This is a genomic window from Arsenicicoccus dermatophilus, from assembly GCF_022568795.1.
GTDB lineage: Bacteria > Actinomycetota > Actinomycetes > Actinomycetales > Dermatophilaceae > Arsenicicoccus > Arsenicicoccus dermatophilus.
This window is the reverse complement of record NZ_JAKZHU010000001.1, coordinates 2450239-2564541: the sequence shown is the minus strand read 5'-3', so window position 1 is coordinate 2564541 and position 114303 is coordinate 2450239. Positions and strand designations below refer to the sequence as shown.

Annotated in this window: 98 protein-coding genes, 1 tRNA gene, 3 rRNA genes, 3 pseudogenes and 1 riboswitch (2 of these 106 cut by a window edge); of the genes and pseudogenes, 61 read left to right on the top strand and 44 right to left on the bottom strand. The window is 72.7% G+C overall.

Translation table 11 applies throughout. The features are described from left to right. Positions 1-1278: the 3' portion of an O-antigen ligase family protein gene (locus MM438_RS11825; RefSeq protein ID WP_241452728.1), read on the top strand. It extends 228 nt beyond the left edge of the window; only the last 1278 of its 1506 coding nucleotides appear in the window; its start codon lies beyond the left edge, outside the window; the stop codon is at positions 1276-1278. 19 nt (positions 1279-1297) lie between these two features. On the opposite strand, the gene MM438_RS11820 is transcribed toward MM438_RS11825, so the two are convergent. The 5 genes from MM438_RS11820 to MM438_RS11800 form a co-directional block, all read right to left on the bottom strand. Next, on the bottom strand, positions 1298-2101 hold the full coding sequence (locus tag MM438_RS11820) for a class I SAM-dependent methyltransferase (RefSeq protein ID WP_241452727.1): 804 nt from the start codon (positions 2099-2101) through the stop codon (positions 1298-1300). A 144-nt stretch (positions 2102-2245) separates the two neighbouring features. Further along, positions 2246-3670 (bottom strand): DHA2 family efflux MFS transporter permease subunit, encoded by a 1425-nt coding sequence (locus tag MM438_RS11815; protein ID WP_241453467.1) that lies wholly within the window; start codon positions 3668-3670, stop codon positions 2246-2248. A 124-nt stretch (positions 3671-3794) separates the two neighbouring features. Continuing rightward, complete coding sequence (locus MM438_RS11810; protein ID WP_338155559.1) at positions 3795-4469, bottom strand: acyltransferase family protein; 675 nt, start codon at positions 4467-4469, stop codon at positions 3795-3797. Between the two features lie 17 nt (positions 4470-4486). Then, positions 4487-5134 carry an acyltransferase family protein gene (locus MM438_RS11805; protein ID WP_241452725.1) on the bottom strand — a complete coding sequence of 216 codons (648 nt, stop codon included), beginning with the start codon at positions 5132-5134 and terminating at the stop codon, positions 4487-4489. 37 nt (positions 5135-5171) lie between these two features. Beyond that, positions 5172-5486, bottom strand: a complete 315-nt coding sequence (locus MM438_RS11800) for a 4a-hydroxytetrahydrobiopterin dehydratase (RefSeq protein WP_241452724.1) — start codon at positions 5484-5486, stop codon at positions 5172-5174. A gap of 29 nt (positions 5487-5515) precedes the next feature. Here MM438_RS11800 and MM438_RS11795 point away from each other — a divergent pair, with 29 nt between their 5' ends. Further along, on the top strand, positions 5516-6022 hold the full coding sequence (locus tag MM438_RS11795; RefSeq protein ID WP_241452723.1) for a (deoxy)nucleoside triphosphate pyrophosphohydrolase: 507 nt from the start codon (positions 5516-5518) through the stop codon (positions 6020-6022). Between the two features lie 102 nt (positions 6023-6124). Beyond that, positions 6125-8023, top strand: coding sequence for a translational GTPase TypA (typA, locus tag MM438_RS11790; RefSeq protein WP_241452722.1), 1899 nt, complete (start codon positions 6125-6127; stop codon positions 8021-8023). A gap of 78 nt (positions 8024-8101) precedes the next feature. Here the strand turns inward: typA and ppk2 are convergent, their stop codons facing one another. Beyond that, positions 8102-8992, bottom strand: a complete 891-nt coding sequence (gene ppk2 / locus MM438_RS11785) for a polyphosphate kinase 2 (RefSeq protein WP_241452720.1) — start codon at positions 8990-8992, stop codon at positions 8102-8104. Positions 8993-9213: 221 nt separating this feature from the next. Between ppk2 and mshB the strand changes: the two genes are divergently transcribed. The 5 genes from mshB (at position 9214) to MM438_RS11760 (ending at position 13667) form a co-directional block, all read left to right on the top strand. Further along, entirely contained in the window at positions 9214-10140 is a 927-nt protein-coding gene (mshB, locus tag MM438_RS11780; protein WP_241452717.1) for an N-acetyl-1-D-myo-inositol-2-amino-2-deoxy-alpha-D-glucopyranoside deacetylase, read from the top strand. After that, on the top strand, positions 10133-10639 hold the full coding sequence (locus MM438_RS11775) for a flavin reductase family protein (protein ID WP_241452714.1): 507 nt from the start codon (positions 10133-10135) through the stop codon (positions 10637-10639). The genes mshB and MM438_RS11775 overlap by 8 nt, the downstream gene beginning before the upstream one ends. 55 nt (positions 10640-10694) lie before the next feature. Further along, a complete protein-coding gene (gene fdxA / locus MM438_RS11770) occupies positions 10695-11021 on the top strand; it encodes a ferredoxin (protein WP_241452712.1) in 327 nt (108 codons plus the stop codon). Positions 11022-11025: 4 nt separating this feature from the next. Next, a complete protein-coding gene (dapC, locus tag MM438_RS11765) occupies positions 11026-12162 on the top strand; it encodes a succinyldiaminopimelate transaminase (protein WP_241452710.1) in 1137 nt (378 codons plus the stop codon). Positions 12163-12362: 200 nt separating this feature from the next. Beyond that, a complete protein-coding gene (locus tag MM438_RS11760) occupies positions 12363-13667 on the top strand; it encodes a citrate synthase (RefSeq protein WP_241452708.1) in 1305 nt (434 codons plus the stop codon). Positions 13668-13764: 97 nt separating this feature from the next. Here the strand turns inward: MM438_RS11760 and MM438_RS11755 are convergent, their stop codons facing one another. Beyond that, a complete protein-coding gene (locus MM438_RS11755; protein WP_241452707.1) occupies positions 13765-14673 on the bottom strand; it encodes a hypothetical protein in 909 nt (302 codons plus the stop codon). Beyond that, positions 14660-15586, bottom strand: coding sequence for a 2,3,4,5-tetrahydropyridine-2,6-dicarboxylate N-succinyltransferase (gene dapD, locus MM438_RS11750; RefSeq protein WP_241452705.1), 927 nt, complete (start codon positions 15584-15586; stop codon positions 14660-14662). Before dapD ends, MM438_RS11755 begins: the two co-directional genes overlap by 14 nt. Before the next feature lie 94 nt (positions 15587-15680). Here dapD and dapE point away from each other — a divergent pair, with 94 nt between their 5' ends. From dapE to MM438_RS11725, 5 genes are all read left to right on the top strand, one after another. Beyond that, the gene (gene dapE, locus MM438_RS11745) at positions 15681-16763 is read left to right on the top strand and encodes a succinyl-diaminopimelate desuccinylase (protein ID WP_241452704.1); all 1083 of its coding nucleotides are present in this window, start codon (positions 15681-15683) and stop codon (positions 16761-16763) included. Positions 16764-16805: 42 nt separating this feature from the next. Further along, positions 16806-17561 carry an LOG family protein gene (locus tag MM438_RS11740; protein WP_241452703.1) on the top strand — a complete coding sequence of 252 codons (756 nt, stop codon included), beginning with the start codon at positions 16806-16808 and terminating at the stop codon, positions 17559-17561. A gap of 107 nt (positions 17562-17668) precedes the next feature. Beyond that, positions 17669-18319, top strand: coding sequence for a DivIVA domain-containing protein (locus MM438_RS11735; RefSeq protein WP_241452701.1), 651 nt, complete (start codon positions 17669-17671; stop codon positions 18317-18319). Next, entirely contained in the window at positions 18316-19536 is a 1221-nt protein-coding gene (locus MM438_RS11730) for a hypothetical protein (RefSeq protein WP_241452699.1), read from the top strand. The genes MM438_RS11735 and MM438_RS11730 overlap by 4 nt, the downstream gene beginning before the upstream one ends. Before the next feature lie 276 nt (positions 19537-19812). Next, positions 19813-21018 (top strand): IS110 family RNA-guided transposase, encoded by a 1206-nt coding sequence (locus tag MM438_RS11725; RefSeq protein ID WP_241453376.1) that lies wholly within the window; start codon positions 19813-19815, stop codon positions 21016-21018. 64 nt (positions 21019-21082) lie between these two features. On the opposite strand, the gene MM438_RS11720 is transcribed toward MM438_RS11725, so the two are convergent. Next, positions 21083-21880 carry an enoyl-CoA hydratase/isomerase family protein gene (locus MM438_RS11720; protein WP_241452697.1) on the bottom strand — a complete coding sequence of 266 codons (798 nt, stop codon included), beginning with the start codon at positions 21878-21880 and terminating at the stop codon, positions 21083-21085. 227 nt (positions 21881-22107) lie between these two features. Between MM438_RS11720 and MM438_RS11715 the strand changes: the two genes are divergently transcribed. Beyond that, positions 22108-22275 carry a DUF3117 domain-containing protein gene (locus MM438_RS11715; RefSeq protein WP_082176849.1) on the top strand — a complete coding sequence of 56 codons (168 nt, stop codon included), beginning with the start codon at positions 22108-22110 and terminating at the stop codon, positions 22273-22275. A gap of 113 nt (positions 22276-22388) precedes the next feature. On the opposite strand, the gene MM438_RS11710 is transcribed toward MM438_RS11715, so the two are convergent. Next, entirely contained in the window at positions 22389-23021 is a 633-nt protein-coding gene (locus MM438_RS11710; RefSeq protein WP_241452695.1) for an O-methyltransferase, read from the bottom strand. A 151-nt stretch (positions 23022-23172) separates the two neighbouring features. Between MM438_RS11710 and sigE the strand changes: the two genes are divergently transcribed. Both sigE and MM438_RS11700 read left to right on the top strand, forming a co-directional pair. Then, entirely contained in the window at positions 23173-23823 is a 651-nt protein-coding gene (sigE, locus tag MM438_RS11705) for an RNA polymerase sigma factor SigE (protein ID WP_241452694.1), read from the top strand. Positions 23824-24016: 193 nt separating this feature from the next. Beyond that, positions 24017-24403, top strand: a complete 387-nt coding sequence (locus MM438_RS11700; protein WP_241452692.1) for a twin-arginine translocase TatA/TatE family subunit — start codon at positions 24017-24019, stop codon at positions 24401-24403. A gap of 124 nt (positions 24404-24527) precedes the next feature. Here the strand turns inward: MM438_RS11700 and MM438_RS11695 are convergent, their stop codons facing one another. The 3 genes from MM438_RS11695 to MM438_RS11685 are packed head-to-tail and all read right to left on the bottom strand — an operon-like array spanning position 24528 to position 27745. Further along, a complete protein-coding gene (locus MM438_RS11695; RefSeq protein ID WP_241452690.1) occupies positions 24528-25661 on the bottom strand; it encodes an Mrp/NBP35 family ATP-binding protein in 1134 nt (377 codons plus the stop codon). Between the two features lie 34 nt (positions 25662-25695). Continuing rightward, complete coding sequence (locus MM438_RS11690) at positions 25696-26478, bottom strand: DUF1003 domain-containing protein (protein WP_241452689.1); 783 nt, start codon at positions 26476-26478, stop codon at positions 25696-25698. Continuing rightward, positions 26471-27745, bottom strand: coding sequence for a magnesium transporter MgtE N-terminal domain-containing protein (locus tag MM438_RS11685; protein ID WP_241452688.1), 1275 nt, complete (start codon positions 27743-27745; stop codon positions 26471-26473). The genes MM438_RS11690 and MM438_RS11685 overlap by 8 nt, the downstream gene beginning before the upstream one ends. Positions 27746-27876: 131 nt before the next feature. Between MM438_RS11685 and MM438_RS11680 the strand changes: the two genes are divergently transcribed. Then, positions 27877-28620, top strand: a complete 744-nt coding sequence (locus tag MM438_RS11680; protein ID WP_241452683.1) for a L,D-transpeptidase family protein — start codon at positions 27877-27879, stop codon at positions 28618-28620. Positions 28621-28722: 102 nt separating this feature from the next. Here MM438_RS11680 and MM438_RS11675 read toward each other — a convergent pair whose 3' ends face one another. Beyond that, positions 28723-29592: a serine protein kinase RIO gene (locus tag MM438_RS11675; protein ID WP_241452682.1), complete on the bottom strand. Its 870-nt coding sequence runs from the start codon at positions 29590-29592 to the stop codon at positions 28723-28725. A 357-nt stretch (positions 29593-29949) separates the two neighbouring features. On the opposite strand from MM438_RS11675, the gene MM438_RS11670 reads away from it, so the two are divergent. The 4 genes from MM438_RS11670 to MM438_RS11655 all read left to right on the top strand — a co-directional run bounded on the left by MM438_RS11670 (position 29950) and on the right by MM438_RS11655 (position 33423). After that, entirely contained in the window at positions 29950-30840 is an 891-nt protein-coding gene (locus MM438_RS11670; RefSeq protein ID WP_241452680.1) for a hypothetical protein, read from the top strand. After that, positions 30837-31190 carry a GntR family transcriptional regulator gene (locus MM438_RS11665; protein WP_241452676.1) on the top strand — a complete coding sequence of 118 codons (354 nt, stop codon included), beginning with the start codon at positions 30837-30839 and terminating at the stop codon, positions 31188-31190. Before MM438_RS11670 ends, MM438_RS11665 begins: the two co-directional genes overlap by 4 nt. A 115-nt stretch (positions 31191-31305) precedes the next feature. Then, positions 31306-32502 (top strand): acyl-CoA dehydrogenase family protein, encoded by a 1197-nt coding sequence (locus MM438_RS11660; RefSeq protein WP_241452675.1) that lies wholly within the window; start codon positions 31306-31308, stop codon positions 32500-32502. Positions 32503-32625: 123 nt separating this feature from the next. After that, positions 32626-33423: a YflT domain-containing protein gene (locus MM438_RS11655; protein WP_241452674.1), complete on the top strand. Its 798-nt coding sequence runs from the start codon at positions 32626-32628 to the stop codon at positions 33421-33423. 2 nt (positions 33424-33425) lie between these two features. Here MM438_RS11655 and thiC read toward each other — a convergent pair whose 3' ends face one another. Next, on the bottom strand, positions 33426-35180 hold the full coding sequence (thiC, locus tag MM438_RS11650) for a phosphomethylpyrimidine synthase ThiC (protein ID WP_277627967.1): 1755 nt from the start codon (positions 35178-35180) through the stop codon (positions 33426-33428). Between the two features lie 82 nt (positions 35181-35262). Further along, a riboswitch (TPP riboswitch) is annotated at positions 35263-35374 on the bottom strand. Positions 35375-35533: 159 nt separating this feature from the next. Here thiC and MM438_RS11645 point away from each other — a divergent pair. Together MM438_RS11645 and MM438_RS11640 are read left to right on the top strand one after the other, a co-directional pair. Then, complete coding sequence (locus MM438_RS11645; RefSeq protein ID WP_241452673.1) at positions 35534-36358, top strand: hypothetical protein; 825 nt, start codon at positions 35534-35536, stop codon at positions 36356-36358. Next, on the top strand, positions 36355-36960 hold the full coding sequence (locus MM438_RS11640; RefSeq protein ID WP_241452671.1) for a class F sortase: 606 nt from the start codon (positions 36355-36357) through the stop codon (positions 36958-36960). Before MM438_RS11645 ends, MM438_RS11640 begins: the two co-directional genes overlap by 4 nt. 461 nt (positions 36961-37421) lie before the next feature. Here the strand turns inward: MM438_RS11640 and MM438_RS11635 are convergent, their stop codons facing one another. Beyond that, entirely contained in the window at positions 37422-38921 is a 1500-nt protein-coding gene (locus MM438_RS11635) for an aminopeptidase P family protein (protein WP_241452670.1), read from the bottom strand. An 83-nt stretch (positions 38922-39004) separates the two neighbouring features. Here MM438_RS11635 and MM438_RS11630 point away from each other — a divergent pair, with 83 nt between their 5' ends. Together MM438_RS11630 and MM438_RS11625 are read left to right on the top strand one after the other, a co-directional pair. Further along, entirely contained in the window at positions 39005-40582 is a 1578-nt protein-coding gene (locus MM438_RS11630) for a threonine/serine exporter family protein (protein WP_241452669.1), read from the top strand. Positions 40583-40723: 141 nt separating this feature from the next. Then, a complete protein-coding gene (locus tag MM438_RS11625) occupies positions 40724-41779 on the top strand; it encodes a MaoC family dehydratase (RefSeq protein WP_241452666.1) in 1056 nt (351 codons plus the stop codon). 94 nt (positions 41780-41873) lie between these two features. Here MM438_RS11625 and MM438_RS11620 read toward each other — a convergent pair whose 3' ends face one another. Continuing rightward, positions 41874-43001, bottom strand: coding sequence for a hypothetical protein (locus tag MM438_RS11620; RefSeq protein WP_241452663.1), 1128 nt, complete (start codon positions 42999-43001; stop codon positions 41874-41876). Beyond that, positions 42998-43543, bottom strand: a complete 546-nt coding sequence (locus MM438_RS11615; protein WP_241452662.1) for a SigE family RNA polymerase sigma factor — start codon at positions 43541-43543, stop codon at positions 42998-43000. Before MM438_RS11615 ends, MM438_RS11620 begins: the two co-directional genes overlap by 4 nt. 167 nt (positions 43544-43710) lie before the next feature. Here MM438_RS11615 and MM438_RS11610 point away from each other — a divergent pair, with 167 nt between their 5' ends. Both MM438_RS11610 and MM438_RS11605 read left to right on the top strand, forming a co-directional pair. Continuing rightward, positions 43711-44559, top strand: a complete 849-nt coding sequence (locus tag MM438_RS11610) for a PHP domain-containing protein (RefSeq protein WP_241452661.1) — start codon at positions 43711-43713, stop codon at positions 44557-44559. Positions 44560-44666: 107 nt separating this feature from the next. Beyond that, positions 44667-45530, top strand: a complete 864-nt coding sequence (locus MM438_RS11605; RefSeq protein WP_241452659.1) for a RecB family exonuclease — start codon at positions 44667-44669, stop codon at positions 45528-45530. Positions 45531-45627: 97 nt separating this feature from the next. Here MM438_RS11605 and MM438_RS11600 read toward each other — a convergent pair whose 3' ends face one another. Together MM438_RS11600 and MM438_RS11595 are read right to left on the bottom strand one after the other, a co-directional pair. Further along, the gene (locus MM438_RS11600) at positions 45628-47493 is read right to left on the bottom strand and encodes a BCCT family transporter (RefSeq protein WP_407568181.1); all 1866 of its coding nucleotides are present in this window, start codon (positions 47491-47493) and stop codon (positions 45628-45630) included. A gap of 235 nt (positions 47494-47728) precedes the next feature. Further along, the gene (locus MM438_RS11595; RefSeq protein WP_241452658.1) at positions 47729-49318 is read right to left on the bottom strand and encodes a DEAD/DEAH box helicase; all 1590 of its coding nucleotides are present in this window, start codon (positions 49316-49318) and stop codon (positions 47729-47731) included. 225 nt (positions 49319-49543) lie between these two features. On the opposite strand from MM438_RS11595, the gene MM438_RS11590 reads away from it, so the two are divergent. Next, entirely contained in the window at positions 49544-50188 is a 645-nt protein-coding gene (locus MM438_RS11590; protein WP_241452656.1) for a ferritin-like fold-containing protein, read from the top strand. A gap of 92 nt (positions 50189-50280) precedes the next feature. On the opposite strand, the gene MM438_RS11585 is transcribed toward MM438_RS11590, so the two are convergent. The 3 genes from MM438_RS11585 to MM438_RS11575 form a co-directional block, all read right to left on the bottom strand. Then, on the bottom strand, positions 50281-50553 hold the full coding sequence (locus MM438_RS11585) for a GlsB/YeaQ/YmgE family stress response membrane protein (RefSeq protein ID WP_241452654.1): 273 nt from the start codon (positions 50551-50553) through the stop codon (positions 50281-50283). Positions 50554-50739: 186 nt separating this feature from the next. Continuing rightward, complete coding sequence (locus MM438_RS11580) at positions 50740-50964, bottom strand: DUF3107 domain-containing protein (RefSeq protein WP_241452650.1); 225 nt, start codon at positions 50962-50964, stop codon at positions 50740-50742. Between the two features lie 150 nt (positions 50965-51114). Continuing rightward, positions 51115-51756 (bottom strand): TetR/AcrR family transcriptional regulator, encoded by a 642-nt coding sequence (locus MM438_RS11575; protein ID WP_241452648.1) that lies wholly within the window; start codon positions 51754-51756, stop codon positions 51115-51117. 192 nt (positions 51757-51948) lie between these two features. Here MM438_RS11575 and moeB point away from each other — a divergent pair, with 192 nt between their 5' ends. The 4 genes from moeB (at position 51949) to MM438_RS11555 (ending at position 60194) form a co-directional block, all read left to right on the top strand. Then, positions 51949-53139, top strand: a complete 1191-nt coding sequence (gene moeB / locus MM438_RS11570; RefSeq protein WP_241452646.1) for a molybdopterin-synthase adenylyltransferase MoeB — start codon at positions 51949-51951, stop codon at positions 53137-53139. Positions 53140-53156: 17 nt separating this feature from the next. Then, positions 53157-53504 (top strand): MGMT family protein, encoded by a 348-nt coding sequence (locus tag MM438_RS11565; RefSeq protein ID WP_241452644.1) that lies wholly within the window; start codon positions 53157-53159, stop codon positions 53502-53504. Between the two features lie 67 nt (positions 53505-53571). Then, positions 53572-56832, top strand: a complete 3261-nt coding sequence (locus MM438_RS11560; protein ID WP_241452641.1) for an ATP-dependent DNA helicase — start codon at positions 53572-53574, stop codon at positions 56830-56832. Continuing rightward, positions 56829-60194, top strand: a complete 3366-nt coding sequence (locus MM438_RS11555) for an ATP-dependent helicase (RefSeq protein WP_241452639.1) — start codon at positions 56829-56831, stop codon at positions 60192-60194. The genes MM438_RS11560 and MM438_RS11555 overlap by 4 nt, the downstream gene beginning before the upstream one ends. Before the next feature lie 432 nt (positions 60195-60626). Here MM438_RS11555 and MM438_RS11550 read toward each other — a convergent pair. Next, positions 60627-61286, bottom strand: a pseudogene (locus tag MM438_RS11550) (phosphotransferase); the annotation flags it as partial. A 155-nt stretch (positions 61287-61441) separates the two neighbouring features. Between MM438_RS11550 and nudC the strand changes: the two are divergent. From nudC to MM438_RS11525, 5 genes are all read left to right on the top strand, one after another. Continuing rightward, positions 61442-62365 (top strand): NAD(+) diphosphatase, encoded by a 924-nt coding sequence (nudC, locus tag MM438_RS11545; protein WP_241452638.1) that lies wholly within the window; start codon positions 61442-61444, stop codon positions 62363-62365. Positions 62366-62410: 45 nt separating this feature from the next. Beyond that, complete coding sequence (locus tag MM438_RS11540; protein WP_241452637.1) at positions 62411-64543, top strand: ATP-dependent DNA helicase UvrD2; 2133 nt, start codon at positions 62411-62413, stop codon at positions 64541-64543. Positions 64544-64712: 169 nt separating this feature from the next. Then, a complete protein-coding gene (locus MM438_RS11535) occupies positions 64713-65039 on the top strand; it encodes a hypothetical protein (protein WP_241452635.1) in 327 nt (108 codons plus the stop codon). Between the two features lie 185 nt (positions 65040-65224). Then, positions 65225-65512, top strand: coding sequence for a WhiB family transcriptional regulator (locus MM438_RS11530; protein ID WP_241452634.1), 288 nt, complete (start codon positions 65225-65227; stop codon positions 65510-65512). A 263-nt stretch (positions 65513-65775) separates the two neighbouring features. After that, the gene (locus tag MM438_RS11525; RefSeq protein ID WP_241452633.1) at positions 65776-65955 is read left to right on the top strand and encodes a hypothetical protein; all 180 of its coding nucleotides are present in this window, start codon (positions 65776-65778) and stop codon (positions 65953-65955) included. 9 nt (positions 65956-65964) lie between these two features. On the opposite strand, the gene MM438_RS11520 is transcribed toward MM438_RS11525, so the two are convergent. From MM438_RS11520 to MM438_RS11510, 3 genes are all read right to left on the bottom strand, one after another. After that, positions 65965-67302: an ABC1 kinase family protein gene (locus MM438_RS11520; protein ID WP_241452631.1), complete on the bottom strand. Its 1338-nt coding sequence runs from the start codon at positions 67300-67302 to the stop codon at positions 65965-65967. A 10-nt stretch (positions 67303-67312) separates the two neighbouring features. Beyond that, on the bottom strand, positions 67313-68212 hold the full coding sequence (locus MM438_RS11515) for a hypothetical protein (RefSeq protein WP_241452628.1): 900 nt from the start codon (positions 68210-68212) through the stop codon (positions 67313-67315). A 152-nt stretch (positions 68213-68364) separates the two neighbouring features. Next, a complete protein-coding gene (locus MM438_RS11510; RefSeq protein WP_241452625.1) occupies positions 68365-68520 on the bottom strand; it encodes a DUF5679 domain-containing protein in 156 nt (51 codons plus the stop codon). Between the two features lie 228 nt (positions 68521-68748). On the opposite strand from MM438_RS11510, the gene MM438_RS11505 reads away from it, so the two are divergent. Together MM438_RS11505 and MM438_RS11500 are read left to right on the top strand one after the other, a co-directional pair. Next, the gene (locus tag MM438_RS11505; protein WP_241452623.1) at positions 68749-69576 is read left to right on the top strand and encodes an enoyl-CoA hydratase/isomerase family protein; all 828 of its coding nucleotides are present in this window, start codon (positions 68749-68751) and stop codon (positions 69574-69576) included. A 117-nt stretch (positions 69577-69693) separates the two neighbouring features. Further along, on the top strand, positions 69694-70242 hold the full coding sequence (locus tag MM438_RS11500) for a M48 metallopeptidase family protein (RefSeq protein ID WP_241452622.1): 549 nt from the start codon (positions 69694-69696) through the stop codon (positions 70240-70242). Between the two features lie 3 nt (positions 70243-70245). On the opposite strand, the gene MM438_RS11495 is transcribed toward MM438_RS11500, so the two are convergent. Together MM438_RS11495 and MM438_RS11490 are read right to left on the bottom strand one after the other, a co-directional pair. Beyond that, positions 70246-70827 (bottom strand): NUDIX hydrolase, encoded by a 582-nt coding sequence (locus tag MM438_RS11495; protein WP_241452621.1) that lies wholly within the window; start codon positions 70825-70827, stop codon positions 70246-70248. Then, entirely contained in the window at positions 70824-72317 is a 1494-nt protein-coding gene (locus tag MM438_RS11490; protein WP_241452620.1) for a zinc-dependent metalloprotease, read from the bottom strand. The genes MM438_RS11495 and MM438_RS11490 overlap by 4 nt, the downstream gene beginning before the upstream one ends. Before the next feature lie 125 nt (positions 72318-72442). Here MM438_RS11490 and MM438_RS11485 point away from each other — a divergent pair, with 125 nt between their 5' ends. Together MM438_RS11485 and MM438_RS11480 are read left to right on the top strand one after the other, a co-directional pair. Then, positions 72443-72877 carry a molybdenum cofactor biosynthesis protein MoaE gene (locus MM438_RS11485; RefSeq protein WP_241452619.1) on the top strand — a complete coding sequence of 145 codons (435 nt, stop codon included), beginning with the start codon at positions 72443-72445 and terminating at the stop codon, positions 72875-72877. A 77-nt stretch (positions 72878-72954) separates the two neighbouring features. Continuing rightward, entirely contained in the window at positions 72955-73959 is a 1005-nt protein-coding gene (locus tag MM438_RS11480; protein WP_241452618.1) for a YlbL family protein, read from the top strand. Positions 73960-74088: 129 nt separating this feature from the next. On the opposite strand, the gene MM438_RS11475 is transcribed toward MM438_RS11480, so the two are convergent. Beyond that, positions 74089-74628 (bottom strand): PPA1309 family protein, encoded by a 540-nt coding sequence (locus MM438_RS11475; protein WP_241452617.1) that lies wholly within the window; start codon positions 74626-74628, stop codon positions 74089-74091. Between the two features lie 84 nt (positions 74629-74712). Between MM438_RS11475 and MM438_RS11470 the strand changes: the two genes are divergently transcribed. The 7 genes from MM438_RS11470 to MM438_RS11440 all read left to right on the top strand — a co-directional run bounded on the left by MM438_RS11470 (position 74713) and on the right by MM438_RS11440 (position 86460). After that, positions 74713-77718 (top strand): UPF0182 family membrane protein, encoded by a 3006-nt coding sequence (locus MM438_RS11470; protein WP_241452616.1) that lies wholly within the window; start codon positions 74713-74715, stop codon positions 77716-77718. A gap of 111 nt (positions 77719-77829) precedes the next feature. Next, a tRNA-Met gene (locus tag MM438_RS11465) sits at positions 77830-77903 on the top strand. Positions 77904-78506: 603 nt separating this feature from the next. Then, positions 78507-80026, top strand: a 16S ribosomal RNA gene (locus MM438_RS11460). A 348-nt stretch (positions 80027-80374) separates the two neighbouring features. Next, positions 80375-83477, top strand: a 23S ribosomal RNA gene (locus MM438_RS11455). A gap of 71 nt (positions 83478-83548) precedes the next feature. Further along, positions 83549-83665: ribosomal RNA gene (gene rrf, locus MM438_RS11450) — 5S ribosomal RNA — on the top strand. Together the 16S, 23S and 5S rRNA genes form the textbook arrangement of a ribosomal RNA operon. 94 nt (positions 83666-83759) lie before the next feature. Next, positions 83760-85088 (top strand): M16 family metallopeptidase, encoded by a 1329-nt coding sequence (locus MM438_RS11445; protein WP_241452614.1) that lies wholly within the window; start codon positions 83760-83762, stop codon positions 85086-85088. A gap of 1 nt (position 85089) precedes the next feature. Further along, positions 85090-86460 carry a M16 family metallopeptidase gene (locus MM438_RS11440; RefSeq protein ID WP_241452613.1) on the top strand — a complete coding sequence of 457 codons (1371 nt, stop codon included), beginning with the start codon at positions 85090-85092 and terminating at the stop codon, positions 86458-86460. A gap of 437 nt (positions 86461-86897) precedes the next feature. Here MM438_RS11440 and hisN read toward each other — a convergent pair whose 3' ends face one another. From hisN to aroA, 4 genes are all read right to left on the bottom strand, one after another. Beyond that, entirely contained in the window at positions 86898-87677 is a 780-nt protein-coding gene (gene hisN, locus MM438_RS11435; protein WP_241452612.1) for a histidinol-phosphatase, read from the bottom strand. 63 nt (positions 87678-87740) lie between these two features. Beyond that, positions 87741-88226: a hypothetical protein gene (locus tag MM438_RS11430; RefSeq protein WP_241452611.1), complete on the bottom strand. Its 486-nt coding sequence runs from the start codon at positions 88224-88226 to the stop codon at positions 87741-87743. 229 nt (positions 88227-88455) lie between these two features. Continuing rightward, positions 88456-89556 carry a ribosome small subunit-dependent GTPase A gene (gene rsgA / locus MM438_RS11425; protein ID WP_241452610.1) on the bottom strand — a complete coding sequence of 367 codons (1101 nt, stop codon included), beginning with the start codon at positions 89554-89556 and terminating at the stop codon, positions 88456-88458. After that, complete coding sequence (aroA, locus tag MM438_RS11420; protein ID WP_277627965.1) at positions 89553-90980, bottom strand: 3-phosphoshikimate 1-carboxyvinyltransferase; 1428 nt, start codon at positions 90978-90980, stop codon at positions 89553-89555. Before aroA ends, rsgA begins: the two co-directional genes overlap by 4 nt. A gap of 86 nt (positions 90981-91066) precedes the next feature. Here aroA and MM438_RS11415 point away from each other — a divergent pair, with 86 nt between their 5' ends. The 4 genes from MM438_RS11415 to MM438_RS11400 all read left to right on the top strand — a co-directional run bounded on the left by MM438_RS11415 (position 91067) and on the right by MM438_RS11400 (position 95207). Continuing rightward, a complete protein-coding gene (locus MM438_RS11415) occupies positions 91067-91900 on the top strand; it encodes an SOS response-associated peptidase (protein WP_241452609.1) in 834 nt (277 codons plus the stop codon). Between the two features lie 229 nt (positions 91901-92129). Continuing rightward, positions 92130-92753 (top strand): sigma-70 family RNA polymerase sigma factor, encoded by a 624-nt coding sequence (locus MM438_RS11410; protein ID WP_241452608.1) that lies wholly within the window; start codon positions 92130-92132, stop codon positions 92751-92753. Beyond that, positions 92753-93007, top strand: coding sequence for a mycothiol system anti-sigma-R factor (gene rsrA / locus MM438_RS11405; protein WP_241452607.1), 255 nt, complete (start codon positions 92753-92755; stop codon positions 93005-93007). Before MM438_RS11410 ends, rsrA begins: the two co-directional genes overlap by 1 nt. A gap of 169 nt (positions 93008-93176) precedes the next feature. Then, the gene (locus tag MM438_RS11400; protein ID WP_241452605.1) at positions 93177-95207 is read left to right on the top strand and encodes an alpha/beta hydrolase; all 2031 of its coding nucleotides are present in this window, start codon (positions 93177-93179) and stop codon (positions 95205-95207) included. 97 nt (positions 95208-95304) lie between these two features. Here MM438_RS11400 and MM438_RS16955 read toward each other — a convergent pair whose 3' ends face one another. The 3 genes from MM438_RS16955 to MM438_RS11390 form a co-directional block, all read right to left on the bottom strand. Further along, complete coding sequence (locus MM438_RS16955; protein WP_372490264.1) at positions 95305-95379, bottom strand: 50S ribosomal protein bL37; 75 nt, start codon at positions 95377-95379, stop codon at positions 95305-95307. A 236-nt stretch (positions 95380-95615) separates the two neighbouring features. Beyond that, positions 95616-96008 carry a superoxide dismutase, Ni gene (gene sodN / locus MM438_RS11395; protein ID WP_241452604.1) on the bottom strand — a complete coding sequence of 131 codons (393 nt, stop codon included), beginning with the start codon at positions 96006-96008 and terminating at the stop codon, positions 95616-95618. Positions 96009-96118: 110 nt separating this feature from the next. Next, on the bottom strand, positions 96119-96472 hold the full coding sequence (locus MM438_RS11390; protein ID WP_241452602.1) for a S26 family signal peptidase: 354 nt from the start codon (positions 96470-96472) through the stop codon (positions 96119-96121). Between the two features lie 125 nt (positions 96473-96597). On the opposite strand from MM438_RS11390, the gene MM438_RS11385 reads away from it, so the two are divergent. Further along, positions 96598-97563, top strand: a complete 966-nt coding sequence (locus MM438_RS11385; protein ID WP_241452601.1) for a zinc-binding dehydrogenase — start codon at positions 96598-96600, stop codon at positions 97561-97563. Positions 97564-97638: 75 nt separating this feature from the next. Here MM438_RS11385 and MM438_RS11380 read toward each other — a convergent pair whose 3' ends face one another. The 4 genes from MM438_RS11380 to MM438_RS11365 form a co-directional block, all read right to left on the bottom strand. After that, positions 97639-98181 (bottom strand): cytochrome b5 domain-containing protein, encoded by a 543-nt coding sequence (locus MM438_RS11380; RefSeq protein ID WP_241452600.1) that lies wholly within the window; start codon positions 98179-98181, stop codon positions 97639-97641. 120 nt (positions 98182-98301) lie between these two features. Further along, positions 98302-98916, bottom strand: coding sequence for a GDSL-type esterase/lipase family protein (locus MM438_RS11375; protein WP_241453458.1), 615 nt, complete (start codon positions 98914-98916; stop codon positions 98302-98304). Positions 98917-99026: 110 nt separating this feature from the next. After that, positions 99027-99200, bottom strand: a complete 174-nt coding sequence (locus MM438_RS11370) for a DUF6104 family protein (protein ID WP_241452599.1) — start codon at positions 99198-99200, stop codon at positions 99027-99029. A 122-nt stretch (positions 99201-99322) separates the two neighbouring features. Beyond that, positions 99323-103180 carry a multifunctional oxoglutarate decarboxylase/oxoglutarate dehydrogenase thiamine pyrophosphate-binding subunit/dihydrolipoyllysine-residue succinyltransferase subunit gene (locus MM438_RS11365; protein WP_241452598.1) on the bottom strand — a complete coding sequence of 1286 codons (3858 nt, stop codon included), beginning with the start codon at positions 103178-103180 and terminating at the stop codon, positions 99323-99325. A 116-nt stretch (positions 103181-103296) separates the two neighbouring features. On the opposite strand from MM438_RS11365, the pseudogene MM438_RS11360 reads away from it, so the two are divergent. From MM438_RS11360 to MM438_RS11355, 3 genes and pseudogenes are all read left to right on the top strand, one after another. Further along, a pseudogene (locus MM438_RS11360) lies at positions 103297-104478 on the top strand (hemolysin family protein); the annotation flags it as partial. Between the two features lie 65 nt (positions 104479-104543). Then, the gene (locus tag MM438_RS16785) at positions 104544-104675 is read left to right on the top strand and encodes a hypothetical protein (RefSeq protein ID WP_338155547.1); all 132 of its coding nucleotides are present in this window, start codon (positions 104544-104546) and stop codon (positions 104673-104675) included. Further along, entirely contained in the window at positions 104672-105829 is a 1158-nt protein-coding gene (locus MM438_RS11355; RefSeq protein ID WP_241452597.1) for a hemolysin family protein, read from the top strand. The genes MM438_RS16785 and MM438_RS11355 overlap by 4 nt, the downstream gene beginning before the upstream one ends. On the opposite strand, the gene cofE is transcribed toward MM438_RS11355, so the two are convergent. Both cofE and cofD read right to left on the bottom strand, forming a co-directional pair. After that, positions 105816-106877 carry a coenzyme F420-0:L-glutamate ligase gene (cofE, locus tag MM438_RS11350; RefSeq protein WP_241452596.1) on the bottom strand — a complete coding sequence of 354 codons (1062 nt, stop codon included), beginning with the start codon at positions 106875-106877 and terminating at the stop codon, positions 105816-105818. The genes MM438_RS11355 and cofE overlap by 14 nt on opposite strands. Beyond that, positions 106874-107932 carry a 2-phospho-L-lactate transferase gene (gene cofD, locus MM438_RS11345; RefSeq protein WP_241452595.1) on the bottom strand — a complete coding sequence of 353 codons (1059 nt, stop codon included), beginning with the start codon at positions 107930-107932 and terminating at the stop codon, positions 106874-106876. The genes cofE and cofD overlap by 4 nt, the downstream gene beginning before the upstream one ends. A 325-nt stretch (positions 107933-108257) precedes the next feature. Between cofD and MM438_RS11340 the strand changes: the two genes are divergently transcribed. The 4 genes and pseudogenes from MM438_RS11340 (at position 108258) to MM438_RS11330 (ending at position 113596) form a co-directional block, all read left to right on the top strand. Next, positions 108258-108536: a WhiB family transcriptional regulator gene (locus MM438_RS11340; protein WP_241452594.1), complete on the top strand. Its 279-nt coding sequence runs from the start codon at positions 108258-108260 to the stop codon at positions 108534-108536. A gap of 100 nt (positions 108537-108636) precedes the next feature. Next, positions 108637-112083, top strand: a complete 3447-nt coding sequence (locus MM438_RS11335; protein ID WP_241452593.1) for a glycosyltransferase — start codon at positions 108637-108639, stop codon at positions 112081-112083. Continuing rightward, a pseudogene (locus MM438_RS16950) lies at positions 112080-112976 on the top strand (DUF5719 family protein); the annotation flags it as partial. The gene MM438_RS11335 and the pseudogene MM438_RS16950, both read left to right, overlap by 4 nt. A 59-nt stretch (positions 112977-113035) precedes the next feature. Next, on the top strand, positions 113036-113596 hold the full coding sequence (locus MM438_RS11330) for a DUF5719 family protein (protein WP_241452592.1): 561 nt from the start codon (positions 113036-113038) through the stop codon (positions 113594-113596). Between the two features lie 63 nt (positions 113597-113659). Here MM438_RS11330 and MM438_RS11325 read toward each other — a convergent pair whose 3' ends face one another. Then, positions 113660-114133 (bottom strand): metallopeptidase family protein, encoded by a 474-nt coding sequence (locus MM438_RS11325; protein ID WP_407568176.1) that lies wholly within the window; start codon positions 114131-114133, stop codon positions 113660-113662. A gap of 52 nt (positions 114134-114185) precedes the next feature. Here MM438_RS11325 and MM438_RS11320 point away from each other — a divergent pair, with 52 nt between their 5' ends. Then, positions 114186-114303, top strand: the 5' portion of a protein-coding gene (locus tag MM438_RS11320) for a DUF3499 domain-containing protein (RefSeq protein ID WP_241452590.1). It continues 425 nt past the right edge of the window; only the first 118 of its 543 coding nucleotides appear in the window; its start codon is at positions 114186-114188; its stop codon lies off the right edge, out of view.

Here is a 114303-nt window from a genome sequence, read left to right as displayed (position 1 = left end):
CGGGGGCTGCGCAGCTGGCGCACGCCCGTCGACCTGCCCGTCCTGCTCCTCGTCCTCGCCACCGCCGTCTCGGCCTGGCACAGCGGACAGGGGTGGCCGCTGTGGCGCGGTCTGCTCACGGGCGTCGGGGGCTTCTACCTCGCCGTGGCGCTGGTGCGTCGGCAGGCCGCGGCCTGGCACGGGGTGACCACGGCCGCGCTGCTGTCCTGCGCGGTGGCGGGGCTGACCGCCTGCCACCAGCTCGCGGCCCACATCGACACCGGTTTCTGCCGCGCCGGGCTCGTCGCCGGGCGGGAGAGCTGCGACGACCCGGACGCCCTCATCCGGGCCACCGGCACCTTCGCCAACCCCAACCTCCTCGCCGCAGCGTTGGTGCTCCTGCTCCCGCTGGCCTGGGCGGCGGCGCGCAGCCTGCCGACCTGGTCCTCCCGGATCGGTGCCTACGGCGTGGTCGCCGCGGGCTACACGAGCGTGGTCGCGACCTGGTCCCGCGCCGGCCTGGTCGCCGCCGCGGTCGGGATCCTGGTGCTGCTGGCGCTGCGCCCGGGGTGGTCGGGCCGCGCCATGGGTGTGCTCGGGGTGGTCGGCGCGGCGCTCGCCGTGGTCGCGATCGGGGGCAGCGTCGGGGTCCGTCAGGAGGTATGGCGCGCGGCCCTGGAGGCCACGGTGGCCAATCCCCTCGGGGTCGGCCCGGGCCGCGGCGGTGCGGTGATCGACGCCCGTGTGCCGGGGACCGAGCGCTTCCGCCACGCCCACGACCTGTGGCTGAACTGGCTGCTGGAGTGCGGGTGGCTCGGTGGCCTCGCGGTCGTCCTGGTCACGGTGATCCTGTTCCGCGTCACCGCCCGGCGGGCCCGGATGGGCTCCGCGGTGGCCCGGGTGGCCGGGGCGGGGCTGGCGGGCTTCGCCACCATGTCGCTCGTGGACCACCCCGCCAACCACGCCGGCATCTCCATGCTGATGTGGGTCGTGCTCGGCCTGGTGGCCGGGCACCAGGTGCGTCCCGGGTCGGCGCCCGGGCTCCGCGACCGGATCCAGGAGCGGCGCGAGGATCCGGAGACCGCCGATCCCGTCGTGTCGCCCGGCGCCCTGCGGGGCCCGACGCGGTCGACGCCGGTCCGCCCGGCTCCCGAGCGGCGGACCGGTCGACCGGTCACCGGTCCCCTGCCGCCCGACGAGGACACCGGCGAGCAGGACGCCTGGCACACCGGCGAGCAGGGGCTGCCGTCCCGCAGCTCCCGGCACCGGAACCCCCGGCGACATCGCCGGGACCTCTGACGGCCCGAGCTGCCCGGGCTCAGTCGGTCCCGGTGATCCGGACGGCCACCTGCTCGTGGTCGTGGGTGAAGGCGACCGGCTCGAAGGTCACGCCCGTGCGGGCCACGTGCTCGGTCCAGGCGCGGTGCTCGTGCTCCTGCCACCCCGGATAGTTGAGGTACTCGTCGAACTGCACGATGCTGCCCGGCCGCAGGCGCGGACCCACGAGCTCGAGCACCGTCGCGGCGGAGGAGTAGAGGTCGCCGTCGACGTGCAGGAGGTCCACCGGCCCCGGGTGCTCGGCCAGGAAGCCGGGCAGGGTCTGGTCGAACCACCCCTGGACCAGCGTCGCGCCCGGCACGTCCGGCAGGCCGTCGACGCCGAAGGCCCCGGCGGGGAAGCCGACCCGCCAGTCCTCGGGCAGCCCCTCGAAGGAGTCGAAGCCGTAGACCTCACGGCCGCCCCGAGCCTCGGCGATGATCCGCAGCGTCGCCCCCTGGAAGACCCCGAACTCCAGAGCCAGGCCGCCGGTCGGGGCGAGCGACAGCGCGTGCCGCAGGGTCTCGTGGGGGTGGCCGAAGGAGCGGGCGCCCACGAGGTTCTCGGCCGCCCAGCGGGCCGACTCGGCGACCGCCGCTCGCTCGCCCGCGGCATACAGGTCACGCCGGTCGCGGATCTCCAGGTCGCGCAGGTGGTCGATGATCCGCTGGGTGTCGGCGGCCTGCTGCTCGCGCAGCGCGCGGAGCTCGTCCTCCAGTCGCGAGACCTCGACCCGCAGGGCCAGGCGGACGGCGCCGCGGACGAGTCTTGCTGCCGTATGCCGGATCTCGGCGTTCAGGGGCATGCCTGGATCCTAGGCAGCGGCGGTGGCCGGGGCCCGGCGTGAGACGCGTCCACGGGCGTGTCGTGCCACAGGCGGGCGGTGCCGTGCGTGGCGCCCTCGTGCCGGCCCCCTGGGGCGTGCCCCCGGCGCTCGGGGCCGGGACCGTCAGGCGCGCTCCTGCTGGTGGCGGGGCCGCTCGAGGGCGAGGACCACGAGGGCGCCGACCCCGATCACGGCGGCGGGCACCACCAGCGCCTCGCCCATCGCGGCGGTGAAGCCCGGGGCCAGGGCGCTCGGCAGGTGACCGCCCATGGACGTGGGCGCCGCACCCCGGGCGGCGGGCAGGTGCGCGGCGAGCCGGTCCTGCATCGCGAGGGCGATCGCCGCCGACCCGAGCACCGAGCCGACCTGGCGCGTGGTGTTGTAGACCCCGGCCCCGGCGCCCACCTCGGCGCCCGCCAGGTTGGCCGTGGCGCTGGTCGACAGCGGCGCCCACACGAAGGCGCTCGCGACGCCGAGCAGGGCGGCGGGGAGCAGGACGTGCCACAGGGGTGCGGTGGCGTCGAGCGTGCGGCTCAGCCACAGCAGGGCCACGGCATAGGTGCTCAGGCCACCGAAGGCGAGCCACCGGGGGTGCAGCCGGTTGACCACCCGGCCTGCGGCGGGCGCCAGAGCGGCGGAGACGAGGGCCATCGGGGCGAGGAGCAGCGCCGCCCGGGTGGGGGATAGGCCGCGAGCCGTCTGGGCCCAGATGGTGATGGGGAACGCCGTCCCGGTGACCGCGAAACCGACGGTGGTGATGGCGACGTTGGCCACGGAGAAGTTGCGGTCGCGGAACAGCCGCAGCGGCACGAGCGGCTCGCCCTGCTGCCGGGCCTGCCACAGCACGAACAGGCCCATGACCACGAGGCCGAGGACGATCAGCCGCCAGATGGTGATCGGCCCGGTGATCGTGCCCCAGTCATGGCTGCGGCCCTCCTCGATGCCGAAGACCAGGCAGAACAGCCCGACCGCGGACAGCGCCACCCCCAGCCAGTCGAAGCGGTGCGAGTGCGTCTCGAAGGTCGGCACGAGCCGCCAGGCGAGTACCAGCGCGAGCACCCCGACCGGGACGTTGACGAAGAAGATCCACTCCCACCCGAGGGTGTCGATGAGCAGGCCGCCCAGGATCGGCCCGACGAGCGTGGCGACGCCGGCCACCGCGCCCCACAGGCCCATCGCCTGCCCGCGCGTGCGGGGCGGGAACATCCGGGTGATGACGGCCATGGTCTGCGGGCTCATGAGCGCCGCGCCGAGCCCCTGCGCGATGCGGGCGATCACCAGCATGGTGACGGTGTCGGTCAGGCCGCACCACCACGAGGCGGCGGTGAAGACGGTCAGCCCGACGAGGTAGACCCGCTTGGGTCCGTAGCGGTCGCCGAGCCGTCCGGTGATGAGCAGCGGCACGGCATACGCCAGGAGATAGGCGCTGGTCACCCAGACGACGGCCCCGATGTCGGCGTGCAGGCCGGACATCAGCGCCGGCGTCGCCACCGTCACGATGGTCGAGTCGACCAGGATCATGAAGAAGCCCAGGCACAGGGCCCACATCGCGGGCCAGGGGTTGTCGCCGGCCTGGTGGTGCGGGCGCGCGGCGCCGCGGTCGACGGAGGGTGAGGTCACCGCCGAAGCGTGACACAGGGCACCGACATACCCCCGTCTGCGCCCGGGCGCGTCACCCGGACAAGGCCAGCGCGAGGGCCGCCGCGCCCACGACCACCATCGAGCCGAGGGCGAGCAGCAGCGACCTGCTGGTGCTCTGCCTGACGCCGGGCAGGAAGCGCGTGGCGTCCTCGACCCACGTCCACCACACGTGCGCCAGGGCGACGGTCAGGGCGGCCACGGCCAGGCGCAGCGGGTTGTCGAGGTCCCGGTGGAGGGCGAAGGGGACGAGGACGATCAGCGGCCAGTGCCACAGGTAGATCGAGTACGAGATGTTGCCCAGCCACTGACTGATCGGGTTGGTGTAGGCCAGGTCCAGGGGATCGCGACCGTCGCAGTCGCCGGCCATGATCACGGCGGCGGTGCCGAGGACGGGCAGCAGCGCGAGGTAGCCCGGGAAGGGGTCGCCCTGGCTGAGCACGAAGGCCGACGCGATGATCATCGCCATGCCGACGTAGCGGAGCACGAGCGACAGGCTGGTCGAGGGCGCCCAGCGCCGCAGGACCATCGGCAGCAGACCGCCGGCGGCGAACTCCCACGCGCGGGTGAAGGTCATGAAGTAGGTGTTGGCCGGGTGGGTGGCGGTGTACCACACCGAGAGCACGAAGCTCAGGGCCGTGACCACGGCGAGCATGGTGCCGGCCGCCTGGACCGGACGCGCGGCCGGCCCCTTGGTGCGGCGGGCCAGCCACAGCGCCAGCAGGATCAGCGGCGGCCACAGGAGGTAGAACTGCTCCTCGGTGGACAGCGACAGTAGTGCTGCACCGGCGCCTCGAAGCTCATCGGCGGCGGCGGGCCCAGGACGACCTTGGCGAGCCAGAGGTTCTGGACGTAGAACGTCGACGCGAGGGCCTCGCGCCCGGTCATCACGCGCAGGGCGTCGGGCAGCAGCGCGAAGGCGCCGGCGATGGAGACGAGCAGGATCGTCATGCTCGCGGGCAGCAGCCGCCGGGCCCGGCGGGCGTAGAAGGTGCCGAGGCGGACGGTCCCGGTGCGCTCCACCTCACGCACCAGGTGGCTGGTGATCAGGTAGCCCGAGATGACGAAGAAGGCGTCGACCCCGGTGAATCCCCCCGGGAAGCGGGAGGGCCACAGGTGGAAGGCCACCACGAAGCCCACGGCCCACATGCGCAGCGCCTGCACCTCGGGCAGGAAGCTGCGGGCGGCGCGTCGGCGCACCCGGTCCGCCACGCTCGTCCCCCCGCCGCCCCCCGGCCTCGCGTCGGTCGCTGCGTCGTCCCCCGACGCCAGGTCCCGCGTCGCCGGATCCTGCCGGGCGAGCCGGTCGGGACCCGCCTGGGTGGATCCGTGGTGGTCGTGCACCTGTCTGCTGGTCAGCTGATCCCCCGTCACGCCCCTGACCTTAGGAGACGCCTCTGGCGTGGCGAGATCAATCTCCCCAGATGACACGGGCTTCCGTCGTTCGGGCCCGCTCTTGGACACGATGGGCGAGCTCTATGTCCAGTTGCGTTATTCCGTTGAGCCAATGGGTCCAGATCTCCCACGTCGTCCGCGCCATCCGGATGTCGATGAAGGGGTGGTGGTCCATCTGCTCGGCCTCGTCCGCCACCCACTCCGCCAGCCGCACCGCCTCCAGGAAGCTCGAGGACTCGTAGGTCGCGACCAGGTGGCCCTCGACCACCCGCCACCCGGCCAGGTCCCGCAGCTGGCGGGTGATCTCCTCGTCGTCCAGCAGTCGGCTCATGCCACCCACGCTAGGACAGGATGGGCCTCATGTCGGAAGACCCCGCCGCCCCACCCGCAGCCGCCCCACCCGCAGCCGCCCCACCCGCAGCCGCCCCACCCGCATCGCCCGCCCCGGACCGGCCGGTCGCCGTCGTCGGCGCCGCCCTCCTCGACGACCTGGACACGCCCACCACCCTGCTCGCGGCCCGCCGCACGGCTCCGCCGGCCCTGGCGGGTGGGTGGGAGCTTCCCGGCGGCAAGGTCGACCCCGGCGAGAGCGAGCTCGACGCCCTGCACCGCGAGCTGCGCGAGGAGCTCGGGGTCGAGATCGAGGTGGGGGAGGAGGTGACCGGCCCCCGACCGGACGGCCGCTGGGACCTCAGCCCCCGGCACGCCATCCGCGTCTGGACCGCCCGGGTCACCGAGGGTCGGCCGCAGCCGCTCGAGGACCACGACGACCTGCGGGTGCTGCGCGCCCCCGAGCTCGACACCGTCGCGTGGCTGCCCGCCGACGCCCCGATCGTCGCGGCGGTGGCCGCCCTGCTGCGCCCCTGACGCAGGACGTCCGGCCCGAGCCCTGGTCGTCACCGCCCGCACCGCCTGCCTGGCCCTGCGTGATGGTCCGGGGCAGGGCCGGGGCCTGCGACAATGGGAGGCATGGCTCAGAAGACCCGCGGCGACATCCGTAATGTCGCGATCGTTGCCCACGTCGACCACGGCAAGACCACCCTCGTCGACAAGATGCTCTGGCAGGGTGGTGCTTTCGGCGAGCACGACCACGTGGACGAGCGTGCGATGGACTCCGGTGACCTCGAGCGCGAGAAGGGCATCACCATCCTCGCCAAGAACACCGCGATCCACTACAACGGCCCCTCCGCGGCGGACTTCCCCGGCGGCGTCACCATCAACATCATCGACACCCCCGGCCACGCCGACTTCGGCGGCGAGGTCGAGCGCGGCCTGTCCATGGTCGACGGCGTCGTGCTCCTGGTGGACGCGTCCGAGGGGCCGCTGCCCCAGACCCGCTTCGTGCTGCGCAAGGCGCTCGCCGCCAAGATGCCGGTCGTCCTGTGCATCAACAAGGTCGACCGCCCCGACTCGCGCATCGCCGAGGTCGTCGACGAGGTCTACGAGCTGTTCATGGACCTGGACGCCGACGAGCACCAGATCGAGTTCCCCATCGTCTACGCGTCGGCCAAGAACGGCGTCGCCTCCGTCGAGCGCCCCGCCGACGGCGGCCTGCCCGACTCCCCGGACCTGGAGCCGCTGTTCCGCACCATCATGGAGACCGTCCCGGCCCCGGTGTACGACGACGAGGCCCCCATGCAGGCCCACGTCACCAACCTCGACTCGTCCAACTTCCTCGGCCGCCTGGCGCTGCTGCGCGTCTTCAACGGCGAGATCCGCAAGGGCCAGCAGGCCGCGTGGTTCCGCCACGACGGCACCAAGTCGCAGGTCAAGATCACCGAGCTGCTCGTCACCGAGGGACTGGAGCGCAAGCCTGCCGAGTCCGCCGGCCCTGGCGACATCATCGCGATCGCGGGCATCGCCGACATCATGATCGGCGACACGATCGCCGACCCCGAGTCCGGCACCGCGCTGCCCGTCATCACCGTCGACGAGCCCGCCATCTCCATGACCATCGGCACCAACACCTCCCCGATGGTCGGCAGGGTGCGCGGCTCCAAGGTCACCGCCCGCCTGGTCAAGGACCGCCTGGACCGCGAGCTCGTCGGCAACGTCTCGCTGCGTGTGCTGCCCACCGAGCGCCCCGACGCCTGGGAGGTCCAGGGGCGTGGTGAGCTGGCGCTCGCGATCCTCGTCGAGCAGATGCGCCGCGAGGGCTTCGAGCTCACGGTCGGCAAGCCGCAGGTGGTCACCCGCGAGGTCGACGGCAAGCTCCACGAGCCCGTCGAGCGCCTCACCATCGACGTGCCCGAGGAGTTCCTCGGCGCCGTCACCCAGATCATGGCCGCCCGCAAGGGCCGCATGGAGCAGATGACCAACCACGGCACCGGCTGGGTGCGCATGGAGTTCCTCGTGCCCTCGCGCGGGCTCATCGGCTTCCGCACCGAGTTCCTCACCGAGACCCGCGGCGCCGGCATCGCCCACCACGTGTTCGAGGACTACGAGCCGTGGTTCGGCCCGATCTCGACGCGACAGTCCGGCTCGCTGGTCGCCGATCGCACCGGCCCGGTCACGTCCTACGCCATGGTCAACCTGCAGGAGCGCGGCACGCTGTTCGTCGAGCCGACGACCGAGGTCTACGAGGGCATGATCGTCGGCGAGAACTCCCGCGCCGACGACATGGACGTCAACATCACCAAGGAGAAGAAGCTCACCAACGTGCGCGCCTCCTCCGCGGACAACTTCGAGAAGGTCGTTCCCCCGCGCAAGCTCTCCCTCGAGCAGTCGCTGGAGTTCTGCCGCGAGGACGAGTGCGTCGAGGTCACCCCGGAGGCCGTGCGCATCCGCAAGGTCGTGCTCGACGCGACCGAGCGCGCCCGCACCGCGTCCCGTGCCCGCAGCGCCGCCAAGCGCGAGGCCGGCGAGTGATCCGCTGACCGCCTGATCCGTCCGACCGGGGGCGGCCACCTCGACCGGGGTGGCCGCCGCCGGTCGGCGGTCCACGCCTCAGTCGTCGACGGTGTCGCGGCCGCGGCGGACGATCTTCGGGTCCGGCGCGAACACCACGTCGGGGTCCTTGCCGTCGTAGTCGAACTTGTTCAGGAAGTAGCGCATCGCGTTGATGCGGCCGCGCTTCTTGTCGTTGGACTTGACGGTCGTCCACGGCGCCCAGTCGGTGTCGGTGGCGGTGAACATCGCCTCCTTGGCGTCGCCGTACCGGTCCCACTTGTCCAGGGACTCCAGGTCCATGGGGGAGAGCTTCCACTGCCGGACCGGGTCGATCTGCCGGATCGCGAAGCGGGTGCGCTGCTCGGTGCGCGACACCGAGAACCACAGCTTGGTCAGGGTGATCCCGGAGTCGACCAGCATCTTCTCGAACACAGGTGCCTGCTCGATGAACTGGCGATACTGCTCGTCGCTGCAGAAGCCCATGACCCGCTCGACCCCGGCGCGGTTGTACCAGGAGCGGTCGAACATCACCACCTCGCCGTTGGTGGGGAAGTGGTGGACGTACCGCTGGAAGTACCACTGGCCGAGCTCGGTCTCGGTGGGCTTGACCAGGGCGACGACGCGCGCGTAGCGCGGGTTGAGGTGCTCGGTGAACCGCTTGATGGTCCCGCCCTTGCCTGCGGCGTCGCGCCCCTCGAAGACGAGGATGTGCTTGAGGTCGTTCTCGCGGGTCCACTTCTGGAACTTCAGCAGCTCGATCTGCAGCAGGTACTTCTCCACCTCGTACTGCTCCCTCGCGAGCCGCTCCTCGTAGGGATAGTCCTCGCGCCAGGTCTCGACCGGATTGCCCAGGGGGTCGATGAGGTCGGGGTCGGAGCCCTCGTCGTCGCGGACGGTGTAGCCCTCGGCGTGGAGGTTCGCGAGGTACTCGCGGAAGTTCTGGTGCATGGGGACTCCAAGCTGCATCAGGGGGAGGGGCCGCTCCACGGCACCGGTGAGCGTTCGGCGTCATCGACGGCTCTGTGCAGGCGACGGTACGGAAAGGCGGTGAACGCGGTGTGAACGCACGCAGAGGCACAGCACGTGGCGGTGCGTAGTCTTCCCTGGCGCGGGCGGGGGCGCGTTCATGCCCGCTCCGGATCGGCTGCGGCCGGGTAACGTTCGCTGCGATGACGCTCACGACTCCGCTGGCAGCCCTCCACCCGCGCCGGGTGGTGCTGGTGCACGCCCACCCCGACGACGAGTCCCTGTGGACGGGGGTGACCATCGCCCACCTGGTCGCCGCCGGCGTCGACGTCCACGTCGTCACCTGCACGCTGGGGGAGGAGGGCGAGGTCATCCCGCCGGCCCTGCGCCACCTGGAGGGTCGGGGTCCGGCCCTGGCGAGCCACCGGCGCACCGAGCTGGCCCGTGCTGCCGCCGCGCTGGGCGTCACGTCGCACGTCCTGGGCGACCGGGGCGGTGCGGGTGGTGGTCGTTGGCGCGACAGCGGTATGGCGGGCACCCCGGCCGCGGACCATCCCGACGCGCTCGCGGGCGGCGGGGTCGCCGTGGTGGACGCCCTGGCCGACCTGCTGGGCGAGATCGACCCCGACACCGTGATCACCTACGAGCAGCACGGTGGCTACGGTCACCCGGACCACGTCGCCGCCCACCGCGCGACGCACGCGGCGGTCGCCCGGCTGCGCGTGGCGGGCCGCGAGGTGCGGCTGCTCGAGGTGGTCGTGCCGCGGTCGTGGGCGGTCGAGGACCGCGAGTGGCTGGCCGAGCACGTCCACCGCACCGAGGTGCGCGTCCCGGGGGCCGACGAGGCCTTCCCGCCGTCGGTGGTCCCGGACGAGCGGGTGACCCACGTGGTCGCCGACGAGGGCGCGCTGCCGGTGCAGGTCGCCGCGCTGCGCGAGCACCCCACCCAGGTGACGGTGTACGACGGCTACTACGCCCTGTCCAACGGCGTGGCCGCGCGCCTGCCCGGGCGCGAGGCCTTCGTCCTCGTGAGCGTCCCGACGCCCCGCGTCGCCGAGCCGTCGTCCCGCGCAGTCGCAGCCTTGTCCGCTGCCCCGGCGCCGTCCGTCCGCGAGGTGAGCCATGGCTGAGGCCGACTCCGTCGCGCTCGAGCCCGAGACCTTTCGCCGGGCCATGGGCCGGTTCGCGACCGGGGTGGCGGTGCTGACCACCCACGCGGACGGCGTCGACCACGCCATGACGGCCAACTCGCTCACCTCGGTGTCCCTCGAGCCCCTGCTCATGCTGTGCAGCGTCCAGGTCGACGCGCGGTTCCACGACGCCGTGGTCCGGGCCGGGGTGTGGGGCGCGAGCGTGCTGCCGGCGAGCTCGCGTCCGCACGCCGCGTGGTTCGCGACGCGCGGCCGCCCGGTGCACGGGCAGCTGGACCGGGTGCCGCACCACCGGTGCGCCGAGACCGGGGTGGCGCTGCTCGACGACGTGCTCGTCGCCCTCCAGTGCCGCACCACGCAGGTGGTCCCCGCGGGGGACCACTCGGTGATCATCGGGGAGGTCGTCGGGCTCGAGGTCCCGGACCACACGGGCGAGGCGCTGACCTACTACCGCGGCGCGTTCGGCCACCTGGCCTGAGGGCATACAGTGTCTGGCGAGCCTGCTACGCCCCACCATCCCGGAAGGATCACCGATGACCTACGTGATCGCCCAGCCCTGCGTCGACGTCAAGGACAAGGCCTGCATCGAGGAGTGCCCGGTCGACTGCATCTACGAGGGTGAGCGCTCGCTCTACATCCACCCCGACGAGTGCGTCGACTGCGGCGCCTGCGAGCCGGTGTGCCCCGTCGAGGCGATCTACTACGAGGACGACGTCCCGGAGCAGTGGGCGGACTACTACAAGGCCAACGTCGAGTTCTTCGACGAGCTGGGCTCCCCGGGCGGCGCCGCCAAGCTCGGCATGATCAAGCGCGACCACCCGGTCATCACCGCCCTCCCGCCGCAGGGCGAGGGTCACTGACCTCGTGGCGGGTCGCGACCGCCTGACCCTTCCTGACTTCCCCTGGGACTCCCTCGTCGAGGCCCGGCGCCGGGCCTCGGCGCACCCCGGGGGCATCGTCGACCTGTCCGTCGGCACTCCGGTCGACCCCACGCCCGAGGCGGTCCGCCGCGCCCTGGAGGCCGCGTCGGACGCCCACGGCTACCCGCAGACCTGGGGCACCGCCCCGCTGCGGGAGGCCGTGGCGGGCTGGTTCGAGCGGCGCCGCGGCGTGCCCGGGCTCGACCCGGCCGGGGTGCTGCCCACGGTGGGCAGCAAGGAGCTGGTGGCCTGGCTGCCGACGCTGCTCGGCCTCGGGGCCGGGGACCGCGTCGGGATCCCCGCGATCGCCTATCCGACGTACGACGTCGGCGCGCGCCTGGCGCGCACCGAGCCGGTCGTCGTCGACGTGACCGCCGAGCTGCCGGACCCGGACGGGATGCGGCTGCTGTGGCTCAACTCGCCGGGCAACCCCACCGGCGCGGTCCTCGACGTCGCCACGCTGCGACGCGTGGTCGCGTGGGCCCGCGCGCACGACGTGGTCCTGGCCTCCGACGAGTGCTACGCCGAGCTGGCTTGGGGCGACGACGATCTCGTCGACGGCCTGCCCCGGCCCGGCGCCGTGCCCAGCCTGCTGGACCCGCGGGTCTGCGACGGCGACCACCGCGGTCTGCTCGTCACCTACTCCCTGTCCAAGCAGTCCAACCTCGCGGGCTACCGTGCGGCCTTCGTCGCGGGCGACCCGGCGCTGGTGGCCGAGCTGCTGGAGGTGCGCAAGCACGCGGGGATGATCGTGCCCCGGCCGGTGCAGGAGGCGATGCAGGTCGCCCTCGACGACGACGCCCACGTGGCCGAGCAGCGGGCGCGCTACGCGACGCGGCGCGCGAGCCTCCTTCCGGCCCTGGGGTCCTGGGGCCTGCAGGTCGAGGACACCGGCGCCGGGCTCTACCTCTGGTCCACCCGCGGCGAGGACTCCCGCGCGACGGTCGACGCCCTCGCGCAGGTCGGCATCCTGGTCGCCCCGGGGTGGTTCTACGGCGCGGCCGGGGAGCAGCACGTCCGGATCGCGCTCACGGCCACGGACGAGCGCACCGCCGCGGCGGTCGAGCGACTCACCCGCTGAGAGGCCTGGCGCGACACCGCAGGTGATGCGCCAGGGCCCGGCCGGCGGCGCCATACGTCGCAGCAGGACGACCGGTCGCCGCGCCGACCGCGCCCGGCCCCGGGGTCATCCTCACGGGTTTCGGATGGCGCGGGCACGTGGGGTAGCGTCCAGCCGGTGGGTCCCGGTGTCCGGGGCCCCTCTCTAGGAGGAAAACCCCTATGACCACTGATGCCGGCAAGGCCGTCCTCACCGACGGCGGCAAGAGCATCGAGCTCCCGATCACCCCGGCCACCGAGGGCAACAGCGGCTACGGGATCGGCAAGCTGATGGCCGCCACGGGCAACACCACCCTCGACCCGGGCTTCACCAACACCGCCAGCTGCTCGTCCGCGATCACCTACATCGACGGCGACCAGGGCATCCTGCGCTACCGCGGCTACCCGATCGAGCAGCTGGCGGAGAAGTCCAGCTTCCTCGAGGTCGCCTTCCTCGTGATCTACGGCGAGCTGCCGACGGGGGAGCAGCTCGAGGAGTTCGAGCAGAAGGTCACCCGCCACTCCCTGCTCGACGAGCGGATGCGCGACCTGTTCCGCTGCTTCCCGCGCCGGTCGCACCCCATGCCGGTGCTGTCCGCGGGCGTGATGGCGCTGTCGACCTTCAACGTGGAGACGATCGACCCGCTGGACCCCGAGCAGGTCGAGGGCGCCACGCTGCGGCTGCTCGCCAAGGTGCCGACCCTGGCGGCCTATGCCTACAAGAACTCCGTGGGCCAGCCTTTCCTCTACCCGCAGAACTCGATGGGCTACGTCGAGAACTTCCTGCGGCTGTCGTTCGGCTTCCCGACCGAGGAGTACGACCTGGACCCGGCGATCGTCAAGGCGCTCGACGTGCTCCTGGTGCTGCACGCCGACCACGAGCAGAACTGCTCGACGTCGACGGTGCGGCTGGTGGGCTCCGCGCAGGCCAACATCTATGCCTCGGTCGCCGCCGGCATCAACGCCCTGTCCGGTCCGCTGCACGGCGGCGCCAACCAGCAGGTGCTGGAGATGCTGGCGAAGATCCGCGACCAGGACGGCGGCGACGTCAGCCGTTTCGTCGACGACGTGAAGTCCAAGAAGGACGGCGTCAAGCTCATGGGCTTCGGCCACCGGGTCTACAAGAACTACGACCCCCGCGCCGCGATCATCAAGAAGCACGCCGACGAGATCCTCAAGTCCTCCGGCCGCCAGAACGAGCTCCTCGACATCGCGCTGCAGCTCGAGGAGGTCGCCCTCACGGACGACTACTTCAAGGAGCGCAAGCTCTACCCCAACGTCGACTTCTACACGGGTCTGATCTACGAGGCCATGGGCTTCCCGGTCAACTACTTCACGGTGCTCTTCGCGCTCGGCCGGCTGCCCGGCTGGATCGCGCAGTGGCGCGAGATGATGACCGACCCGGCGACCAAGATCGGTCGACCGCGCCAGGTGTATGTCGGGGAGCCGGAGCGCACCTACCCCGGCTACGTCGCCCCCCAGGCCTGAGCCGACGGGACGGCATGCAGCTCACGGGCCGGGCCGGTCATCTCGCTGGAGGTGACCGGCCCGGCCCTGTGCCGCGGTCTGCGAGAGACCTCGGCGATCAGCGGATCTCGACGGTGCGGGCCGCCGCGGGCCGCTGGGCGCGCTGCCAGCCCCACCCCTCCTTGCTGCGCTGGCGGGTCCACTCCCGGTCGCCGACGACGACGCTGGTGAGGCCGTAGGCCTGGGAATGCGCGACGGCCCAGTGCCCGACCAGCCAGGCCTGCTCGGCGGACCCGGTGGGCACGCGCAGCCGCTCGCCCACCACCGTGCCCCTGGCCTGCAGCTCGTGCCGCAGGTGCGTGGCGACCTGGGCGGGCGTGAGCCGGGTGTCGCCGTCGGCGAGCGGCTCCAGGCGGCAGCCGAGACCGCCGGGACTGTGCCCGGACAGCGTGGACGCCAGGGCGCGCCCCTCGCCCTCGTGCTGGGCGTAGGCCTCGGGGAAGGCCGAGCGCTGCACCCGCTGGGCGATCTTGGTGATCTCCATGGTCTGCCAGCCGGGGATCTTGACCAGGGCGTCGTAGAACCTCCCGGAGGCGTAGACGGGGTCCATGATCTGGTCCGCCGTGCCCCAGCCCTGCGACGGGCGCTGCTGGAACAGGCCCACCGAGTCGCGGTCGCCGTAGCTGATGTTGCGCAGCTTGGACTCCTGCAGCGCCGTGGCGATGGCGATCGTGGCCGCCCGGGCCGGCAGCCTGCGGCGCACGGCGACGGCCGTGATGGTGGCTGCGTTGGCCATCTGGTCGGGGTCGAGCTGCGCCGAGTAGGACGCGGCCGTCGCCTTGCAGGTGGAGGAGCCGAAGCCCTCGGCGAAGTCCTGCACCGTGTGCCAGACGAAGGCCATGCCGCCGAGGGCCAGGGCGATCACCAGGACCGACACGATCACCACGGGCCGGGGGCCTCGGCGGCGCGGCCCCCGGTGGCCGTCGATGAGGTAGGCCCCGTCGAGGTCGTGGTCAGTCGTTGGCATGCAGCTCGGAGTTGAGGGTGATGCCGTGACCGTCGCGGGCCTTGGCCAGGACGGTGCCGGTGACCGAGTCGCGGATGAACAGCAGGCCCGACTGCCCGGACAGCTCGCGGGCCTTGACGACCCGGCCGTCGGCCAGCGTCACCTTCGTGCCGGCGGTGACGTAGAGGCCGGCCTCGATGACGCAGTCGTCCCCGAGGGCGATCCCGCAGCCGGCCTCGGCGCCCAGCAGGCAGCGCTCGCCGATCGACACCCGCTCGGTGCCGCCGCCCGACAGGGTGCCCATGGTCGAGGCGCCGCCGCCGATGTCCGAGCCGTCGCCGACGACGACGCCCTGGGAGATGCGCCCCTCCACCATCGACGAGCCGAGGGTGCCGGCGTTGAAGTTGACGAAGCCCTCGTGCATCACGGTGGTGCCGCTCGCCAGGTGGGCGCCGAGCCGCACCCGGTCGGCGTCGCCGATCCGCACGCCGGTGGGCACGACGTAGTCCGTCATCCGCGGGAACTTGTCCACGCCGTAGACCTGCACCGGCAGCTCGGCGCGCAGGGCGAGGCGCACCTGCTCGAAGTCCTCGGGCGAGCACGGGCCGACGTTGGTCCACACGACGTTGGCGAGGACGCCGAACAGGCCCTCGAGGTTGATCGTGTTGGGCTGGACCAGCCGGTGGGACAGCAGGTGCAGCCGCAGGTAGCCGTCGGCCGCGTCGACAGGCGGTGCGTCCAGGTCGATCACGGTGGTGACGGTCTCGGTGCGCACCCGGCGGCGCGGGTAGGGCCTGGCCTGGTCGGTCAGCGCGGCGGGCACCTCGGAGCCGTCGGGCTCGCCGAGGGCGGGAGCGGGATACCAGGTGTCGAGGACCGTGCCGGAGTCGGTGATCGTGGTGAGGCCGTGGCCCCAGGCCGTGCGAGAAGTCATGGCCGACAGGCTACAAGCGTGCGTGCGCCGCCCCGGACAGCCACGCACGGGGCGCCTGGTCGGGCCACCCCGGCAGGCGCCATACAGTGCCGGTATGACGGACCGCCCCAGCCTCGACCTGTCCCTGGACCCCGTGGACCTCACCGTGGCCGTGTGCGACATCGCCTCGGTCAGCCACGAGGAGGAGGTGCTCGCCGACGCCGTGGAGGACGCGCTGCGCGGGCTGTCGCACCTGACCGTGGAGCGCGACGGCAACACGATCCTCGCGCGCACCGACCTCGGCCGCCCGGAGCGGGTGGTGCTGGCCGGGCACCTGGACACCGTCCCCCTCGCCGCGCAGGGACCGGCCGCCACCCTGCCGATCACCCGCACCGCCCGCGAGCTGCTGGGCCGCGGCGTCGCCGACATGAAGGGCGGCGTGGCCGTCATGCTGGCGCTCGCCGCCCGGGTCACGGCGCCGAGCCGGGACGTGACCTACGTGTTCTACGACTGCGAGGAGGTCGCGGCGGTCCACAACGGGCTCGCCCGCCTCGTCCGGACCCGCCCCGAGGTGCTGCAGGCGGACTTCGCGGTGCTGCTGGAGCCCACCGACGGCACCGTCGAGGGCGGCTGCAAGGGCACCCTGCGCGTCGAGGTCACCGCGCGGGGCAAGGCGGCCCACTCGGGTCGACCCTGGCTGGGGCACAACGCGATCCACGAGGCGGGCAGCATCATCGACCGACTCCGGGCGTATGACGCCGCCGTGGTGACCGTCGACGGGCTGGAGTTCCGCGAGGGCCTGTCCGCGGTGGGCATCCGCGGCGGCCGGGCCGGCAACGTCGTGCCCGACGAGTGCGTGGTCACCGTCAACTACCGCTTCGCGCCGCACATCGACGCGGTCGAGGCGGAGCGGCGGGTGCGGGCCTTGTTCGAGGACTACCAGGTCGTGGTGACCGACGCCGCCGACGGGGCCCGCCCCGGGCTCGACCGGCCGGCGGCGCAGGACTTCGTCACGGCCCTCGGCCTGCCCGTGCAGGCCAAGCAGGGCTGGACCGACGTGGCGCGGTTCTCGGCCGTGGGGGTGCCGGCCGTCAACTTCGGGCCCGGCGACCCGCTCACCGCCCACCAGGACCACGAGCGGTGCGAGATCGCCCAGATCACGCAGGCCTACGACGCGCTGGCGCGCTACCTCGCCTGACGAGGGGCGCCGCTGCCGGACCCGCCGCATAGGGTCGGCGCCATGAAGGACGCTCGAGGCGACTACCACAAGGGACCGGTCACCCTCCGCGGCAAGCGGGTGCCCGGATCGACCACCGACCAGCGGCTGCTCGACAACGCCGGCAGCTCGGACTGGGTGCACGCCGACCCCTGGCGGGTGATGCGGATCCAGGCGGAGTTCGTCGAGGGCTTCGGGGCGCTCGCCGAGCTGGGTGACGCCGTCAGCGTCTTCGGCTCCGCCCGGGTGCCGCGCGAGCACCCGACATACGCCCTGGGGGTCGAGCTGGGGGCCGCGCTCGTCGAGGCCGGGTATGCCGTGATCACCGGCGGGGGACCCGGCCTGATGGAGGCGGCCAACCGCGGCGCGCTGGAGGCGGGCGGGGTCTCGGTGGGGCTGGGCATCGAGCTGCCCTTCGAGCACGGCCTCAACGAGTTCGTCGACCTGGGCGTCAACTTCCGCTACTTCTTCGCCCGCAAGACCATGTTCGTCAAGTACGCCCAGGGCTTCGTGGTCCTGCCGGGCGGCTTCGGCACCCTGGACGAGCTCTTCGAGGCCGTGACACTGGTACAGACCCGCAAGGTCACGTCCTTCCCCATCGTGCTGCTCGGCCGTGACTACTGGTCCGGGCTGCTGGACTGGGTGCGCGCGACGATGGTCCCCGCCGGGACCGTCAGCGAGAGCGACCTGGCCCTGCTGCAGCTCGCCGGCTCGGTCGAGGAGGCCGTGGACCTCGTGGTGTCCGCCGGTCGCGAGGTGAGTCCCCGCCCCGCGGAGTGACCCCTCGGACGCGGCCGGTGATCGCCGACGGGGAACCGCGCCCTCGTCCGGGTCCGCCGGTGGGGCGGGGTCGCCCCGACGGCACCGGGCGTGGCACGATCGGGCACGTGTCGCTGCCCTTGATCCTCCTCGCCGTGCTCGTCGTCGGAGCCCTCACCGGGGCCGTCGTCTGGCTGACCGGCACCCGCCCTGCTGCCATGGCCGAGCAGGCGCTCGCCGACCCCGTCTCGGGCTCGCCCTTCGAGCCGCTGCCGGCCGGACCGCTCGATCCGGCGGCCGTCCGCGAGCTGCGCTTCGACCAGGTGCTGCGCGGCTACCGCATGGACCAGGTCGACGAGGTGCTCGAGCGCCTCGTCGGCGAGCTGCGGGAGCGTGACGCCGAGATCGCCCGCCTGCGCGGGGACGCCCCCGTCCTCCCCGACCCGGGCCACGTCGGGGAGGACGGCGAGGGCGTCCTGATCGGCGTGGACGAGGGCGTCGAGGCGCGCCCGGTCGCGCCGGCCCACCCGCTCGAGGCCCACCTGCCCCCGGGCGAGGCACCCGCGCCCGCTCCTCGCACGCCGCTCGACCCCGCCACCCACCCGGACGTGACGACCGGCCCCCTGGACGTGTCGGAGTTCTACCGCCCGACGGACAGCTCGAGCCTGTGGAGCCGCCGCGACCGGGGCGAGGGTGGCGCCACGCGGCGCGAGCACGACGAGCGTCCGACCCACCCCGCCGACCCGGACCATCCCGGACCGGTCGACCCGCTCCCGTGACCGCCGTCGCGGCGGGCGCCACCCGCGCCTCGCGCTCCCTGGTCTCCCGCGCGTCCGGGGTGCGCCTCATCCTGGTCTCGCTGCTCGCCTATCTCGCCACCCGGGTCATCTCGGGGATCCTGATCGCCCGGGCGGCCACCCAGCAGGTGCCGGTGAGCTGGACCGGCGACCCGGTGACCTACTGGGGCATGACCCTGATGTGGGACGGCACCTGGTATCGCAAGATCGCCGAGACCGGCTACCCCGCCACGCTGCCGCTCGACCCCTCGGGGCAGGTCGCGCAGAACGAGTGGGCGTTCTACCCCGCCTACCCCCTCCTGTGCCGTGCGGTCATGACGGTGACCGGTCTGCCCTTCCGGTATGTCGGGGCCGGCGTCGCCACGGTCCTCGGCTGCGCCGCCGCGGTCCTGCTGGTGCACCTGCTGCGCCGCCGCTGCGGGGACGCGGTGGCCGTCCTGGCCATGCTCGTGTGGGCGACCTACCTCGCCACGCCGGTTCTGCAGATCGCCTACACCGAGTCCCTGGCGATGCTCCTGCTGGTCGGCTTCCTCATGCTCCTGGAGCGGGAGCGCTGGTGGTGGGCGACCGTCCTCGCGCTGGTGATCGGTCTGTCCCGGCCCATCGGCCTGCCGCTGGGCCTGGTGGCCCTGGTCGCCGTCTGGCTGCGGTGGCGCCGTCACGGCGAGCGACCGATTCCACCGCGGGAGTGGGCGGGCATGGCGGCGACGCTCGCCGGCTGCGGGATCGCGGGCTTCGTGTGGCCCGCCGTCGCCTGGGCGGGGACCGGATCGCGCACGGCATACACCGACACCATGGGGGCCTGGCGCACCGGTCACGAGATCCATCCCTTCGTGCCCTGGTGGGACAACGCGCAGTACTTCTTCCACGACCGGGCCGCGCTCGTCCTCGGGGCCTACGTGCTCGGTCTGGTGCTGCTGGTCGCCGGCCCGTGGGCGGCCTCGCTCGGTTGGGTGATGCGGTCCTGGCTGATCGCCTACCCGCTCTACCTCTTCGCGGTGCAGGACCCGCACACCAGCCTCTACCGCTACCTCGTCCTGATGTTCCCCGCCGCGCTGATCGGCGTGGGTGCCGCGCGCCGGCTCACCGTCCCCACGGTGCTGCGTGCGGGGGTGCTGATCGGGGCCGGGGTCGCGCTCCAGGTCTGGTGGACCCAGGCGATCCTGGTGCTGCACCTGCCCGCCTCCTGGCCCCCGTGACCGGAGCACCCACGCGCTGACGACGCGGCGCCCCGCCCGTTACCTTCTTCGTGCCCTCGGTGATGGGGGTGCTGGTCACCAGGTCTGGTATGACTCTTTGCCCCTGTCGCGCATGATCCGGGGGGTGTTGTCGCCGGGCTTGGTGGCGTCGGTGTGACCGCTGATAGGGACACGGCCCCCGCGCTCGGGAGGTCTCTTCGTAACGTGGCTGCCGGCTGCTGACGCCCGACCTGTGGCCAGCGGATCATGAGTCCGTCGGTCAACGAGGAGGACAGGATGCACGGGCTACCCGACCGCACCTACGCGGTCTACCTGGGGTTGGACGTCGGCAAGGAAACTCACCACGCCACCGCCCTGGACCCGTCCGGAAAACGGCTGCACGACAAGGCGCTACCGCAAGACGAGACCAAGCTGCGCGCCCTCTACGAGCACCTGTCCACGCACGGCCCGGTCCTGGTCGTGGTGGACCAGCCCGCCTCGATCGGGGCCCTGCCGGTCGCGGTCGCCCGCGCCGTCGGGGTCGACGTGGCGTACCTGCCGGGCCTGGCGATGCGCCGCATCGCGGACCTACACCCCGGCGCAGCGAAGACCGACGCCCGCGACGCGTACGTCATCGCCGACGCGGCCCGCACCATGCCCCACACCCTGCGGCGCGTGGACATGAACGACGACGCCCTGGCCGACTTGGAAGTCATCGTCGGGTACGACGACGACCTGGCCGGTGAGGTCACCCGCGTCACCAACCGCCTGCACGGCCTGCTCACCCAGATCCACCCAGCCCTGGAACGAGCCCTCGGACCCCGACTGCACCACAAGGCTGTCCTCGAGCTCCTGACCAGGTTCGGCGGACCCGCCGGGCTACGCACGGCCGGTCGGCGGCGGCTGACGAGCGTGGCCAAGCCCCGCGCGCCGCGCTCCTACGATCGGATCGTCGACGAGGTCATGACCGCCCTGGACGCCCAGACCGTGACCGTGCCCGGCACCCGCGCGGCCGAGCTCGTCATCCCGAAGCTGGCTTCCCAGCTCGCCGACCTGCTCGAGCAACGCGCGACCGTCGCGGCGCAGGTCGAGGAGATCCTTGATGCCCACCCTCTTGCCCCGGTCCTGACCTCGATGCCCGGCGTCGGTGTCAGGACCGCCGCAAGGATCTTGCTCGAGGTCGGCGACGGCAGCGCCTTCCCCACAGCCGGGCACCTCGCCGCCTACGCAGGCCTCGCCCCCGTCACACGTCGATCCGGGTCCAGCATCCGCGGCGAGCACCCCTCCAGGTCAGGCAACAAGAACCTCAAACGCGCGCTGTTCCTGTCCGCCTTCGCAGCCCTGTCCGACCCCACCAGCCGCGCCTACTACGACCGCAAACGAGCCCAAGGCAAGAAGCACAACGCCGCCCTCATCTGCCTGGCCCGCCGACGCTGCGACGTTCTCTACGCCATGCTCAGAGACGGCACCACCTACCAAGCCCCGACGGCCGCCGCGGCTTGACGAACCCCATAGGGACACCCCCCGTGATCCGGGGGCGGGGCGCCGCGTCGTCAGCGTCGTGTCGTCAGCGCCCGGCGAAGGTCGGCCGCTCCTTGGCGAGGAAGGCCGCGACCGCGGCCGCGTGGTCCTGCGAGGAGCCCGTGGCGTCCATGAGCTCGCCCTCGTGGGCGAGCGACTCGGCGAAGGAGTGCTCGGCGGAGTAGTGCACCACGTCGCGGATCGCGGCATACGCCAGGGTCGGTCCGGCCGCCATCCGCCGGGCCAGGGCCATGGCCGGGGGCAGGACGTCACCCTCGACCACCTCGTTGACCAGGCCCAGCTCCTTGGCCTCCTGCGCGCTGATGGTGCGCGGGAACATCAGCAGCTCCTTGGCCCGGGCCGTGCCGACCAGGCGGGGAAGGGTCCAGGAGGCGCCGGTGTCGCAGGACAGCGCGATGGTGGTGAAGGCGAAGTTGTAGCCGCCGCCGTCGGTCATGAAGCGGTAGTCGCAGGCGAAGGTGAACGACGCTCCTGCCCCCGCGGCCACGCCGTTGATCGCCGCGATGACCGGCTTGCGCATCGTCGCGACGAGCGTCACCGCGGGGTTGTAGTGCTCGGGCACGGTGCGCCACAGCGCGGGATCCTGGGCCTGGAGCAGCTGGACGTGGGACTTGAGGTCCTGACCGACGCAGAAGGCCCGGCCGGACCCGGTCAGCACCACGGCACGCACCTCGGGGTCGTCGGCCACCTGGCGCAGCGCGGCGAGGAGGCCCTCCTTGGTGGGCAGGTCCAGGGAGTTCAGGGCGTCGGGTCGGTTGAAGGTCACGACCCCGACCCCGTCCTCGACGGTGACGAGGACGGGCTGGTCTGCGGCAGTGCTCACGGGATCTCCTCCAGGTGTGCGGTCGGCCTCAATCTAGCGACGGGTCGGGGTGCCCGCCCGTCGGTGCCGGCGGCGTGCCGGTCGGCGGGGGCTACTCGTGGGTCCGGCCCTGTGGACGGCGATTAGGAGGTCCGGGAGGTACTTGGGATAATGGTGACAAGTCTGTGACTGTCCGGGCATCGGTGATGCCGGGGCACAGTCGCACCGGATAGGAGACGAGGTAAGCCATGGCGGCGATGAAGCCTAGGACCGGGGACGGCCCGCTGGAGGTCACCAAGGAGGGCCGCGGCATCGTCCTGCGCATGCCCCTCGAGGGCGGCGGGCGCCTCGTCGTCGAGATGACGCCGGACGAGATCGCGGCGCTCGGCGAAGCGATCAAGGGCGTCACCGGCTGAGCCCGACGCCCGGAGCACGCCACCGCTCGCTCGACGGCGTCCGACCGCCCAGGTCGGACGCCGTCGTGCTGCGTCGAGGGGGTCGTGCTGCGTGGCGCAGGGTGGGCCGGCGGTCAGTGCTTGACGGCGGCCAGCACCCCGCCGCCGGCGGCAAGCAGCACCGGCGTGAGGTCGTCGCGCTCGCGGACCTGCTTGCCGAGGTCGCGCAGCAGCCCGGTGGTGGCGTCCCGTGCGGCCGGGTCGGCCACCTGGTCGTTCCACAGCATGTCGTCGAGGACCAGGACCCCGCCCGGGCGCAGCAGTCGCATCGCCTGCTCGACGTAGGCCGGGTAGGACTCCTTGTCGGCGTCGACGACGACCATGTCGTAGGCCTCGTCGGTGAGGCGGGGGAGCACGTCGAGGGCCCGCCCGGTGATCAGCCGGAACCGCTGGTGGGGGATCCCCGCGTCGGTGAACGACTCGCGAGCGGCCCGCTGGTGGGCGGGCTCGACGTCGATGGAGGTGAGGATGCCGTCCGGCGCCATACCCTCGAGCAGCCAGAGGCCGGAGACGCCGGAGCCGGTGCCCACCTCGACGACCGTCCTGGCCTGGACGCTCGCCGCCAGCAGGCGCAGCACCGCAGCCGCGCCGGACGCCATGGGGGCGCACCCCAGCTGCTGGCCGCGGGCTCGAGCGCGGTCCGCGACGTCGCTCTCGGGGACGAACTCCTCGGCATAGGCCCAGCTGGCCGACTTCTGTGCGCTCATGGCCCGAATTGTACCGATCTGTTATCAGCGAGCTCTGGTGACAGGCAGTGAGGTCTCGGCGGATTCCCAGTGGTCTTGCAGGCATCCGGGGTTGGATGGTGCGAACCCGGTCCACCCGGTGTCCTGCTCCCGAGCTCCCGCGAGGTCCGCCATGACCGTACCGGCCCCCTCAGCTCCTCCCGCCGCCGAGCCCGCCGCCGGGTGGGCGCCCCCGACCTGGGACGAGGTCGTGCAGGAGCACTCCGCCCGCGTCTACCGCCTGGCCTACCGGTTGACCGGCAACCAGCACGACGCCGAGGACCTCACCCACGACGTCTTCGTCCGGGTCTTCCGCTCCCTGGACCGCTACCAGCCCGGCACCTTCGAGGGCTGGCTGCACCGGATCACGACCAACGTCTTCCTCGACCGCATGCGCCGACGCCAGCGGATCAGGTTCGACGCGCTGAGCGACGAGCGCGCCGCCCGGCTCCCCTCGCGCGAGCGGGGGCCCGAGCAGACGCTGGCCGACGCGACCTTCGACGACGACGTGCAGCACGCCCTGGACGCGCTCAAGCCCGAGTTCCGCGCCGCCGTGGTGCTGTGCGACATCGAGGGGCTGACCTACGAGGAGGTCGCGGACGTCCTCGACATCAAGCTCGGCACCGTGCGCTCGCGCATCCACCGGGGTCGCGCCCAGCTGCGCACCGCGCTCGCCCACCGCGACCCGGCGCTGCGGGGCGAGCAGCCCGAGCCGCAGCTGGTGCAGGGTGCGCGCCGCCGTCCGGCGCTGCGGGCGCCTCGGCTGGGAGCCGTCGGCGCCTGACGGCCGCAGGGCCGGGGGTGCTGGACGCCCGCGAGCGGCGCTCCCGATCGGCCTCGCCCGGCACCCGAGCCCGATCGTGCGAGGTGCCCGGGCCCGGGTCCTCACCGGCGGGTTGCCGGACGTTCACCTGCCAGGGGTGGGCCGTGCCCCGAGCGGGCGGCGCCGACCGGGGCGGCGCGGGTAGCCTGCCTTCATGTTCGACATCAACGGCGGGGAGTTCCTGCTCCTGATCATCGTCGCGATCGTGGTGCTGGGGCCCGAGCGACTGCCGGAGTATGCCGCGAAGCTGCGCGAGCTGGTCCGCAACGTGCGCGGCTATGCCGAGGGCGCCAAGGTCACGCTGCGCGAGCAGATGGGCCCGGAGTTCGACGAGATCGACTGGCGGCAGTACGACCCGCGCCAGTACGACCCCCGGCGGATCGTGCGCGAGGCGCTGCTGGAGGACCCGATCGCGCCGGCGGCCGCGGGCGGCGCCACGCTCGCGAGCTATGGGGCCGACGGGACCTCCCTGGAGCCGCCGCGTCGCCCCGGGCACCGCTTCGACGAGAGCTACACGCCCTTCGACATCGAGGCGACCTGAGCGATGCGGCGACGTCGCCCTGAGGCGCCCTGCCCCCTCGGCTGCTGGAGACGCAGATCGGGTGCCCCCGCCGTGGCGGGGGCACCCGATCTGCAGGTGGCGGCCCGAGGCCGGCAGCCCGGGGTCAGCGTCCCTTGGGGGTCAGACCCAGTCCCCGGCCGGCGAGGCCGCGGGCGCGGGTGCCGAGCTGGCGGGCGATGCCGTTGAGCGCCGCGCCGGCCGCCGACTCGGGAGCGCCGACGACGACGGGCGTGCCGGTGTCGCCGCCCTCGCGCAGGCGGGTGTCCAGAGGGATCTGGCCGAGTAGCGGCACGGGCGCCCCGACGAGGCGGGTGAGCGACTCGGCCACGGCCTGGCCGCCGCCGGAGCCGAAGAGCTCCAGGCGCGAGCCGTCCGGCTGCTCCAGCCAGGACATGTTCTCGACCACGCCGACCACGCGCTGGTGGGTCTGCACGGCGATGGAGCCGGCCCGCTCGGCCACCTCGGCCGCGGCCTGCTGCGGCGTGGTCACGACCAGGATCTCCGAGCCGGGGACGAGCTGCGCGACCGAGATCGCGACGTCGCCGGTGCCGGGCGGCAGGTCGAGCAGGAGCACGTCCAGGTCACCCCAGAAGACGTCGGCGAGGAACTGCTGCAGCGCGCGGTGGAGCATGGGGCCGCGCCAGACGACCGGTTGGTTGCCGGCGACGAACATGCCCACGGAGATGACCTTCACGTCGTGGGCGACCGGCGGCAGGATCATGTCGTCGACCTGGGTGGGCTGCTGCTCGACCCCGAGCATGCGGGGCACGGAGAAGCCGTAGATGTCCGCGTCGACCACGCCCACCTTCAGACCCTGACGGGCCAGGGCGGCAGCGAGGTTGACGGTGACGGAGGACTTGCCGACGCCACCCTTGCCGGACGCCACGCAGTAGACGCGGGTCATGGATCCCGGCTTGGCGAAGGGGATCTCGCGCTCTGCCTGGCCACCACGGAGCTGGTCGCGCAGGGCCTGGCGCTGCTCGTCGCTCATCACGCCGAGCTGCAGGTCGACGCCGTTGACGCCCTCGAGCGGGGCGAGGGCCTCGGTCACCGAGCGGCGCAGCGTGTCCTTCATGGGGCACCCGGCGACGGTCAGCAGCAGCACCACGTGCACGATGCCGGCGGCGTCCACCTCGGCGGACTGGACCATGCCGAGCTCGGTGATGGGCCGGCGGATCTCGGGATCGTCGACCGTCGCGAGCGCGTCGTGGATCTGGTCGGGGGTGGGGGCAGACATGCCTCCCATCGTATGCCGGGCGGCAGCCCTCACCTCACGCGTCGGCGTCCGGGCGGATCGCCGTGGTGCCCGAGGGGAGGGGGGTGGACAGCAGGTCGACCGGCTCGGCCTCCGGCGGGGCTGCGTCCTCGGGGGTCGTGGCCGGAGCCTGCCCGGCCGCAGGGACCGGGCGCTTCTTCTTGGCCTTCTTGACCTTGCCGGTGGGCTGCGCCTGCCGCTCGGGCTCGGCGGCGGGCACCACCCCGCGATTCTCCAGCTCCTCCAGGAGGTCACGCAGCTCGGAGCGCAGATAGTCGCGGGTGGCCATGTCCCGCATGGCGATCCGCAGCGCGGCGACCTCGCGGGTGAGGAACTCGGTGTCGGCGAGGTTGCGCTCGTCGCGGGCGCGGTCCTGCTCCAGGCCGACCCGGTCGCGGTCGTCCTGGCGGTTCTGGGCGAGGAGGATCAGGGGCGCGGCATACGACGCCTGCAGGGACAGGATCAGCGTCAGCAGGGTGTAGTTGAGGCTGCGCGGGTCGAACTGCGCGGCCTCGGGCATGAAGGTGTTCCACGCCAGCCACGCGGCGACGAAGACCGTCATGTAGATGAGGAACTGGGCAGTGCCCATCCAGCGGGCGAAGGCCTCTGAGGCTCGGCCGAAGCGCTCGGCGTCGAAGAGCCGGGGCTTGTCGATGCGCAGACCGGCCTCGCGCGGCTGGTCCAGCCGGTCCCGGTCGCGCCCGCGGGCGGCGCGGCGCTCGCGGCCCCGGTCGCCGGTGCGGTCCCGGGACCGCTCGGAGGCGCGGTCGGCGACGCGCTCGCGGATCCGCTCAGTCATCGGTCACCTCGTGCCTCTCCTCGCGCCAGTCGTCCGGGAGGATGTGGTCCAGCACGTCGTCGACGGTGACCGCGCCCAGCAGGTGGCCGTCCTCGTCCACCACGGGCGCGGCGGTCAGGTTGTAGTTCGCGAGCACGCGGGTGACGGTCCCGAGGCTGTCCGCCGGGTCGAGGGGCTCGAGCTCCTTGTCCAGGATCGAGCCGAGCGCGCTGTGCGGCGGCTCGCGCAGCAGCCGCTGGATGTGCACCGTCCCGAGGTAGCGCCCCGTGGGGGTCTCCAGCGGCGGACGGCACACGCAGACCAGCGAGGCGAGGGCGGGGGAGAGCTCCTCGCGGCGCACCCAGGCCAGCGCCTCGGCGATCGTCGCGTCGGGACCCAGCACCAGCGGCTCGGGGGTCATCAGACCACCGGCGGTGTTGTCGTCGTAGGCCATCAGCCGGCGCAGCGGGGCCGCCTCGTCCGGCTCCATGTGCTGCAGGTAGTGCTCCTGGGTGGCCTCGGGCAGCTCGGACAGCAGGTCGGCGGCGTCGTCGGGCTCCATGAGCTCCAGCACGTCCGCGGCGCGCTCGTCCTCCAGGTGCGTGAGGATCTCGATCTGGTCGTCGGCGGGGAGCTCCTCGATGACGTCGGCGAGCTTCTCGTCGTCCAGGGCGCCGGCGACCTCCACCCGGCGCTCGGGCGTGAGGTCGTGGATCACCTCGGCGAGGTCCGCGGGCTTGAGGTCGTCATACGTCTCGAGCAGACGCGCCGCGCTCTGACCCTCGGTGCGCACCGCCAGGCCCTGCGTCTCCAGGATGTCCACGAGCAGCGTCTCGCCGCGCCGCCCGGCGATGCGCCGCAGCGTGGAGGCGGCCTGACCGCGGCGGACGAAGACCTTGCCCACGGACCACTCGCGCGGCCGCTCCTGCTCGATGGCGAGGTCCTCGACGGTCGCCCGGAAGGGCTCGTCGCCCGCCTGCCGGACCGTCACCTCGCGGTCGAACAGCTCGGCCAGCACCAGCGACTCGGTCGGGCGCTGCTCGAAGCGCCGCATGTTGACCAGGCCGGTGGTGATGACCTGCCCGGCGTCGATGCTCGTGACGCGGGTGATGGGGACGAAGACGCGACGCCGGCCCGGCACCTCGACCACCAGGCCCAGGACGCGCGGCTTGCGCCTCGTCGCGCTGAAGCTGACCACCACGTCGCGCACCCGTCCCACCTGGTCGCCGAGCGGGTCGAAGACCGCGAGCCCGGCGAGACGGGCGACGAAGACACGACGGAGGCTCACGGGCGCAGCCTACTCGGGGCAGGGGTGCTCCACGTCACTCTCGGCAGCGTGCAACCCCTCGGGGTGCCGGGGCGTCGTCCAGCTGTGAGCGAGGCCGTCGGGGCCCGCACCGGGGAGAGAGAGAAGGAATCATGAGAACCAAGGTCTTCAGTCGTCGCACAGCCGTCGTCGGTCTGTCCGCGGTCCTGCTCGGGGGGGCAGGGCTCGGGGGCGCCACGGCCGCCGCGACGCCGAACACCGCCGCACCGGTCGCCGCCGTGGCCGCGTCGTCCACCCTGCACACCGGCTCGCGCGGACCGGAGGTCCTCGCCGCCCAGAAGCGGCTGAACCAGCTGGGCTACAGCCTCGGCGCGCCCAACGGCACCTACGGTCCGCGCACGCGCCAGGCCGTCATGGCCCTGCAGAAGGTCGCGGGCCTGCCGCGCACCGGCGTGCTCGGCCCCCGCACCGCGAAGGCGCTCGCGACGGGCGTCCGCCCCAAGGCCCGCACCACGCGCGGGCACGTGATCGAGGTCGACAAGGCTCGCCAGGTCCTGCTCGTCGTCGACGGCGGACGGGTCAGCACGATCTACAACGTGTCCACCGGCACCGGCAAGCCCTTCCGCGAGCACGGCAAGCGCGGGGTCGCGGTGACCCCCTCCGGCACCTTCCGGTTCTGGACGCAGTACCGCGGCGGTGCCGGCTGGCAGCACGGCGCCCTGGGCGACATGTACCGCCCGATGTACTTCAACAAGGGCATCGCGGTGCACGGCAGCAAGTTCGACGTGGGTGCCTACCCGAGCAGCCACGGCTGCGTGCGCATCCACAACGGCAACATGGACGAGCTGCGGGCGACCCGTGCGATCTACCTCAAGGGTCAGGTCACGGTCTACTGACCCGATCTCCCGAACCGTCAGACCTGCCGCCGGTCGTCGGATCCGCCGGGCCCCGTGGCCCGGGCCGGTCCGACGACCGGCGGCAGGTCTTTCCCGCCGAGGTCAGCGGGAGGTGGCCGCGCCGATCAGCTCCGCGACCAGCTCCCCGGCGTCCACCTCGAGCCCGCGGCGCGCGAACCACGTCGCCATCGTGCTCGCGTCCCGCTCCAGGATCGCGAAGCCGTGCGGGTTGCCGATCACGTCGACGATCTGGGGCCAGTCGATGATCACCAGGCGCTCGCCGTCCAGGAGCACGTTGTACGGCGAGAGGTCGCCGTGGGTCCAGCCCTCGGCGGCCAGGCGCAGGAGCGCGGACCGGAGCTGGTGCCACAAGTCCGCGAGCAGGTCGGGTGCCGGGCGGGTCTGGGCGAGCCGGGGCGCCGCGACGGGGGTGGGCCCCTCGGTGCTGCCGACCAGCTCCATGAGCATCTCGGTGTCGTCGAGCGAGACCGGGTAGGGCACCGGCAGGTCCAGCTCCCAGAGCCGGCCGAGCGCGGCGAACTCGGCGCCGGCCCACAGCCCGGCGATCATCTCCTTGCCGAAACCCGTGCGCCGGGCCATCGCCCGCATCTCCCGGCTCCTGCGGACCCGGCGCCCCTCCAGATAGCTGCTGTCGCGGTGGAACCGGCGGTGCTCGCGGCTGCGGAAGCGCTTGGCGGCCAGGGAGATCGACTGGTCGGTGTCGGGCACTCGGCGGCGCACGACGTGCACGTCCGCCTCCTTGCCGGTCTTGAGGACACCGAGGTCCTCGTCGACGGCGCCGAGGGCGGTGATCACCCAGTCGGGGCGGGGCTCGGGGCCGTGGGTGGCGGTGTCCCAGGTCGACCAGCGGTCGCCCTCGGGGAGGCCGTCGGGCAGCCGCAGGCGTGCCGGGTCGCGGTCGTCAGGGAACGGGTCGTGCGTCGAGAGGTCCTGCGGTGCAGGGGAAGTCATGGGGTGGTGCTCTCCATCCGGGAGGTGGGGTGACGGTCGTCGTGGCGTCGGGTGCGAGCAGTCATGTCGCCACCTCCTTCGGCAAAGCCTGCGGCGCCGGCGGTATGCCGGGGCCTGCGGCCCAGCCTCGCGCGCGGCCTGCGGCGCCGGCAATCGCTTTTCGGCAGGCGCGCTCCGACGGGGGCTTGCGGGGTGCCGGGGGAGGGCGTAATTTTGTCGCACGACAAGATGGGACATAAAAGTGGATCCGATGGTGCGGACAACGGCCCTGATCGCGATCTGGGCGGCCGGGGTCGCGACGTTCGCGGTGCTCTCGTGGCGCTCGACGCCGCCGGTCGCCCGCCGGGAGGTGCGGGCATGACGGGCGGCTGGTCGGCCGAGGGCACCTTCTGGGCGGTGCTGCTCACCGTCTTCGTGATCGGTGGCCACCTGAACCTCCGACGGGGGGCGGCCCGCGATGCCCGGCCCTGGGTGGCCCGCATGGGCCTGCCCCCTGACGTCGCTGCGCCCCCGCCCGTCCTGGAGCGATTCGTCGCCCGCCGCCGGGGACGGCTGCGGGGCGCCGTGCTCGGGGTGACCGTCCTGTTCCTGGTGAGGTGGGCCCTGGGTCAGTCGGACCAACAGGCGTGGATCGGCCTCGCCGTTGCCGGTGCCGCGTCGATCGGCGCCGCGATCGGTCAGCTCAGGGTGCCGGTCGTCGTGCCCGGCCGGGTCCGCGCCGCCACCCTGCAGGCCCGGGAGCCCGAGCACTATCTCCCGCCGCTGGAGCTGCGGGCCGCCCACGGAGGCCTCGTCCTCGACGTCCTGTGCCTGAGCGCGGGCCTCGGCTGCCTGGCGCTGGGCCGGTCGCCGGAGCAGGCCCGGTGGGCGGTGGCGGGCGGGCTCGGCGCGCTGGTCGTCCACCTCGTGGCCTCGGTGCTCGCCCGGCGGCTGCTCGCTGCTCCCGCACCCGCCCAGGACCGGCAGGATCTGCTGTGGGCCGAGCTCCTCCGGGCGATCGCGCTGCGCGACCTGGTCAGCCTGCAGCCCTTCGTCGCCTGGACCGCGGCTGCCCTCCCGACGGCCTTCCTGCTGCTCCACCAGTCGGGGTCGACCGCGGGCCCGCGGGTGGCCGACCCGGCCACCTGGGCGGGTGGCGTGGTGCTGCTGGTGGCGGCCGGGGTGTTCGCGATCTACGTCCACGCCGTCTCTGGGGACGGCGACCTGCGGTGGTTCCGGGCGCACGCGGGCCGGGAGGTGCTGACGTGATCGTCACGATCGACGAGGCCAGCCCGGCCGCGCCGTACGAGCAGATCGTGACGCAGGTCACCGCGGCGATCGCGTCGGGCGCACTGGCGACCGGATCCCGGCTGCCGACCGTCCGCCAGCTGGCCGGCGACCTGGGGCTCGCGGTCAACACCGTCGCCAAGGCGTACAAGCAGCTCGAGGCCGAGGGGCACGTGGCCACCCGCGGCCGCGGCGGCACCGTCGTGCTCGGGCACGTCCGCGACGGCGCCGGCGACGAGACCCAGGCCGCGGCGACGCTGCTCGCCCGCACCGCCCAGCGCCACGGGCTCGACCTCGCCGAGGCGATCGGGCTGCTGCGGCGCGCCTGGTGAGCAGGGGAGGGCGGTCGCGTGGTGAGGGTCACGGACGGTTCAGGTGTCGTGGCCCGGCGCTGCTCGGCATACTCCGAGGTAGTCAGAGCAGCCCCGACCAAGGCGGAGTAACCCCATGGGACGCATCCAGACCACCGACGGCCTCACCGAGGAGCAGCAGGAGCTGATCAAGCTCGTCCGGGAGTTCGTCGACGAGCAGATCATCCCGGTCACCACCGAGCTCGAGCACCGCGACGAGTACCCCACGCAGATCGTGGAGGGCATGAAGGAGATGGGGATCTTCGGCCTGATGATCCCCGAGGAGTACGGCGGGCTCGGCGAGTCCCTGCTCACCTATGCGCTCACCGTGGAGGAGATCGCCCGCGGCTGGATGAGCGTCAGCGGCATCATCAACACCCACTTCATCGTGGCCTACATGCTGCTGCAGCACGGCACCGAGGAGCAGAAGCAGAAGTACCTGCCCAAGATGGCGACCGGCGAGATCCGCGGTGCGTTCTCGATGTCCGAGCCCGGCTGCGGCTCCGACGTTTCGGCGATCACGAGCAAGGCCGTTCCCGGCGAGGGCGACGGTTGGACCATCGACGCGCAGAAGATGTGGCTGACCAACGGCGGCTCGTCGACGCTCGTCGCGGTGCTGGTCAAGACCGACACCGGCGCCGACTCGGTCTACAAGAACATGACGACCTTCCTGGTCGAGAAGGAGCCCGGCTTCGGTGAGGTCGCGCCCGGCGTCACGGTGCCCGGCAAGATCGAGAAGATGGGCTACAAGGGCGTCGACACCACCGAGCTGGTGCTCACGGGTTACCGGACCACGTCAGCGCAGATCCTCGGTGGCGAGCCCGGCAAGGGCTTCTACCAGATGATGGACGGCGTCGAGGTCGGCCGCGTCAACGTCGCCGCCCGCGCGTGCGGCGTCGCCCAGCGCGCCTTCGAGCTCGGCATCGGCTACGCCCAGGAGCGGGAGACCTTCGGCAAGAAGATCATCGACCACCAGGCGATCCTGTTCCGCCTGGCCGACATGGCCACCAAGTGCGAGGCCGCCCACCAGATGATGGTCAAGGCCGCCCGGCTCAAGGACAAGGGTGAGCGCAACGACCTCGAGGCCGGCATGGCGAAGTACCTCGCCGCGGAGTACTGCGCCGACGTGGTCGAGCAGTCCTTCCGCATCCACGGCGGCTACGGCTACTCCAAGGAGTACGAGATCGAGCGGCTCTACCGCGAGGCACCCATGCTGCTCATCGGCGAGGGCACCGCGGAGATCCAGAAGATGATCATCGGGCGGCGCCTGCTCAAGGACTACGGGAAGCGCTGAGCCCCGCAGCTTCTCGTCGGCATACGACCGGCCCGTCGAGCCTCCGCCAGGGGGACCGGCGGGCCGTCGTCGTGCCCAGGCGGCATCCAGCCGACGACCTGCCGGAGGTGGGATGATCGAGCCATGCCGCAGCCCCAGATCTCGCCCACGTCCGCGCTCACGGCCGAGCACCTGCAGCTCGAGCTCCCCTCGTCCGTCGGTGTCTTCGAGCGGTATGCCGAGGCCCAGCGAGCGGTGGACCACCTGGCCGACCACGAGTTCCCCGTCGAGCAGTGCATGATCGTCGGCACCGACCTGCGCCAGGTGGAGCGGGTCACCGGACGGCTCACCCAGACCAAGGTCGCCCTCGGCGGGATGGCGTCCGGTCTGTGGATGGGGCTCTTCGTCGGGATCCTGTTCATGACGCTCGACGGCCAGGGGCCCCGGGCGATGGTGACGCCGCTGCTCGTCGGGGCCCTCTTCGGGCTGGTGTGGGCGCTGATCGGCTACTCCCTGACTCGGGGTCGGCGCGACTTCACCTCGGTCACGCAGGTCGTGGCGACGCGCTACGAGGTGCTGGTGGAGCGGCAGCTGCAGCAGCAGGCACGGACGATGCTGCGCGAGGCCGGCCTGATGGGTGACCCGGTGCTCGGATCGTCCTCCCCGGGTCAGCCCGCGGCGCCCGTCCGGCAGGCCCCGGCGGCGCCCGCCGAGCCCCAGACCTGGCAGGCCCCGCAGCCCCCGCAGCAGGTGGGGTCGACGATGGGCATGCCGGTGCAGCCCCCCCACGCGCAGCAGGTGGACTCCACCATGGGGATGCCGGTGCACCGGTCCCAGGCCCAGCAGGCACCGACCCAGCAGGTGCCGGCCCCGCCCGTCGACCCCGACCGATCCGACGAGGTCGCCTGGAGCGACGAGCAGGGCGGCGCCACCCGCCGCTGAGGTCAGCGGATCTCGGGCATCCCGAGGTCGGCCGCGTGCCGGTCGCGGATGTCCTGGCTGATCCGCATCGAGCAGAACTTCGGCCCGCACATCGAGCAGAACCTCGCGTCCTTGGCGGGCTCAGCCGGCAGCGTCTCGTCGTGGAAGCTGCGGGCGGTGTCCGGGTCGAGGGAGAGCTCGAACTGGTCGTTCCACCGGAACTCGAAGCGGGCCTTGGACAGCGCGTCGTCCCGCACCCGGGCGCCGGGGTGGCCCTTGGCGAGGTCGGCGCTGTGGGCGGCGAGCTTGTAGGTGATCACGCCCGTCTTGACGTCGTCGCGGTCGGGCAGCCCCAGGTGCTCCTTGGGCGTGACGTAGCAGAGCATGGCGGTGCCGTGCATCGCGATGGTGGCCGCGCCGATCGCCGAGGTGATGTGGTCGTAGCCCGGCGCGATGTCGGTGGCCAGCGGCCCGAGGGTGTAGAACGGCGCCCCGTCGCACCACTCCTGCTGCAGGCGGACGTTCTCCTCCACCAGGTGCAGCGGCACGTGCCCGGGGCCCTCGACCATCACCTGCACGTCGTACGCCCAGGCCCGCCTGGTCAGGTCGGCGAGGGTGCGCAGCTCGGCGAGCTGGGCCTCGTCGTTGGCGTCCGCGACCGAGCCGGGACGCAGCCCGTCGCCGAGGGAGAAGGCCACGTCGTACTGCGCGAAGATCTCGCACAGCTCGTCGAAGTGGGTGTAGAGGAAGTTCTCCTCGTCGTGGGCCATGCACCAGCCGGCCAGGATCGAGCCGCCGCGCGACACGATGCCGGTGACCCGACGGGCGGTCAGCGGGACGTAGTCCTTGAGCACGCCCGCGTGGATCGTCATGTAGTCCACGCCCTGCTCGCACTGCTCGATCACGGTGTCGCGGAAGATCTCCCAGGTGAGCTCCTCGGCGATGCCGCCGACCTTCTCCAGGGCGTGATACATCGGCACGGTGCCGATCGGGACGGGGGAGTTGCGCACGATCCACTCGCGGGTCGTGTGGATGTCGTCGCCGGTCGACAGGTCCATCACCGTGTCGGCGCCCCAGCGGGTGGCCCAGGTGAGCTTGTCGACCTCCTCGGCGATCGAGCTGGTGATCGCCGAGTTGCCGATGTTGGCGTTGACCTTGACCAGGAAGGCCCGCCCGATGATCATCGGCTCGGACTCGGGGTGGTTGACGTTGGCGGGGATGATCCCGCGGCCGGCGGCGACCTCGGAGCGGACGAGCTCGACGTCGCAGGCCTCGCGCAGCGCGACATACCGCATCTCCGGGGTGATCACCCCTCGCCGGGCGTAGGCCATCTGCGTCACGCGCTGGCCGGCCTTGGCGCGCAAGGGCTCTCGTCGCGCCCCGCGCCACTCCTGGGAGGACGCACCACGGCGTACGGCGGCGCGTCCGTCGTCCGCCAGGTCGCGGCTGCGACCGGGATAGGTCTCGACGTCGCCGCGGGCCGCGATCCACTCGTGCCGCACCGGCGCGAGGCCCTCGGCCGGGTCGGAGCCGGGCCCCTCGGTGCAGTAGACCCGGACCGGCTCGTTGGGCACCGGGCCGGACGCGGACGGGCTGTCGTCGAGGCGGATCTCGGTGAACGGCACGCCCACGCCGTCGGGACCGTCGACGAGCACCCGACGGCGGCGCCGGTGGGTGATGTGGTGCCCGCAGTCGGTGTTGCCCTCGGCGAGAGCAGGGTCCGCGCCCTGGTCGGCGGGATCGACGGCAGGAGCAGTGGACTGGATCAGGTCGGTCATGGTCGGCCCTGTCGGTGACGACCCGGGCGGATCGGCCAGGGGCCCCGGCAGCCGCAGACGGTGCCGTGAGAGTGCTCGAGCCGCACGTCGTCTCCGAGGATCCCTGCGCCGGCATGACCCGGATCAGGTGGTGACGGTCGGGGCGGCTGCAGCCCCCTCTCAGCCCGATGCCTCGGACTCCCGCTCTGGACGCCGCCACCGTAGCAAAGCGAGCCAGGAACCGCAGGGCGGACAATCGTGATGAAGTGGTCATCTCGGGCTATGGAACGGCGTGTCGAGTGTCTCCTAGGGTGGTCGAGCAGGCGCCATCCCCCTGCACTCCACCCTGGCCCACGAGGCCGACCAGAAGGCTCATGATGACCACCACGCTCCTGGGTCGTCGTGTCGCGTCCGCGGCTCTGACGATCGCCTGCCTGTCGCTCCCGCTCGCCCCCTCGGCCCTCGCCGACCCCGACCCGACGGCGACCCCCACCCCCACCCCGACGGCTCCGGTCGAGACCTCCGTGCCCGGTGCCACCACGACACCTGCACCGTCGAGCTCGGACAGCGCCACCCCGACGGCGACCACGACCCCGGCGCCGACGACCGTGCCCGAGCAGCCCACCGGCACCCCGACCGCCACCGCCTCGCCGACCCCCACGGTCACCCCCACCGGGAGCCCCACGGAGCACCCGACGGCGACCGGCACCGCGAGCCCGGCCCCCACGTCCACGCCGACGGGGACCTCGCCGACCACCCCGACCGCCTCGCCCAGCGCGAGCGCGAGCGCCTCCGGCAATCCGAGCCAATGGGACGGGGAGGTCCCCGTCGAGGGGATCCCCGGTCTCGGCGACCTGCCCGTCACCCCGCTGAAGCGCGGCCTGCGCCTGGTGCCCGGGTGCCGCTCGCTGACGATCACCAACCCCGCGGGCAACCCGCTGGTGGGGGTCGCCTACGGCGGCCCGGACGAGGCAGACCTCGACGGCATCGTGGCCCTCGCACCCGGCGCCACCGTCAAGGTCACCACGACGCGCAGCGAGCTCGTGGTCGTGGCCTCCGACGGCAACGGCATCAGCTTCATCGACGGCGGACCGATCGACCAGGTCTGCGACGCCGGCCACGCCCCCCTCAAGCGGCCGACGGTGCAGCCCGGCCGCAAGGGTGCCCACGGCGCGCCCGTCTTCAACTCCGGCCGATGAGGACCACGCGCACCCTGCGGTCCCTCGCCGGCGCCGCGGTCCTGGCCGCAGCCCTCACCGCGTGCTCCGGCTCGGGCCCGGGGGCCGGGGCCGGAGCGACGACCACCTCGGCCACGCCCACGTCGGGGCCCTCGAGCCTGCCGCGCTGGGCGACCTCGGCCGCCTCGCCCGCGGCGGCCGCCCAGAAGGCCGCGGCCGGCAACGGCCGGCTCGCCATACCCTCGCTGGGGGTCGACGCCCCCGTCCTGTCCTGCGGGACGGAGAAGGGCGTCGTCGAGCCGCCTGCCGACGTCCGGGCCACCTGCCTGTGGACCGGTGGCATGGATCTCGAGGCGGCGCAGGGGACCTCGGTGATCGTGGGGCACTCGACGCGCAGCCAGAAGAGCGTCGGTGCCCTGGAGCGCATCGCCCAGCTGCACCCCGGTGACCAGGTCACCGTGGGCGGCCGCACCTGGAAGGTCGCCGAGGTGCTGCCCAAGGCGGACAAGTACGACCTGCCGACGTGGGTCACCGCACGCACCGGCACGCGCTCGCTGGCGCTCATCACCTGCACGACCACGAGCAACGTGCTCAACGACATCGTGCGGCTGACGCCGGCCTGATCCGCACCGAGACGCCGGGCCCCGCCGACCAGCCGTCGGCCGGGGTCCGGGGTCCGGGGCCGAGATGGAGCCCGTCATACCTCGTGGCCACCAGGGGCACCTCACCTGCCTGGAGTCACGCCATGTCACTGTTGTGACTGCACTTTCGCTGCCGAACGCTCGCCGGCTCGCAGAGGGGCCGCATGGGTTCCCGCACGTTCGCAGACGTAGGGGGAGCAGCTCGATCCTCGTCAGTCGCGGTGCAGATCTGATGTGCTGTCGCTGGGGTGTGGCGGGCGTGCTGTGCCTGCTCGGCGCCGCCGGGCTGGTGGTGCTGGCGACCCGCGGGCCGGCCGCCTGCATACCTGGTCGCACGCCCGGGTGAGCCGCGCTTCCGGAGCCTGCAGGACAGACGTGTGGAGCCGCGCTCCCGGACGGGGCGCGGCTCCACGGCGGTCGTCAGGCCCGCGGCCTGGTCGGGCTCAGGGGCGGCCGCGCTCCTGCACCTGCGCGATCCACCGCTCGACGTCCTCGATCGTGCGGGGCATCGCGGCGGAGAGGTTGTCGCAGCCGTCCTCGGTCACCAGCACGTCGTCCTCGATGCGCACGCCGATGCCGCGCAGCTCGTCGGGCACCAGCTCGTCGTCGGCCTTGAAGTAGAGCCCAGGTTCGACCGTCAAGATCATCCCGGGGACGAGCTCGGCGTCCATGTAGTCCTCGCGCAGCGCCTGCTGGCAGTCGTGGACGTCCATGCCGAGGTGGTGGGAGGTGCCGTGGACCATCCAACGACGGTGGTACTGGCCGTGCTCGGGGTCGAGGGTCTGCTCGACGTCGACGCCCTCGGGCAGCAGGCCCCACTCGTGGAGCCGCTCGGCGATGACCCGGATCGCGGCGGCGTGCACGTCGGAGAACTTCGCGCCGGGACGCACCGCGGCGAGACCGGCCTCCTGGGCGTCCAGCACGGCCTGGTAGACCCGGCGCTGCGGCTCGCTGAACCGGCCCGACACCGGCAGGGTGCGGGTCACGTCGGCGGTGAACAACGAGTCGACCTCGACTCCCGCGTCGACGAGGATCAGGTCGCCCTCGCGCACGTCGCCGGTGTTCTTGATCCAGTGGAGGGTGTTGGCGTGGTCGCCGCTGGCGCAGATCGAGTCGTAGCCCACGCCGTTGCCCTCGTGGCGGGCGTAGAGCCCGAACATCCCCTCGACCCAGCGCTCCCCGCGGCCCCGGCGGACCGCCTCGGGCAGGTCGGCGATGACCCCCTCGAAGCCCTTGTGGGTGGCGGCGACGGCCTTGCGCATCTCACCGACCTCCCACGCGTCCTTGACCATCCGGCGCGTGGACAGGTCGCGGGCGAGCTCGGCGTCGAGCTGCTCCTGGGACTCGGTGACCCCGGCCTCCTGCCGCACCTGGTCGACGAGCGCGCTGACGGCCGCGTCGGCCTCGCGCAGGACCCGCAGCTGCACGGTGCCCGCGTCCTTGGCGAGCACGTCCTTCATCTCGTCGATGTGGCGGGCCCGGATGCCCAGCTCGGACTCGACGTCGGCGACGGTCGGCCGGGCGCCCACCCAGAACTCGCCGTACCGGCTGTCGGCGAAGAACTCCTCGGAGTCGCGCGGGGCCAACGGCCGGAAGAACAGCGTGGCCTCGTGACCGCCGCCCTCGACCGGGTCGAGCACCAGGACGGCATCCGGCTCGCGGTCGGCGCCGAGGCCGGTCAGCCAGGCAAAGGCCGTGTGCGGGCGGAACACGTAGTCGCAGTCGTTGGAGCGGACCTTCAGACCGCCGGCGGGGATGACGAGCCGCTCCCCGGCGAACCGCTCGCTCACGGCGGCGCGGCGCGGCTCGGTGACGTCGGCGACCTCGGCCCGCGGGGTGGGCTCGGACGCCCGGGGGGCCCATCCCGAGGCGACGAACTCGCGGAACTCGGCGCTGGTGGGGCGGCTGCGGTGCTCGGCCTTCGGCTGCTCTTCGCTCGTCATACCGGCCATCGTGCCACGGTGCGTCGATCGTGCCCCGGCCGGTCGCTTGCGCAGATGCCCCTCCGACCGGAAGGCTACTCGCTGTGACGACTCGTACCACGGGGGGCCGGGCCCCTCGACCTCGGGCCACGGCTGCGGGCGCCCTGCGCCGCACGGCCTACGCCCATGCGATGCGGGCCCTGCGTCCCAGCGACGGGACCGGGGTGCTCCAGCTGCACCCGGACGAGGTCGACCCGGCGGTCGCGCGCAAGGTCGTCGACCTGGCCATGCGGGTCGCGGAGATGATGCTCAGCCACGGGGCCTCCGCCAACGACGTCACCGTGACGCTGCTGCGGATCACCAAGGCCTACGACCTCAAGGCCGTTCACGTCGACGTCACCTACACCTCCATCCAGGTGTCGTACTACCGGGGCCACGACCGGGAGCCGCTGACGACCTTCCGCGTCGTGCGGGCCCGCTCCATCGACTACACCCGCCTCCAGCGCGTCCAGGGCCTGGTCAACAGGATCGAGGGCGGGCTGGACGTGGACGAGGCCTACGACGTCTTCGCCGCGGTCGTGCGCGCACCGCACCCCTACCGCCGCTGGGTGATCACCGTCGCCAACGCCGGGATCGCCGCCGGCGTGTGCGTGCTGCTCAACGCCACCGTCATCATCACCGTGGTCGCCTTCGTCACCTCCGGGCTGATCGACCTGCTCATCGGCCGGCTGTCGCGCCGCCAGGTGCCGCCGTTCTTCATGCAGGCGCTCGGCGCGTCCATCCCCACCCTGGCCGCCGCGGGGATCATCGCGCTGATCCATCACGCGCACCTGCCCGGTCTGGGCGGCGTCCGTCCCGAGCTGATCGTCACCGGCGGCATCGTGGTGATGCTGTCCGGGCTGTCCGTCGTCGGTGCCGCCCAGGACGCCATCGACGGCTACTACATCACCGCGGGCGCCCGCACCTACGAGGTCGTCGTGATGACCCTCGGCATCGTCGTCGGGATCCTCGCCTCGCTGCAGCTCGCCTGGCGGCTCGGCGTCCCCGTGGTGCTCTCCGGGGAGGCGCCCGCGGTGGGCAGCCTGCCGCAGCAGCTGCTGGGCGCCCTGCTCATCTCCGCGTTCTTCGCGATCAGCACCTATGCCGGGCCGCGCACCGTCGTCCTGTGCGCGGTGGCGGGCGTGCTCGGCTGGGTGGGCCACCTGCTCGGCACCGCGGCCGGGCTCGGACCCGTCTCCGCCAGCGCCCTCGGTGCCTTCCTCCCGTCGCTGCTCGCCATGCCTGTCGGCCGACGGCTGCAGGTGCCCTCCCTGGCCCTGATCACCGCCGCCCTCGTGCCCCTCATGCCCGGGACCATGGTCTACCGCGGGATCCTGGAGATCATGGTCCAGGTCGGACGCACCGAGAGCTTCGGGGGCGGACCGCTCACCCTGATCACGGCGGCAGGCGTGGGTATGGCGCTCGCGGCGGGAGCCTCCCTCGGGACCTACCTGTCCCGGCCCCGCGCCACGAACCTGCGGCACGCGGCGCCTCGCGGCGAGGGCTCGACCGCGGACAAGGCGGTGCACAACGACAGTCCGGAGGCGCGGGCGACCACGGCGCGGGCCGAGGAGGCCACGACGGGTGCCCTGCCCACCGTGACCGACCCGCCGCGGGAGCAGGGCCGCCGGGAGCAGGTCTGACGGCGGCCGGGAGCGCGGGCGAGGACCCTTCCGGCATACGACCGCCGACGTGAGCAAGGGCACGCCAGGACGGGGTGCCGGTCGCTCGCGGGCTGCGGCAGCATGGGCGGCGAGCCGAGACCGACACGACGAGGTGCACCCATGTCCAAGACCTTTGCCGGCAACTTCTTCGAGGACTTCGCCATCGGGCAGGAGATCGTCCACGCGACGCCCCGCACGCTGACCGAGGGCGACCTGGCGCTGTACGGCGGGCTCTACGGCTCGCGGTTCGCGATGACGTCCGGGGAGACCTTCGCCAAGGGCCTGGGCCTGGAGCGGATGCCCGTGGACTCGCTGCTGGTCTTCCACGTGGTCTTCGGCAAGTCGGTGCCGGAGATCTCGCTCAACGCCGTCGCCAACCTCGGCTATGCCGGGGGCGTGTGGGGGGTGCCCGTCTACGTCGGCGACACCCTCACCGCGACCTCCACGGTGATCGGCCTCAAGCCCAACTCCAACGGCACCACCGGCAACGTCTACGTCCGCACGGTGGGGCGCAACCAGCACGACGAGACGGTCCTGGACTACGTGCGCTGGGTGATGGTCCGGCGCCGCGAGCCCGTCTCCCCGGACGCGCTCGGCGAGGCGACGATCCCCGAGCTGCCCGGCGCCGTCCCGGCCGAGGACCTGGTGGCGCCGTGGCGCGTCGTCGGCGGCTACGACACCGCGGTGGCCGGCTCCGAGCACCTGTGGGACGACTACGAGGTCGGGGAGCGCATCGACCACGTCGACGGGGTCACCATCGAGGAGTCCGACCACATGCTGGCGACCCGGCTCTACCAGAACACCGCGAGGGTGCACTTCGACCAGCACGCGCAGGCGCGGTCCACGGCCGGGCGGCGGCTGATCTACGGCGGGCACGTGATCTCGCTGGCGCGGGCGCTGAGCTTCAACGGGCTCGGCAACGCCCAGTCCGTCGCCGCCCTCAACGGCGGCACCCACGCCAACCCGACCTTCGCGGGCGACACGATCTATGCCTGGACCGAGGTCCTGGAGCGGATCGAGCTGCCCGGCCGCAAGGACGTGGGCGCCCTGCGGGTCCGCACCGTCGCGGCCAAGGACCATCCCTGCGCGGACTTCCCGCTGAAGGGCGAGGACGGCCGCTACCTGCCGTTCGTGGTCCTCGACCTGGACTGCACCGTGCTGCTGCCGCGCCGCTGAGGATCTTGCGCCGTGTGCCGGCGGCAGGGGCCGGCGGCACACAGCCGCCCCGCCTCGCCCTGCCGGGCCCCGAGCCCGGGTCACCGAGCCCGGGTCACCGAGCCGGGTCGAAGGTGTGCCGCATCCCCTGGGCATCGGTCCAGGTCACCTGCGAGGAGAGCTCGCCCGCCCCGGAGGTCAGCTGCTCGGGCACCGGGCCCGCCGAGGCCCAGACCACCCGGCCGTCGGGCAGGGTCCGGGTCGTCACGGGGATCTGCGTCGGCCGGGGCAGGGGGTGGTCCAGCCGGATGTCGTGGGCGCCCGCGGGAAGCAGCCCCACGGTCATGCCCCGGGCCTGCGGGCTCACCTGGGTGGTGCCGCCGACCACGGGCGGGTGCGTCCTGCCCCTCGTGTCCACCGCGTAGTCCCCGAGCCGGCCGTGGGCGCCCAGGAGGTGCAGGTCGTCGCTGACGTAGACCGTGGTCGGACCGTCGTCGGTGGTCAGCGCCACCGAGTGGACCGGCAGCCGGCGCGTCCCGTCGCTCGCGCGCACCTGCCCGTCGGGCGTCCCCCAGAGCAGGCCCCGGACGCGGGTCCGGGCGAGGTCGGCGTCGGAGCTGTCCGAGCGGTCGACGAAGGCCGTCAGGTCGGTGCCCGAGACCTGCTGCTGCACGCCCTGGGTGCTCCCGGCGGTCTCCGGCTGGTCGGTCACCAGTCTCAGGAAGGTGACGGCGGGGGCGGCGACCACTCCGAGCAGGTGACTCCTGGCCGCTCCGGCGCCGCGGACGACGACGGCGCCGGAGTGCTCCACCCCGTGCACGTCGCCGGCCACCTGGACGAGCGCGCGACCCTGCTCGTCGACCGCGGCGAAGCGCAGGGTCCCGACGCCTGTGGGGGCGGGTGCGGCGGCGTCGACGGCCGCGCGGTCCACCTCGACCTGCCACCCCTGGTAGGCGCGACCCTCGACGATGCCGGCGAGCTGGAGCGTGGCGGTGCCGACGCCGGTGCGCAGCGGGGTGGGGAAGGCGGCCACCAGGGGCGCGCGGTCCGGCATCCGGCTCAGGCCGACGCCGCCGCCACCCACGGCGAGGGCCAGGCAGAGCCCGGCCGCGGCCCGTCGCGTGGTGCGCCGGCGCACGTGCGCCTGCCCGGCGGCGAGGACGTCGGCGGAGGACAGGGCGACGGGATGGGCCTCGGCGGACCGGTCCAGGTCCTGCCGGAGGAGCTGCTCGAAATCGGTCATGACACACCTCCTGCGGGTGTCGAGGAAGGACTGGCGACGAGGGGCGGGTGGGATGCGTTGTCCGCGTAGGCGGTCCGCAGCGCGGCCAGACCCCGGGAGGCGGCCGACTTCACGCTGCCGACCGAGATGCCCAGGTGCTCGGCGACGGCTGCCTCGGACAGGTCGTTGTAGTAGCGCAGCACCACGACGGTGCGCTGCTGGGCGGGCAGGGTGGCGAGGAGCCGCACGACCTCGTCGCGGTCGTCGACGGTGGTGTCGCCGCGCCCGGGCCGGTCGTGCACCTCGGCCACCGCGACCTCGCCGTGGCGTCGGCGCCACCGATCCACGTGCTCGTTGGCGAGTACCCGGCGGGTGTAGGCGAGCGCGTCGTCGTCGCGCACCCGGCTCCAGGAGGCATAGGTCTTGACGAACGCCGCCTGCACGAGGTCCACCGCGTCGTCCCGGGATCCGGTGAGGAGCCAGGCCGTGCGGGTGAGCGAGGGGGTGGCCTCCTGCACGAACCTCGTGAACGCCTGGTCGCGCTCGCGCCTGCTGCGGAGCATCTCGCCTCCTTCCGTCGGGTCACCTGTCTCTACGGGCCGACCCCGGCAAAGGTTGCCTGGGCGCCCGGCATCGGTGCGGCCCAGGCGGATCGGCGGCGTATATCGCGCCGCAGGCGGCGGCATACGCCCGCATCGCCGCCCCGGAGCGCGCTGCCTAGGGTGAGCCCATGCGCATCGACCTGCACACCCACTCGGCCGCGAGCGACGGCACCCAGCATCCCGCCGACGTGGTGCGCTCGGCGCGCGCGGCCGGGCTGGACGTCGTCGCCCTCACCGACCACGACACGACGAGCGGGTGGGACGAGGCGGCGGCCGCGGTCGAGGAGACCGGGGTGGCGCTGGTGCGGGGCATGGAGATGTCCTGCTCGCACCGGGGGATCAGCATCCACCTGCTCAGCTATCTGCACGACCCGGCCGACGCCGCGCTGCTCGCCGAGCTGGAGCGGGCGCGGGAGTCGCGGCAGTCCCGGGCGCGGCGGATCGTCGAGCGGCTGGCCGTGGACTTCCCGGAGCTGACCTACGACGCCGTGCTGGCGCAGACACGCGACGACGCCACCATCGGCCGGCCGCACATCGCCGACGCCATGGTCGCCCTGGGGATCCGGCGCGACCGAGGCGCGATCTTCCGGGACTACCTGCACGACGGATCGCCGTACTACGTCAGCTACTACGCGCCGGACCCGGTCGACGCGGTGCGCCTGGTGCGGGCGGCCGGGGGAGTGCCGGTGATGGCGCACCCCTTCGCCGCCAGGCGGGGACGCGTCGTCGAGGACGCCGTCGTCGAGGCGATGGCCGAGGCGGGGCTCGCGGGCCTGGAGGTCGACCACCGCGACCACGACGAGCGGCAGCGGGCCCACGCGGCCGAGCTCACCCGCGCGCTCGGGATCGTCCGGACCGGGTCCAGCGACTACCACGGCGACGGCAAGCTCAACCGGCTCGGCGAGCACACCACCAGCCCGGACGTGCTCGCCCGGATCGAGGAGCAGGCGACCGGCACGCCCCTGCTGCGGCCGTGACGCGATCCTGGACGCACCCGTCCACAGGCCGCCGCGGCGCGGACCCCGGTGTCCACAGGCGGGGTCCGGCGCTGTGCGTGACGCGCGCCGCCGTCTAGGGTCGGCGCATGAGCGAGCACAGCGGTCAGGGGATGTTCGACGGGATGCCCCAGCGGTTGTATGCCGCCAGCCCCTCCCGCCTGCTCGCCTTCGTGGACTGCCCGCGGCGCTACCGCCTGCAGTACCTCCACCGCCCCAGGCCCGCCGCCGCGCCGCAGCGCGCCCACACCTCCCTCGGCATCGCCGTGCACAACGCGCTGCGCGACTGGTGGGAGGTGCCCGTGGGCGAGTGGTCCGCGGCGCGCGCCGCGGACCTGGTGCGCACCTCCTGGGTGGACATCGGCTTCCGCGACGCCGCCATGTCCCGGCGCTGGCTGGAGCGCTCCCAGCAGCACGTCGTGGACTACCTGCGGGGGCTGTCGCCGCACCACCGACCCATCGGCATCGAGCGCACGGTGTCGATGCGCACCGCCACCATGGCCGTCCAGGGCCGCGTCGACCGGCTCGACGACCGACCCACCGAGGACGGTGGCCGCGCCCTCGTCGTGGTGGACTACAAGACCTCCCGGCGACCCTCCACCGAGGAGGAGCTGCGCACCTCGCTGCCGATGGCGCTGTATGCCGTCGCCGTCGGCGCGATGTTCCGCCGCCCCTGCGTCGACGTCGAGCTCCACCACGTCCCGAGCGGCACCGTGGTCCGCCACCGGCATACGCCGCAGTCCCTGGAGCGCAAGGTCGCCGAGGCCGAGTCGATCGCCGCGGACCTGCGGCGGGTGGACGCGGACTTCGCCGAGCGCGGGGTGGAGTCGCCGCTGTTCCCGCCGCAGGTGTCGCCGCTGTGCGGGTGGTGCGACGTCCGGGCCCACTGCCCCGAGGGGCAGGCGCACGCCCCGGAGAAGGCACCCTGGGCCGCGCTCGAGCCAGACACCTGAGCGGCCCCCGGCGCCTGGGCCGGTGCGCCTGGCCGGGCGACAGCCACCTGAGCACCTGGGGCCGTGGCCCCCGGTGCTCAGGCCGCGGCCGGCTCGGCTACTGCCGCCGGTAGGTCCCCACCAACCGGTCCCACACCCGCGGCCGGGGCTCGGCGGCGGGGGCGTCCTCGGCGCGCACCACGATCTCGATGTTGTCCGCCCCGTGCTCGGTGATGCCGCGGACCACGGCGTCGTGGACGAGTCGCTCGGCCAGGTCGGCGCGCCGCACCACCGGGTCGGTGCGCAGGTCGAGCACCAGCGCCACGCACATCAGGGCCATCACCACGGCGAAGGGCAGGGCCGAGACGATGGTGATGTTCTTCAGCCCGTCGAGGGCCGACTGGGCGTCACCGCTGGCGGACCCGGCCAGCAGCATCACCGCGGCCACGGCACCGGTCGCCGCACCCCAGAAGGCCACCGTCCACCGCGAGGGCTCGATCGCGCCGTGCTCGGACAGGGTGCCCATGACGATGGAGGCCGCGTCCGCGCCCGAGACGAAGAAGATCGCCACCAGCACCATGACCAGCACCGTGGTGATGCTCGCAGCAGGGTAGTGCGCGAGCAGCTGGAACAGCGCCCCGTCGAAGCTGACCGAGGCCACGCCGTCCTTGACGGTGGCCAGGTCGTGCCAGCGCTGCTGGGCGTCGATGCCCGCGCCGCCGAAGATCGCGAACCACACCAGGGAGACGGCGCTCGGGACGACCAGCACACCGGTGACGAACTGCCGGATCGTGCGGCCGCGCGAGATCCGGGCGATGAACATCCCCACGAAGGGCGTCCAGGAGATCCACCAGGCCCAGTAGAACACCGTCCACGAGGACAGCCAGTCGTGCATGGGGGCCAGCCCGCTGGCGTCGGAGCGCGAGGCCATCCGGGCCAGCTGGTCGACATAGGTCCCCAGCGCCGCAGGCAGCAGGTTGAGCACGAAGAGCGTGGGGCCGACCACGAGGACGAAGACCGCGAGCAGCACGGCCAGCACCATGTTGACGTTGGACAGCAGCTCCACGCCGCGCGAGATGCCCGACACGGCCGAGGCGATGAAGCAGATGGTCAGCGCCACGATGATCACGACGAGGACGGGCGTGCCGACGTGGCCCACCCACCCGTTCTCCTCGAGGCCCGCACCGATCTGCAGGGCCCCCACGCCCAGCGAGGCCGCGGAGCCGAAGAGGGTCGCGAAGATCGCCAGGATGTCGATGAGCCGACCGATGGGCCCGCCCGCGTGCCGGCCGAGCAGGGGTGCGAAGACCGAGGAGATCAGCTGGCTGCGGCCCTTGCGGAAGGTCGAGTAGGCGATGGCCAGCCCCACGGTGGCGTAGATCGCCCAGGGGTGCAGGGTCCAGTGGAACAGCGTGGTCGCCATCGCCGTCTGCAGCGCCTCCGGGGACTGCGGCTCCGCCCCGGTGCGCGGTGGCGGCGCGACGTAGTGGTAGAGCGGCTCGGCGGTGCCGTAGAACATCAGACCGATCCCCATGCCGGCGCTGAACATCATGGCGATCCAGGACCGCGTGGAGAACTCCGGCTCCTCCCGGTCGCCGCCCAGCGGGATGTGACCGAACCTGCTGCTCGCCAGCCACAGCACGAAGACGACGAACGCCGAGGCCAGCAGCACGAAGGCCCACCCCGTGCTCGTCATCACCCAGGACAGGGCCGCGCCGGACGCGGCGGCGAGCGAGGCCGTCCCGAGGAAGCCCCAGGCCACGAAGGCGACGGCCAGCGCGGCGGTCACCCCGAAGGTCACCCGGTCGATCCCGGGCCTGCGCGGGCGCGACTCCGGCACCGGGGTGGCGAGGCCGGCGAGGAGCTCGTGGTCCGGGCCGGGCGACGACGTGTCGGTGGGCGGGGCCCCGTGCGGTGGGGCGGCGTACGGCGAGGCGCCGGACGGTGCGGCAACGGTGGGCGCTGGGTCGGGGCGTTCGGTCACAGGGGATTACTCCTAGCTCGACCGCGCGCTCCCCCGAGCGCTGCGGTCGTCGTTGGGGATGTCCAGGACGACCCGGCACTCTGCCTGGTCTGACCTTTGGGGGGCAAGCTCGTGGAACGGCGACGGGCACCTCCCTCCGCGGAAGGTGCCCATCATCGGTGCCGGCCCGTATGCCGCCACGCCCGCCCCGGGAGAGACGGTCGCCTCTCGGGGAAGGCGGGTGCGGCCGGACGAATCACTCGGTGCTCGGGGCGCCACCCTCGGCCGGGCGGCCACCGCGGGTGCGACGGCGCGAGCGGCTGCGGGCCGGGCGCGGCGTGTCGCCGTCCCGACCCGCGTCGGTGCTGCGCTCGGAGTCCGAGCGGGCCTGGGACCGGCCACCCTCGGAACGGCTGCCGCCGGAGCGACCCCGGCCACCCCGGCCGCCGTCACGGCCACCGCGACCTCCGTCACGACCCTTGCCGGCCCGCTGGCCGGTCTCGCCCAGGTCCTCGAGCTCCTCGGCCGCGAGGCCGGCGCGGGTGCGCTGGTCGCGCGGCAGGCGACCCTTGGTCCCCTCGGGGATGTCCAGGTCGGTGAACAGGTGCGGGGAGGAGGAGTAGGTCTCGATCGGCTCCGGGATGCCCAGGTCGAGCATCTTGTTGATCAGGCCCCAACGAGGAGAGTCGTCCCAGTCGACGAAGGTGACCGCGGTGCCGGTGTGCCCGGCCCGGCCGGTGCGGCCGATCCGGTGGACGTAGGTCTTCTCGTCCTCCGGGCACTGGTAGTTGACGACGTGGGTGACGTTCTCGACGTCGATGCCGCGGGCCGCGACGTCGGTGGCCACCAGGATGTCGATCTTGCCGTTGCGGAAGGCCCGCAGCGCCTGCTCACGAGCGCCCTGGCCGAGGTCGCCGTGGATGGCGCCCGCCGCGAAGCCGCGGTCGATGAGCTCGTCGGCGACCTTGGCCGCCGTGCGCTTGGTGCGGCTGAAGATGATCGTCAGACCCCGGTCCCGAGCCTGCAGGATCCGGGCGAGCATCTCCACCTTGTCCAGGGCGTGCGCGCGGTAGACGTACTGCGTCGTCGCCTTGACGGTGTGCTTGTTCTCCGTCTCGTCGCCCATCGCTCGGATGTGCGTGGGCTGACCCATGTAGCGGCGTGCCAGCGCCACGACCGCGCCCGGCATCGTCGCGGAGAAGAGCATCATCTGGCGGGTCGGGGCGGTCTGGGCCAGGAGCTTCTCCACGTCGGGCAGGAAGCCCAGGTCGAGCATCTCGTCGGCCTCGTCCAGCACGACGATCGACGCGTGGGACAGGTCCAGGTGGCCCTGCTTGGCCAGGTCGAGGAGCCGACCGGGGGTGCCGACGACGACCTCGACCCCGCGCTGCAGCTGCTCGACCTGCGGCTCGAAGGCCCGGCCGCCGTAGATCGTCGCGATCCGGACGCCACGCTTGCGGCCCGCGCGCTCGAGGTCCGCGGCCACCTGCACGGCCAGCTCGCGGGTCGGAGCCACGGCCAGGGCTTGCGGCTTGCCCTGGTGGCGGAAGGTCGCCCATCCCTCGTCGGTCGGGGAGACCACACGGTTGAGCATCGGGATGCCGAAGCCCAGCGTCTTGCCAGTGCCCGTCTTGGCCTGCCCGATGATGTCGTGGCCGCCGAGGGCCACCGGCAGGGTCATGGCCTGGATGGGGAAGGGGTGCACGATGCCGATGTCGGCGAGCGACGCGACGATGTCCGGGTGGACGTCGAAGTCGGCGAAGGTGAGCTCGGGGGCCGGGGGAGTCGCGGGGGACGCGTCGTCCTCGACCGGCAGGTCCGTGGGCTCGGTGGTGGGGTTCGTCATACGGCTGTCCTGTCGGCAGGTGAGCCAGGGCTGGTGACGCGCGGACGAGGCCGGGGCCTGTCTCGCGGTCCGCGCGCAGCGCGACTCACGGGTGGTGTCGGAGCCGATCGGAGGTCTGCGTGCAGCACGGGGCTGCGGCGTGGACGTCGCGTCCAGCATGAGTCGGGCCGACCGGGCACCGGGGTCCAGGGCAGTCTAGCGGCGCGCCCACTACTGTGGGTGCACATGACCCCCTCCGCGCACGACACCGGCGTCGTCGAGCTGTTCGCCGCGCTCGCCTACGCCGAGCTGACCGCCTTCTCCCGCCTGGCCTCCGACAGCGACACGGCCCCCACGCTGACCGCCCGCATCGAGCTGGCCGGCCTGGCCGCCCGCGAGCTGCAGCACCACCAGATGCTCGCCGACCGGATCCACGAGCTCGGCGCCGAGCCTCGGGCGGCCATGGCACCGTTCGTGGCTGCCGTCGACCAGTTCCACGTCCGGACCTCCCCGCACACCTGGGCCGAGCGGCTGGTCAAGACCGCCGTGATCGACGGCCTGGCCGGCGACCTGCTGGCCCAGCTCGCGGCGCGGCTCGACGACACGGACCACGTCCTGCTGGAGAAGGTGCTGGACCGGTCACGCTCCGACGGCGTCGTGGCGCCGCTGCTCGCCGAGGCCCTGACCGCGGAGCCGATGGCCGCCGGCCGGCTCGCCCTGTGGGGTCGACGGGTCCTGGGGGAAGCCATGTCGCAGGGGCAGCGCACCGGGGTGGACCACCCGCACCTGGTGGCCACGGTGGTGGGCTCGGACGACGTGGCCGGGCTGAGCGCCTTCCTGGGGCGGCTCGCCGACGGGCACGCCGAGCGACTCGTCGCCGCCCGTCCCTGACCCGCCCGGGTCGACACGCCGAGAGGGCCGGCACCCACCGGGTGCCGGCCCTCTCGGGACCTGCAGGACGCCAGGCGTCGACGCGGGAGACGTCAGATGCGGCTGCGGCCCTTGGTGACGTTCAGGTAGATCGCGATCAGGGCGGCGGCGACGAGGACGCCGGCCAGGACGGCGACCCAGGCGATGCCGCCGGAGGCGTTCTTGTAGCCGAACTGGGCGACCAGCCAGGAGCCGATGGCCGAGCCGAGGATGCCGAGGACGATCGTCATCAGGATCGAGACGTTTTGGTGGCCCGGCATCACCAGGCGGGCGAGGCCGCCGATGATGGCGCCGATGACGATGGCGGTGATGATCGTGGTGAGCATGGAGAGATCTCCTTGACGGTGGGGATCGCGAGCCTTGCGGCTACGCGCTGTCACTCCAATGGTTACCCGAGACCCCCGGATGCCAAGCGCACTTTTGCATCACAAGTGGGTCACGAACGCAAGCGGCCTGGTGGGGGACATTGCCCCCCTGCCAGGCCGCTTTGATCGATCAGCAGTTCAGGCCGCTCACAGGTTGCCGAAACCGACCCGAGACTTGGTGGACTCGCCGATCTCGACATAACCCAGGTGGTCACCAGGAACGATGATGGTGCGTCCCTTCTCATCACGGAGAGTGAGGGTACTCCCGTCGGCGACCGCGGCCGCGACGGCGCGGGTGATCTCCTCCGGGGACTGGTCGGACTCGAAGCTGATCTCGCGGGCGACGTGCTGGACGCCGATCTTGACCTCCACAGGAGGGTCCTTTCGCTCGGGCGGACGTGCTGGTGGGGGTGGATCGCCGGACCGGCCGACGACGCTCCCCGTCGGGTCAACCGGGGGGCTGGCGCGGGTGTTCCCCGGGGCGGCCTGTGGGCGGCCGCCGTGCGAGGAGGCGTATCGGGCTCAGGCGGTCTGCTTGGGGAAGCCGCCGATGCCGCGCCAGGCCAGCGCCGCGACCAGGGCGGCCGCGTCGGGGCGTTCCACCCCGGCCGCGTGCGCCTGCGCGACCCAGTGACGGGCGGAGTTCTGGGCGGCGCCGGCGAGCGCCATGCCGAGGATCAGCGCATGCTCGCGCGGCATCGCCGCATCCTCGGAGATGACGTCGGCGATGGCCTCGGCGCACCGCAGCTCGACCCCGTCCAGCCGGTCGCGGACCGCCGGCTCGCCGGTCAGGTCCGACTCGAAGACGAGCCGGAAGGGCGCGCCCTCGCGGTCGAAGAACTCGTAGTAGGCCCCCATCGTGGCGGCGACCCGCTGGCGGTTGTCGTCGGTGGAGGCCAGGGCGGCCTTGACCAGGTCGACGATCGCGTCGCAGTGGACGTCGAGGAGCGTGAGGTAGAGCTCCTTCTTGCTCGGGAAGTGCTGGTAGAGCACCGGCTTGGAGACACCGGCGCGCTCGGCGATGGCGTCCATCGCGGCCGAGTGGTAGCCCGACTCGACGAAGACGTCCTGGGCCGCCTGCAGCAGCTGGGCGCGGCGCTCGGAGCGGGGCATCCGGCCGTGGCGCAGCACGTCCTGGTCGTGGGAATCGGTGAAGGGCGTCATCGAGGTCCTTTCGGCCACCGGGGGCGAGGGCCGCCGCGGCTCTCGTCATGGTACTCACCAGTCCGGGTGCTATGGGACACAGGAAGACGTATGCCGCATACGGAGCGCTTCCGGGGCAGTGCAGATGACGCAACCCTGCGCAGTCAGCGACGTAGCCACCGCGGCGCGCCGCCCGGCCGGTATCCTCCCCGCATGCCCCTGCCGCCGCTCGTCGAGCCCGGGCGCGACCTCACGCCCGAGGAGGTGCGCCGCTACGCGCGGCACCTGCTGCTGCCCGAGGTCGGACGGGTCGGTCAGCGTCGGCTCGGCGCGGCCCGGGTCCTCCTGGTCGGGGCGGGCGGGCTGGGCTCGCCGGCGCTGCTCTACCTCGCGGCCGCCGGGGTGGGCACGATCGGCGTCGTCGATCCCGACGTCGTCGACGAGACCAACCTGCAGCGGCAGGTGATCCACGGCCAGGCCGACGTCGGACGCCTCAAGGTCGACTCCGCGGCCGACGCGGTGGCGGCGGTCAACCCGCTGGTCCAGGTGGTCCGGCACCCGGTGCGCCTGGACGCGACCCAAGCCCTCGACCTGGTCGGCGGCTACGACCTCGTCCTGGACGGGGCCGACAACTTCGCCACCCGCTACCTCGTGGACGACACCTGCGCCCTGCTCGGGATCCCGCACGTGTGGGGCTCGGTGCTGCGCTTCCAGGGCCAGGCGAGCGTCTGGTGGCGCGGCCACGGGCCGTGCTACCGCTGCGTCTTCCCGACCCCGCCGCCCGCCGGGTCGGTGCCCTCGTGCGCCGAGGCAGGCGTGCTGGGGATCCTGTGCGCCGTCGTCGCGTCCGTCCAGGTCACCGAGGCGATCAAGCTCGTCGTCGGCGCGGGCGAGCCCGTCGTCGGCCGGCTGCTCCTGCACGACGCCCTGGCGCAGCGCTGGGACACCCTGCGCGTCGAGCGCAACCCCGACTGCCCCCTGTGCGGGGACCACCCCACCATCACCGCACCCAGCGAAGGGCAGGAGCTGTGCGGCCTGCCCACCCAGGAGGACGCCATGCAGCCCGACCAGCCCGACGCCCCCACCGTGACCGCCACCGAGCTCGCCGCCATGCTGCGCGACCGGCCCGGGACCTTCCGGCTCGTCGACGTGCGCGGCGAGGACGAGCGCGCCATCGTGTCGATCCCCGGTGCGGAGGCGATCCACCTCGACGAGTTCCTCAGCGGGCGGGCCGCGTCGGCCTTCGAGCCCGACGAGGAGGTCGTCATCCACTGTCGGTCCGGCGTCCGGTCGGCCACCGCCCTGCGCGCCCTCACCGCGACCGGCCACACCCGGGTGCGCCACCTCGAGGGCGGCGTCCTCGCCTGGGCGCACGACGTGGACCCCTCGCTGCCGACCTACTGAGCAGGCGGCCCCGGCCCGTGGACCGTCCCCTCCCCGCGCCCGGTGCGTTCGCCCAGGACGTGCTGGAGCTCGTCGAGCAGGTGCCCCCAGGGCAGGTCCTGACGTATGGCGACGTGGCCCGGCTCCTGCAGGCCGGTGCCCCGATCGCGGTCGGCCGGGTCATGGCCCGGCACGGCGTCGACGTGCCCTGGTGGCGGGTCGTGCGCGCCGACGGGTCGCTGCCCGCGGTGCTCCTCGGCCGGGCCCGGCAGCGGTGGCGGCGCGAGGGGACCCCGGTGGTGGCCGCAGCCGACGGCATACGTCCGGACCTGGCGCGGGCCCGCTGGGACGGGCTGGGCGCCCGCATCCCCCGCGACCCGGGGTGAGCCGCTGCTGCGTCGATCCGGGTGCGTCCCGCAGGGGTATGTCGGTGCTCGATGATGGGATCACCTCATGGTCCTGCTGACCCGCGCGCCCGCACCGGTCGCCGCCGAGCCACCCGAGCTCGACGACGGCCAGCGCGCCGTGCTCGCGGCGACGGCCCCGCTGGTGCAGGTGGTCGGCGCGCCCGGGTCCGGCAAGTCCACGCTCGCCGTCGAGCTCGTGGTCGACCGGGTGCGCCGGGGACTCGTCGAGCCCGACCGCGCTCTGCTGCTCACCTCCTCCCGGGTGGCGGCGGCCGCGCTGCGGGACCAGGTCACCGCCCGGCTCGGGGTGACCACCACGACCCCGCTGGCGCGCACCCACCAGTCGCTCGGCTTCGGGCTGCTGCGGGCCGAGGCCGCGCTCGCCGGCGACCCGACACCGCGGCTGCTGTCCGGGGCCGAGCAGGACGCGATCCTCAAGGAGCTGCTCGACGGCCACGCCGCCGGCCTCGTCCCCGGCCCCGACTGGCCCGCCGCCGTCCGGGAGGCCCTGCCCACCAGGGGTTTCCGAGCCGAGCTGCGCGACCTGCTGATGCGCGCCGTGGAGCGCGGCCTGGTGCCCGAGGACCTCGTGGAGCTCGCCGACCGCGAGGGCCGTCCGGAGTGGCGGGCGGCCGCCGCCGTCCTGCAGGAGTACGACCAGGTCACGGCCTTCTCCCGGCCCGGGGCCTATGACCCGGCCTGGGTGCTCTCGGCCACGGCCGACCTGATCGAGGAGTCGCCCGAGCGGCTGGCGCGCGCCCGCGAGCGCTTCGGGCTGATCGTCGTCGACGACGCGCAGGAGCTCACCTGGTCCGCGGCCCGGCTGCTCTCGGTCGTCCGAGCGCCCGATACCCAGCTCGTGCTCATCGGTGATCCCGACCTCGCGGTGCAGACCTTCCGGGGCGCCGATCCCCGGCTCTTCGCGCACGAGTGGGAGCGCTGGTTCGGCGGCGACGACCTGCTCACCCTGGGCGAGGCCTTCGTGCTGGCCGGGTCCCACCGTCAGCCGCCCCGACTCGCCGCCCTGACGGCACGGGTGGCGGGCCAGGTCGGGTCCGTGGGAGTGGTTGCCCACCGGCGGGTGGTCGCGTCCGCCACCGGGTCCGAGCCCGACGACCGAGCCGCTGCGCGAGCGGATGAGGGGGCTGTCTGCGCCCCGGTGGACCCGGGCCCCGCGCCGCCCGGCGCGGATCCGGCGACCGGGCACGGCACGGTGGAGACCGCGGTCCTGCCCACGGTCGCCCAGGAGGCCGCCTACATCGCCGGTCGGCTGCGCCGGGCGCACCTGCTCGACGGCGTGCCCTGGTCGCAGATGGCCGTCCTGGTCCGCGGGCGCTCCGGAAGCGCGGCGCTCCGGCGAGCCCTCGCCGGGGCGGGAGTGCCGGTGGCGAGCTCGATGACCGACCTGCCCGTCCGCGACGAGCCGGCGGCCCGGGCCCTGCTCGCCCTCCTCGAGGTCGTGGTGCGCGTGGCCCGCGGCGACGAGCGACCGATCGAGCCGGACCTGGCCACCGAGCTCCTCCAGTCGCCGCTCGGCGCCAGCGATCCCGTCACCGTGCGCCGGCTGCGCCGCTCGCTGCGCCAGGCCGACCGGGCCGCGGGAGGCAGCACCCGCGGCGACCTGCTCGTGGCCCAGGCCCTGCTCGCGCCCGAGCTGCTCTCCGAGGTCCCCGCGGCCGAGTCCGCAGGAGCCCGGCGGATCTGCCGGGCGCTCGCGGCCGCGGTGGACGCCGCCCGGCTCGACGAGCGTGGTCGCTGGCAGCCGGGCGTCACCGCCGAGCTGCTCCTGTGGCAGCTGTGGTCCGCGCTCGGGCTCGCCGAGGGCTGGCGCTCGGCGGCGTTGGCAGGTGGTCTGGCCGCGGCCCGCTTCGACCGACACCTGGACGCGGTCGTGGCCCTCTTCGGCGCCGCGACGAGCTTCGCCGAGCGGCTGCCCGGGGCCGGCCCCGAGGCCTTCCTCGACCAGACCCTGGGGCAGGAGGTCGCCGCCGACTCGCTCGTCCCGCAGGCGCCGCTGGAGGAGGTCGTCCGGGTGCTGACCCCGCAGAGCGCCGCGGGTCTGTCCTGGGACCTGGTCGTGGTCGCCCAGCTGCAGGAGGGGGTCTGGCCGGACCTCCGGCTGCGTGGATCCCTCCTCGGCTCCGAGCATCTCGTCGACCTCATGGCCGGTCGCGGGCACGGCCCCCGCGAGGCGCTGGCCGCGGTCCGCTCCGACGAGGCCCGCCTGCTCACCGTCGCGGTCAGCCGGGCTCGCCGGACCCTGGTCGCCACCGCCGTGAGCTCCGAGGACGAGCAGGTCTCGCCCTACCTCGACCTGATCGACCCCCCGGGGGACGGAGCTCGGGAGCTGACCCCGGTCGCTCGCGCGATGACGCTCACCGGCGTCGTGGCCGAGCTGCGGCGACGCGTGCTGAGCGAGGACCCGCAGGAGCGGGCGGCGGCGGCCGAGCGACTCGCCGCGCTGGCGGCCGCGGGCGTCCCGGGCGCGGCTCCCGACCAGTGGTGGGGGCTGCGGGAGAGCACCGACGACGCCCCCGTCCACGCTGGCGACGGCCCGGTCCCGGTGTCGCCGTCGCGCATCGAGAGCTTCCGACGCTGCCAGCTGCTGTGGTTCCTGCGCAGCCACGGCGGCGAGGGCGGAGATCGTTCCGCGGCCGACCTCGGCACCCTCGTCCACGACATCGCCGCCGACCCCGACCTCGACCTGACCGACGAGCGCGCCCTGCGTGCCGAGCTCGACCGACGGTGGCCCGAGCTCGAGGTGCCCGACAGCTGGCGCGGTCGGCACGACCACGAGCGGGCGGCGCGGATGCTGGACCGGCTCGCGTCGTTCGCCCGCGAGTCCCGCGACGAGGGCTGGCAGGTCGTCGGGGTGGAGCGGGAGGCCCGGGCGGAGATCGGCCCGGCGCTGCTCACCGGCCGTGTGGACCGGCTCGAGCGGGACGCGGACGGACGACTGCGCGTCCTCGACCTCAAGACCGGCAACCGCGCGCCGACCAGGGCCGAGATCGGCGAGCACCCCCAGCTCGCGGCCTACCAGGCGGCCGTCGAGGCGGGCGCCTTCCCGGAGTCGTCCGTCAGCGCGGGGGCCGCCCTGGTGCAGCTCGGTGGCGACGCGGCCCGGCACCGTCTCCAGCCGCAGGCCGCCACGTCCGACGCCGACGATCCCACCTGGGCCCGCCGGCTCGTCGCGGAGAGCGCCGAGGGCATGGCCTCCAGGAGCTTCCGGGCCATGCCCGGCGACCACTGCTCCTCCTGCCCGGTGAGCAGGTCCTGCCCCGCCCGGCCCGAGGGCCGGCAGCTGTGACCCCGCGGCACAGCGCGCTGGACATCGCGGACGCCCTCGGTCAGCCACCCCCCACGCCCGAGCAGCAGGCCGTCATCGAGGCGCCCGGCACGTCCCTGCTCGTCGTCGCCGGCGCCGGCTCGGGCAAGACCGAGACCATGTCGGCGCGGGTGGTGTGGCTCGTCGCCAACGACCTCGTCGCACCGCAGGAGGTCCTCGGGCTGACCTTCACCCGCAAGGCCGCCGGCGAGCTCGCCGAGCGCATCGGCCGCCGGCTGCGTCAGCTCGCCGCCGCCGGGCTGTGGGCGGGCTCGGACCTCGACGAGGGCGACTTGGCGCCCGTCGTCTCGACCTATCACGCCTATGCCGGGCGTCTGGTCGCCGAGCACGGCCTGCGCCTGGGCTACGAGCCCGGCGCCCGGCTGCTGTCGGAGGCCTCCGCCTGGCAGCTGGCCCACGAGGTCGTCTCGGCCTACACCGGGCCGCTGGACCAGGTCGCCCGCGACGCGGGTCGCCCGGTGCCCGCCGTGTCGACGGTCGTCGACGCCGTGCTCACCCTGTCCGGTCAGCTCGCCGAGCACCTGCGCGGCCCGCAGGACCTGGGCGACCTGCTCCGCGCCGTCGCGGAGGAGTGGTCCGCCCTGCCGCCGGGGGCCGGCACCAAGAAGGCCGTCGCCCCCGCCGCCGAGGCGCTCGGGGTGCTCCGGGTGCGCGAGGCCATGGTCCCGCTGCTGCCCGCCTACCAGCAGGCCAAGCGCGAGCGTGAGTGCCTGGACTTCGCCGACCAGGTGTCCCTGGCCGCCCGGATCGCGCGGACCTTCCCCGACGTCGGGTGGGGGGAGCGACGCCGGCACCGGGCGGTGCTGCTCGACGAGTTCCAGGACACGAGCGAGGCCCAGCTGGTGCTCCTGCGCGAGCTCTTCGCCCACCCCACCGACGGCGTCCCGGTCATGGCGGTCGGCGACCCGCACCAGTCGATCTACGGCTGGCGCGGAGCCTCCGCGACCACGCTGACGTCCTTCCCGCGGCACTTCCCCACCCAGACCGGACCCTCGCGGACCCTGCCGCTGTCCACCTCCTGGCGCAACGACGAGGCCGTCCTGGCCGTCGCCAACACCGTGGCCGCACCCCTGACCGCGGCCTGCCCGGTGGAGGTGTCCCGGCTGTCGCCTCGTCCGGGGGCCGGGCCCGGGCGGGTCGAGGCCGCCCGGCTGATCACCCACGTCGCCGAGGCGGAGCACGCCGCCGACTGGCTGGCCGGTCGTCTCGGCCTGGCCGAGGACCCGACCTCCGGGGACGACGGCACCGCCGACGGCTCAGGGCCGTGGCCGGCCGGGCGCCGGCCCACGGCGGCGGTCCTGTGCCGCAAGCGCTCGCAGTTCCCCGTCGTCCTGGAGGCCCTTGAGGCCCGCGGGGTGCCGTGCGAGGTGGTCGGCCTCGGGGGACTGCTCGCCATGCCCGAGGTCATCGACCTGGTGGCCTTCCTGCACGTCGTCGACGACCCCGCCCGCGGCGACCACCTCGCCCGCCTCCTCACCGGGCCGTCGGTGCGCCTCGGCCCGAGCGACCTCGCGGCGCTGCACGACTGGTCCCGCGCGCTGGGGGCGCGGGTGGACGCCGACGAGGACCAGGTGGGCCTCGTCGAGGCCGTGGACCACCTGCCGCCGCCCGGGTGGGTGTCCGGTCGCGGGCGCTCGCTGACACCCCTCGGCAGGCAGCGGCTGCTGGACCTGCGTGACCGGGTGCGGCGGGTGCGTGACCTGCTCAGCGCCACGCTCCCGGAGGTCGTCGCCGAGGCCGAGCGGGTCCTGGGCCTCGACCTCGAGGTCCTCGCCCGGCCCACCCGTCCGATCGCCGAGGCGCGGGTCCACCTCGAGGCCTTCGCCGACGTGGCCGCCCAGTTCGCTGCCGGCGCCGACCGTCCCACGCTGGGAGCCCTGCTCGACTGGCTGGGCGCCGCCGAGGACCGCGAGCGCGGGCTCGCTCCCGGCCAGGTCCCCCCGATCCCCGGCGCGGTCCAGGTCCTCACCGTGCACGCCTCCAAGGGGCTGGAGTGGGACCTCGTCGTCGTCCCGGGCCTGGACGAGGGCACCTTCCCCGCCCACGACGCCCGCACGCGCGAGAGCGACGACGGGCGCTACGTCGTCCCCGACCCGACGGACAAGACCTGGCTCGCCGGCCTCGACACGGTGCCCTTCGACCTGCGCGGCGACCGCAGCGGGCTGCCGGTCCTGTCGTGGCGCGGGGCCGCCGACCTGGTCGACGTCAGCGCCCGGATCGGCACCTTCGTCGTGGAGTGCGGGGCGCACGCGGTCATGGAGGAACGCCGACTCGCCTACGTCGCGCTCACCCGCGCCCGGCACGAGCTCCTGCTCTCCTGCGCGGTCTGGGGCCCCCAGACCCGTCCGAGGGTGACCTCACGATTCCTCGAGGAGATCCTCGCCGCGGGCCAGGCCGTCCGCACCTGCTGGGAGCCGATGCCCGACCCGGCGGACGAGCCGACCAACCCGCTCGCGGCGGTCGACCGGAGCGTCGTGTGGCCGCCGGACCACCCGGTCGACCCGGCACTGCGGCGCGCGGTGACCGAGATCGAGGCCGCCGCGGCGCGCAGGAGCGACGACCCCGAGGCCCCGGCTGGGGGAGGCGAGGGACCGGCTCCGGCATACGGCCGCGTCCCCGACCGCTCCTGGGCCGAGCTGGACCGCGAGCTGGCCGTGCTGCTCGCCGAGCGCGCCCGGGGCGGGCGGGAGCGAGCCGCCGTCGTCACCATGCCCGCCCACCTGTCGACCTCGGCCCTCGTGGCCCTGGCCGACGACCCCGACGCCTTCCTGATCGGGCTGCGGCGGCCCATGCCCGCCCGCCCTGCGACCGAGGCCAGACGGGGCACCGCCTTCCACGCCTGGATCGAACGGCACTACGGCGAGGCGGCGATCGTCGACCTGGACGAGCTGCCGGGCAGCGCCGACGAGGGCGCGGGCGAGGAGGCCGAGCTGGCGATGATGCGCGAGCACTTCCTCGCCAGCGAGTGGGCGCAGCGCACGCCGGTCGAGGTGGAGCTGGCCGTCGAGTCACAGGTGGCGGGGGTGAGCATCCGCGGTCGCATCGACGCGGTCTTCGCCCGGCCCGACGGGGGGCTGACCGTGGTGGACTGGAAGACCGGTGCCCGTCCCACGGGACGTCGCGCGCAGGTCCGGCAGGTGCAGCTCGCGGTCTACCGCCTTGCCCTGGCCCGCCTGCGAGGCCTGGACCCCGACCAGGTCGACGCCGCGTTCTACTACGCCGCCACCGGCGAGACCGTCCGGCCGGCGCTGCCGGACCAGGCCGAGCTGGAGGCGCTCGTCACCGAGCTGTACTCCCGAGGCGCCGGCATCGTGACCGGTTGAGCCCCCTCGCGCGCCGCGGCTGCGGTGCTCAGGTCTCGTCGGGCGAGGGGGAGCCGCTCGTCGTCCTCGTCGGGGAGTCGGCCACCGGCTCCTCGGACCGATCCCCCTGGGCAGCCAGGGGGTCGGACAGGCGCGTCGGGCGCCGGGAGGCGGCGTCCTCCGCCACGAACGGCAGCTCGGCCTGGTCGTACCCCGGGTCCGTCTCGCCGGGGAGCTCCTCCCCGACCCCACCGGTCCCGGTCGGGTGGTCACCGGGGCATGCGGTCGCAGCACCTCCCGGCCCACCCGGGAGGACAGCTCCTGCAGGTCGCGGGCCCGGGCCCTGACCGCCTCCTCGTCGTCGGCCGCCATGGCGTGGCTCAGCTCGCGCACCAGCCGCAGCTCGGAGAGCAGCTGGGCCCGCATCTCCAGGGCTCGGTCGGGTCGCTCCTGCCGGGCTGCGGAGTAGGCCTCGAGGACGGTGTCGAAGGCCTCCGTGGAAGCCTCCCCCCACAGCTGGGCGAAGTCCTCCGCGGGGTCGGCCACCCGGGCCTGGTCCCAGCCGGTGACGGCGACGATCCGGCCCGTCGCCGAGTCCGACTCGGCGGCGAAGTCGGCGACCACCAGCTCGCCCGACAGCCGGCCGTGCAGCGGGACCGAGGCGAACCGCCAGCAGGCGACGTTCTCCAGGGCGCGCTCCCACCGGCTCATCAGCGCCGAGGGGATGTGCCCGCTCGCACCGACCCGGTCGAGCTCGACGAGGTGGCGTGAGCGGCAGGCGTCGGCGTCATAGGTCGGGACGCCGCTCTCGTCGTACAGCAGCGGGTCGAGGTTGTGGATGTGCGCCAGCGCCCGGCCCAGCGCGGCGGCGATCCCGGGACCCGCGGGCAGCCGGGCGAAGTCGAGGTTGCGCCCCTCGAGGTGGGGATAGACCATCGCCCGCCCGCTGTCCCGCAGCGGGACGCTGCCCGCCTCCACCGGCACCGCGAAGGGCAGCCGCTTGTCGAGGTGGGGCAGCAGGAAGGCCGCCGACTCCATCTGCGCCGCGTCGGCCGCCGTGCGGGGGACGCGGATGGTCCAGCGGCGGGCCTTGGTGTCCTCGATCCAGGCCACGTCGCACCGGTCGTCCTCCCCGAGCACCAGCTGCACGCCCACCGGATCCAGGCCCTTGACGGCGGCGCTGGCAAGGGCTGAGAGCTGGAGAGGAGTTCGGCGGGGCTCTGTCACGGCCCCAACCTAGGCGAGCCTTGCCGTCTACGCTGTGAGGCGTGACCGATCCGGCGCAATTGCTCCCCGAACTCGCCCTGGCTCGCCCAGGGCTCGACCGTCTGGGCTGGCAGCGCGACGTGCCCGGCCTGCTGGACCAGGCCCTGGCCGATCCCGAGACCCGCGTGGTGGAGGTCCGCGGAGACCTGCTCGAGACGTCCGCCGACCTGTCCACCCTCGTGCGACGGGGGGTCGGTGAGGTCGCGGCGGGGCCGGCCGGCGGGGAGCTGCTGATCCATCTCGGACGGCAGTCGGACGGCCCCCGGCTGGTCGGGGTGGTCCGCCCGGCGGCCGAGGACCCGGGTCCGGGCTGGCACGGGCTGCGGGCGATCGGGCTCACGCTGGAGGACACCGACGTGGCCGTCGCGACCGCCCTCGTCGGGATGGCTCACTGGCACCGCGCCCACGGCTGGTGCGCCCGCTGCGGGCGGCCCACGTCCGTCGTCAAGGCGGGGTGGGTGCGTCGCTGCGCCGAGGGCCACGAGTCCTTCCCGGCGACCTCCCCGGCGGTGATCGTGGCCGTGACCGACGAGGACGACCGGCTCCTGCTGGCGCGCAACGCGTCCTGGGCTCCGGGCCGGAGGTCGGTGCTCGCCGGCTTCGTCGAGCCGGGGGAGTCGCTCGAGGCGGCCGTGGCGCGGGAGGTCGACGAGGAGGTCGGTCTGACCGTCCGCGACGTCACCTACGCCGGCAACCAGCCCTGGCCCTTCCCGGCGTCGTTGATGGTCGGCTTCCGAGCGCGGGCCGATGCGGGAGGGTTCACCTTCCGGGACGGGGAGATCGTCGAGGCCCGGTGGTTCACGCGGGAGGAGCTACGGGAGCAGGTGCGTGCCGGGGCCGTGCTGTCCGGCGGCAGTCCGCTGTCCATCGCCTACCATCTGATCGAGAGCTGGCTGGGCGAGCCCTTGGCCGGTCTGCGCCCGTGAGCCGAGGCGGGGGTATGTCGGTGCGGTCTGGGACACTTCACCCCGATGTCTGCCTCACCTGACCAGATCCTGGCCGCCCTCGACCCCGAGCAGCGGGCGGTCGCCGAGCGGCCGCTCGGGCCGATGTGCGTCCTCGCGGGCGCGGGCACCGGCAAGACCCGGGCGATCACCCACCGCATCGCCTACGGCGTCCGGTCCGGGGTCTACGTTCCGCAGCGGGTGCTGGCGGTGACGTTCACGGCGCGCGCCGCGGGTGAGATGCGCACCCGCCTGCGCGACCTGGGTGCCGCGGGGGTGCAGGCGCGCACCTTCCATGCTGCGGCGTTGCGCCAGCTGCACTACTTCTGGCCGCGGGCGATCGGGGGTGCGGCGCCGGAGGTGATGGCGCACAAGGCCGGGGCCGTCGCCGAGGCCGGGGCGCGGTTGCACCTGCAGCTGGACCGGCCCGCCATCCGTGATCTCGCCGCCGAGGTGGAGTGGGCCAAGGTGAGCCTGCTGACCCCGGAGAGCTATCCCGCGGCGGCGCGGCACGCCCGCCGGGACCTGGCGGGGCTGGACCACACGGCGATGGCGCGGCTGCTGCAGGCCTACGAGGAGGTCAAGGGCGAGCGCGGGGTCATCGACTTCGAGGACGTGCTGCTGATCATGGCGGGGATCCTGGACCAGCACCCGGCGATCGCGCGCGAGGTCCAGGGGCAGTACCGCCACTTCGTCGTGGACGAGTACCAGGACGTCAACGCCCTGCAGCAGCGCCTGCTCGACCTGTGGATCGGCGACCGCCAGGACATCTGCGTGGTGGGCGACGCGGCCCAGACGATCTACTCCTTCACCGGGGCCTCGCCCGCGCACCTGCTGGGCTTCGCGGCGCGCTATCCCGACGCGGCGGTGGTCAAGCTGGTCCGCAACTACCGCTCGACTCCGCAGATCGTCGGTCTGGCCAATGTCATGCTCCGCGCGCAGGCCCGGGCGAGCCGCAGCGGGGCTGCCCACGCCCTCGTCCAGCTGCAGGCCCAGGCCGTGGACGGCGCGCCGCCGACCCTGACGGCCTACGACGACGACCAGGCGGAGGCCCGTGGGGTGGCGGCGGCGATCAAGGCTCGGATCGATGCGGGCACCCCGCCGGCGCAGATCGCGGTGCTGTTCCGCACCAACGGGCAGAGCGAGGCGATCGAGACGGCGCTGTCGGAGGAGCAGGTGCCCTATCTCGTGCGCGGCGGGGAGCGGTTCTTCTCCCGCCGGGAGGTCCGCGACGCGATGCTGCTGCTGCGCGGCCAGGCGCGCACCGACGACGGCTCGCTGCCGTTGGGTGAGCTGGTGCGGGAGGTCCTCGTCGGTGTGGGGTGGGGGGCCACGCCGCCGGCCGGCGGGGGTGCCGTCCGCGAGCGCTGGGAGTCCTTGCAGGCTCTGGTGGCTCTGGCCGACGACCTGGTCGCCGCCCGGCCCGAGTCCCGGCTGAGCGATCTGGTGGCGGACCTGACCGAGCGCGACCAGGCGCAGCACGCGCCCACCGTCCAGGGCGTCACGCTGGCGTCGTTGCACAGCGCCAAGGGTCTGGAGTGGGACGTGGTGCACCTCGTCGGCTGCAGCGACGGGCTGATGCCGATCTCCATGGCCGAGGGCTGGGAGGCGATCGAGGAGGAGCGACGGCTGCTGTATGTCGGTCTGACCCGCGCCCGCAAGGAGCTGGCCCTGTCCTGGGCGGCCTCTCGCACGGTCGGGGGTCGTGGCGGGCGCCGGCCGAGCCGTTTCCTCGACGACGCCGCGTCGGTGCTCGGCGAGGGGGCGCGCTCGACGCCGCGCGCGGGCGGCCGTGGTGGCTCGCGCGCTGCCGGCCCCAAGATCGCCCGCGTCGCGCATTGCCGCACCTGCGGCACCGAGCTCGGGACCGCGGCGGAGCGCAAGACCGGTCGTTGTGCCGACTGCCCGCCGACCTACGACGAGGCGACCTTCGAGCGGCTGCGGGAGTGGCGTCGTGGGGCGGCCGCGGCGGCGAGCGTCCCGGCCTACGTCGTGTTCACCGACGCGACGCTCACGGCGATCGCGGAGCGGCGTCCTGAGGACCTCGCGCAGCTGGCCCAGGTGTCCGGGGTGGGCGCGCGCAAGCTCGACCTCTACGGCGCGTCGGTGCTGGCCCTGCTCGGCGGCGCGGAGCCTGACGAGATCCTTTCTGCGACATGATGATTCCTGGTCCTTCCGGAGTCCTTGTCGCTCCGTGAGGGGGACCTGCCGTTAATTCCGTTGCCCCCTTCGCGAGGCCCCGGATACAGTCCGGATGTCCCGACGCGGTGCGAGCCGTGTCCCACGCCGGCGCGCGAGCGCCATCGATGCCCGAGAGGAGGGTCCCGCCATGGAGAGCACCACGATCGTGAGGATGACCGACGTCGTCGGCCTCGTGCTGCCCACGCGCGCCTGGACCCTCGGCGCCGGTCGGCCGGGCACCGGTCTGCGTGGCACTGCCCTGCGCGGCAGCAGCATGTCGGGCCACGGCACCACCACCGGTGGCGCTGTCGGCGACGCGTCCGTCCTGTCCTACGGCACCGGTCTGCTCGGTCGCTTCGAGGGCACCGCTGTCGATCTCGTCGTCAAGCGCAGCGCCACGCGTCCGGGTGCCGACGTCCGTGTCCCGTCCCGTTCCCACGATGTCGTCCCGTCCTTCGGGGGGCCACCGGTCTAGACCCAGACCTGGTCCTCCTCACGAAGGCCGCGGAACCCGACATCCGGGATCCGCGGCCTTCGTGCGTGTCCGGCACCTCTCGCGCCACGCGCCACACCACCCGCCATACGACCACCACCCACCAGGGCCCGCACCCGGGCCGCCCGACGCCCCTCATCTCGGGGCGACATCACCAGGAGGACGAGATGACACTCGCGGAGCTGATCGACCACAGAGTCGCCGGCGCTGCTGCCGACAGCGCGATCCCGTGCCAGGACAACGACGCGGAGCTGTGGTTCGCGCAGACCCCGGAGGGGGTGGAGTTCGCCAAGGCCCTCTGCGGCACCTGTCCCGTCCGGGAGGAGTGCCTGGCCGGCGCCCTCGACCGGCGCGAGCCGTGGGGGGTCTGGGGCGGCGAGCTCGTCCTCGCCGGCGCCGTCGTCCCCCGCAAGCGGCCCCGGGGCCGCCCCCGCAAGACCGAGGTCGCGGCCTGACCGTGACCCTCCCGCACCGACCACCCGAAGGAGAACCATCGTGTTTGCCCACGTCAGCCACGAGATCGTCCGGGTGCGCGCCGAGCAGGCCCGCGTCCAGGCCCGTCCCCGCAGTGCTCACGAGGTGCGTATGGCGGTGGCGCGCCGCCGCCGTCGCTGAGGCCACCCTCTGCCCGCACCACCCACGAACGAACGGCCCGATGAAGCGGGCGGGATCGCAGCGGTCCCGCCCGCTTCGCCGTGCTCCGGCATACGGTGGCCTCATGGACGAGGCGATGACGTGTGGCACCTGCGGCCGCCAGGTGCTGGGCGCGGAGGCGGAGCAGGCACAGGTGCGGTGGAGCTTCGGGGTCGAGCGGGGGCGCACGGTGTGGACCTGCGACGCGTGCAGCAGATGGTATGCCCGCTCGATCGAGGGCAGGCTCGACTCGCAGTGGTGGTAGGCCGGGCTCTCAGGTGGGAGGGAGCTCCAGCTCGTCCAGCCAGTGGGTGAGGATGGCGCGGGTCTCGACCTCGGCTCCGAGCTGGCAGAGCACCCCGATCCCACCGGCCCACACCCGGTGGATGAGCAGGTAGTCCGGCGGCAGGTCGAGGACGGCGAGGACCGGCTGCCAGCGGGGCTCGGTGACGTGGGCGAAGCACTCGCGCAGCCAGCCCCGGGCGAACCTGAACCGGTCGTGGCGGGCGGGCTCGAGGAAGGGCGCGATGAACTCCGCCAGCTCTTGCGCGTCGACGTCCGCGTCCGCGTGGACCCAGCCCTCGTCGACGAGACCGGCGAGCACGGCCTGTGCCGTGTCGTCCCCGGTCAGGGCGAGTCCGAGGAGTCGCCCGACGGCTGGGGGGATGCCGCCTGGGAGGTGGTTGACGGCACCGAAGTCGAGGATCCCGAGCCGCCCGTCCGCGGTGAGCCGGAAGTTGCCGGGGTGGGGGTCGGCGTGGAGCAGGCCTACGTGGTCGGGGCCGGCGAGCAGGAAGTCCAGGTAGGCCGACCCGACGTGATCACGCTGCTCCTGGGTGCCGTCCCGGACGATGTGGGACAGCGGCATCCCGTCCAGCCACTCCATGACGACCACGCGTCCGGTCCCGGCGAGGACCTGGGGGATCGCGAAGTGCTCGCTGTCGGCGAAGGCCGCCGCGAAGCGCCGCTGGGCGTCGGCCTCGAGGGTGCAGTCGAGCTCCTCGCTCATCCGGTCCTGCAGCTCCTGGGTGACGGCCCGCAGGTCGATGCCGGTCCCCATCGCCCCGAGGGGGCCGAGCCCGCCCGACAGCCGCGCGACGCGGGAGAGCTGGCGCAGGTCGGACATGAGCGCCTCGCCGGCGCCGGGGTACTGCACCTTGACGGCGACGGCGCGCCCGTCCGCCCAGGTGGCCCGGTGGACCTGGCCGATCGACGCGGAGGCGGCCGGGGTGTCGTCGAAGTCCGCGAACGATGACCGCCAGTCGGGCCCCAGCTCGGCTGCGAGGACGCGGTGCACGGTCGTGGCGGGCATGGCGGGGGCGGCGTCCTGCAGGGCGGTGAGCGCCGACCGGTAGGGTCCGGCGATCTCGTCGGGAAGCGCGGACTCGAAGATCGACATCGCCTGGCCGACCTTCATGGCGCCGCCCTTGAGCTGCCCCAGCACGCTGAAGAGCTGGTCCGCGGTCCGGGCGGCGACCTGCGCGGCCACCGCCTCCGCGGGGGCGCCGCCGAGCAGGCGTCCGAGCCCGGCGGCGGTGCGACCGGCGTGCCCGAGCGGGAGGGCGGCGAGGCGTATGGCGCGGCCGGCCGACCGGCGGGGGATGTCGCTCACGTCTCGATTGTCACCCCGCGAGGACCTCCTGCGCGGGCAGATGGGCGTCGCAGCGGGGGTGGACCTGCCACGCGCGGCGGACGAGCTCGCCGCTCGCGGGGTCGATCTCGACGGTGATCCCGGCCGTGGTCGCCTGCCCGGCCCTGGCGCCGGTCCCGGCGGCGAGGCGGAGCGCGACGCCGCAGGCGAGGGCCGTCGTGGCGGGGTCCCCGACCGCGGCGCGGGGCGCCCGGTTCTCGGGGTCGACCAGCTGGGCGAGGACCCGGGGCCAGGCCGGGTCGCGGTCGGAGCGGTAGAGGTCCAGGCACAGCGGGCAGGGGTCGGCCAGGTCGCTCCACAGCGGGCCGACCGTGATCGCGCCCTCGGTCACCACGACGGGGAGCACCCGGGCCCAGGGCGCCCACCGACGGGCGACCATGGGGTCGACGGCTCCGTCGGCGACCAGGACGACCAGTCCCTCGGGTGCCGAGGTGCGGCGGCGACGTCCGGCCTGGGGGAAGCGCGTAGGGGCGAGGTCGTGCTGGGTGTGCACGGTGGAACCGGCTCGGGCGAGCTGCCGGGCGAGCTCGTCGGCGAGGTCGCCCCGGCCGGCGACCAGCACGGTCGGGGCGGGGGGCTGGGGGCGGGGCCAGAGGCCTCGGTGCGGGGCGGTGGGCCGCAGCAGGCCGTGCTCGGCCAGGGTCTGGAGCAGGTCGTCGATCCGGGCCGGGTCCTCGCCGTGGTGCAGATAGGCCGCGCCGAGCTCCTGCCGGGTGCGGGTGCCGTCCAGCCGGGGCAGGACCTCGCGGTCGGCCGCGGACAGGCCGGCGACGACGACGGCGGTGGCGTGATGGGCGCCGAGCTGCATCTCCCCGTTCCCACGGTCCAGCAAGCGGGCCGGGATCAGCGCGGGGAGGTCGGGGCGGGTCATGGTTTCTCCTTAGGTCGTGGGGACTCAAACTGAGTTTGACGCACGCAAACGCACGCAAACGCATGCATAGGTCTCACCTGTGGATAACCTGGGGACGCGAGCGGGGCGGTACCGATCATCGTCGGTACCGCCCCGCTCGCGGGTGGCGCGGCTCAGGCCTTGCCGAGGATGCGGTTGAGGTTGGTGCCGCACTCGGGGCACTTGCCCTTGGCCATGCGACGGCCGTTGGTCTCCACGACGTCGCCCTCGGCCTCACGCTTGGCCTTGCACTTCACGCAGTAGAACTCGCCCTTGTAGGTGTCGGCCATGATCTGTCTCCTTGTCGATCGTGCCGCCGGTGCGGCATCCGGACTGCCGTCACCATAGAGCACGGAGAGTGTCCTTTTGGGGATGACGTCCCGTTGCGATGCGAGTACGGTCCGCAGCACGGACGCCTGCTGTGCCGTGCTGCTGCGGCCGCCGCCGATCGCTACTCTCGGGAGCACGCGCGGCCGCGGTTCGCCGGTCGCGCCGACCACGACCGTGCGGAGGGCCCGATGTCTGACCAGTTCGATTGGTGGGAGCAGGAATTCGCCGACCTCACCGTCGCTCGCCGCGAGCACGGCGACCGGCATACCGCCGTCGTCACCCTGGACCTGCCGCAGCGGCGCAACGCCATGAGCGAGGAGATGACCGCCTCCTGGGGGCGGCTCGTCGAGCTGTTGCGGCACGACACGCGGCTCGCGTGCGTGGTCGTCACCGGCGCGGGCAGCGCCTTCTGCTCCGGCGGCGACCTGTCCTGGCTGGTCTCCGAGCCGGACGCCGCGGTGGCCGACCTGCGGGCGCGGATGCTGGCGTTCTACCGCACCTGGCTGTCCATGACGACCCTGGAGGTCCCCGTGGTCGCCGCGGTCAACGGCCACGCCGTCGGGGCCGGCCTGGCCCTGGCCCTGGCCTGCGATGTCCGGTACGTCGCGGAGACGGCCAAGCTCTCGGTCCCGTTCACCTCCCTGGGCCTGCACCCGGGCATGGCGACCACCTGGGCACTGCCTCGTCTGGTCGGCGAGGGCGCTGCCGCGGACCTGCTCCTCACCGGTCGTGTCGTCGGTGGGGCCGAAGCCCTCTCCCTCGGCATGGCGTCCGCCGCGGCCCCCGCGGACGAGGTCCTTCCTCTGGCGCTCGCGGCGGCCGACCGGATCGCGGGTGCGGCCCCCGTGGCGACGAGGTTGACGCTGATGGCGCTGCGTGACGGCGGGCACCCGTCCCGGGACGCCGCGCTGCAGTGGGAGGCGCTGGCCCAGGCCACGACCATGGCTACGGACGACGTCCACGAGGGCATCGCGGTGGCGGGGGAGCGGCGCGCGCCGCGCTTCACCGGCCGCTGACCGACCTCGGGGCACGTCCCGCGTCGGTTGCCCTCCGCGCTCGCCCTGACACGCTCCGCGCCCGTGCTGCGGCGCGCCCCCGGGCCGGTGCCCCGGCGCGCGGCTAGGGTGCGGCGCATGAGCGACGTCGAGGTCCGCCGCAGCGCCCGGCGCCGCCGGACGATCAGCGCCTACCGCGAGGGCGGGCGCATCGTCGTGCTCATCCCGGCCGGTCACTCCCGCACCCAGGAGCAGCGCTGGATCGAGCAGATGGTCGCCAAGGTGGAGTCCCGCACCCCGCGGGGGCCCGCCGGTGACGAGCAGCTCCGAGCCCGCGCGGCCGACCTGTCCGCGGCCTATCTCGGCGGGCTGGCCAAGCCGGCCAGCATCGTGTGGGTCACCAACCAGCGCCGCCGGTGGGGATCGTGCACCCCGGCGGACGGCACGATCCGGATCTCCGACCGGGTGGCGGCGCTGCCCCTGTGGGTGCAGGACTACGTGATCCTGCACGAGCTGGCGCACCTCCTGCAGCCTGGTCACGGACCGGACTTCTGGACGCTGCTGCGCTCCTACCCCAAGCTGGAGCGGGCCAAGGGCTATCTCGAGGGCTATGCCCGCGCCCGCCAGGCCGAGCCCGCGCCGGACGGGGAGCTCGGCCCCCTCGACGAGGACTGCCTGGGGGCCTGAGCGTCAGCCGGCCCGGCGTCGGGCGTTGGCGAGGAGCCTGGGCAGGTCCTCCCCGTGCGGCTGCGGGAGGGCGGTGACCGGCCACCAGGCCACGTCGAGGGACTCCGCGCTGACGGTGGGGGCCGCCGGCGGGACCACGGCGACGCAGCGCAGGTCCAGGTGCTCCCGGCACCGTCCGAAGCTCCCCACCAGCTCGTGCCGGTCGACGTCGACGAGCACCGGACGCACCTGCAGCTGCGCCAGGCCCGACTCCTCCCGCCCCTCGCGCCGGGCGGCCGCGAGGACGCTCTCGTCGCCGGGGTCGGCGTGACCGCCGAGCTGCAGCCAGGTGCGGGCCTTGCGGTGGTGCGTCAGCAGCACCTGGCTCCAGTCCTCGGTCACCACCAGCACGCTGGCCGTGAAGTGCTCGGGCGGTCCTTCCCGGGACCAGGCGTCCTGGTGCTCTGCGAGGTGGGCGAGCATCTGCGAGCGCACCTGCGCCTCCCGGTCGTCGACGGGCTCCAGGTCCGTCAGCAGCCGTATGGCGTCCGCGTGCAGCGCGGCGAGCCAGGTCTCGTCCGGGAGCCCTGCTGCCGGGTCCCTCACGCCGGCGACCCGGGCGAGGTGGGTCCGGCGCCGTGGCCGGTGTCGTCGCCCGAGTCCTCACCGGTGCCGTCACGCGTCCCGTCGCCGGCGAGCAGCCGGTCGAGCTCGGCATCCAGGTCGTCGCCGCCCCCGGCCCGCACCCGCTCGACATACCCCAGCACGTCGTCCAGGTCGGCGCCGGTGGGGGAGAGGTCGGGGTGGGCCCAGGCGTCGTCGCGCAGCTGCGGACCCCCGGCCTCCTCGAGCGCGGCGAAGAGGTTGGCGGCGTCCCGCAGCCGTCGGGGTCGCAGCTCCAGGCCGACCAGCTGCGCGAGGGTGCGCTCGGCGGGTCCTCCGGTGGCACGGCGTCGCCGCACGGCCTCGCCCAGGGCGGCGGCCTCCGGCAGGTGGGCCCGGGTGGCGCGGTCGGTGACGACGTCGACCCAGCCCTCGACCAGCGCGAGGAGGGTCTCGAGCGAGGCGAGGGCCCGGCGCTGGGCCTCGGACGGCTCGGGGGTGAACAGGTCCTGACCCACCGCGGCCTGGAGCGTCTCGGGGTCGGTGGGGTCGATGGTCGCCATCCGCGACTGGATGCCCTCGACGTCGATGCTGATGTCCCGGGCGTAGGTCGTCACGGCGGACGTGAGCGCCGCCCCGAGCCAGGGCCGACCGGCGAAGAGCCGCGAGCGGGCGGCCTCGCGGGCGGCGAGGTAGAGCCGCACCTGCGCGGGGTCGATCTCCAGGCCCTCGCCGAAGGCCGCGACCCCGGCGGGCAGCAGGGCGACGGCGTGGTCGGGGACGAGGGGCAGGCCGACCTCGGTGCCGGACACGACCTCGCCGGCGAGCCCGCCGACCGCCTCGCCGATCTGGGCCGCGAACATCGCGGCTCCCATCCGCTGCACCATCGGTCCCATCTGGGCCATGAGGGCCGTGGCGTCCATCCCGGTCGGCAGCGGGGGCATTCCCGGTATGCCGCCGAGCGCCTCCAGACCGCCGTGCCGGCCGAGCTCGTCGAGCTGGGAGCGCATGGTGCCGGTCATGGCTCCGGTGACCCCGTCGGCGACGGGCCCGACCAGGCGCACCCAGGTGGGCAGGGTCGCCTCGACCCACTCGGCCCGGCTCCACACGGCGTCCGCCGTGGCGGGCGCCTCGAGCTCGGTGACCTGGTCCAGCCACATCTGGGCGACCCGGATGGCGTCGGTTCCGGTCCGCCGCTCGTTCTCGGAGACGACCTGGTCGCCCGTGCTCGCGGCGCGCTTGCGGGCCAGGTCGAGGGCCAGCGACTCGTCGACGGGACCGTCCGGCGCCGGACCGGTGAACATCGCCCGCACCTGCTGCTGCACCATCGCCAGCTGGGTCGGGTCGAGCCCCTGGGCACCGAGCCGGCCCAGCATCTCGCGCAGCTGCGGGTCGGCGGCGAGCGAGGGATCGCCGAGCATCTCGCCGAGCATCCGGGCGAGGTCGTCCTCGTCGGGGTCCTTGCCGGCTCCGGGGTTCGGGGGGATGCTCACGGCTCGCTCCTCGCGGTGGGGGTCCTGGTGCTTCGTCCAACGCTAGGAGGTGCGTGGACGTTCCGTCACCTTCCCGTCACCCCGGCTAGTCTTCGGCGAGATATCAGCGCTCCGGAAGGTTCCCCGTGTCCCAGTCCCCTGCACCGGTCCGGCTCATCGCCATCCGTGACTCGGCCCTGTCCGTCGCCGAGGTGCTCGACGCGGTGACGGACCCACGCGCCGGTGGGGTCGTCCCCTTCGTGGGCGTGGTGCGGGACCACGACGCAGGCGGCGCCGTGACCGGGCTGGGCTACTCCGCGCACCCGTCGGCGGCCGACCGGCTGCGGGAGGTCGCGCAGGACGTCGCCACGCGCCACGAGGTCCTCGCCGTGGCCGCGGTGCACCGGGTCGGCGAGCTGGTGGTCGGGGACCTGGCGGTGGTCTGCGCCGTCGCGGCCGCGCACCGGGGAGCGGCCTTCGACGCCTGCCGCGACCTGGTCGACACCCTCAAGTCGACCGTGCCGATCTGGAAGCACCAGGTCTTCGCGGACGGCTCCGACGAGTGGGTGGGACTGCCGTGAGGGAGCGGTCCGGGGCCTCGCGGGTGCGAGCTGCGGGGCGGGCTCGCGGTTCGCACCGGCCGCTCGTGGTGCTCGCGGTGACGACGCTGGCCGCGGTGGCGCTCGCCTTCGTCCGGCTGCCCTACGTCATCCTCTCGCCGGGGCCCGCCATCAACACCCTCGGCACCAACGAGGAGGGCCACCCGCTCATCACCGTGCCCAAGGACAAGGACCACCCCGCGGGCGGGGCGCTCAGCCTGACGGCCGTGTCGGTCCGCGGTGGGCCGGGCCGGCTGCTCAACGCCTACGACCTGGTCGCAGCCTGGGTGGCGGGAGACCGGGAGATCCTGCCCGAGGAGGTGGTCTACCCCAAGGGCTCGACGGGCGAGCAGGTCAAGAAGGCCGGCCAGGCGGAGATGTCCCACTCGCAGGAGGACGCCGTGGTGGTCGCCGAGCGCGCGCTCGGTCTGCAGGTCGGGGAGACGGTCGCGGTCGGTCAGATCCCCGAGGGCTCGAGTGCTGCGGGACGGCTCCAGGTGGGTGACCGGATCCTGGCGGTCGGGGGCCGCCCGGTGACCACCAGCGAGCAGCTCCGACAGCAGATCCAGGGGTATGCCGACGGCTCTGCCGTCGCGGTCCGGGTGCTGCGCAAGGGGGCGCAGCGCACGGTGACGCTGCCGGTGCACCTCAAGGACGGTCGCAAGGTCGTGGGCATCGGCCTCTCCGTCGACTACACCCTGCCCGTGCCGGTCACCATCGATCCCGGTCAGGTCGGAGGCCCGTCGGGCGGGCTCATGTTCTCGCTGGGCGTCTACGACCGGCTGACTCCCGGCGACCTCACGGGCGGGCGGCGCATCGCGGGCACCGGGACCATCTCGCCGGGCGGGCAGGTCGGCCCGATCGGCGGGATCCACCAGAAGGTCGTGGGGGCCCGGGGTGCCGGGGCGGAGTGGTTCCTCGCCCCCGCCGCCAACTGCCCGGAGGTCACCCGGGACGTGCCCGACGGCATCCGCGTCGTCAAGGTGGAGACCTTCGCGCAGGCCCTCGCCGGCGTGCAGGCCATTGCGGCGGGCCGTGCCGACGGCCTGCCCCGCTGCGGGTGACCTGCTGCGGGTGACCTGGGACCGGTCCGCAGGAGGTCCGGCGCGGGCAGGGTGACGGTCCGGCCGGGCACCCGCCGTCGCCACGCCCGCCGGGCCGGTCTCGTCCTGCGCCGCCTCGTGGGCTGCCGGTCAGTCCGTGAGGGTCCCGCGCAGCGCCTCGACCAGGCCCGGCGCGATGTCCGCCCCCATCGCGACGGCGTCGTCGCTGTCGTGGGCGCGCTGGCGCAGGAGGGTGACCTGCTCGCCGCCGCGCTCCACGGCCACGAGCAGCCGCACGTCCTGCCGGTCGGGGTGGGCGGCGAGGTAGGCCGTCGCCGCCTCGGGGTCCTGCGGCATACCGCTCTCGGCCGCCGGGGGCACCACGATCCGCTCGACGCTGATGGCCGTGCCGGCGACCTCCTCGGGCCACACGATCTGGGCGAGGAGCTCCTCGAGCCCCTCGGCCTCGGGCAGGTCCTCCTGCTCGATGGCGGTGAGGCCGTCGGGGTCTTCCTCGGCGAGCCGCGGGCTCAGCTGCGGCTCGGCGGCGAGCAGGTCGCCGGTGCGCACGAGCGCGAACAGTCGCGTGGGCTGGTCCCAGCCGGAGCGGGATACGTGCCGCTCCGTGTCGACGGCGCAGGTGATGAGCGGGGTGGGCACGATGCGGGGCGTCTGGGTCACGGTCGCCATTCTTCCAGCCCTGCGGGGTAGGTTGTCCGCGAAGACCGTTCCTGGCTGTCCGGCCGGTGACGACCCGTGCAGGAGGACCCGAGCGTGAGCGACGACGAGGCCCCGCGCCCCCGGGACGGGCAGGACGGGGGGCCGGCCGGAGCGGGACACGTGACGTTGCCGGGCGGCCGCCGTCGTCGGCGCGGGGTGACGGGACCGCTCGTCACGATCCTGGCGATGGTGGCCCTGGCCCTCGGCGCCCTGGCGGGTCTGTGGACCGAGGTGCTGTGGTTCGCCTCCCTCGGCCGGCAGGGGGTGCTCACCACCGAGCTGACGACCCGGACCCTGCTCTTCCTGGTCGGCGCGGTGACCGTGGGCGGGCTGACCTTGTCGAGCATCGTGCTGGGCCACCGGCTCCGTCCGGTCTACGCACCGGTCACGCAGGAGCAGGTGGCGCTGGACCGCTACCGGACCGTGCTGGATCCCTTGCGCCGGCTGGCGACCTGGGTGGTCCCCGGGGTGCTGGGGATCCTGTCGGGCACGGCGCTCGCGAGCCAGTGGCAGACCTTCCTCCTGTGGCGCTACCAGGTTCCCTTCGGCCGCAAGGACGCCCAGTTCGGGATGGACGTGGGGTTCTTCGTCTTCACGCTGCCGTGGCTGCGCTTCCTGGTGGACTTCACGCTGATGTCCTTGGTGCTGGCCGCGATCGTGGCCGGCCTGACCCACTACGTGTACGGCGGGCTCCGCCCCCCGGGTGCGGGGGGCCGGTCGAGCCGCGCCGCCGTCGTCCACCTGTCCTGCCTGTTCGCCGCCCTGGCGCTGGTGCAGGGGCTGAGCTACTGGTTGGGTCGGTACGACCTGGCGCTCGCGGAGGGTCCCCGGATCACGGGTGTCACCTATGCCGCCGACCACGCCGTCCTGCCGGGGCGCTCGATCCTCGCCGCCGCGGCGGTGCTGTGCGCGCTGTTCTTCCTGGCGTCGATCCGGACGGGATCGTGGCGGCTGCCGGTCGTGGGGGTGGCCCTGCTCGCCGTGACCGGTCTCGTGGTGGGCACGATCTACCCGATGCTCGTGCAGAGCCTCAAGGTGCGGCCGAGCGAGCGGACCCTGGAGCAGCCCTACATCCGGCGCAACATCGACGCGACGCGGGCGGCCTTCGGCCTGGACAAGGTCGTGCAGACGCCGTACGCCGCGGAGGCGACGGCCGCGCCCGGGCAGCTGCGGGGGGACGCGCAGACCATCCCGGGCATCCGGATCGTCGATCCTGCCGTCGTGGGCAAGACCTTCGAGGCGCTCCAGTCGGTCAAGGCCTTCTACTCCTTCCCGACCGCCCTGGACGTCGACCGGTATGTCGTGGACGGGCGCTCGGTGGACGCGGTCGTCGGGGCGCGAGAGCTGCGGCTGGCCGACCTGGATCCCGCCCGGCGGAACTGGGTCAACGACCACACCTTCTACACCCACGGCTACGGCCTCGCGGCGGCCTACGGCAACCGGCGCGGGCCGGACGGGCAGCCGGTGTTCTTCGAGCAGAACATCCCCACCACCGGGAGGCTCGGTCCCTACGAGCCGCGCATCTACTTCGGCGAGGAGTCGCCGACCTATTCGATCGTCGGCGCGCCGCCCGGCAGCGGCGACGCGGAGCTCGACCACCCCGACGCGTCGGCGGGGGGCGAGCGGCGCACCACCTATCGGGGGTCCGGTGGGGTGCCCATCGGATCCTTGCCGCGCCGGCTGGCCTACGCCATCACCTACCGCGAGCCCAACATCCTGCTGTCGAGCACCGTCAACGCCGAGTCGCGCCTGCTGGATGTCCGGTCCCCGCGGGAGCGGATAGGCAAGGTCGCGCCCTGGCTCACCCTGGACGGCGATCCTTACCCGGCGGTCGTCTCCGGACGGATCCAGTGGATCGTCGACGGCTACACCACGAGCTCGAGCTATCCCGGCTCCCAGCTCACCGAGCTGCAGGACGTGACGACGGATGCCCTGACGCAGACCTCGCGCAACCGCACCGCCCAGGCGCCGGCGCGGGTCAACTACGTGCGCAACTCGGTGAAGGCGACGGTGGATGCGTATGACGGGACCGTGCACCTGTACTCCTGGGACGAGCAGGATCCGATCCTGCGGTCGTGGATGCGTGCCTTCCCGGGGGTGGTCGAGCCGCGCTCGGCGATCAGCGGGGCCCTCATGTCGCACCTGCGCTACCCGCAGGACCTGTTCAAGGTGCAACGCTCCATGCTCGGTCGCTACCACGTGACCGATCCGGCCAGCTTCTTCGGTGGCCAGGACTTCTGGAAGGTCCCGTCCGATCCGGCGCAGCGGGCGACCGTCGAGACGCCGAGCCAGCCGCCCTACTACCTGTCGGTGCAGGTGCCGGGCCAGAGCGCCCCGACGTACTCGCTCACGTCGACCTTCACGCCGGAGAACCGCACGGTCCTGTCGGCCTTCCTGTCCGCAGACGCGGACGCCGGGGACCAGCCGGGTCGACCCCGGGAGGGCTACGGCACGCTGCGCCTGCTCGAGCTGCCCAAGGACGCCCAGGTGCAGGGGCCGCAGCAGGTGGCGAACGAGATCTCCTCGAGCGCGGCCTCGTCGCCGCGGTTCGCCCTCACGCTGGGGCAGTTCCTCAACAGCGGGTCCTCCGGGGGATCCAAGGTGGCCAAGGGCAACCTCCTTACGTTGCCCGTCGGTGGGGGAGTGCTCTACGTGCAGCCGATCTACGTGCAGGCGTCGGCCGGCACCTCGGCCTACCCGCAGTCCAAGGCCATCGTCGCGAGCTTCGGAGACAAGCTCGCCTGGTCCGACACCCTCGACGGAGCGCTGGACGGTCTCTTCGGCGGGAGCTCCGGGGCGACAGCCTCCCCCGGGGGTGAGACGCCTCAGGCTCCGACCACGGGATCGGCGGAGGTCGCCCGCCAGCTGGCGCTCGCCCAGCAGGCGATGGCTGACGCGGACAAGGCGCTCGCGGCTCGCGACTTCACGGCGTACGGCGAGGCCCAGCGCCGGCTCCGCGCCGCGATCGAGGCGGCCGCCGCGGCCCAGCGACCGGGTCAGACGACCGTGGTGCCGCCGACCCCGCCGCCGCTGGCCACCGCACCCGCACCGACGGCGTAGCCCCCTTCCCCCACGCCCTCCGCCGGGGCACCCGGCACCACCCCGAGCTCGCTTCCGGGGTGACGGATTTGCGTGAGGCGGCCACCGTCCCGTAGCCTCGGACCATACCGACGCGGGGTGGAGCAGCTCGGTAGCTCGCCGGGCTCATAACCCGGAGGTCGCAGGTTCAAATCCTGCCCCCGCTACGAATCGCGTGAGCAACGACGAAGGCCCGGACCAGATGGTCCGGGCCTTCGTCGTCGTCCGTGGGCCGGTGCCGGTCCGAGCGGAGAGCGGCGCGTCATGGTGCCAGGGCCGGGGTGCCGTAAACCGTGGCGGCCGCCGGACGTCTGGGGCTGCGAGCGTCTCGGCTCGCGGAGTGCACCACGCCCGCCCGATTCACCCCGATTTTGCTCAGCCGCCACCTGCTGTGTACTGTCTCTCCTCGTGCCCCGGACACGGAGCGCAACTCCTCCCTCGAACGTCCAACAGGACGGCGAGAGAGTGGGTTGACACCGAGCCGAGCATGAGTTAAGTTGGACGAGTTGCCCAAAGCGGGTCGCGAGTTTGTCTAGGTCACATCGACCAAGACGGCAAGTTGACACGCCGAGGCGAAACGAAGTAAGTTTAAAGAGTTGCTGCAGAGCGAACAGCGCGAAAAGCGCTCGGGAGCACTGCAAGCGTCCGATGTTTGAGAACTCAACAGCGTGCCTAAGTTTGATGCCAATTTTTTACCTCGTTTGAGGTTCCTTTGGTAGACGGACAGCAACGTCAGGTTGTTGTTCTGTTTGCTGGGATTGTACAAATTTTCTACGGAGAGTTTGATCCTGGCTCAGGACGAACGCTGGCGGCGTGCTTAACACATGCAAGTCGAACGATGAAGCCCAGCTTGCTGGGTGGATTAGTGGCGAACGGGTGAGTAACACGTGAGTAACCTGCCCTTCACTCTGGGATAACTCCGGGAAACCGGGGCTAATACTGGATACGACCCACGCAGGCATCTGCAGTGGGTGGAAAGCATTGTGGTGGAGGATGGACTCGCGGCCTATCAGCTTGTTGGTGAGGTAGTGGCTCACCAAGGCGACGACGGGTAGCCGGCCTGAGAGGGCGACCGGCCACACTGGGACTGAGACACGGCCCAGACTCCTACGGGAGGCAGCAGTGGGGAATATTGCACAATGGGCGAAAGCCTGATGCAGCGACGCCGCGTGAGGGATGAAGGCCTTCGGGTTGTAAACCTCTTTCAGCTCTGAAGAAGCGAAAGTGACGGTAGGAGCAGAAGAAGCACCGGCTAACTACGTGCCAGCAGCCGCGGTAATACGTAGGGTGCGAGCGTTGTCCGGAATTATTGGGCGTAAAGAGCTTGTAGGTGGTTTGTCGCGTCTGCGGTGAAAATCCAACGCTTAACGTTGGACTTGCCGTGGGTACGGGCAGACTAGAGTGTGGTAGGGGAGACTGGAATTCCTGGTGTAGCGGTGAAATGCGCAGATATCAGGAGGAACACCGATGGCGAAGGCAGGTCTCTGGGCCATAACTGACACTGAGAAGCGAAAGCATGGGGAGCGAACAGGATTAGATACCCTGGTAGTCCATGCCGTAAACGTTGGGCGCTAGGTGTGGGGCTCATTCCACGAGTTCCGTGCCGCAGCTAACGCATTAAGCGCCCCGCCTGGGGAGTACGGCCGCAAGGCTAAAACTCAAAGGAATTGACGGGGGCCCGCACAAGCGGCGGAGCATGCGGATTAATTCGATGCAACGCGAAGAACCTTACCAAGGCTTGACATACACCGGAAACATCCAGAGATGGGTGCCCCGCAAGGTCGGTGTACAGGTGGTGCATGGTTGTCGTCAGCTCGTGTCGTGAGATGTTGGGTTAAGTCCCGCAACGAGCGCAACCCTCGTTCTATGTTGCCAGCACGTGATGGTGGGGACTCATAGGAGACTGCCGGGGTCAACTCGGAGGAAGGTGGGGACGACGTCAAATCATCATGCCCCTTATGTCTTGGGCTTCACGCATGCTACAATGGCCGGTACAAAGGGCTGCGATACCGCGAGGTGGAGCGAATCCCAAAAAACCGGTCTCAGTTCGGATTGGGGTCTGCAACTCGACCCCATGAAGTCGGAGTCGCTAGTAATCGCAGATCAGCAACGCTGCGGTGAATACGTTCCCGGGCCTTGTACACACCGCCCGTCAAGTCACGAAAGTCGGTAACACCCGAAGCCGGTGGCCTAACCCTTGTGGGGGGAGCCGTCGAAGGTGGGACTGGCGATTGGGACTAAGTCGTAACAAGGTAGCCGTACCGGAAGGTGCGGCTGGATCACCTCCTTTCTAAGGAGCATATGCCTCTTCACCACCGAACGTGTGGTGGGGGTGCTCAAGGGTGGAACATCGAACGGATGGCGCCGGCTGGTGCTGGTGGCGAGTACGGCTCGGGACTCCTTTCGGGGGGTGTCGGGTGGGGAAAGTTGCTGGTGGTGGTGGGTGTCGTGGCGCGCTGTTGGGTCCTGAGACATCGGGCTGCCCCTGGTATGGCTGGGTCTTCCTGTGTGGAGGAGCTGGTCGGGGGTGTGTCGGGTTGTTTCTCCTGGACTGTCGAAGCCATGCCTGTGGGTGTGGTGATGTGGTGGTCACGGGTTTGTGTTTTGAGAACTACACAGTGGACGCGAGCATCTTTGTGGCCAAGTTTTTAAGGGCGCACGGTGGATGCCTTGGCACCAGGAACCGACGAAGGACGTAGGAATCTGCGATAAGCCTCGGGGAGTCGATAACCAGACTGTGATCCGAGGATTTCCGAATGGGGAAACCCGGCTGGAGGTATGTCCAGTCACCTGCACCTGAATATATAGGGTGTGTGGAGGGAACGTGGGGAAGTGAAACATCTCAGTACCCACAGGAAGAGAAAACAACAGTGATTCCGTCAGTAGTGGCGAGCGAACGCGGAAGAGGCTAAACCGGTCGTGTGTGATACCTGTCAGGGGTTGCACGGCCGGGGTTGTGGGACTTTCCTACCAGCACTGACATGCTGGTGAGCAGTAAGAAATCCATGATGTAGGCGAACGGTCTTGAAAGGCCGGGCACAGAGGGTGTTACCCCCGTAGCCGAAACGTCGTGGACTGCTGGAGAGCATCCCAAGTAGCACGGGGCCCGAGAAATCCCGTGTGAATCTGGCAGGACCACCTGCTAAGCCTAAATATTCCCTGGTGACCGATAGCGGACAAGTACCGTGAGGGAAAGGTGAAAAGTACCCCGGGAGGGGAGTGAAATAGATCCTGAAACCGTGCGCTTACAATCCGTCGGAGCCTCTTTGTGGGGTGACGGCGTGCCTTTTGAAGAATGAGCCTGCGAGTTAGTGCTCAGTGGCGAGGTTAACCCGTGTGGGGAAGCCGTAGCGAAAGCGAGTCCGAACAGGGCGATAGAGTCGCTGGGTCTAGACCCGAAGCGAAGTGATCTACCCATGGCCAGGTTGAAGCGCGGGTAAGACCGCGTGGAGGACCGAACCCACCTAGGTTGAAAACTGGGGGGATGAGCTGTGGGTAGGGGTGAAAGGCCAATCAAACTTCGTGATAGCTGGTTCTCCCCGAAATGCATTTAGGTGCAGCGTCACGTGTTTCTTGCCGGAGGTAGAGCTACTGGATGGCTGATGGGCCCCACCGGGTTACTGACGTCAACCAAACTCCGAATGCCGGTAAGTGAGAGCGTGGCAGTGAGACTGCGGGGGATAAGCTCCGTAGTCGAGAGGGAAACAGCCCAGATCACCAGCTAAGGCCCCTAAGCGTGTGCTAAGTGGAAAAGGATGTGAAGTTGCTGTGACAACCAGGAGGTTGGCTTAGAAGCAGCCACCCTTTAAAGAGTGCGTAATAGCTCACTGGTCAAGTGATTTTGCGCCGACAATGTAGCGGGGCTCAAGCACACCGCCGAAGCTGTGGCATTGACACATTGCTAAGCCCTTGTGGTTCAGGCGTGTTGATGGGTAGGGGAGCGTCGTGTGGCGAGTGAAGCGGCGGAGTGATCCAGTCGTGGACGCCACACGAGTGAGAATGCAGGCATGAGTAGCGAATGACGGGTGAGAAACCCGTCCGCCGAATAACCAAGGGTTCCAGGGTCAAGCTAATCTGCCCTGGGTAAGTCGGGACCTAAGGCGAGGCCGACAGGCGTAGTCGATGGACATCCGGTTGATATTCCGGAACCGGCGCAGTACCGCCCCTAGCGAGGCTGGTGATACTAAACCTGGTGAAGCGGCTCTAACCACCTTCGGGTGGGTGAGTCGTGGATGAGGTGACCTGAGCCAGTAGTAGTTAAGCGATGGAGTGACGCAGGAAGGTAGCCTCCGCGTGGCGATGGTTGTCCACGTCTAAGGATGTAGGCCGGCATGTAGGAAAATCCGCATGCCATGTGGCTGAGATCTGATAGTGACCGCGTATGCGGGAAGAGGGTGATCCTATGCTGCCTAGAAAAGCTTCTAGCGAGGGACTGAGCCGCCCGTACCCCAAACCGACTCAGGTGGTTAGGTAGAGAATACCAAGGCGATCGAGTGAATCGTGGTTAAGGAATTCGGCAAAATGCCCCCGTAACTTCGGGAGAAGGGGGGCCATGAGCGTGACGCACCTTGCGTGTAGAGCGTGAGTGGCCGCAGAGACCAGGGGGAAGCGACTGTTTACTAAAAACACAGGTCCGTGCGAAGAAGTAATTCGATGTATACGGACTGACGCCTGCCCGGTGCTGGAACGTTAAGGGGACCGGTTAGCCTCACGGCGAAGCTGAGAACTTAAGCGCCAGTAAACGGCGGTGGTAACTATAACCATCCTAAGGTAGCGAAATTCCTTGTCGGGTAAGTTCCGACCTGCACGAATGGCGTAACGACTTCCCTACTGTCTCAACCGCGAACTCGGCGAAATTGCACTACGAGTAAAGATGCTCGTTACGCGCAGCAGGACGGAAAGACCCCGGGACCTTTACTATAGCTTGGTATTGGTGTTCGGTACGGCTTGTGTAGGATAGGTGGGAGACTGTGAAGCATGCACGCCAGTGTGTGTGGAGTCAACGTTGAAATACCACTCTGGTCGTTCTGGATATCTAACCTCGGTCCGTGATCCGGATCAGGGACAGTGCCTGGTGGGTAGTTTAACTGGGGCGGTTGCCTCCTAAAGGGTAACGGAGGCGCCCAAAGGTTCCCTCAGCCTGGTTGGCAATCAGGTTTCGAGTGTAAGTGCACAAGGGAGCTTGACTGTGAGACAGACATGTCGAGCAGGGACGAAAGTCGGGACTAGTGACCCGGCGGTGGCTTGTGGAAGCGCCGTCGCTCAACGGATAAAAGGTACCCCGGGGATAACAGGCTGATCTTGCCCAAGAGTTCATATCGACGGCATGGTTTGGCACCTCGATGTCGGCTCGTCGCATCCTGGGGCTGGAGTAGGTCCCAAGGGTTGGGCTGTTCGCCCATTAAAGCGGTACGCGAGCTGGGTTTAGAACGTCGTGAGACAGTTCGGTCCCTATCCGCTGTGCGCGTAGGAAACTTGAGAAGGGCTGTCCCTAGTACGAGAGGACCGGGATGGACGAACCTCTGGTGTGTCAGTTGTTCTGCCAAGAGCACCGCTGATTAGCTACGTTCGGGAGTGATAACCGCTGAAAGCATCTAAGCGGGAAGCACGCTTCAAGATGAGGTTTCCATGCCCCTAGAGGGTGAGAGGCTCCCAGCTAGACTACTGGGTTGATAGGCCGGATGTGGAAGCACGGTAACGTGTGGAGCTGACCGGTACTAATAAGCCGATAACTTGACCCGAAGATTGCTCGCGTCCACTGTGTAGCTCCCGACACACAAACCTTCCTGGTTTGTTGACAAGTCGATAGAGTTACGGCGGTCATAGCGTAAGGGAAACGCCCGGTCTCATTCCGAACCCGGAAGCTAAGCCTTACAGCGCCGATGGTACTGCACTGGTGACGGTGTGGGAGAGTAGGACGCCGCCGGACAATCATTCACGTGTAGCCCCCAACCACAGGTTGGGGGCTACACGCATTTCTGGACCCATGGCTCGCTGAAGGCTTCGTGCCCTAGGGTTCTCCTATGCCCCTGAGCTATCAGATCTCCGAGCGGACCTTGGCCAACGGCCTGCGCGTCATCGTCAACGAGGACCACCGCGTCCCGACGGTGACCGTCAACCTTTGGGTCGGTGTCGGCTCCCGCCACGAGGTGGCGGGAGGTACGGGATTCGCCCACCTCTTCGAGCACCTCATGTTCCAGGGGTCCGCCAACGTCGCCGGCGGCGAGCACTTCGCTGTGCTGATGGCGCACGGAGCCCGGCTGAACGCGACCACGTGGTTCGATCGGACCAACTACTTCGAAACCGTTCCCACCGGGGCTCTCGAGCTGGCGCTGTGGCTGGAGGCAGACCGGCACGGGCGACTGCTCGAGGCCGTGACGCAGGAGAACCTCGACAACCAGCGCGACGTGGTCAAGGAGGAGAAGCGGCAGCGGTACGACAACCAGCCGTACGGCTTCGCCCTTGCGGACGTGTACGCCACCGTGTTCCCCGAGGGGCATCCGTACCACCACAGCACGATCGGCTCGATGGCCGACCTGGATGCGGCGAGCCTGGAGGACGTGCATGCCTTCTTCCACCGGTACTACGGTCCCGACAACACCACCCTCACCCTCTCGGGAGCCGTGACCGCGGCAGACGGCTTCGCGGCGGTGGAGAAGTACTTCGGAGGACTCCCCGCGTCCGCGGCTCCGGCTCGCGGCCCGGTGCCGGCGCTGCCGCCCCTGACCGAGCCGGCCCGCCTCGAGCGGCGCGATGACGTGCCGAGCGACCGACTCTTCATCGGCTTCCGGCTCCCGGTCGATGACACCGACGAGTTCTACGCTGCCAGCGCCGCCTTGGACGTCCTGGCGGGACTGTCCACCTCGCGGGCCTACACCCGACTGGTCCGCCGTGAGCAGCTGGCCACCTCCGTGCAAGGCCTCGCCTGGGGTCTGGTCGACGGGGTGAGCCTGGGTCTGATCACCATGGACGTCGCCGAGGGGGTGGACGCTGCCGATGCCGAGCAGGCGCTGTGCGAGGAGCTCGAGCGGCTCGCGCAGGACGGCCCCACCGAGGTGGAGCTCGAGTCCGTGCTGGCCCAGAGCGAGCGGGCCTGGCTGAGCGCCCTGGCGTCGCAGGCCGAGCGCGCGGATGCCATCTGCGGGCATGCCGCGCTGCACGGGGACGCCACCTTCATCAACACCTTCCTCGACCGGATCGCCGCCATCACGCCCCAGCAGGTGCAGCAGGCAGCCCGGGAGTACCTGCAGCCACGCAACCGCGCGGTCGTCGCCTACCTGCGCCGGCAGGACGACATACGCGCGCAGGACACCCAGCGGACGCCGGACCCGACCACCAGCCAGGAGGCCTGAGATGAGCCAGTCCACCATCCCGCCGAGGCCGCAGGTCGGCGAGCCGGCAGCCTGGGCGTTCCCGACGCCGAGCGAGCACGTCCTCGACAACGGTCTGAGGCTGCAGGTGTTCCACACGCCGGGCCAGTACGTCGCCAGCGTGCGCCTCGCCGTACCAGCCTTCCCGGCGCTGGAGCCCCTCGAGCAGGAAGGTCTGCTGGCGATCCTCAGCCGCACCTTCGACGAGGGCACCCAGAACCACACGGCCGAGGAGTTCGCCGAGCTGCTCGAGCACGGCGGCATCGCGCTCGGCTCCTCGACGAGCGAGTTCGGCATGGTGCTCGACCTCGACGTCGCGGTCGCCCGCCTCGAGCGGGGGATGGAGCTCTTCGCCGAGTGCGTGCGGCGGCCGGCCTTCCCCGAGGACGAGATCGAGCGCGCCCGACGACGGCGCCTCGCGGACATCGAGCAGGAGACGGCCGACCCCCGGTCCCGTGCGGCCCGCGAGTTCGCCCGCACCTTCTACGACCCCGACGCGCGGGCGTCGCGCCCCTCCGCAGGCACTCCCCAGAGCGTCCGCGCCATCACGGCGGAGTCGGTGCGCGCCTTCCACACCGACCACGTCGGCCCCCTCGGCGCCACGCTGGTCGTGGCGGGGGACTTGTCGCCGCTGGGCCCGGACGCCACCACCGTGGTGCGGGATCTGGTAGAGCGGTTCTTCGGGGACTGGGCGGCGCAGCGGATCGCCCCCACCGCCCCGCAGGCGCCGGTGCGCCGGGACGACGCCGCGAGGATCGTCGTGGTGGACCGGCCGGGGTCGGTGCAGTCCGAGCTGTATGTCGGGTGCCTGGGGCCGGACCGCCGCCACGGGTGGGGAGCCTACCCGGTGCTGTCCTTCCTCCTGGGCGGGTCGCCGCAGGCCCGGGTCGACGCCGTGCTGCGCGAGGACAAGGGCTACACCTACGGGATGCGCACGTCCTTCGTGCCACGCGCCCACGACGGGCTGCTCCTCGCGTCCGGGTCGGTGCGCGCAGACGCCACGGCGGAGTCGGTCCAGCTGCTGCTGACGATCCTGGAGGACGCGCGCGCCGGCTTCGAGGCGGACGAGGTGCGCGACGGGGTCGCCTTCGTGAGCATGACCGCCCCGGGGCGCTACGCCACGGCCGACGCCATCGCGGACGAGGCCGCCGGGCTGGCCCTCGAGGGGCTGCCGCCCACGTGGGTGACCGAGATGTTGACCCAGACCCGCGAGCTGGAGCCGCAGGCGCTCCTGCGGGCCTACGAGCGCGCCCAGGTGGGCGTCTGGACCGTCGTGGTCGTCGGCGACGCCGCGCAGGTGGCCCCGCAGCTCACCGCGCTGGGTCGCGGTGAGGTCGAGGTGCGCGATCGCTGAGCCCGCGCCCCCGCGACGAGGTCCCTGGGCCCAAAGCCGAGGGCGTCGGAGAACCGCTGCCGAGACGTCGATCGCGGGAGGCCGGCGGGCGCCGACGGCACGCCGTCGGGGTGGCTCGCGTCGGGGTGGGGAGCCGGCGGCCTCGCCGGCAACCGACCTGGTCGCCGGGGAGCGTGGGGCGAGGTGCTCCGGGCTCCCTCGGGCGAGCGCTCACCGGTCGACGCCCCACGCCTCCGGCACGGGGCGGGGCAGGCCCCGGAGCGCTGGACGGCAGGTGACGACGCTGCGGCTCCCAGGGCGGGCCGCGTAGGCCGCGGGGAACGCGAGCAGGGAGGGGCTCCCGGGCACGGACCCAGCCCCGATCAGGGATGGACGTCCTCACCTGTGGTCCGGCGTGCGGGTGCCGTCCGGATGCGGGGAGCCTGGGCCGTGGGCGGTCAGCCCAGGCGGCGCAGGACCTCGTCGTGCAGCAGCCCGTTGGTGGCCACGGCGTTGCCGCCCCACGGAGCGGCGGAGCCGTCGAGAGAGGTGAACCGCCCACCAGCCTCGGTGACGATGGGGACCAGGGCGGCCATGTCGTACTCCGCGAGCGAGGGCTCGGCGGCCAGGTCCACGGCGCCCTCGGCGACGAGCATGTAGGACCAGAAGTCGCCATACGCCCGGGTGCGCCAGCAGTCGTCCATCAGCTGGAGGAAGGCCTCCAGCCGATCCCGCTCCCGCCAGCCACCCAGGCTCGCGTAGGACATCGACGCGTCCTCGATCCGAGAGACCTGGGACACCTGGATGCGCTTGGCGGAGAACAGGTTGCGACCCGTCCAGGCGCCGGTGCCCCGGGCCGCCCACCAGCGGCGGCCGAGCGCCGGCGCGGACACCAGACCCATCACCGGCTCGTCCCCGTCGACCAGGCCGATGAGGGTCGCCCAGACGGGAAGTCCCCGGACGTAGTTCTTGGTGCCGTCGATGGGGTCGATGATCCAGCGGCGGGCCCCGTGCCCGGTGGTGCCGAACTCCTCGCCCTGGACGGCGTCCCGGGGGCGGGTGCGCTTGAGCTGGCCGCGCATGAGCTCCTCCGCGTCCCGATCCGCGTCGGTCACGGGCGTGAGGTCGGGCTTGGTGTCCACCACGAGCGACTCCGACCGGAATCGCGTCATCGTCACGCGCTCGACGGAGTCGGCGAGGACGTGAGCGAGTCGGACATCGTCGTCATAGGTGATCACCACCGTAACGTAACCCTGAGTCACTGAATGTGGCCCAGATTGTCCGCGACGCGCCAAAGGCCCTCACCCGATCAGGTGTATTACTGCTCTCTGCGTGGAGAGTGGTGACGCACAAGGGTGAGCCAGGGGCGGTGGCAGACCACCAGGACGAGAACCCAGGCCAGCCCGAGCAGCCCACCACTGACCACGTCGGTCGACCAGTGGTGCCCCAGGAAGACCCGCGAGAGCCCCATCCAGGACGATCCACAGCGCTGCGGTCGCCGTGGCCGTCGTGCGCGAGCGGTGGTGGCGCGGGTGCGTGAGCAGCAGGTAGGTCAGCACCCCGATGATCACCGTGGTGTTGAGGGTGCGCCCGGAGGGGAAGGACGGCGAGTGCTCGTAGGGCGGGACGGCGTCGGCCAGGGGCAGCCGCACCCGCCCGACGGTGCTCTTGCCCACCACGGTCATCGCCAGGGAACCGGCGGCCGCCAGCAGCGTCAGCGCCACCGGCGCCCACGAGCGCCAGGCCAGGGCGGCGATCGCCACGAGGGTGAGCGAGAGGACCGGCATCCCCACCGGTCCACCGATGTCGGTGAACCAGGTGACGGCCCCCGGTCACCGCCCGGGCGAGCCACTGCCCCAGACGGGTGCGCCAGCGGGTCAGGTCGCGCTCGCCGATGGTCGTCCTCGACGGGGCGTCGGGTCAGGTCCACCCCGCCGGTGTGGGGGCCGCCGGCCCTCGCGGGGGCCAGGACAGGTCCGATCGTGGGCGCCCGCTCAGCAGGGGCTCAGCCCGTCATCAGCGCTCGAGCTCGCGGCCGCCCCGCTCGTCAGGGCGGTCGTCGCCACCCGCCCGGGCCCGCAGCAGGCGGCGCAACGAGTCCAGGCGTGCGGCGCCGCCGACGCCCGCGCGGCCCGCCGCCACCCACTCGTCGAGCGCGCACTCCACCTCGTCGTGGCTGCACCCGCGGGGACACTCCTGCGTCCCCGCCGCGAGGTCCGGGAAGTGCTGGATCACCCGGTCCAGGTCCACGTACGCCAGCCCGAAGCTGCGGACACCGGGCGTGTCCACCACCCAGCCGGCGTCGCCGGGCAGCCGCAGCGCGATCGCGGAGGTGGACGTGTGTCGCCCACGGCCGGTCACGTCGTTGACGTGGCCGGTCGTGCGCCGGGCCTCGGGGACGAGCAGGTTGACCAGCGTGGACTTGCCGACCCCGCTGTGGCCCACCAGGACGCTGACCCGCCCGGTCAGTGCCTCCCGAAGCTCCTCCAGACCCCGGGTCCGGGCGGCCAGCTCCGGGGCATCCGCCCGCGATGAGAGGTCGTCGGTGTCCGGGATCGTCGAGGTGGCGATGCAGCGCACGTCCAGGGCCGAGTAGGCCTCGACCCAGGGCGCCGGGTCGACCAGGTCGGCCTTGGTCAGCACGAGCACCGGCTCCAGGCCCGCGTCGTAGGCCGCCACCAGGCAGCGGTCGATCATCCGCGGGCGCGGCTCGGGATTGGCCAGGGCGGTGACGATGACGAGCTGGTCCACGTTGGCGACGATGACCCGCTCGACCGGGTCCGTGTCGTCGGCCGTGCGCCGCAGCACCGACGAACGCTCGTGCTGCCGCACGATGCGCGCGAGGTGGTCCGGGCCGCCCTGCAGGTCGCCCACCAGCCCGACGCGGTCACCGACCACGACGCTCTTGCGGCCGAGCTCGCGAGCCTTCATGGCCGTGACGACCCGCTCCTGCGGCCCACCCTCGTCGACCAGGGTGGTGTAACGACCCCGGTCGACCGCGGTGACCAACGCCTCGACGGCGTCGTCGTGGCTCGGCCGGTCCTTGGTGCGCGGTCGGGAACCCTTGCGGCTGGGGCGGATCCGCACGTCGCTCTCGTCATACGTCCGCCTGCTCACCGCCGCCTCCCGCCGAACAGCCGACCCCGCTCGGCGCGCTCCTGCTCGCCCCGGCCCGGCTCGGCCTGCGGGGGCGCGGCGAGGAGGTCGCTCCACCGGCCCGCGAAGTCCGGCAGCGTCTTGCCGGTCGTGGCGACGTCCTCGACGACCACGCCGGGGACACGCAGGCCCACGACGGCCGCCGCCATGGCCATGCGGTGGTCGGCGTAGGTGCGTAAGAGCTCGCCGTGAAGCGGGCGGGGCCGGATCAGCAGCCCGTCCTCGGTCTCGACGACGTCGCCGCCGAGACGGTTCAGCTCGAGGGCCAGGGCCGCGAGCCGGTCGGTCTCGTGGTGGCGGATGTGCGCCACGCCACGGATCCGCGTGGGGGAGTCGGCCAGGGCCGCGACGGCCGCCACCACCGGGGTCAGCTCGCTCGCGTCCCGCAGGTCGACGTCGACGCCGTGCAGCCCCCGCCCCACCACCGTGAGCCCCTCGCGGTCCAGGACGACGTCGGCCCCCATCGCCTCGAAGACCCCACGGACCAGGTCCCCGGCCTGCGTGGTGAACTGCGGCCAGGCCGGGACGTGCACCCGACCGCCCGTCACCAGCGCGGCCGCGAGGAACACCGCGGCGTTGGACAGGTCCGGCTCGACGGTGACGTCCAGCGCGTTGATCTCGCTGGGCTCCACCCGCCAGGTGTCCGGGTCACCGTCGTCGACCATGACGCCGGCGTCCCGCAGGGTCTCCACCGTCATCCGGATGTGCGGGAGGCTGGGCAGGGCCGGCCCCGCGTGGCGCACCGTGAGACCCCGGTCGAAACGGGCGCCCGACAGGAGCAGGGCCGAGATGAACTGGCTGCTGCCGGAGGCGTCGACGGTGACCTCGCCGCCGGGGAGGGCTCCCCGGCCGTGCACGGTGAAGGGCATCGCGCCCCAGCCCCCGTCCTCGACCACCGCGCCGAGGCCCCGCAGGGCCTCCAGCACCGGGCCGACCGGGCGGGCGCGGGCCTGAGGGTCCCCGTCGAAGGTGACCGGCCCGTCCGCGAGCGCGGCCACCGGGGGCAGGAAGCGCATCACCGTCCCGGCGAGCCCGACGTCCACCAGGGCCGGACCGCGCAGCGGGGCCGGACGGACCAGCCAGTCGGGACATCCCGGGTCCTCGCCGTCGTGGTCCTCCACCTCGACCCCGAGGCTGCGCAGGGCCTGCGCCATGAGCAAGGTGTCGCGCGAGCGCAGGGGGCGGCGGATCCGCGAGTCGTCGTTGGCCAGGGCCGCCAGGACCAGGAAGCGGTTGGTGATGGACTTGCTCCCCGGCAGGACGGCCACCGCGTCCACCGGCCCGTCGGCCGTGGGTGCGGCCCAGTCGCCGGGCGACGACGGCGGCGCGCCCGAGGCGGCGAAGGACGGGGAGGGGCGATGGTCAGGGTCCGCGGGGCGCGTCAACGAGGGTCCTTGGTCGAGGAGACGGTGCTGCGACAACAGTAGCCACTGGACCCCATGACAGCGCGTGACCGGCCATGATGAAGCACATGTGTGGACGCTACGCAGCCAGCAAGGACGTCGCCGAGCTCGTGGAGCTCCTCGACGTCGAGCAGGACGCCACGGGCGAGCCGACCCGGGGGGTCGCCCGTGCAGAGCCCGGCGCGGGCGTCTCGCCCGACTACAACATGGCCCCCACCAAGGCCGCCCCCGTCGTGCTCACCAGGCGCCCGCGCGGCGCCTCGGCCGGGGACGACGCCGAGCCCGTCCGGCAGCTGCGCCTGCTCACCTGGGGGCTCGTCCCGTCCTGGGCCAAGGACGTCACGGTCGGGGTCCGGATGATCAACGCCCGCGCGGAGACCCTCCTGGACAAGCCGGCCTACGCGCGGGCGGCCCGCGCGCGGCGGTGCCTGGTCCCCGCGGACGGGTACTACGAATGGCAGCAGAGCCCGACGGCGTGCGACGCGAAGGGCAAGCCGCGCAAGCAACCCTTCTTCATCAGTCGGGCCGACGGGCAGCCCTTGGTCATGGCGGGGGTGTACGAGCTGTGGCGCGACCGGACCCTGCCCGACGGCGACCCCGCGTCGTGGCTGACGACGTACGCCGTCATCACCACTGCCGCCGAGCCCGGCCTGGACACCATCCACGACCGTCAGCCGCTCGTCCTGGATCCCGAGCAGTGGGCCGCCTGGCTCGACCCGGAGCGGACCGGCGACGAGCACGTCCGGGGGATGATCGAGGGCCAGCGGCCCGGGCGGTTCGACGCCTGCCCGGTGAGCACCGCGGTCAACGACGTCCGCAACAACGGCCCGCAGCTGCTCGCACCTGCCCCCGCCGACCAGCTCGTCGGGGTGGTCGACCCCGCCACCGGCGAGGTGCGGTGAGGGGCCCGGACCCGGGGAGGGCGCCCCGTCCGGCGGCCCGCCCGGTGCCCCGCCCGGCGGCCGGCCATGGCCAGCCGCCGGAAATAGCCGGGGGAGGAGGGGCGTTGACGGGGAGGACCGCCGACCCGAGGAGCAGCCCGTGCTAGTCACCCCCGTCCTCCCGACGGCCGAGCACCCGTCCTTGGACATTGCGCCGCAGCCGCGGCTCGCCGGACTAGGCTTGCCCGCGATGACTGACATCGACGTGGCGACCGAGAGCACGGCCGAGCGCCAGGCCCGCTTCGAGACCGAGGCACTGCCCTTCCTCGACCAGCTCTACAGCGCCGCCCTGCGGATGACCCGCAACCCGGCGGACGCGGAGGACCTGGTCCAGGAGACCTTCGCCAAGGCGTACGGCGCGTTCCACCAGTACAAGCCCGGCACCAACCTCAAGGCCTGGTTGTACCGCATCATGACGAACGCGTACATCAACACCTACCGCAAGAAGCAGCGCGAACCGCTCCAGTCCGACGCCGCCGAGATCGAGGACTACCAGCTGGCCCGCGCCGGGTCGCACTCCTCGACCGGCAACCGGTCCGCCGAGATGGAGGCGCTCGACCACCTGCCCGACAGCGACGTCAAGCGGGCGCTGCAGGAGATCCCGGAGGACTTCCGCCTCGCGGTCTACCTCGCGGACGTGGAGGGCTTCGCCTACAAGGAGATCGCCGAGATCATGGGCACGCCCATCGGCACGGTGATGTCCCGCCTGCACCGCGGCCGGCGACAGCTACGCGACCTGCTCACCGACTACGCCGTGGAGCGCGGGTTCGTCACCGGCTCCTCCACCGCCGAGGACGAGGGGGCGGATGCGTGATGGGCGAGCACCTCGACTGCTCCAACTTCATGGATCACGTCTTCGAGTTCCTCGACGGCGAGCTCGACGAGTCGCAGTGCGAGGAGTTCGCCCGGCACCTGCGCGAGTGTCCCCCCTGCCTAGACGAGTACCAGCGGGACCAGGCGCTGAAGGCACTGGTCCGGCGCAGCTGCCCCTGCGAGCAGGCTCCTACCCAGCTGCGCACCCAGATCATCGCGAGCTTCACCAGCATCACCCTCGAGTACGGCCGCTGACCCTGTGCCCCGCCGCGCGTGCGGGCCCCGCCGCCCACCCCCTGCCATGACCGGTTGACGTTCTGCCACGCCACCGATCCGAGCGGGTCGCGCCCAGGCCCGGTCTCAGGAACCCGTACCATGCTGCGAGCATGCCCGGACCAGGGGCGATGTCGATGGAGGTCCAGACGTGGAGCTGACCGGGAACGCCTTCGTGGCCATCACGGTGATGGTGGCGGTGGCCGCGCTGGTCGGGGGCGCGGTGCTCAGCGGACGGAGCACCCGCAGCTGGGTGGGACTGGCCCAACGACTGCTCGTCCAGCTCGTCGTCGTGGCGCTCGGGGTCACCGCCATGGCGGTCGTCCTCAACCGGGACAACAAGTGGTACGCCAGCTGGTCCGACCTGATCCACGGGTCGGCCGGCACGGAGCAGGCCAGCACCACCGGAGCCCAGGGGGCCGCCGCCTTCGCCTCGGACCGCCCCACACCCACCGCCTCGGCCACCCGGCGCACGCTGCCGCCGCTGCCGCAGCCCGGATCGAGGGTGCAGACCTACACCGTGACCGGGCCACGCAGCCGCCTCAGCGGCAGGATCGTCGTCCTGCTCCCGGCCGGCTACACCGACCCCGCCCAGGCGATGCGGGACTACCCGGTCCTGGTGGCGATGCACGGCTACCCCGGCACTCCCGAGCAGTGGCTCGACGCCATGTCGGCGCAGAAGTCGCTCGACGCGGCCCAGGCCGGCGGCAAGACCGGCCCCGTCGTGCTCGTGGCACCCCAGCTCGAGTTCCCCGGCGGCGCCGACTCGGAGTGCGTGGACGCGCCCGGCGGCGCCCAGGTCGAGACCTGGCTCACCACCGACCTCCCGACCTGGGCGCGCAGCACCCTGCGCGTCCGCACCGATCGGGCCTCCTGGGCCGCGACCGGCTTCTCCGCCGGCGCCTACTGCGCGGCCATGGTGGCCGTGAAGCACCCCGACACCTATGGCGGCGCCATCATGCTGGGCGGCTACACCAAGCCGGCGTTCAGCGGGAAGTCCCCCCTGACGACCCCGCAGCAACGGGCGGCATACGACCTGCCCGCCCTCGTGGCGACCCGCCGCCCGCCGGTCGCCATCTGGGCCCAGACCTCCGACGTGGACCAGTTGTCCTACGGCTCGACCAAGGCGCTCGCCGCCGCGGCCAAGGCACCCACCTCGGTCACCACCCTGCTCGACCACGGCACCGGGCATCGCACGGCGGTGTGGGCGGCGCACCTTCCCGTCGTCCTCCAATGGCTCGGCGCCACCGTGCCGGGCTTCTCGGTGAAGGCAGCCGCCGCCACGCCCACGGGGGGCCCCGCGGCGCCGGCGACCCCTGCCGTGGCGGCCGCGCCGACGCTGCCGCCCGGCTTCACCCCGCTGCCGGTGGCCCGAGGACGGCTCATGAAGACCGTCCTCGCCGGCAAGGCCTCCGGCGTCACCATGCCCGTCTGGGTGTGGCTGCCGCCGGCATATGACGACCCGGCCAAGGCCGGCACCCACTTCCCGGTGCTGATGATGTTCCCCGGCGGCGACGGCGCGGGCTACACCCAGTGGTATGACTTCGGGCAGCCTCAGCTGCTCGCCGACGGCGCTCGGGCCGGGAAGTACTCGGACTTCGTGATGGTCATGCCGTCGATGCAGGTCGCCAAGAACCTCGACACCGAGTGCACCGACCTGCCCGGTCAGCCGAAGGTCGAGACCTTCTTCGTCCAGGACGTGGTCGGGATGGTCAAGCAGAACTTCCGGGTGCTGCCGCAGGCCACCGCCTGGGCCGCCGGAGGTGACTCCAGCGGGGCCTACTGCGGGGCCCGTCTTGCCTTCGCCCACCCCACGACGTTCTCCACGGTCGCCTCGCTGTCGGGCTACTTCGTCATCGACAGCAATGTTCCCTCCGGCAAGACCGCCGCGGCCCTCGCCACCAGTCCCAAGGCGCTCGCCTCGGGCCCCCACCCGCCGCCGGTCACGCTGCGGAACTGGGTCGGGAGCAATCCCGAGGAGCAGTTCTCGGCGAAGGTCTACCGCTCCTTCGCCGCCGTGGTGAAGCCACTCACGCGAGTCAGCCTGGCCCAGGGCAAGGGCGGCCACAACTGGAAGTCCTTCCGGACGATGCTGCCGGAGATGTTCACCTGGCTCACCCAGCAGCTCGACAAGCCGGCCCCCGGCCCGACGGCGCCCGTCGCCCGGCCCGCACCGCACTGACGACGACGGGCTCCAGGCCCCGGCGGGTATGACGAAGGCCCCTGCCGCACCAGCGGGTCAGGGGCCTTCGTGCGTCGCCGGACGCATGATCTGACGATCAGGCGTTGGGCTTGCGGCCGTGGTTGGCGCCGTTCTTCTTGCGGGCACGACGCTTGCGGGCGCGCTTGCTCATGAGGACTCCTCAGATCGGGTATCGCGCCCGCCCCGGAGGCCGGTGGCAGCGCGTTGGCCCAGGACGGGCCTCAAAGATCAAGTGTCGCACAGGAGCACCCTGGCCCCGAAACCGATCCGTCGCGGCGGGTGAACCCGACGGACCGAGCACCGCCCACGCAGACGCCGAGGGTGCGGGCCGGAGCAGGGAGGACGTCGTCCCCGCGGTGGCCCGCACCCTCGGTGCAGGGAAGGGGGTCAGCCCTTCTTGGTCTCCGCGAAGATGGCGGCGATCTCGTCGATCTTGGCCAGGAGCTCGTCGGCCTTGGCGATGTCCCACTCGCCCTTGGTGCCGGAGGCGCCCGCGAGCTTGGTGGCCTCGTTGACGAGGGTGTGCAGCTGCGGGAACTTCTCGAAGTGCGGGGCCTTGAAGTAGTCGGTCCACAGCACCCACAGGTGCTCCTTGACCAGCTGGGAGCGCTGCTCCTTGATGATGGTGGCGCGCATCTTGAAGTCGGGGTCCGGGTTGTCCTTGACCTTCTCCATGATGGCCTTGACGGACTGGGCCTCGATGCGGGCCTGGGCGGGGTCGTAGACGCCGCAGGGCAGGTCGCAGTGGGCGTGAACCTCGACGGGGGCGAACGTGAACATCGTCAGTGCCTTTCGCGAAGACTGTCCGTGGCGGGACGCCACGTCTGGGCATCAACCTAACCCGAGCGGTGGGTGGCTGGCGATCTTGCCGGGCCCGCAGGTGCGGCTGGTCAGTCCTCGGGGCGGGAGAACCGTGGCAGCCGCAGCAGGGGCGTGGGGACGCGCTTGACCACCAGTCCCTCGATGTCCTCGTCGCGGAGGGCGCCGACGTGCCAGGAGTCGATCCCCTCGCGCGGGTTGTCCCGCTCGACCCACCAGCCCTCGCGGGTTTTGGGATCGCGCCCCGTCACGCGCTTGACGGACAGCGGCCGAGGCCCCTGCTCGCCGTCGGGCAGCCGGACGACGGCCAGCCGACCGATCCGCGGTCGCACCCCGAAAGCCACGAGAAGCCAGTCGCCCTCGTGCAGGGTGGGCTCCATCGAACGACCGCGGACGACGGCGAAACCAAGGTGAGGGCGAGGCATCCGGGGACCTACCTGACGAGTCGGGTGCTGCGTGCCGGTCCAGCGTATGCCGTGCGGCCGGGCTCCCGGCACGCGCGTCCTCCGCACCGGCTGCGGAGGGCCCTGGGCTGGCATAGGTTCGGGCCATGCTCGCCGCCTACGCCGCCCGTGCGTCCTCCGACGACCCGCTCTCCGCCCTGGAGGTGGGGGAGCAGCCCGAGCCGCAGGAGCGACCCGGGTGGGTCACCGTGACGCTGCGGACGTCCGGGCTCAACCACCACGACCTGTGGTCCCTCAAGGGGGTTGGGCTGCCCCCGGAGCGGCTGCCCATGGTCCTGGGGTGCGACGGTGCCGGCGTGACCCCCGACGGCGACGAGGTCATCGTCCACGCCGTCGTGGCGAGCGAGGGCTGGCGCGGCGACGAGACCCTCGACCCGCGCCGGACGCTGCTGTCCGAGCTGCACCCCGGCACCATCGCCGAGCGGGTGGCCGTCCCTGCCCACAACCTCGTCCCCAAGCCGGCCGAGCTGCCCTGGGAGCATGCGGCCTGCCTGTCGACCGCGTGGCTCACGGCATACCGGATGCTCTTCACCAACGCCGGGGTCCAGCCGGGCGCGACCGTCCTGGTGCAGGGGGCGGGGGGCGGTGTCGCCACGGCGCTCGTGCAGCTGGGCGCCGCGGCCGGGCTGCGCGTGTGGGCGACCTCGCGCGACGAGGCCAAGCGGCAGAAGGCCCTGGAGCTGGGAGCCGCCGAGGTCTTCGAGTCCGGCGCGCGGCTGCCCCACCGCGTGGACGCCGTGCTGGACACCGTGGGCGCTGCCGTGTGGCGCCACTCGATCAAGTCCCTGGAGGCGGGGGGCACCCTGGTCACCGCGGGCGCGACCACCGGCGACCCGCAGCGCACGGAGCTGGCGGACATCTTCTTCCGCCAGCTGCGGGTCGTCGGCTCCACGATGGGCAATCGGGTCGAGCTCGAGCGTCTCGCCCGCTTCGTCGTCGACCGGCGCATCGAGCCCGCCGTGGACGGCACCACCCCGCTGCCGCAGGCCCGGCGTGGTTTCGAGCGGCTGGCCGGGGCGGACCTCTTCGGCAAGGTGATCATCACGCACTGATCCCCGGGCCCGCCCGGGAGACGAGGAGGAGGGCGGCACCCCGGCCGGGGTGCCGCCCTCCTCCTCGTGCTCAGGTCACGTCGTGAGCGTGCCGATCTGGAAGGTCGCCAGACGGGCCTTGGCCTCGGCGTTGGCCCCGTGCTGGGTGGTGAACTGCGCGGTGGCGTCCTGCCCGCAGATGCCCTCGATGCGCTTCGGGCCGCCCGGGTGGCGGCTGATCCACGTGGTCAGGTCGTAGACCTTGCCGTCGATGGCGGCCCAGCAGGAGGTGGCGTTGTCGTGGTCGTTGACCACGGCGATGGTGTAGGTCTTGCCCCCGGCGGCCGGGGCGCCCGCGGAGGACGGTGGGGTGCCGACCGTGCTGGTCACCGTGGCCGATGCGGCGTTGTCGACCGCCGTGGCGGCCTGGGAGGCGCCCTTCGACGCGGCCGTGGCGGCCTGGGACGCCGCCGTCGAGGCGGCAGTCGCCGCGGCGGCGCCTGCGGTGCTGGCGGCGGCGCCGACCGACGACGCGGCGTCGCCGGCGCTCGTGGCGGCGTCCGAGCCGCAGGCAGACAGCGACGACACGGCGACGAGGCCGGCGGCGATGGCGACAGAGGTGCGCAGGGCGCGGGGCATGTCAGTCTCCTTCCGGCGGCCGCGAGGTGCGGACGCGATTCCACCATAAGGGTAGCGTTGGCTCACGCTGGGTCATCAGAGCAGCCGTTCCCGAGTCGTGATCCGCCTCCTGGTGGGCACTCAGCGCGACAGTCGCATCCAGCTGTCCCACCCGCCGTGCAGGACCAGCCAGGCGATCAGGCCGTAGCCCGCCTGACCGGGGTGGAAGTCGTCGCCGGTGGCGTCCAGGTCGCTCACCCACTGGTCGTGACCCTGCAGCGGGCGGAAGCAGTCCACGAAGGGCACCCCGCGGCGGGCGCACACGTCGGCCTGGGCCTCGGTGACGATCTCCAGGGTGGCGTTGAAGGTCGGGTCGTTGGTCGGCGTCGACCCCACCACGAAGGCCGCGATGCCCTGGGCCTGCGCGTCGTCCAGCACGTTGGCGAGGTTGAGGCGGGAGCGCGCGGTGGTGATCCCGGTGAGGACGTCGGCGTGGCCGACGCTGATCACCAGCCGGCGCTCCGAGCGCCCCCGCCAGCGAGGCGGGCACTCGCTGCGCCAGCGGGCCAGGACGTCCGCCGAGGAGTCTCCACGGATGCCCAGGTTGTATGCCGAGAGCTGCACGTCCGGGTGCTGCGTGCGCGAGACCACCCGGGACACCCAGCCCAGGCCCTTCGGATCGCCGTAGCCCGCCACGAAGGAGTCGCCGATGAAGACCAGCCCCACGTCGCGAGGACCGTGGTCGTCGTCCACCAGGGCGACGTTGTGAGGGGAGGGGTTGTAGTCCTGCGGGTCGCGGAACACCACGGGTGGATCCTTGTCTGTCGTGCGTCGGACGGACCGAGAGAGGCGGTGGCCGAGGGCTGTCACTCGTCGTCGTCGAGACGGGCCAGCCAGGTGGCGAGCCGCTCGACCGGCACCTCGAACTCGGGATGGAGATCGACGAAGGTCCTCATCTGCTCCGCCAGCCAGCCGAAGCTGAACTCCTCGTCATCCCTACGTCGTTCGAGCTCTTCCAGGCCGCGGTCGGTGAAGTACACGGTCGTCATTGTGCCCCATCCGGGCGCACCGGCCAGCGGGGCGTGCCGACGTGGACACAGATTTGGCGGGACGGCGGCGGGCCCGGCCACCGAGGTGGCCGGGCCCGCCAGGGAGACGCGGATCAGCGCTCGAAGGCGCGCTCCATCAGCGAGGCCTGCTCCACCGCGTGCGCCTTGGAGGAGCCGGTCGACGGTGCCGCCGAGGCGGGGCGGGAGATCAGGCGGAAGCGGCGCTTCTCCCCGTGACGCTCGAGCAGCTCCGGCGCCGTGAGCGCGACATACGGCCAGGTGCCCTGGTTGGCGGGCTCGTCCTGGACCCAGACGATCTCGGCCTCGGGGTAGTCCGCCAACGCCTGGGCGAGCTCCTTGGCCGGGAACGGGGCGATCTGCTCCACGGTCATGATCGCGGTGCGGTCGTCGCCGAGCTTCTGCCGGTGGGCGTCGAGCTCGTAGTAGACCTTGCCGGAGCAGAGCAGCACCCGGTCGACCTGGGCGGCGTCGACACCGGTGCGGTCGGGCACGACCGGCCGGAAGGTGCCGGTGGTGAAGTCCTCCGGCGAGCTCGCCGCGGCCTTGAGGCGCAACATCGACTTGGGGGTGGCCACGATGAGCGGGCGGCGCGGCCGGGCGTACGCCTGCCGCCGCAGCAGGTGGAAGTAGGACGCCGGGGTGCTCGGGAAGGCGACCGTCATGTTGTCCTGCGCGCACAGCTGCAGGTAGCGCTCGATCCGGGCCGAGGAGTGGTCCGGGCCCTGGCCCTCGTAGCCGTGGGGCAGGAGCAGGACGACGGAGGACCGCTGACCCCACTTCTGCTCCGAGGAGGAGATGAACTCGTCGACGATGCTCTGCGCACCGTTGGCGAAGTCGCCGAACTGCGCCTCCCACAGGACGAGGGCGTCGGGCCGCTCCACCGAGTAGCCGTACTCGAAGCCCATCGCGGCGAACTCGCTCAGCAGCGAGTCGTAGACCCAGAAGCGGGCCTGGCCCTTGCCGAGGTAGAGCAACGGGGTCCACTCCTCCGCGGTCTCCTTGTCGATCAGCACCGAGTGGCGCTGGACGAAGGTGCCGCGGCGGGAGTCCTGGCCGGCCAGGCGAACCGGGGTGCCCTCCATCAGCAGGGAACCGAAAGCGATGAGCTCGCCCGTTCCCCAGTCGATGCCACCGTTGGCGACGGAGTCCGCGCGCTTCTCCAGCATCTGACGCAGCTTGGGGTGCACGGTGAAGCCCTCGGGGGTGGCGACGAAGGCCTTGCCGAGGTGCTGCAGGGTGTCCGGGCTGATGGCCGTCTCCACGACCTTGGCCGGGGCCTTGTCGTCCGCCTCCTGCGCCTGCGGTCGCTCCAGCCCCGCGGGGCCGGAGTCGCGCCCGGCCTTGGCGGCCTTGACCGCCTCGCGGGTCTCCACGAAGACGCGCTCCAGCTGCTGCTGGTAGTCCTGCAGCGCCTCCTCGGCCTGCTCGACCGTGATGTCGCCGCGGCCGATGAGGGCCTCGGTGTAGAGCTTGCGGACGCTGCGCTTGGCCTCGATCAGGTTGTACATCAGCGGTTGGGTCATCGAGGGGTCGTCGCCCTCGTTGTGGCCGCGTCGGCGGTAGCACACCATGTCGATGACGACGTCCTTGGCGAACCGCTGCCGGAACTCGTAGGCCAGCTCGGCCACCCGGACGCAGGCCTCGGGGTCGTCGCCGTTGACGTGGAAGATCGGCGCCTGGATCATCCGCGCCACGTCGGTGGAGTAGACGCTCGACCGCGAGCTCGAGGGCGCGGTGGTGAAGCCCACCTGGTTGTTGACGACGATGTGGATCGTGCCGCCGGTGCGGTAGCCACGCAGCTGGGACAGGTGCAGGGTCTCCGCGACCACGCCCTGGCCGGCGAAGGCCGCGTCGCCGTGCATGAGGACCGGCAGGACGGTGAAGGCCTCCCCGGCGTGCCCGAGGCGGTCCTGCTTGGCCCGGACGATGCCCTCGAGGACCGGGTTGACGGCCTCCAGGTGGGAGGGGTTGGCGGCGAGGTAGACCTTGGTCTGCCGACCGTCGTCGGAGGTGAAGGTGCCCTCGGTGCCCAGGTGGTACTTCACGTCGCCCGAGCCCTGGACCGAGGAGGGGTCCTGGACGCCCTCGAACTCCTTGAAGATCTGGCCGTACGACTTGCCCGCGATGTTGGCCAGCACGTTGAGGCGGCCACGGTGGGGCATGCCGATGCACACCTCGTCCATGGAGTCCTCGGCGGCCCGGGTCAGGATGCGGTCGAGCAGGGCGATGGCGGACTCGCCGCCTTCCAGCGAGAAGCGCTTCTGACCGACGAACTTCGTCTGCAGGAAGGTCTCGAAGGCCTCGGCGGCGTTGAGGCGGCGCAGGATCCGCAGCTGCTCCTCGGCCGTCTGCCGGTCGTGGTGGACCTCGACCCGGTCCTGGATCCACTGGCGCTGGTCCGGGTCCTGGATGTGCATGTACTCCACGCCCACGGTGCGGCAGTAGGAGTCGCGCAGGATGCCGAGGATGTCGCGCAGGTGCATCAGCGGCTTGCCGCCGAAGCCGCCCGTCGCGAACTCCCGCTCGAGGTCCCACAGGGTCAGGCCGTGACGCTCGATGTCCAGGTCAGGGTGGCGGCGCTGGACGTACTCCAGCGGGTCGATGTCGGCCATCAGGTGGCCCCGGACACGGTAGGCGTGGATCAGCTGCTGGACGCGGGCGGTCTTGTTGACGTCGTCCTCGTGCCCGGCCGAGATGTCCTGGACCCAGCGCACCGGCTCGTAGGGGATGCGCAGCGAGGCGAAGACCTCGTCGTAGAAGCCGTGCCGGCCGAGCAGCAGCTCGTGGATGATCTTGAGGAACTCGCCGGAGCCGGCACCCTGGATGATCCGGTGGTCGTAGGTGCTGGTCAGCGTCAGGATCTTGCTCACCGCGTGCCGGTTCAGGGTCTCCTGCGCGGCGCCCTGCCACTCGGCGGGGTACTCCAGCGAGCCGACGCCGATGATGGCGCCCTGGCCCTGCATGAGGCGAGGGGTGGACGAGTTGGTGCCGATGCCACCGGGATTGGTCAGCGAGATCGTGGTCCCGGCGAAGTCGTCGACGGTCAGCTTGCCGCCGCGGGCCTTGCGGATCAGCTCCTCGTACGCCGTCCAGAAGTGGACGAAGTCCATCGTCTCCGCGGACTTGATCGAGGGCACCACCAGCGACCGGGTGCCGTCGGGCTTGGGGAGGTCGATCGCGATGCCGAGGTTGACGTGGGCGGGCTTGACCAGCGCCGGCTTGCCGTCCTCGAGGCGGTAGGAGTAGTTCATCCCCGGCATCGACTGCAGCGCCTTGACCATGGCGAAGCCGATGATGTGGGTGAAGGACACCTTGCCGCCGCGCGAGCGGCGCAGGTGGTTGTTGATGACGATGCGGTTGTCGATCAGGGCCTTGGCCGGCACCGCACGCAGGCTGGTGGCGGTGGGGACCTGCAGGCTCGCGTCCATGTTGGTGACCACTCGGGCGGCCGGGCCCTTGAGGACCACGACCTCGTCCTCGGTCTGCGGGCCGGGCTGCTTGACCGCGGGGATGTCCCGGGGGGTCGGCTTGGACTGCGCGTCGCCGGGGCGGCCACCCTTGCCGGCCTTGGGCGTGGCCTTGTCGGCCTTCTCCGCCGGCGCAGCCTCGGCGACCGAGGCGGCCTCGGCCGGCTGGTCGGCACCGGGCCGCGGAGCAGCGGCGTCGAGACTCGCGGCGCCCGCCTTGCCGGGGTCGATCGCGCGGTCGGTGGCCTGCTCGGGGGAGGCCGCCTCGGGCTTGGCGGCGTCGGCCGTGCCGGCAGCGCCCTCGGTGCGCCCGGAACCCGGGGAGTAGTCCTCGAAGAACGACCACCAGGCCCGGTCCACCGAGCTCTTGTCCTTCCTGTACTGCTCGTACAGCTCGTCGACGAGCCATTGGTTGGCTCCGAACGCGGTCGAGGGGTTGGGGCCGCTGGAGGGCGTGGTCACGGCTGGGATCGCCTCTTTCATGGTTCGCGTCGACGTCGACCGAGAGTGCCTACCGGGTCAGAGTAACCCCGAAGCCTCCGACCTGCCGGGCAGCGGAACCGCGGGCAGCGGCCCGCCGACCTTAGGATCGGCCCACTATGACCGAATGGTTGCTCCTGCTGGCCGCGGTGCTCCTCACCGCCTGCGCCGCCTACTTCGTCGCGGCGGAGTTTTCTCTCGTGGCGCTGGACCGCCCGACCGTCCAACGGGCGGTGGATGCAGGGGACACCGCGGCGCGCCCCGTGCTCACGTCGCTGCGCACCCTGTCGACGCAGCTGTCGGCCGCCCAGGTGGGCATCACCCTCACCACGCTGCTCACCGGCTTCATCGCCGAGCCCGCCATCGGTGGTCTGATCCGGGGCCCCCTGCTCGGCCTCGGCGTGCCGACGTCCGCGGTGCCCGCCGTCTCGACCACGGTCGCGATGCTCCTGGCCACCGTGGCCTCGATGATCGGCGGCGAGCTCGTCCCGCAGTTCCTCGGTCTGTCGGCTCCGTTGCCCACCGCCAAGGTCGTCACCCGCCCGGTCCGGATGTTCAGCATCCTCGCCAAGCCCCTCATCGTCGTGCTCAACGGCTCGGCCAACGCCTTCCTGCGCCGGCTCGGCATCGAGCCCCAGGAGGAGCTCTCGGCGGCCCGCACCCCGCAGGAGCTGGCCTCCATGGTGCGCCGCTCCGCCGAGGCCGGGACCATCGACGAGGACACCGCCCGGCTGCTCACCCGGTCGCTGGGCTTCGGCGAGCGGACCGCCGACGACGTGATGACCCCCCGGGTCCGCTGCGAGACGGTCGAGCGGGCCGCGTCGGCCGCGGACGTGCTGACGCTCGCCCGGCGGACCGGGCACTCCCGCTTCCCGGTGATCGGGGACGACCTGGACGACGTGGACGGCGTCGTGCACGTCAAGCGGGCCCTCGCCGTGCCCCACGAGCGTCGGCAGGAGGTGCCGGTGTCCGCCCTGATGGTCGACGCGCTGCACGTGCCCGAGACGATCCGGCTCGACCCCCTCCTGCTCCTGCTCCGCCGGCACAGCTTCCAGATGGCCGTCGTCCTCGACGAGTATGGCGGAACCTCCGGCGTGGTCACCCTGGAGGACGTGATCGAGGAGATTGTCGGAGAGGTCGCCGACGAGCACGACCGCCGCGGACCCCAGGCCCACGTCCGCCGCGACGGCACCTGGATGGTGCCCGGCCTGTGGCGCACCGACGAGGTCCGCGACCGCGTGGGCGCGACCATCCCCGAGGCGTCGACCTACGAGACCCTGGGCGGTTTCGTCATGGCCCGGCTCGGCCGGGTGCCCGAGGTCGGCGACGAGGTCGAGATCGAGGGCTGGCACCTCACGGTCGGGGCATGGACGGCCGACGGGTCGACCGGCTCCGGCTGGAGGCACGCGACGCCCTGCCCAAGGAGGGGGAGGGCCCTGGCGAGACGGGTGCGCCCGGCGCCTCCTCCGGCATACGACAGCAGGAGGAGACCCGATGAGCACCGCCGCTGCACTGTGGATCTCGATCGTCCTGCTCCTGGGCAACGCGTTCTTCGTGGGGGCGTCGTTCGCCGCCATGGCGGCACGCCGGTCCGCGCTCGAGCCGCTCGCCGCGGAAGGCTCCACCGCGGCCCGCCGCTGCCTCGACGCGCTGGAGCAGGTCTCCACCCTGCTCGTCTGCTGCCAGCTCGGGATCACCGTCTGCTCGCTGGGGATCGGTGCCCTCGCCGAGGTGGCGCTGCACCACCTCTTCGAGGGCTGGCTGGAGGCCGCCCACCTCTCCGCGGCCCTCGCCGGCCCGCTCGCGCTGGTGCTGGCGCTGCTGCTCGTGGTCTACCTGCACGTCGTCGTGGGGGAGATGATCCCCAAGAACCTCGCGATCGCCGGCCCCGAGCGGGCCGCCCTCGTGCTCGTGCCGGCGCTCCTGACCGTCACCCGCGTCCTGCGGCCGATCATCTGGGTCATGGAGCGGCTGGCCAAGTCGATCGTGCGGGCCATGGGGATCGAGCCGAAGGACGAGCTCGCCTCGACCTTCACGACCGAGGAGGTCGGGGAGATCGTCGCCGAGAGCCACCGCGAGGGTCTCCTGGAGGCCGAGCAGCACGGGCTGGTGCAGGGCGCGCTGGAGTTCAGTGACCGGCTCGCGCACGAGGTGGCCGTGCCCCTGGAGCGGGTCGTGTCGCTGACCCAGGGCGCCACGCCGCAGGACCTGGAACGGCTGGTCGCCAAGCACGGCTACTCGCGCTACCTGGTGCGCTCCGCGGACGGAGACATCGTGGGCTACCTGCACCTCAAGGACATCCTGTACGCCCGCGACGAGGACTTCGACGAGCCCATCCCGCCGAAGCGGCTGCGGCGCCTGGCCACGGTCCATGCCGACGACGAGGTCGAGGACGTGCTGGCCGCCATGCAGCGGACCGGCCGGCACCTGGCCCAGGTGCTCGCTGCGCACGACGACCGGGTGGTCACCGGGGTGGTCTTCCTCGAGGACGTCCTGGAGGAGCTCGTCGGCGAGGTGAGCGACCAGTCCCAGAAGGCCGTCGAGCGGATCGCCCGGGTGCGCGCGGCGGGTGGTTCGGCGCGGGTGGAGGAGGCCCTGGTCGATCCCGCGCAGCAGGGACGGGCCGGGGCCGGACCGGTCACCGAGCGCTGAGCAGCACCTCCGCCCCGGCGCCGCTGACGTCCTCCTGGGCGACGACGAGATCCTCTGCTGCACAGGCGAACTCGAGCCGAGCCAGGGCGCGGCCCAGGCTGGTCTCGTCGGCTGCCACGAGCCGGATCCGGCCGCCGTCGGCAGTCGCAGACGTCACCTGGGGGAGCGTCAGCAGAGCCAGGCGCACCGCCCGGTCACGCCGCGCCGCGAGCTCCCCGACGGCGAGCGGGCGGATACCCGCCCGCTCGCTCGCCGGGCTCCCCGGCGGGGCGCCCAGCGCAGCCCGGACGGCCTCGACGTGCCCGAGCGCGAACCAGTCCCCGGGGCCGGTGCGGACCAGTGATCGGGCGCCCGGCCCACGGTCGGGGCCGACCAGGTGCGCGAGGCCACGCACGACCGCGGCTCCGATGCCGGTCGCCTTGCCCTTGACCAGGTCGGCGGCTGCCGCGACCTCGTCGGCGATCGCGCGCGACGTGACCGTCAGGCAGCGGCCGTCGTGGTCGACGCCGCCGCGCAGGTCGTCGGCGGGGGCGAGCCCGGCGCACCCCAGGGCGAGGTCGACCTGGCCCCCGCGCCAGGGTCGGCCGGCAGTGTCTGTGAGGAGCACACCGACCTCGACGCCGACCGTGACCCGGAGCTCCTGCCTCAGCTCCTCCGCCGCGGCGTCGGGGTCCTCGGGCAGGACCAGCAGCCCGCCCTGGTCGCCGGTGTTGGAAGCGTCGATCCCCGCTGCCGCCATGACAGGCCCGGCAACTGCCTCGACGATGCGGGTGATCCCCTCCTGGGTGGCCCGCTCCGCGACCACGCGGACCGTCTGGGAACGCACCAGCTCGTCCTTGACGTCCCGGTCACCGGCCCAGGGGCGTCGCAGCCCCTCGGCCTTGGAGACCAGCTTGCTGGACACCACCAGGAGATCGCCGTCCCGCAGGCCCCCCGGCACGGACCCCGCGGCGGCGGTGGTCAGCTCCGCCGCCAGCTGCATGCTCTCGATGACCTCGGGCACGCCGAGCACCGGGTGGATCTCGACGCGCCCGGCCGCGGTGCTCACCGGTCCCTGACCGAGGTGGCCGCAGGGCCGCCGCCCGCCCGCAGCTCCAGGCCCAGGCGTGCCGCCTCGGCCGCGATGGCCGCGGTGGCGGGCACGTCGGTCATCAGCAGGGGCCTCGCGACCACCCTGAGGTCGCGCTGGGTGCGGGCCAGGGTCGCGACGGCAGCGGCGTCGGACTCGTCCACCAGCCACCCGTCCAGGAAGTCGGCATACAGCCCCGCCACCGCCTCGGTCGTGGTGGGCAGACCCAGCGCGGCGAGGCACGCGTCGGCATGTCCGCGCACCGGACGGCCGCCGACCACGGGGGAGACACCCACCACGGGCGCGCGGCACCCTCGCAGCGCGTCCCGCACCCCGGGGACGGACAGGATGATGCCGATGGAGACGACGGGATTGGACGGCGGCAGCAGGATCAGGTCCGCGGAGCGGATGGCGTCCAGCACGCCGGGAGCCGGAGCGGCCCGGTCGAGCCCGGCCACGACGAAGCGCCGGGCGGGCAGCGCCGCCTGGTGCCGCACCCACCACTCCTGGAAGTGGATGGCGCTCTGCCCGCCCTCGCTGCCCGGGTCGTCGACGACCACGTGCGTCTCGACGGGGGTGTCGGTCATCGGGAGCAGCCGGACGCCGCGCCCGGGCAGCCCCCACCGGTCGGCCAGGCGCTCGGTGACCTGGGACAGGGGAGCCCCCTGGGCCAGCCACTGGGAGCGGGCGACGTGGGTCGCGATGTCCTTGTCGCCCAGCCCGAACCACTGGGGCTCGGCGCCGTAGGCCGCGAGCTCGGACCGGACCACGTGCGACTCGTCCGCGCGGCCCCACCCCTGGCCCTCGTGGATCCCGCCGCCGAGGGTGTACATCACCGTGTCCAGGTCCGGGCAGACCCGGAGCCCGAAGAGGGTGATGTCGTCGCCCGTGTTGCCGATGACGGTGACCTCGTGCGGGCCGTCCGGCAGGGGGGACCGCACGACGGGGTGCACGTCGGTCGGGGTGGTGAGCTCGAGCAGGCCGCGGAGGAAGCGAGCTCCGCCCACTCCTCCGGCGAGAGTGACTATCCGCATACCAAGATCCTTTCATACACTCTTTCGGCGTAATGCTCCTACGCCACTCTCACGAATCATCACGAAGACGACTCGCCGCGCTGACGTGCACGGATGGTCAGGCCGCCGAGGGCGGGGCTGGGCCGAAAGAGTGGCGAAACCGCCATCTTCCCGGCATCCCTTAGCACTGCCGCGCTTGACTGTCGGCGTATGACACGCATGTAATTTCACCGTTGCACCCGGGTGGGGACAGATCGCTGTGCCAGTGGCCCGCTACTACGTGTAACGCAACAATTACTCACAGCATCGAGACCGCGGTCCCGGTGCGGAGGCAGGAGGGGCCGTGATGGAACTGCAGCTGGTCGGCGGGCTGGACGTGTCGGGTGTCGACGACGCGGAGGAGGGCGTGCTCTCCTGGCAGGAGCGAGCACTGTGCGCGCAGACCGACCCGGAGGCCTTCTTCCCGGAGAAGGGTGGCTCCACCCGCGAGGCCAAGAAGGTCTGCACCGGGTGCGAGGTCCGGGCCGAGTGCCTGGAGTACGCGCTCGCCAACGACGAGCGCTTCGGCATCTGGGGCGGGCTCTCCGAGCGCGAGCGCCGCAAGCTCAAGAAGCGCGCAGTCTGAGCGGAGCCGGTCCGACCCGGACCTGACCCGCGCCGCGGTGGCGGCACACCCCAGGTAGACAGGCGCTCCGGCGCCCCGAGCCCCAGCCCACGGAGAACAGGTGCCCTCAGCTCCTCTCAGCGGCGCGGCAGCCCCCGCGAGGGAACCCGGCCCCGTCGATGCGATCGTCGTCGTCCGAGACGGCGCGCCCTGGGCGGCGGACTGCCTCCGAGCGCTCTCGGGCCAGACGGCGGCCCAGCGCCGCCTCGCGATCGTCCTCGCCGGCGCCTCCGACGATCCCCTCCCGACTCCTGACGACCTCCCCGAGCCGATCGTGGTGGTGGCCCGCGGCAGCTCCGACGCCCGTGCGATCCGAGCCGGTATGGCGGCCCTGCGGGCAGCAGCCGAGCCCATGACCGCGCGATCGGCGCCGCTCGAGAGCGCCCCCGCTGCCACGACCTCCCGCGCCGACACCGTCGCGCCGGACGCCACCTCTGCTCCCGCCTCGACCGTCGCTCCCACGTCGCCTCCGAGCCCCGAGCCGGCGCCCGCACCGGCCGGCTGGGTCTGGGTGGTCCAGGACGACTGCCGTCCCGAGGCGGGCTGCCTCGCCCACCTGGTGCAGGCCGCCACGGAGCACCCTGCGGCAGCTGTCCTCGGCCCGAAGCATCTCGACGACGAGCAGCCCGACCGTCTCGTCGAGATGGGTCTCGCCGTGTCCCGCACGGGCCGTCGTGTCGCTGTCCCGCGCGTCCCGGAGCTGGACCAGGGGCAGCACGACGACCGGTCCCAGGTCCTCGCCGCGGGGGCGGGGGCCTTGCTCGTGCGTGCCGACGTGCTCGACGACCTGGGGGGCCCGGATCCTCGGCTGTCTGCCGCCTGGGACCTCGACCTGGGCTGGCGCGTCCGCGACGCCGGCCACGAGGTGCTGGTGGTGCCCGAGGCCCGGGCCCGGACCGCGCGGGCGAGCGAGCGGGGGCTGCGCTCCCGGGAGCGGTTGCCGTTCGCGGGGGTGCCCTGGGCCGAGCTCGAGGAACGGGGGATCCTGCGCGAGCGGGTCCTGGCCGAGCGGGCCGACTGGGACCGGGAGCGCCGCGCGGCCGCGGCCGCCCACCTGCGTCGTCGCCGACGGGCGTCCCGCCACGTCGCCCTCGCGCGTCATCCCTGGTGGCAGGTGCCCCTGGTCATGGCCCAGGTCCTCGGCTGCGGGCTGGCCCTCGCCCTGCTCCTGCTGGTGGCCAAACGTCCGCGGGCGGCGCGCGCCGAGCTCTCCGACGCGCTGGCCGTCCTCGCCCTGCACCGCTGGCTGCCGGCCCGCACGAGCCCGCCCAGGGGTGTCCGGGTGGCGGTGGGCGACCTGCTGACGCCCCAGCACGAGACCCTGCGCGGTGTCATGGACGAGCTGGCCCGGGCCCTGCCGGGGGCTCGCCGCGCCGCCGCGACCGACGTGGCCGACGACGACCGGCCCGACCTCGTGGAGCCGGGTCCGGTCAGCGACGAGGCCGAGGACCTGCCCGGGGAGGAGCCGGGCGCCGGTGCGGCCCGACACCCGGTCCTGCTCGCCCTCCTCGCCGCCACGGTCCTCACCGTGATCGGCTGGTGGGGCGTGCTGGGCCAGGACCTGGGCGGTTTCCGGGACCGCGGCCTCGTCGGCGGCGAGCTGCTCCCGGCCTCGGGCGATGCGGCGGCGGCCTGGACGCGCTACCTCACGAGCTGGAGCGGGGACGGTGCGGGGATGGCCCGGCCGGCGCCTCTGTGGACGCCGCTGCTGGCCGGCTCGGCCGCGTTGGTGGAGCTGCTGCCCGGACGCACCCCGACCGCGCCCACCGGCACCGCCGTGGCCCTGCTCCTGGTGGCGGCGTTGCCGCTGTCGGTGCTGTCGGCATACCTCTCGGGTCGGGTGGTGACCCATCGGCCGTGGCCCCGGGCGCTGGTGGCCCTGGCGTGGGGGCTCTCGCCGGCGCTGCTCGTCGGTCTGCGCGAGGGACGGGTGGGCGCGGCCGCGCTCGGGCTGCTCCTGCCGCCCCTGCTCGCGGGCCTGGCCGCCTGCAGCCGGCGCCGGCCGTGGTGGCCCGCCGTCGGCGCGACCCTCCTCGTCGCCGCAGCCGCCGCCTCGGTGGCACCTCTCCTGCTGGTCGTCGTCGCCGTCGCCGGCATCCTGATCGGGGGGCTGGGCGCCGGCCGGTCCCGCGTCGCCGGGCTGCTGCTCGTCCTGGTCCCCGGTGCGCTGCTCGGTCCGGACGTCCGGGCCTGGTGGCACGGACCGGAGCTCCTCCTGACCGGTCCGGGCCTCGCGCGGTGGGGGACCGCCCCCCGCCCCTGGACCGCCGCGCTCCTGTGGCCCACCGAGCCGGCCCTGGACCCCTCGCTCGCCCTGCCCGGACCGACCTGGCTGCAGCAGTGGTGGCCGGTCCTCATGGCCCCGGTCCTGCTCGCGGGCCTGGCCGGGATGCTCGTGCCCGGACGGCGTGGACGCCTCACCGGGCCCCTGGCCGGCCTGGCGGTCCTGGCGCTGGCCCTCGCGAGCTTCGCGCCCTCCCTCACGCTGGCCCAGGTCGTCGACCAGGCCGGCACCCACCGGGTCACGGCCTGGACGGGCGCCCCGGTCCTGCTCCTCACGCTCGCGCTCCTCGCCGCGGCGCTCGTCGGTGCCGACGCGGTATGGCGCAGCGGCGCGGCCCTCCCCGCCACCTCGCCCGGGCGGGCGGTGCGCTGGACGGGGTGGACGCTGGCCGGGCTGCTGGCCCTCACCGTGGTCGCGCAGGCCTGCTGGCTGTCCGTGGTGCGTCTGGACGACCACCTGCGGGTGGGCCCGCAGCGTCTGCCCCAGATCGTCGCCGACGGGGCGGGCAGCGCCCTGCACACGCGCTACCTCGCCCTGCACCCGCAGGGTCGGGCGCTCGGCTACGAGCTGCTGCCGGGCGACCCGGTGGAGGTGGTGCGCTCGCTCCCGCGCACGCAGGTCGTGGATCCCTCCGAGGGCCCGGTGTCCGATCTCCTCGGCGGCGCCCCCACGGGCGGCACGAGCCCGACCGCTGCGCGACGGCTGGCTGACCTCGGCGTGGGCTTCGTGGGGCTGCGACCCGCCGCCCCGGAGGTCACCACCATCCTGGACACCACGGCCGGCCTGGCCCGGCTGTCCGATCCGGGCGACGTCAGCCTGTGGCGCGTCTCGCCGCGGGGCGCCGGTCCCGGCGGGTCGGCCCCCCTCGTGGTGTCGGCGGTGCAGGTGTTGGGTCCCGACGGGGAGCTCGTGGGGTCGGTGCCGGTGCACGGTCCCGGGCCTCGGGCCTCGGGAGACCTTCCCGAGAGGGCCGCGATCCTGACGGTGGCCCGCCCGTCGTCCTGGGCCCGGACTGCCGAGGTCACCGTCGACGGCGTCGCGGTCCGCGCCGTCGAACGCCAGGGGCTGGCGGCCTATCCCCTGCCTCCGGGTGCGCACCACGTCGAGATCAGCCCCACGACCTCGTGGAGCTGGTGGCGGTGGGCCCAGCTGGGGCTCCTCGTCGTCGTGGGGGTCCTGGCCCTGCCCCTCGGGGCCCGTCCTCAGGAGAGGGAGTCCCGATGAAGGGTGCAGGGGTGCTGAGGGTGCTCGTGGTCGTCGCGGCCGGGGCGGCCACGGTCGCGGGCGCCACCGCCATGGACCGCACCTATCTCGTCGACGGGGCGCCCCGCCGCGTCGCGCCTGCCGCCGACCGGCCGGGTCGGCCGTTGACGGCCGTGTCCCTGCTGTGCCCGGGGCCGGAGACGGCGGGCGTGCCCGGGCTCCCCGCGCCCAGGGCCGGGGGGCCGGGCACCGTGGTCGACCTGCTCGCCGCGGCCGCCCCCGCGGGGGTGCCTGGCGCGCTGGGGGCCGAGCTGCCCGACGGCTCCACCACGCTGTCGGCGCTGCCCGGCGGCGTGGAGCTGCGGCGCAGCGCCGTGGGGACCGCCGTGCTCGCCGCGCCGGTCGCCGGTGCGCGCGGCGGGCTGGTCTCTGCGACGGGCGGGCTCGCGCCGACCCTGGTGGGCCTGCAGCGCTCGCTGGTCCCGGCGGGGGAGCGGCGCGTCCTCTCGTCGGCGCCCTGTTCCGTCCCCCAGGCCGACGCCTGGCTGCTGGCGGGCTCGGGCCAGGCCGGACGTCAGGAGCACCTGGTGCTGGTCAACCCGCACGGCACCGCGGCGACCGTGGACATCACTGTCCTGGGGGCCAAGGGCCCGATCATCGGCGTGGCGGGCCGCGGCGTCGTCGTGCCGGCGCGCGGGCGCACCGTGGTGCTGCTCGACGCCCTGGACGGCGCGGAGGTCAGCCCGGCTGCGCACGTGCAGGTGCGGGCCGGCACCGTCCACGCGACGCTCCACGACGGGTGGCTCGACGGGATCGTGCCCCGGGGCGGCGACGACACGGCGGCCTCGGCCCCTCCGGAGACCGAGCAGGTCCTGCCCGGGGTCTCGGTGAGCGGGCCGGTCGATCCCGTCGTCGTGCGCGTCGCGGTGCCGGGCACGGCACCCTCCGACGTGCGGGTCTCCGTCCTCGGTCCGTGGGACCGCTGCCCGGCGTCACCGTCACCCGCCGGGTCGCGGGCCGGGCCACCGCGGACCTCGGGCTGCCGTCGTTGCCGTCCGGGGTGTATGCCGTCCAGGTGCAGGGCTCGACCCCGGTCGTGGCCGCCGCCTCGGTGGGGCGGGCGGACGGCGCCCGGCCGGCCGGCCCCGCCACCGTGGCCTCCCCGGTGCGCGACCTGGCGTGGGCCGTCGCGGCGTCCCCCCTGCACGACCTCGCGGGCGTGCCGCTGGGCGTCCAGGCCGGCGCCGCCCTCGACGAGCGGCTGTCCGTGGCCAACCCCACCTCGCGACCGGCGACCGCGACCCTCACCCTCGTGGACCCGGCGGGCCTGCCGAGCCCCCGGCTGCTGACGATCCCGCCGGCCTCCGCGGTCAGCGTGGCGGTGGGCGGCTCGGCGTCGGTGTGGCTGCGCCCCGACGTGCCCGGGGTGCGGGCCGCCCTGGTCACCGAGGCGGAGGGTGGGCTGATCACCTCCAGCCCGCTGACGGCCCGGTCGCAGACGACCGTGCCCTTCGTGGTGTCCCGCCAGGGCTGACGGCTGCGGCCGCCGGGTGCGCCCGTCGGCGGGCGGGTGGGTGCGCCCTCGTCCCGCAGCGGATCAGCCGAGATCGGGGTCGTAGCCGGGGTCGAGGTCCTCCGGCGACACCATGAGCAGCGCCGCGGCCTGCTCCACCACGACCAGGTCGACCAGCTGCTCGAGCTCGGTGCTCCCGGAGGTCCGGCTCTCGACCGGGCGGCGGTAGACCACGATCTGCGGTCGGTGGGAGCCGTCGCCGGGGCGAGCGTGCCCGAGGGGGATCGAGCCCTCCTGCTCGGAGGTCCGCAGGACGTCGTCCGCGGGCACGAGCTCGACCGCCACCTCCACCCCGTCCAGCCGGCCGTCGGCGCGGGGCGCGACCCGGTCCACGGCGTCGAGGACGAGCTGGTCGAAGCGGTCCGCCCGGCTGATCATCTCCGGCACGGGGGGCCAGGCGAGCGGGCCGCGACGCCCCCGGCCGCGTCGGTCGCGCGACAGTCGGCGAGCCGGGCCCGCGGAGGGGCTCTCGGCAGGGGGCGTGCTCACGTCCGGCATCCTACGGCGTGCCGATGGCCGCGGACCCGCGCGCGGGCTAGGGTGCACTCCCGTGACCGCTCCGCGCCTGTGCTCCAAGACCCCGTGCGGTCGTCCCGCCGTGGCGACCCTCACCTATGTCTATGCCGAGTCGCAGGTCGTGGTGGGCACCCTCGCGACCTTCGCGGAGC

Bases quoted from the DNA above. Each gene is read 5' to 3' on its own strand.
- MM438_RS11500 (WP_241452622.1), top strand. From the start codon at position 69,694: ATGAGCGACGTCGAGGTCCGCCGCAGCGCCCGGCGCCGCCGGACGATC.
- MM438_RS11660 (WP_241452675.1), top strand. From the start codon at position 31,306: ATGGGACGCATCCAGACCACCGACGGCCTCACCGAGGAGCAGCAGGAG.
- MM438_RS11725 (WP_241453376.1), top strand. From the start codon at position 19,813: ATGCACGGGCTACCCGACCGCACCTACGCGGTCTACCTGGGGTTGGAC.
- MM438_RS11585 (WP_241452654.1), bottom strand. From the start codon at position 50,553: ATGCTCACCACGATCATCACCGCCATCGTCATCGGCGCCATCATCGGC.
- MM438_RS11430 (WP_241452611.1), bottom strand. From the start codon at position 88,226: ATGCCGGTCCTCTCGCTCACCCTCGTGGCGATCGCCGCCCTGGCCTGG.
- MM438_RS11815 (WP_241453467.1), bottom strand. From the start codon at position 3,670: ATGTGGGCCCTGTGCCTGGGCTTCTTCATGATCCTGGTCGACTCGACC.
- MM438_RS11645 (WP_241452673.1), top strand. From the start codon at position 35,534: ATGATGACCACCACGCTCCTGGGTCGTCGTGTCGCGTCCGCGGCTCTG.
- MM438_RS11620 (WP_241452663.1), bottom strand. From the start codon at position 43,001: ATGACCGATTTCGAGCAGCTCCTCCGGCAGGACCTGGACCGGTCCGCC.
- dapE (WP_241452704.1), top strand. From the start codon at position 15,681: ATGACGGACCGCCCCAGCCTCGACCTGTCCCTGGACCCCGTGGACCTC.
- MM438_RS11415 (WP_241452609.1), top strand. From the start codon at position 91,067: ATGTGTGGACGCTACGCAGCCAGCAAGGACGTCGCCGAGCTCGTGGAG.
- MM438_RS11625 (WP_241452666.1), top strand. From the start codon at position 40,724: ATGTCCAAGACCTTTGCCGGCAACTTCTTCGAGGACTTCGCCATCGGG.
- MM438_RS11610 (WP_241452661.1), top strand. From the start codon at position 43,711: ATGCGCATCGACCTGCACACCCACTCGGCCGCGAGCGACGGCACCCAG.
- MM438_RS11440 (WP_241452613.1), top strand. From the start codon at position 85,090: ATGAGCCAGTCCACCATCCCGCCGAGGCCGCAGGTCGGCGAGCCGGCA.
- MM438_RS11355 (WP_241452597.1), top strand. From the start codon at position 104,672: ATGAGCACCGCCGCTGCACTGTGGATCTCGATCGTCCTGCTCCTGGGC.
- MM438_RS11385 (WP_241452601.1), top strand. From the start codon at position 96,598: ATGCTCGCCGCCTACGCCGCCCGTGCGTCCTCCGACGACCCGCTCTCC.
- dapD (WP_241452705.1), bottom strand. From the start codon at position 15,586: ATGACTTCTCGCACGGCCTGGGGCCACGGCCTCACCACGATCACCGAC.
- MM438_RS11540 (WP_241452637.1), top strand. From the start codon at position 62,411: ATGTCTGCCTCACCTGACCAGATCCTGGCCGCCCTCGACCCCGAGCAG.
- MM438_RS11380 (WP_241452600.1), bottom strand. From the start codon at position 98,181: ATGCCCCGCGCCCTGCGCACCTCTGTCGCCATCGCCGCCGGCCTCGTC.
- MM438_RS11680 (WP_241452683.1), top strand. From the start codon at position 27,877: ATGAGAACCAAGGTCTTCAGTCGTCGCACAGCCGTCGTCGGTCTGTCC.
- MM438_RS11605 (WP_241452659.1), top strand. From the start codon at position 44,667: ATGAGCGAGCACAGCGGTCAGGGGATGTTCGACGGGATGCCCCAGCGG.
- MM438_RS11390 (WP_241452602.1), bottom strand. From the start codon at position 96,472: ATGCCTCGCCCTCACCTTGGTTTCGCCGTCGTCCGCGGTCGTTCGATG.
- MM438_RS11525 (WP_241452633.1), top strand. From the start codon at position 65,776: ATGGACGAGGCGATGACGTGTGGCACCTGCGGCCGCCAGGTGCTGGGC.
- sodN (WP_241452604.1), bottom strand. From the start codon at position 96,008: ATGTTCACGTTCGCCCCCGTCGAGGTTCACGCCCACTGCGACCTGCCC.
- fdxA (WP_241452712.1), top strand. From the start codon at position 10,695: ATGACCTACGTGATCGCCCAGCCCTGCGTCGACGTCAAGGACAAGGCC.
- MM438_RS11445 (WP_241452614.1), top strand. From the start codon at position 83,760: ATGCCCCTGAGCTATCAGATCTCCGAGCGGACCTTGGCCAACGGCCTG.
- typA (WP_241452722.1), top strand. From the start codon at position 6,125: ATGGCTCAGAAGACCCGCGGCGACATCCGTAATGTCGCGATCGTTGCC.
- MM438_RS11530 (WP_241452634.1), top strand. From the start codon at position 65,225: ATGACACTCGCGGAGCTGATCGACCACAGAGTCGCCGGCGCTGCTGCC.
- MM438_RS11670 (WP_241452680.1), top strand. From the start codon at position 29,950: ATGACGGGCGGCTGGTCGGCCGAGGGCACCTTCTGGGCGGTGCTGCTC.
- MM438_RS11715 (WP_082176849.1), top strand. From the start codon at position 22,108: ATGGCGGCGATGAAGCCTAGGACCGGGGACGGCCCGCTGGAGGTCACC.
- MM438_RS16785 (WP_338155547.1), top strand. From the start codon at position 104,544: ATGGACGGCCGACGGGTCGACCGGCTCCGGCTGGAGGCACGCGACGCC.
- MM438_RS11740 (WP_241452703.1), top strand. From the start codon at position 16,806: ATGAAGGACGCTCGAGGCGACTACCACAAGGGACCGGTCACCCTCCGC.
- MM438_RS11340 (WP_241452594.1), top strand. From the start codon at position 108,258: ATGGAACTGCAGCTGGTCGGCGGGCTGGACGTGTCGGGTGTCGACGAC.
- MM438_RS11410 (WP_241452608.1), top strand. From the start codon at position 92,130: ATGACTGACATCGACGTGGCGACCGAGAGCACGGCCGAGCGCCAGGCC.
- MM438_RS11535 (WP_241452635.1), top strand. From the start codon at position 64,713: ATGGAGAGCACCACGATCGTGAGGATGACCGACGTCGTCGGCCTCGTG.
- moeB (WP_241452646.1), top strand. From the start codon at position 51,949: ATGCCCCTGCCGCCGCTCGTCGAGCCCGGGCGCGACCTCACGCCCGAG.
- cofD (WP_241452595.1), bottom strand. From the start codon at position 107,932: ATGCGGATAGTCACTCTCGCCGGAGGAGTGGGCGGAGCTCGCTTCCTC.
- rsrA (WP_241452607.1), top strand. From the start codon at position 92,753: ATGGGCGAGCACCTCGACTGCTCCAACTTCATGGATCACGTCTTCGAG.
- MM438_RS11695 (WP_241452690.1), bottom strand. From the start codon at position 25,661: ATGTCTGCCCCCACCCCCGACCAGATCCACGACGCGCTCGCGACGGTC.
- MM438_RS11590 (WP_241452656.1), top strand. From the start codon at position 49,544: ATGACCCCCTCCGCGCACGACACCGGCGTCGTCGAGCTGTTCGCCGCG.
- mshB (WP_241452717.1), top strand. From the start codon at position 9,214: ATGACGCTCACGACTCCGCTGGCAGCCCTCCACCCGCGCCGGGTGGTG.
- MM438_RS11365 (WP_241452598.1), bottom strand. From the start codon at position 103,180: ATGAAAGAGGCGATCCCAGCCGTGACCACGCCCTCCAGCGGCCCCAAC.
- MM438_RS11775 (WP_241452714.1), top strand. From the start codon at position 10,133: ATGGCTGAGGCCGACTCCGTCGCGCTCGAGCCCGAGACCTTTCGCCGG.
- MM438_RS11515 (WP_241452628.1), bottom strand. From the start codon at position 68,212: ATGACCCGCCCCGACCTCCCCGCGCTGATCCCGGCCCGCTTGCTGGAC.
- MM438_RS11615 (WP_241452662.1), bottom strand. From the start codon at position 43,543: ATGCTCCGCAGCAGGCGCGAGCGCGACCAGGCGTTCACGAGGTTCGTG.
- MM438_RS11710 (WP_241452695.1), bottom strand. From the start codon at position 23,021: ATGAGCGCACAGAAGTCGGCCAGCTGGGCCTATGCCGAGGAGTTCGTC.
- ppk2 (WP_241452720.1), bottom strand. From the start codon at position 8,992: ATGCACCAGAACTTCCGCGAGTACCTCGCGAACCTCCACGCCGAGGGC.
- MM438_RS11700 (WP_241452692.1), top strand. From the start codon at position 24,017: ATGTTCGACATCAACGGCGGGGAGTTCCTGCTCCTGATCATCGTCGCG.
- MM438_RS11475 (WP_241452617.1), bottom strand. From the start codon at position 74,628: ATGGCGACCGTGACCCAGACGCCCCGCATCGTGCCCACCCCGCTCATC.
- MM438_RS11560 (WP_241452641.1), top strand. From the start codon at position 53,572: ATGGTCCTGCTGACCCGCGCGCCCGCACCGGTCGCCGCCGAGCCACCC.
- MM438_RS11820 (WP_241452727.1), bottom strand. From the start codon at position 2,101: ATGCCCCTGAACGCCGAGATCCGGCATACGGCAGCAAGACTCGTCCGC.
- MM438_RS11755 (WP_241452707.1), bottom strand. From the start codon at position 14,673: ATGCCAACGACTGACCACGACCTCGACGGGGCCTACCTCATCGACGGC.
- MM438_RS11675 (WP_241452682.1), bottom strand. From the start codon at position 29,592: ATGACTTCCCCTGCACCGCAGGACCTCTCGACGCACGACCCGTTCCCT.
- MM438_RS11575 (WP_241452648.1), bottom strand. From the start codon at position 51,756: ATGACGCCCTTCACCGATTCCCACGACCAGGACGTGCTGCGCCACGGC.
- sigE (WP_241452694.1), top strand. From the start codon at position 23,173: ATGACCGTACCGGCCCCCTCAGCTCCTCCCGCCGCCGAGCCCGCCGCC.
- MM438_RS11640 (WP_241452671.1), top strand. From the start codon at position 36,355: ATGAGGACCACGCGCACCCTGCGGTCCCTCGCCGGCGCCGCGGTCCTG.
- MM438_RS11595 (WP_241452658.1), bottom strand. From the start codon at position 49,318: ATGACGAACCCCACCACCGAGCCCACGGACCTGCCGGTCGAGGACGAC.
- MM438_RS11655 (WP_241452674.1), top strand. From the start codon at position 32,626: ATGCCGCAGCCCCAGATCTCGCCCACGTCCGCGCTCACGGCCGAGCAC.
- MM438_RS11505 (WP_241452623.1), top strand. From the start codon at position 68,749: ATGTCTGACCAGTTCGATTGGTGGGAGCAGGAATTCGCCGACCTCACC.
- MM438_RS11760 (WP_241452708.1), top strand. From the start codon at position 12,363: ATGACCACTGATGCCGGCAAGGCCGTCCTCACCGACGGCGGCAAGAGC.
- MM438_RS11325 (WP_407568176.1), bottom strand. From the start codon at position 114,133: ATGCCGGACGTGAGCACGCCCCCTGCCGAGAGCCCCTCCGCGGGCCCG.
- MM438_RS11510 (WP_241452625.1), bottom strand. From the start codon at position 68,520: ATGGCCGACACCTACAAGGGCGAGTTCTACTGCGTGAAGTGCAAGGCC.
- MM438_RS11635 (WP_241452670.1), bottom strand. From the start codon at position 38,921: ATGACGAGCGAAGAGCAGCCGAAGGCCGAGCACCGCAGCCGCCCCACC.
- MM438_RS11690 (WP_241452689.1), bottom strand. From the start codon at position 26,478: ATGACTGAGCGGATCCGCGAGCGCGTCGCCGACCGCGCCTCCGAGCGG.
- MM438_RS11795 (WP_241452723.1), top strand. From the start codon at position 5,516: ATGTCGGAAGACCCCGCCGCCCCACCCGCAGCCGCCCCACCCGCAGCC.
- MM438_RS11800 (WP_241452724.1), bottom strand. From the start codon at position 5,486: ATGAGCCGACTGCTGGACGACGAGGAGATCACCCGCCAGCTGCGGGAC.
- thiC (WP_277627967.1), bottom strand. From the start codon at position 35,180: ATGACCGACCTGATCCAGTCCACTGCTCCTGCCGTCGATCCCGCCGAC.